The organism is Mycobacterium sp. 23 (genome assembly GCF_048287075.1).
GTDB lineage: Bacteria > Actinomycetota > Actinomycetes > Mycobacteriales > Mycobacteriaceae > Mycobacterium > Mycobacterium gordonae_B.
This window is the reverse complement of the sequence record NZ_JBLVUX010000005.1, coordinates 6,167,899-6,283,241: the sequence shown is the minus strand read 5'-3', so window position 1 is coordinate 6,283,241 and position 115,343 is coordinate 6,167,899. Positions and strand designations below refer to the sequence as shown.

Here is a 115,343-nt window from a genome sequence, read left to right as displayed (position 1 = left end):
CTGATGGTCGAGGTCGCCGGTCCCGACGCGCTGCCGGTGGGCGGGGACGGCATCGCCTCCCCGGAGTGGGCGCAGGCCAGCGCCCCGACCTACCTCAACTACCGCAAGACCTCGATCTACGGCGGTAGCAACGAGGTGCAGCGCAACATCATCTCCTCGACCATTCTCGGATTGTGAGGCTGTCATGGACTTTCAGTTGAGCGAAGAGCAGGCACTGCTGCGCGACACCACCCGGGAACTACTGTCGCGAAGCTACGACGCCGAGAGCCGCAACAAGGCGATCGACACCGAGCTGGGCTGGAGTCGCGAGGTGTGGAACCAGCTCGCGGAGATCGGGATTCTGGGCCTCGGGTTCGAGCCCGACGAGGCCGGGCAGCTTGAGATCATGGCGGTGCTCATCGAGGTCGGACGCCGGCTGGCGCCCGAACCCATCGTGCACGCCGCGCTGGCGCCCGGCTCGCTGATTGCCGAACTCGGCAACGACGCGCAGAAAGAACTGCTCGAAGAGGTCGCCGCGGGCCAGCGGCTGCTGGCCTTCGCCCACCTGGAGCCGGGTCAGCGCGGCGGGTCGGGGCAACCGGCCACCCGCGCTGTGCAGCAGGGGGATTCGTGGACGATCAGCGGACGCAAGAACCCGGTACTGGCCGGCGACTGCGCCGAGACGCTGGTGGTCAGTGCGGCGCTGCCGGACGGCGGCACCGGGTTGTTCCTGGTTGACGCCTCGCAGGACAACACCGCTGTCACCCGCTCGCCGTTCCGCACCTTCGACGGCCAGCGCGGCGCTCAGATCGATCTGGACGAGGCCGCCGCCGAACCTCTGGGTGAGGGCGCCGACGCCGGTCGAGCTATCGCCAACGCCATCATCCGGATCCAGTCGGCGCTGTGCGCCGAGGCGATGGGCGCGATGGAGGAAGCGCTTCGGCTGACCACCGATTACCTCAAGACCCGCAAGCAGTTCGGGGTCACCCTCAACAAGTTTCAGACGCTGACGCAGCGGGCTGCCGATATGTACGTGTCACTGGAGCTGGCGCGCAGCATGAATCTGTACGCCGCCATGTCGATCGCCGACGGCAACTACGACCCGGTGATCGCCGCGCGCGCCAAGCTGCAGATCGGCCGTTCGGGCCGGCACATCGGCCAGGAGGCGATCCAACTGCACGGCGGCATCGGCATGACCGCGGAGTACCCGGTGGGCCATTACACGGCCCGGCTCACCGCGATCGATCAGACGCTGGGTTCCACGGCGGATCAGCTGCGGGTCCTCATCGACCACCTCGGCGAATACGATCTCGCAAAGATCTGACGCGATGGCCGACCTGTCGGACCGAGTCGTGGAGTTCCTGTCCGCGGGCACCCGCACCGGCATGCTCGGGTTCGCCGCATCGGACGGCCGGCCCCTGGTGGCGCCGGTCTGGTTCGTCGTCGACGGCGACGAGCTGGTCTTCACCACCCACGAACAGACACCGAAAGGCCGCGCGCTGCGCCGGGATTCGCGAACCGTCATCTGCGTCGACGACCCGCACCCGCCTTACTCGTTCGTGCAGGTGCAAGGGGTGGCGACGGTGAGTGACGACCCGCGGGAGTTGCTGGAAATCGCCACCCGCACCGGCGCCCGGTACATGGGCGCCGAGCGGGCCGAGGAGTACGGCCGCCGCAACGCGGTCCCTGGCGAACTGGTGGTGCGGGTGCGTCCGACGAAGGTCATCGCCGGCTTCGACATCAGCGACTAAGCGTCGGCGGACTCCTCGGCGCGCTCTGCCGCAGGCTCCTCGGCGGACTCTGCCACCGGCACGCCGGCGGACTCGCCGGCCGGAGCCGGGACCGATTCGGCCATCAACTCCGGCAGCTGGGAAGCCAGGTACTCGGCGAGCGACCTGATGGTCGGATAATCGAACACTGCGGTCGCGCTGATCGTCAGCTGACCGCCGAACTGCCCGAGTAACCGGTTGCGGAGTTCGACCGCCATCAGCGAGTCGGTGCCCAGATCCAGGAACCGGCTGGTGGCCGCGGGCGGCTGGGCCAGCCTCAGGAAGCTCTGCACCTCCTGCTGCAGATATTCGGTCAGGAAGTCGGCGCGTTGCCCCTCCGGGATCTCGTGCAACTGGCGCAGCAGCTCACTGTCGCCCTGCGTGGCCGCGACGGCACTGGGCAGCACGTAGTCCAGTATCGCCGGACGCGAACCGCCGAGCACCTTCGCCGTGCGCTGCCAGTTGGCCTTGATGACGGTTGCCTGTCCGGTCCCCTCGGCGAAAACTTCGCCGAGCGCGCTCAGGGCGGCCGTGGGTTCCAGCGGAATCAGGCCTTGCGCACCGAGATTGACGCGCGCGGCGTGTGAGGCGGCCATGCCGCCCTTCGCCCACGGACCCCAGTTGACGCTGGTCGCGGTCAGGCCCTGGGCATTGCGCTCGGCCACCAGCCCGTCCAGCAGCGCGTTTGCCGCGGCATAGTTGGCCTGACCCGGAGAACCGAGGACGCCGGAGATCGAGGAATACATGATGAAGAATTCCAGGTCGTCGTTCTTGGTCAACCGGTGCAGATGCCACGCCGCAAAAGCCTTGGGCGCCAACGTCGTCCGGAACCGCTCCAGGCTCTGCTGAGGTAGCAGCGCGTCGTCGAGCAGACCCGCCAGGTGCGCGACGCCGGCAAGCGGCGGCAGCTCGGCGCGGATGCGATTCAGCAGCTCCGCGACCTGAGACTCGTCGCCGACGTCGGCCCCGAAGATGTGGATCCGGCACCGGTACCGCTCGGTGATGGCGTCGATCGCCTGCTGCGCCTCCGTGTCGGGCAGATGCCGGCTGGTCAGCACGATGTCGCCGGCCCCCAGCTGAGCCAGGTACGCCGCCGTGTGCAGACCCAGGGCACCGAGGCCGCCGGTGATCAGATAGGTCCGATCACCGCGCGGTGCAAGCGGATTCGGCATCTGCAACACGATCTTGCCGATATGCCGGGCCTGCTGCATGCGGCGGAACGCCGTCTTCGCCTCGGTCAGCGGATAGATCTCGGCGTGCAGCGGTTCCCACTCCCCGTTGCCCAAGCCGTCCGACACCTCGCACAGCAGCCGGTGAATGTGCTCCGGGTCGGACATGATCGTCCCGTCCAGCGCCACGATCTCGTAGTCGATGTCGGGGCGCACCGCCGCCATCTGCTCGGGCGTCCAGATGTCTCGCTTGGCGATCTCGGCGAACCGGCCATTGCGGGCGGTCGCCCGCACGGTCGCCTCCAGGAAACCCTCGTTGGTCAGGCTGTTGAGCACGACGTCGACGCCGGCCCCGTCCGTGTCGGCCAGGATCTGGTCCGCGAAATCCGTGGTGCGCGAATCGTATACATACTCCACACCCAGCTCGCGCAGCACGGCACGCTTGTAGGCGCTGGCGGTGGCGAACACCGTCGCGCCGCACTGGCGTGCTAACTGGACCGCCGCCAGGCCGACGCCGCCGCTGGCGGCGTGGACCAGCACCCGGTCTCCGGGCCGCAGCTTGGCCCAGTCGAAGGCCAGGCGTGCGGTGAGCGCAGCCGCCGGTATGCTCGCCGCGGCAATCGCGCCCAGACCCTTGGGCACCGGCGCCAGCAACTGTGCCGGCACATTCACCCGGCTGGCGAACGCGCCCTGCATGAAACCGAAGACGCGTTGGCCGACCTCGAGTCCGGTTACGCCGTCGCCCAATTCGGTGACGATCCCGGAGAAGTCCCCGCCGATGGGTCCGGGGTCACCCGGATAGAGGCCCAACACGTTGAGCACGTCGCGGAAGTTCAGACCCGCCGCCTCGACCTGGATCTGCGCCTGACCGGCGGCCGGGGCCGTCACTTCGGTCTCCACCAGACGGAGGTTGTCGATGGCGCCGCGTTCGGTCGGCGCCAGCACATAGTCGCTCGCCCGCGGCACCGCGAGATGCCCGCCCCGCGCCCACGGCAGCAGCCGCGACACCAGGAACTTTCCTTGCCGCAGTGCGAGTTCGGGCTCTGTGACGGGCGCGGCCGGCGCGGCGAGCAGTCTGGCCAGCCACTGCACGGCGTCCTGCGACCCGTCGTGATCGACCAGCCGGCAGCGCAACTGTGGCTGCTCGGCGATGACGGTGCGCCCGAGACCCCACAAAGCGGCCTGTACCGGGTCGACCGGCTCGCCGGGTTCGGTGGCCACGGCCCGCTCGGTGACGACCCACAGTCCGCCGGGCAGCTTCAGATCCTGCTGCCCGAGCGCCGTGCGCACCAGCGTCAGCAGCTGGTCGAGCTCGCCCTCCAGCCGTCCGGCGAATTCGGTGCTCGACTCATCCATACCCGGTCGACGGCCGCTGCGCCAGACGATGCCGGAGATTGGGGCTCCGCCCTCCTTCGCCTGGGCGAACAGCTGCACCCAGCGGTCCGGGTCGACGATGTCGTTGGTGCGCAGGCTACCCGGGACGGCGTCCGCGAGCTCGTCGAAGCCGGCGATCAACCACGTGTTGTCCGCGGTTTCGGCGGTGTCATCCGCAGCCGGCGGAGGCACCTCGTTCCAGCCGAGGGTGTACAGCAGCCGGGTGGCGTCGCCACCGAGCCCGCGCAGCAACGCCTCCCGGGGCGCACGCTTGACGGTGAATTCGCGAATTCCGCCCAGCAGGCGTCCATCCCGGTCCACGAAGTCGAGATCGAAGACCTGCGTTTCGCTGTCCAGACCGCCCGCCTGCCAACGTGCGCGGCAGAAGAACCGCCTCGGCATCCGCTCAGCCAGCATCACCCGCCCGTACCGCAGCGGCAGGAACAGGTCCGCGACACCGTGCTCGGCCGCCAGCAGCGCCGGGAACGCGGGGAAGGCGACTCCGGTGCACAGGTCCAGCAGCACCGGGTGGATCGGCTCGCTGCCGAGTTGCTCGAGGAGCTCCTCGCCGATGGCGACATCACCGATCGCCTCACCGTCGCCGACCCACAGCGACTTCAGCGACGTGGACCAGGTTGGGCCCCATGCGAGTTCCATGTCGGCGAAGGTGTCGAACAGCTGCTGGGTCTGGGTGCGGCTCAACCGCTCGGTGGCAGCTTCGATGGAATCCGTAGCCTCGGCCGCCGGTTCCTCTTCGACACCGCTGCGGACGGTGCCGTCCGCGTTCAGCGACCACTCCGCTTCGCGAACGCCGTAGGGACGGCTGTGCACGCGGAACGTCCAGCCGCCGCCGTCTTCGAGCGGATGCAGGGTGAGCTGCACCTCACGGGAACTCTTGTCCGGCAAGATGATCGGCTCGTAGAAGAAGACGTCCCGCACGTGCGCCGGTGCGCCGACGGCGGCCAGGGCCATCGCCGCGTACGTGGCACCCGGCACCACCACGGTGCCGTAGATTACGTGATGAGACAGCCAGGGTTGCGTCTTGACCGAGAGCCGGCTGGTGTAGACGGCGTCACCGGAGGCGAGATCCTTGACGCTACCGAGTATTCCAGCGACCACCGCACCGTCGCCGGGAGCGACCCCGGAACTCTTGGGCCAGAAGTGCCGGCGCTGGAAGGGATACGTCGGCAGCTCCAGTCGGTGACCCGGCCGCCGGTAGCGCGCGGCGAAGTCCGGCCGATGCCCGGCGACATACGTCGCGGCCAGGGCTTCGGAGATCTGCCGGCGGGCGTCGGCGCCCTTGCGCAACGAGACGATCGCGCGCGGCGGAGCCGAATGTTCCGGCCAGACCTGCACCGCCGCCGCCGTGAGAATCGGCTGCGGGCCGATCTCCATCAGCACCGTGCACCCCAGCGCCGCGACGGTGCGCACGCTGTCGGCGAACTGCACCGGCTGGCGGGAGTGCCGGCGCCAATACTGGCCGTTCAGTTCGGTTTCCGCGGTGAGGACGGTACCGGTGCGGTTGCAGACCAGCGGCAGCGTGGGGACGTTGAACTCCAGCCGCGCCGCGTACGCCTCGAATTCGTCGAGTACCGGGTCCAGCAGCGCCGAGTGGAAGGCGTGGCTGGTGTCCAGCCAGGTGCAGCGGATGCCCTCTTCGTTGAACGTGTCGACGATCCGTTCGAGATCCGGACCGGGGCCCGACAGTACCGTGTTGGGGCCGTTGTATGCGGCGACCGACACCGCCGGGCACTGGTTGGCGACGTCCTCCACGTGGCGCGGGTCGGCGAAGATCGCCACCATGCGCCCGCCGTCGGGAAGGCTGCCGAACAACCGGCCGCGTTCGGCCATCAGCCGGGCCCCGTCCTCGAGGCTGAGCACTCCGGCCACACACGCCGCCGCGTACTGGCCCACGCTGTGGCCGAGCACCACGTCGGGCTCAATGCCCCACGACTGCCACAGGCGGGCCAGACCCATCTCGATCGCGAACAGGGCAGGCTGGGCAAAAGAGGTGTGCCGCAGCGTTTCCCCGGTTTCCCGGTCGGCCGCGAACAGCACCTCGAGCAACGGACGCGGCAGCATCCCGTCGATCGCGTCCGCGCACCGCTGCACGGTTTCGGCGAACACCGGCTCGGTTTCGAAGAGTTCGCGCGCCATGCCCGGATACTGGCTGCCCTGTCCGGTGAACAACCACGCTGTCGTCGGCGGGTCGCCACACGTGCCGCGTAATACGCCGGGGCGCAACCGGTTTGCGGCCAGGTCGGCCAGCATGTCACGGGCCCCCGCGACCGGGGTGGCGCCGGAATCCAGGACGAGGGCGCCCCGGTGTTCGAAATGCGAACGCCCGACGCCCGCGGTGTAGCAGACGTCACCGATGTCGGCGTCCGGATGATCCTCCAGCCAGGACGCGTACCGCTCCGCCAACGCCACCAGCGCCTGCTCGGACCGGGCCGACAGCGGCAGCACATGCACGGGCCCGTCCGGAACGTCGGCTGTCGCGATCGGCTCCGGTACCGGCGCCTCTTCGATCAGGACGTGCGCATTGGTGCCGGTGAACCCGAAAGAACTGACACCGGCACGGCGCGGCCGGCCGTTGGCGTGCCACGGGGTGGCTTCGTCCACGACGCGCACCGGTAGCGAATCCCACGGGATGTGCGGCGAGGGGTTCTCGAAATGCAGGTTCTGCGGCAGGATTTCGTGTTGCAGCGACAGCACGATCTTGATCAGGCCCGCGACGCCGGCGGCCGACTCCAGGTGGCCGATGTTGGTCTTCACCGAGCCCATCAGCAACGGGCGGTTCGGGTCGCGACCGGCGCCGTAGGCCGCCGCGGCGGCCTGCACTTCGATCGGGTCACCCAGCGAGGTGCCGGTACCGTGCGCCTCGAGGTAGTCGACATCGTTGCCGGCGACGTGCGCGCGGGCCAGTGCCGCGGCGATAAGTCGTTGCTGAGCACCGCCATTGGGCACCGTCAGACCACTGGACGCGCCGTCTTGGTTGACCGCGCTGCCCCGGATGACCGCCTGGACCCGGTCGCCGTCGCGCACCGCGTCGCTGAGCCTCTTGAGCACCAGAATGCCGCAGCCCTCGCTTCGTACGTAGCCGTCGGCGGCGGCGTCGAACGTCTTGCACCGGCCGTCCGGGGACAGCATTCTGGCGCGGGAGGCGGCGATCAGGGAGGCCGGACTCAGCAACACGTTCACCCCGCCGGCCAGCACCAGATCGCAGTCGCCGGAACGCAGGGCCCCGCAGGCCTCGTGCACGGCCACCAGCGACGAACTGCAGGCGGTGTCCACCGCCACGGCCGGCCCCTCCAGCCCGAGCGCGAAGGCGACCCGGCCCGCGATGGCGTTGAGCGCGTTCCCGGTGATGAAGTGGGCTTCGATGCTGTCGACCGACTCGGCCGTCAACAGGTGCGAATACTCGTTGGCCGCCACCCCGACGAAGATCCCACTTCGGCTGCCGCGCAACGATGCCGGCGAATATCCGGCCCGTTCCAGGCCTTCCCAGGCGATTTCGAGCATCAACCGCTGCTGCGGATCCATCCACACTGCTTCGCGCGGCGAGATGCCGAAGAACTCCGGATCGAATCCGTCGATCGCCTCGAGATATCCCCCACACCGGCTGTAGATCTTGCCGGGTGTCTCGGGATCCGGGTCGTAGTACTCGTCGACGTCGAAACGGTCATCCGGGATCTCGCGGATCGCATCGACCCCATTGGCCAGCAGGTCCCAGTACGCCTCGGGATCGGTGGCGCCGGGGAAGCGGCAGGCCACCGCGACGATCGCGATCGGCTCGTCGACGAGGCTGCTGGTCACCGCGACGGTCGCGGGGGTCTCCGTCTTCGCCGTCGCCGGAGCGTTCAGTTGCAGCACGTCGGTGAGCAGATAATCCGCCACGTCGACCAGCCGCGGGTAGTCCATCGCCAGGGTCGCGGGCAGCGCTTTGCCGACCCCGTGTTCGACCCGGCGCCGCAACTCGACGGCCATCAAGGAATCCATGCCGAGGTCGAAGAAGCCTGCCTCGTCGCGGATCTCGGCCGCATCGACCCGCGTGACCTCCGCGACGACCTCGCGCAGATAGTCCACGACCAGCTTCTTGCGCTGTTGCACCGGAGCGACCGTGAGCCGCTCGACCAGCTTCGTGGTCCCGGACGCCGTCGGCGCCGTCGCCGACTCGGGTATCTCACGTTCGAGTTCGCCCAGAAACGCGCGTCTTCCGGTCTGCTGGTAGATCGGCAGGAATCGCTCCCAGTCGATGCGGGCCACCACGCCCTGAGCCGAATGGGTGACGAGGAGCTCGGCCATCCCGGCCAGCGCGTCGCCCGGCGCCATGGTCACCACGCCGCGCTTCTTCAGCTGCGCGCGGGCCTCCTCGTCGGCCATGCCCGTCGACCCGGACATCCAAGGACCGAAGTTGACGCTGAGATAGTTCTGCTCGCGCATCCGGCTGGACAGCCCGTCGAGGAAGGCGTTGGCCGCGCTGTAGGCGGTCTGACCGAAGCTGCCCCACACCGAGGCGATCGAGGAGGTACTGAGGAAGAAGTCCAGCGGCACGTCCGCGGTGGCTTCACTCAGATTCCAAGCACCCCAGACTTTTCCGGCGAAGACGCGATCCACTTCAGCGTCGTCCAGGCTGCGCAGCGGGGTGCTGCCGATCTCCCCGGCGGCATGCACGACGCCGGCCAGCGGCGGCAACTCGGCCGCCACCGTGGCGATCAGCCGGTCGACGTCGTGCGGGTTGGCGACGTCGGCCGCGACGGTCCGGATCTCGGCGCCGGTCTGCTGCCGCAGGGCGTCGATGCGCTGCTGTGTGTCGTTGTTCGGCGCGCGCCGGCCGGTCAGCACCAGATGTCCGGCGCCGTGCGCGGCCAGATAGCCGGCGATCTCCAGCCCGACCGCACCCAGGCCACCGGTCACCAGATAGGTCGCATCGCCACGTAGCGCCAGAGGCGTCGCCACCGGCGCGCCGGCGCGGCGCACCAGGCGCGGCACGTAGACCGCCTGATCCCGAAGCGCCACTTGGTCTTCCGTCGCGCCCGAACTGCCGGCCGTGGCGGCGTCGATCAACCGCGACCACTCGTCGGCACTGCCCGAGGACAGATCCGCCAGCCCACCCCAGAGCTGGGGATGTTCCAGCGAGGCGGACCGGCCGAATCCCCACAGGCAGCTCTGCACCGGCGATACCGCGTCGGTACCGGTAACCCGTTGTGCGCCGGAGGTCACCAGCCAGATCGGGTTGCGGATCTCGGCGGCCGCGGCGGCGCGGAAGAGTCGCCGCGCGCCACCCAGAACCCGGTGCTGCATCCGCAACAACGACCGCATCGAGGGCGTGGTGTCGGATTCGACAGCCGAGAGCACCACGATGCGCAGCGACGGTTCGTCGGCGGCCGCTTCGCGCAGCACGGCTTCGAGTCGTTGCTCGTCGGCCTCGGAGGCCGGCAGTCCGTGGACGCGGTGCCGATGCCCGCGCGCCGTCAGCACCTCGACCAACGGCGCCACCGCATCGCCGTCGTCGGCGATCAGCAACCAGGACGCATCCGCACCGGAGGATGCGACAACCGCCTTCTCCCAACGGATCTCGTAACGGTCACCGGCGATGGACTGCGTCTCGCGCTGCTGGTTGTGTTGCGCCGCCAGCCTGGTCAGCACGTCGACCGTCTGCTGGTTGCCGCCCGTCCCGTCGAGCAACGCGGCAAGTTCGTCGATCCGGCCGTCCTCGAGCAACCGGACGGCTTCGGTGCGCAAAGCTGTTGACCGATCGGATTTTCCGCTCGGCTGAGCCCGCTTGTCCCGGAACCAGTAGTGGCGCCGCTGGAACGGATAAGTGGGCAGGTCGAGTTGGCGCGGCCGTCCCGGCTGTAGAGCGCCGAAGAGGGGCAGGTGGCCGGCGACATAGGCGTCGGCCACGGCTTCGGTGATCTGGCGCAGCTCGGCGCCGTTGCGGCGCATCGACGCGATCGCCCGCGGCGCTGTCGACGGGTCCGGCCAGGCTCGCAGGGCTGACGCGGTCAGCACCGGCTGCGGACCGACCTCCAGCAGCAGCTTGCAGCCGAGGTCGGCCAGGGTGGCGACGCTCTTGGCGAACTCGATCGGCTGGCGGGCATGGCGACGCCAGTACTGGCCGTCGAGTTTGACCTGCCGGCCCAGCGCCGCACCAGTCCGGTTGCACACCAGAATGCGTTGCGGCGGAAGGTATTCGAATCTGCCGGCGAAAGCCTCGAATTCGTCGAGCGCCGGGTCCAGCAGCGCGGAGTGGAATGCGTGGCTGGTGTCCAGCCATTCGCACCGGACGCCCTCGGCCTTGAGCCCGGCCACCGCGCGATCCAGATCCTCGCCAGGTCCGGACAACACGGTGTTTGCGCCGTTGTAGGCGGCCACCGACAGACGCGGGAACTCCTCGGTGAGGCCCTCGACCCGCTCGCTGTCGGTGAACACGGCCGCCATCCGGCCGCCGGCCGGCAGGTCGCCGAACAATCGGCCACGCTCGGCGAGCAACAACGCCCCGTCCTCGAGGCTGAATACGCCGGCCACGCACGCCGCGGAATACTGGCCGACACTGTGGCCCAGCACCACGTCGGGTTCGAAACCCCACGACTGCCAGAGCCGCGCCAGACCCATCTCCACCGCGAACAGCGCCGGCTGCGCGTACGCCGTCTGGCGCAACATGTCTTGGCCGTCCGGACTGTCGGTCTCGAAAATGACTTCGAGCAACGGCCTTTCGAGCACATCTGCGACCACCGCCGCGCACCGGTTCACCGTCTCCGCGAAAACCGGCTCATTGTCGAATAATTCGCGGGCCATGCCCGGGAACTGGCTGCCCTGCCCGGGGAACAACCACGCGGTCTTGGGCGGGTCGGCGCACTCGCCGCGCACCAGTCCGGGCGCCGGACGGTCGTCGGCGAGCGCGGCGAGCAACTCCCGCGCCGAGTCCGTCGAGTTCGCCACCAGGGCAGCGCGGTGCTCGAAGTGCGCGCGCCCGACGCCTGCCGAAAAGCTCACGTCGGCCAGGGCGGCCTCGGGATGCTCACTGAGCCAGCCGCGGTACTGCTCGGCGAGCTGAATCAACGCCGCCGGGGTGCGGGCCGACAGCGGCAGCACGCTGAACCGCGGGCCGGCCGAATCCTCTGCCGCATCTGCCTTTTCGGGCTGTGCCGGCGCTTCCTCGAGGATGACGTGCGCGTTCGTGCCGGAGAAGCCGAACGAACTGACTCCGGCCAGCCGCGGGCGGCCGTTGCGTTCCCAGGAGGTGGCCTCCTTGACAACCTGCACCGCCAGCCGGTCCCACGGGATGTGGGGCGACGGGTCCCGGAAGTTCAGGTGTGGCGGCAACAACTCGTTCTCGAGCGACAGCACGACCTTCATGACGCCGGCGATGCCGGCGGCGGCCTCGAGATGCCCGATATTCGTCTTCGCTGACCCGATCAGGAGCGGCGGGGTACCGTCGCGTCCCTCCCCGAACACGGCACCTGCGGCCTGGACTTCGATGGGGTCGCCCAGCGACGTTCCGGTCCCGTGCGCCTCGAGGTAGCCGACGTCGGCCGGCGCCACGCCGGCGCGCCGCAGCGCCTCGGCGATGACCCGTTGCTGAGCGATGCCGTTGGGCACCGTCAGGCCACCCGAGGCGCCGTCCTGGTTGATCGCGCTCCCGCGGATGACGGCGCGGATCCGGTCCCCGTCGCGGATCGCGTCGGCCAGCCGCTTCACGACGATGACGCCACACCCTTCACCGCGCACGTAACCGTCGGCGGCGGCGTCGAACGTCTTGCACCGGCCATCCGGGGCCAGCATGTGCGCCTGCGAGAAGGTGATCATCGTCGCCGGGCTGAGCAGCACGTTGGCGCCGCCGGCCAGTGCGAGGTCGCACTCACCCAACCGCAGCGCCTGGCAGGCCTGGTGAATCGCCACCAGCGATGAACTGCATGCGGTGTCGACCGTGACCGCCGGACCCTGCAAGCCCAGCCGGTAACTGATCCGGCCCGCGGCCGCGGCAGCGGCGGTCCCGATCGCCATGTAGGCCTCGATCTCGGGATAGTCCAGTTCGTCGGAGGCCATGCCGAGGTAATCGTGGGTGGAGAGGCCGACGAACACACCGGTGTTGGTGTTGGCCAGGGCGGTCGGTGCGATACCCGAATGCTCGACCGCCCGCCACGCCGTCTCCAGCAGCAACCGGTGCTGCGGGTCCATCAACCTGACCTCACGTGCCGACAACCCGAAGAACGGAGCGTCGAAACCGGTCACGTCGTCGATGAAACCCGCCCGGCGGGTCACCACCTTGCCGGGTGCGTCGGGATCGGGGTCGAAGAATTCGTCGGCGTCCCACCGCTCCCGGGGCACCTCTGAGACGGCGTCGCGCCCCTGCCGCAACAGCTCCCAGAACTCGTCCGCGTCGCCGGCACCCGGGAAGCGGGCCGCGTAGCCGACTATCGCAAAACCGGCTGGCGGCTCCGTCACCTCGGCGGTTGCCATGCACTGTCCTTCCTGACTGACTAGACCGGCGGAGACTGGTTCGCGCTGCGGCACGGCCCGGGCGTGCAGCAGACGGATCTCCCCCGCCGCGATTATTGCAAGCACCAATGCGCCGCGCGCCGACATCCGCAAATTACCAGGTAGTGCGGCCGTCGCCGGGCCAGGTGCCGGTCTTTACCATGGGCGCTGGCCGAATGCGAGCTGCCACGCGCATTAGCACGCGGCCGCTGCCGTGGCTGCCGATGCGGTTATCGTGATATCGGCGCCGACTCACGCGGGGGAAAGCCAGGAAAAGGCCGGCGACCGGGAAGGGAAGATTTTGCAGATCGGGAAAATCACAATCGGTTCACTCGAGGATTGGACGGTGCGCCCCGGCACCGTCATTTCCTGGCACCCCACGCAGGCGGCCAGAGAAAAGGCGCTGCAAGCGCCGGTCAGTTCGGTACCGGTCAGTTACATGCAAGGTCAACATCTGCAGAATTACCGGCAACGAACCAGTTCCGGTCTCGACTTTTCGCGACTGTTGATCGCCACCTGTGAGGCGCCCGGGCATTGCGATATAGCGATCATGAATCAGGCGCTCAACGCATATCTGCGCCGGCATGACACCTACCGCAGCTGGTTCGAGTACGACGACAACGGCGACGTCGTCCGGCACACGATGACCGATCCGGCCGATATCGAATTCGTCCCCGTCGATCACGGTGAGTTGACCGTCGACCAAATCCACGACCACGTCGTGGCGACGCCCGATCCGCTGCAGTGGGGCTGCTTCTCGTTCGGGATCATCCAGCACGAAGACCACTTCACCTTCTACGCGAGCATCGACCATGTCCACGGTGACGCGACGCTGATCGGCATCACGATGCTGGAATCCAACGCGGTGTATGCGGCGATGGCGGGCGGCGAGAGTGGCCTGGCGCTGCCCGACAGCGGCAGCTACGACGACTTCTGCGTCAGGGAGCGCGAACGGACTTCGGAGCTGACCCTGGATTCGCCGCAGGTCCGCAAATGGATCGAGTTCGCCGAGAATAACAATGGCAGCCTTCCCGAATTTCCGCTCCCGCTGGGTAACCCTTTGGAGCTGACCAACAGCGACATGGTCACCGAAAGCCTGATGGACGCCGACCAGACCGCCCGGTTCGAATCGGCGTGCACCGTGGCCGGCGCGCGCTTCGTCGGCGGCCTGTTTGCATGCATGGCCCTGGTTGACCACGAGTTCACCGGAGCGGCGACCTATTACGCGCTCACTCCGCGGGACTCGCGCAGGAGCGACGAGAATTTCATGACCCAGGGTTGGTTCACCGGCCTGGTGCCTATCACCATTCCCATTGCCGCGGCGTCCTTCAGCGAAGCCGCCTGGTCCGCTCAGGATTCATTCGATTCGAGCCTCGACATGGCGAAGGTACCGTTTTACCGGGTCCTGGAATTGGCGCCGTGGCTGGACTGGCCGCGACCCAACTTTCCGGTTTCGAATTTTCTGCACGGGGGCGCCGCCCCGCTGAATGCCGTGATTGCCGCAGCCGAAATGAGTGCCGCCAAGAGCATCGGAATTTATTCGGACCGCCGATATTCATATCAATTGACCATTTACATATTCCGGTACGAGCAGGGTACCGCCATGGCGGTCATGTTCCCGGACAATCCGATCGCGCAGAAATCGGTCGCGCGATATGTCGAGGCCATGAAATCCGTGTGCACCCGGGTCGCCGATAGCGGACATTGGGGCCGCGTCACGTAGGGTGGGAGTACTTCGGAGTTCTTTGATGCACGTTATTTTTGTGAAATACCCGAAGTCGCGGCGGGCGCGACACATAATTGAGCAATGGGACCGGCGGTGACCGGCGGGCGCGGGCCGCGAGAACTTGAGGTGGGGGCAATTTGCGACGGTTAGCCGATTTTGTGGTGCGCTGGCCCTGGGCCGTGATCGGGCTCTGGGTCGCGGTTGCGGTCGCGCTGCCGCTGACCCTGCCGTCCCTGAACGAGATGTCCCAGAAACACCCGCTCGCCATCCTGCCCAGTGACGCGCCGTCCGCCGTCACCGCGCGCAAGATGACCGAGGCGTTCCACGAGTCCGGCAACGAGGACCTGCTGCTGGTGGTTCTCACCAACGAGAAGGGCCTCGGACCGGCGGACGAAGCCGCTTACCGCAAGCTGGTGACCGCGCTGCGTGAGGACACCCGCAACGTGGTTATGCTGCAGGACTTCGTCAGCACGCCGCCCCTGCGGTCGGCGCTGACCAGCAAGGACCGCAAGTCCTGGGTGCTGCCCGTCGGCCTCGCCGGTGAGTTGGGCACGCCCCGCTCCTACGCCGCCTTCAAGCAGGTCACCGGCGTGGTCAAGCAGAGCCTGGCCGGTAGCCCATTGACGGCGAACCTGACCGGACCGGCCGCCACTGTCGCCGATCTGACGGTGGCCGGCGAAAAGGATCGACTCCCGATCGAGCTCGCGATCGCGGTGCTGGTGCTCCTTGTGTTGCTGATGGTCTACCGCAATCCGGTCACCATGCTGCTGCCGCTGCTGGCGATCGGCATCTCGATGGCGATCGCCCAGGCGGTGGTCGCCGGCTTCTCCCAGGCGAGCGGCCTGGGTGTTTCCAACCAGTCGATCGTCTTTCTGAGCGCGATGATCGCCGGCGCCGGAACCGATTACGCGGTCTTTCTCATCAGCCGGTACCACGACTATCTGCGGCAGGGCTCCGATTACGAGGAAGCCGTGCGACGGGCCCTCATCTCCATCGGCAAGGTGATCACCGCGTCCGCCGCCACGGTCGGCATCACCTTCCTCGGCATCAGTTTCGCCAGGATGGGGGTGTTTTCTTCGGTGGGGGTGTCCTCGGCGATCGGCGTCGGCGTGGCGTTCCTGGCGGCGGTCACCCTGCTGCCGGCCATCCTCGTGGTGGCCGGGCCGCGCGGCTGGGTCAAACCCAGGCGCGAACTGACCGCCACATTCTGGCGGCGTTCCGGGATTCGCATCGTGCGCAAGCCGAAGACCCACCTGGTCGCCAGCGTGCTGGTGTTGATCATCCTGGCGGGCTGCGCGGGCCTGGTGCGCTACAACTACGACGACCGCAAGGCCGTGCAGGCGTCCGCCCCGAGTTCGGTCGGCTACGCCGCGCTGGACCGGCATTTCCCGGTGAATCAGTCCATCCCCGAATACATCCTGGTCCAGTCGCCGCATGATCTGCGCACACCGCGGGCGCTGGCCGACTTGGAGCGGATGGCAGACCGGGTCAGTCAGCTGCCGAATATCGCGGCGGTCACCGGTATCACCCGGCCTACCGGGGCGGTGCCCGAGGAGTTCCGGGCCACCTACCAGGCGGGCGCCATCGGGGCGCGGTTGGGCGAAGGGTCGACAGTGATCAGCGACCACAACGACGACCTGAACAGGCTGGTCAAAGGGGCCGACACGCTGGCTGACAATCTGGGCGACGTGCGCGGCCAGGTCAGCCAGATGGTGTCTGGCATGCAGGGTCTGCTCGACTCGTTCTCGTCGATGCGAACCCAGTACGGCGGCGACAAGCTGGTCAAAGAGGTCGCGACCGCGGCCAAGCTGGTCAACAGCATCAATTCACTCGGCAACTCCATGGGGTTGAGCTTCACCGCCGTCAAGGACATGTTCGCCTGGGTGGCACCGGTGCTGATCGCGCTGCAGGGCAACCCGGTTTGCGACCTCGACACCTCGTGCAGCGCAACCCGGGCGCAATTCGAACGGGTGGTGGCCGCACGCAACGACGGGAGCCTCGACGAGATCAACGATCTGGCCCGCCAGCTGGAGACGTTCCAGGACCGGCAAACCCTGAACGCGACGGTGGACCGCTTGCGCAGCACGCTGAACGGGCTCACCAAGGCGATGCATGCCATGGGGCTGGACCAGCCCGGCGGCATGCAGTCGGGCCTCAACAACCTCCAGCGCGGAGCCGACCGGGCGGCGGGCGGAAGCCGGCAGGTTGCCGACGGGGTGGAGCAACTCGTCGGCCAGGTCAAAGAAATGGGCGCCGGCCTGGCCGAGGCCGCCGCGTTCCTGCTGTCGCTGAAAAATGATGCGGCCGAACCGTCGATGGCGGGCTTCAATATTCCGGCTCAGCTGCTGCGCATGGACGAATTCAAGAAGGCGGCCCGGATATTCATTTCGCCGGACGGGCACTCGGTTCGCTACCTGGTCCAAACGAAACTCAACCCATTCAGCTCCGAAGCGATGGATCAGGTCAACGCCATCACCGACGCCGCGCGCAGCGCCCAGCCGAACACGGCATTGTCGGACGCGTCAATTTCGATGGCGGGATACCCCGTCTCGCTGCGCGACACCCGCGACTATTACCAGCACGATATTCGATTCATCATCGCCGTCACGCTCATCGTCGTGTTATTGACCCTGATGGCGTTGCTGCGTGCGGTTGTCGCGCCGCTGTATTTGGTGGGTTCGGTGGTGGTGTCGTTCTTGTCGGCGGTCGGAATGGGCGTCCTCGTCTTTCAATTCCTGCTCGGCCAGCAATTGCACTGGTCGGTGCCGCCGTTGGCTTTCGTGGTCCTGGTCGCGGTAGGCGCCGACTACAACATGCTTTTCATCTCGCGAATGCGGGACGAGTCGCCGGGCAGCGTGCGTTACGGCGTCATCCGGGCCCTGAGCTCGACCGGCGGTGTGATCACGGCCGCGGGTCTGATCTTCGCCGCCTCCGTGGGTGGCCTGCTGTTTTCCAGCATCGGCACCGTGGTCCAGGGCGGTTTCGTGATCGGCGTCGGCATTTTGCTGGATACCTTCCTGGTGCGGACCATCACAGTGCCGGCCGTGGCCACGCTGATCGGACGGGCCAGCTGGTGGCCCTCGAAACTGAGTAGGGCGCCCAGATTGCGGCGGTCGCTGTCCGGACGCGCCGGGTGACTGGTGATTTAGCGGGACCGCGCGGGGTGTGCGAGACTCGCGGAACCAAGCCGATCAGGCCCCGATCAGGCCCCCAATCAGGCAGGGAGTGGGGATGAAGAAGCTACTCGCGGGAATTTCCGCGCTGGGAATCGTCGCGGCAACAGGATGTTTCGGCGGCCCGGCGGCCACCGCAGACGAAACGCCGGCCGACCCCCCTGCACCCGTCGACGGGACGGCCTACGCGCTGGGCGGCGCGCACGTGCTGGGCATCCCGTACGACGAGTACATCCGCCGCGAAGGTGCCGAATGGTTCCCGGGCCTGCGGCGACAGATTGTCGACTACCCCGCAGGCCAGGTGCAGGGCCACGTGCTGGGGCGCCTGTTTCCCGGCATCGGCCGGTTGGACGAAATGTTTCCCGGCCTGGGCGCGGACGGACCCAGCGTCGGCGAATCGGTCGTCATCGGGGCCGACAACCTGGATGCGGCGATCCGCCGGGGTGGTCCCGGAACGACGATCGGCCTCTCGGAGGGTGCGCTGGTGCTCGACGCTCTGCAGGCCCGGCTCGCCAATGACCCCACCGCTCCCCCGCCGGACCAGCTGAGCTTCGCCACTTTCGGCGACCCCGTCGCGCGCCATGCGTTCGGCCAGAGCTTCCTGACCGCCATGTTCCCGGTCGGCAGCGTCGTGCCCGCACTCGACTACCCGGTACCGCCGCCCGTCGAGAGCCAGTACGACACCAAGATGTTCATCTCCGCCTATGACTCGATCGCCGACTTCCCGGATCGGCCGGACAACTGGATGTCCCTGGCCAACACGTTGGCGGGCCTGATGACCGGGCATACCGCGGTGGCGTTCACCAACCCGAGCATGGTGCCGCCGCAGAACATCAGGTCGACCGTCAACTCACGCGGCGCGACGACGACCACATACCTGATTCCCGAGCGGCACCTTCCGCTGGTATTGCCGTTCCAGTACGCAGGGGTGCCGGAGCAGACGCTGAACGAGCTTGACGCGGTGCTGCTGCCGATGGTCAACGCGGGTTACTCGCGCAACGACGACCCGGCGACGGCTCCCATCCAGGTGGACCCCGTCATCGGCTACGACCCGGCGGCCGTCACCGCACCCGCGACCCAGGCCACCTTCGGCGGCGGGGCGGATCCGGTTTCACAGATCCTGTCCGGTGCCATGTCCGTGCTGAACCGGGCTCCTCACTGACGCCGGACGGCAGCGGCGATAATGGCTCCCGTCAACCGGCCGTCAACCGGCGCAAAGGAGCCCGATGAGCACAGCCAGCACTGACCGTCCCCTGCGGGTGATCCAGTGGACGACCGGAAATATCGGCCGCCGCTCCCTGCACGCCATCATCGGACGGCCCGACATGGAACTCGTCGGGGTCTACGCGCACGGGGCGGACAAGGTCGGTGTCGATGCCGCCGAGCTGGCGGGCCGGCCGGAGCCCACCGGCGTGCTGGCCACCAACGACATCGACGCGCTGATCGCACTGGGAGCCGACGCGTGTTGTTATAACCCGTTGTGGCCCAACATCGATGAGCTGGTGCGACTGCTGGAAGCGGGGGTCAACGTGTGCACCAGCGCGGCGTGGATCACCGGCGGTAAGCAGACGCCGCAAGACCGCGAGCGCATCATCGCGGCCTGCGAACACGGCGGTTCGACCATCTTCGGCAGCGGCGCGCACCCGGGGATGACGAACATGGTCGGCATGGTGCTGTCCGCCTCCTGCGAGCGGGTCGACGAGATCCGCATCACCGAGTCGGTCGACTGCTCGACCTACGAGTCGGCGGGAACCCAGACGGCGATGGGCTTCTCGCAGGACCCGGACACGCCGGGACTGGCCGAGAGCGTGCGACGGGAAAGTGAAGTGTTCGCCGAGTCGGCCGCGATGATGGCCGACGCCATCGGAGCCCGACTGGACCGGATGACCTTCGACGTCACGTTCACCGCTGCCACCGGCGACACCGATCTGGGCTTCATGAAGATCCCCGCCGGAACCGTCGGCGGCGTCTACGGATACCACCGCGGCTGGGAGGGCGACCGCAACGTCGTCAGCGTCGGATTCAACTGGACCATGGGCGATCACGTCGTCCCGCCCAAGCCGCTCGAGCACGGGCACGTCATCCAGGTGTTCGGGCTGCCCAATATGCGCACGGTACTGCACTGCCTGCCGCCCAAAGACTGGACGGAGCCCGGCTTCATGGGGCTGGGCATGATCTACACCGCGATGCCGGTGACCAACGCGGTGCCCGCGGTGGTGGCCGCCAGGCCCGGCATCATGACGCTCGCCGACCTGCCGCCGGTCACCGGTCGGGTGGCACGCTGACTGTGTCGTTGCGCACACGACCGGCACCCCGAGGAACGTTGGCGTCCACTAAGGGTTAGCATACTTAGCCGAGCAAACATTCTCCCGGATTTGTCGCGTCGGGAAGCAAGCTCCACTGTCGGGCGTTACAACCCTGCAGTTGTGGCGGGAGACTCGTAAAGGGCGGTGGCGATGAAGGCTGGTGCGATCGCGGGTCCCGCTACCCGCTTCTTCAGGAAAGCGTGGATACCCCTGGTGCTGGTGGTGGTGCTGGCCGTCTCCGGACTGGTCGTGTCGCGGTTGCACAAGATCTTCGGGTCCGAAGACCTCAACGCCAACGCGGGTGCCGGCATCGAGATCGTGCAGTTCAACCCGAAGGTCGTCAAGTACGACATCTTCGGTCCGGCCGGGTCCACCGCGAACATCAACTACTGGGATGCAGATGCCAACACTCACCAGGTCAACGCGGCACCGCTGCCATGGACTTTCACCATCTCGACGACGCTGCCCTCGGTGAGCGCCAACATCATGGCCCAGAGTGACGGCAGCCGAATCGGCTGCCGCATCACGGTCGACAACGTGGTGAAGGAAGAAAAGCAGTCCGACGGCGTCAATCCCCAGACCTTCTGCCTGGTGAAGTCGGCATGAGCGACCTCAACCACCGAACCGCCACCGACGACACGGCACCAATCACGGTTGCGCCCAACGAGACCCGGGAACGCGGTCACCGCCCGCTCATCCCCCACACCATCCGCATTTTCGCGGTGCCGATCATCATCGGCTGGGTGGTGCTGACGGTCCTGGTCAACGTCATCGTGCCGACGCTGGAGAAGGTCAGCGAGCAGCACTCCGCTCCGATGACACCGGTGGACGCGCCGTCCATGGTGGCGATGATGCGACTGGGGCACAACTTCAAGGAGTTCGACTCCAACAGCACCGTCATGATCGTGCTGGAGAGCAACAAACCGCTCGGCGACGACGCACACCGCTACTACGACAACGTGATCCGCCAACTGCGCCAGGACCACGAGCACATCCAGCACATTCAAGACTTCTGGGGTGACCGGCTGACCGCCGCGGGAGCGCAGAGCGCCGACGCCAAGGGCGCCTACGTGATGCTGAACCTGGCCGGCAACCAGGGCACCACGTTGGCCAACGATTCCGTCGAAGCCGTCCGAAAGGTGTTGGAGCACAATCCACCACCACCCGGAGTGAAGTCGTATGTGACCGGACCGGCGGCGCTGTCCGACGACATGCACATCATCGGCAACGCCAGCCTGGCTACCATCACTCTGTTTACCCTCGGCGCGATCGCGATCATGCTGCTGCTGGTCTACCGATCGATCGTCACCACCCTGGTCCAGTTGTTCATGACGTTCGTGGCGCTGGCCTCCTCACGCGGAATCGTGGCGGTCCTGGGGTATCACAACGTTTTCGGCCTGACGACCTTCGCCGCCAACATCCTGACCATGCTGGCGATCGCCGCCGGCACCGACTACGGCATCTTCCTGATCGGGCGCTATCAGGAAGCGCTGCGCGCGGGCGAGGATCGAGAAACCGCCTACTACACCACCTTTCGCGGGGTAGCTCCAGTCGTGCTGGGATCCGGTCTGACCATCGCCGGCGCGACGTACTGCCTCAGTTTCACCCGGCTGCCCTGGTTCAACACCATGGGCGCACCGGTGGCGATCGGCATGCTGGTCGTCGTGCTGGCCGGCGTCACCCTCGGCCCCGCGGTGGTTTTCGCCGGGAGCAAGTTCCATCTGTTCGAGTCCAAGAGCACCGCCCGGCAGGGGCGGATGTGGCGGCGCGTCGGCACCGCGGTAGTGCGTTGGCCCGCACCGATTCTGGCGGTCAGCACCGCCATCGTGCTGATCGGGATGGTGGCCCTGCCCAGCTTCGTGACGAGCTACAACGACCGCTACTATCTCCCGGCCTCCGCCCCGTCCAACCTCGGCCAGCAGGCCGCGGACCGGCACTTCTCGCAGGCCCGGATGGATCCGGACATGCTGATGGTCGAGGCCGACCACGACATGCGCAACCCGGCCGACATGCTGGTGCTGGACCGGGTGGCCAAGAACGTGATGCGCACCGTCGGGATCGCCATGGTGCAGGACATCACCAGGCCCCTGGGCATCCCAATCCAGCACAGCTCCATACCTTTTCAGAACAGCATGCAGAGCCAGACGACGATGCAGAATATGGCCTTCTTGCAGGACCGCATGAAGGACATCACCAAAATGGCCGACGAGATGCAGTTCATGATCGAGACCATGGAACGCATGTACAAGGTGACGACGGAGCTGTCCAACGCCGCCGACGACAGCGCCAAAACCACCGCGGAAACCGCCGAGATCACCAACAGGCTGCGCGACCACATCGCCGACTTCGACGATTTCTGGCGTCCGATCCGCAGCTACTTCTACTGGGAGAAGCACTGCTTCGACATTCCCATCTGCTGGTCGTTGCGTTCCCTGTTCGAGTCGCTGGACGGATTCGACCAATTGGCCGGGCAATTCGACCTCCTGACCAAAGACATCCAGCGCACGGCGGACGCCACGCACTCGATGCTGGTGCTGATCCCGCCGATGATCACCACGATGAAGACGACCAAAGCCCTGACGCTGACCATGCAGGCCACGTTCTCGGCGATGCTGGATCAGATGAAGGCGCTCAGTGACACCGCCGTCGTCATGGGCCAGAGTTTCGACGCTTCCAAGAACGACGACTTCTTCTACCTGCCACCCGAAGCCTTCGACAACCCCGACTTCCAGACCGGCCTGCGGATGTTCCTGTCTCCGGACGGCAAGTCGGCGCGATTCTTCATCACCCACCAGGGTGATCCCATGACGCCGGAAGGGATTTCGCGGGTCGATTCCGAGCGCACCGCGGCTCAGGAGGGACTGAAGCAATCCTCGCTGTCGGACGCGAAGGTCTATCTGGGTGGCACTGCCGCGACATTCAAAGACATGCACGACGGCGCCAAGTACGACCTGATGATCGCGGTGGTGTCGGCGCTGACGCTGATCTTCATGATCATGCTGTTGCTCACCCGCAGCGTGGTGGCCGCACTGGTGATCGTAGGCACCGCGGCGAGCTCCATCGCCGCGTCCTTCGGGCTGTCCGTGCTCATCTGGCAGGACTTGTTCGGCATCAAGATCCACTGGATCGTGATGGCGCTGTCGGTGATCATCCTGCTGGCGGTCGGCTCGGACTACAACCTGCTGCTGGTCTCCCGATTCAAAGAAGAAATTCATGCCGGCCTCAAGACCGGGATCATCCGGTCCATGGCGGGCACCGGCGGGGTGGTGACCGCTGCGGGTCTGGTGTTCGCCTTCACCATGGCGTCGATGCTCGGTAGCGACCTACGAGTGCTCGGCCAGTTCGGATCGACCGTGTGTATCGGCCTGTTGCTCGATACATTGATCGTGCGCACATTGCTGATGCCGTCGATCGCGACTTTGCTGGGACGATGGTTCTGGTGGCCACAAGTGGTGCACCCGCGCGGTTCCGACAATGTATTCATTCCGGCGAAAGCAACTGCTCGCTGAATCCGCCAGACTGGTTTCTAATTAGCGGCCAGTGCGGGTGCATGCCGCTTGCTCATGAACACCCGACTACTCCCGGGTGTACGGCATGCATCGAACCGGACTGACTGGTTCACGCAACCGACTAGGCAATGTGCACAGCCGTTTTGGGCAAATTGCACAACGTTTATCGGTGGTTTCGACTTCGCGCCGGCGGCTTTTTCTCAATCGCCAATACCGATGCCCCCCTCCGATATAGGCTCGCCCCCAAACTTGGTGACTTGCTGATTTAGTTGCGATTCAGATTTGGGGTGGACAGGTGAGCTTTTTCGCTCTTCCGCCGGAGGTGAACTCGGCGCTGCTGCTCGGCGGCGCGGGTCCAGAACCTTTGCTGGCCGCGGCGTCAGCCTGGGAGGGTTTGTCCGCTGAGTTGGGGACCGCCGCGGCGTCGTTTGCCTCGGTCACCTCTGGGCTGGTGTCCGGTTCGTGGCAGGGCGCCTCAGCCGCGGCGATGGCGGCCGCGGCGGCACCGTATGCGGGTTGGCTGAGCGCCGCGGCGGCTTCCGCCGAGTCGTCGGCCATGCAGGCCAGGGGGGTCGCGGCCGCCTTCGAGTCGGTCGTGGCCGCCGCCGTGCACCCGGGGGTCATCGCCGCCAACCGGTCGCAGTTCGTCTCATTGGCCCTGTCCAATATCTTCGGCCAGAACGCCCCGGCCATCGCGGCCACCGAGTTCGCCTATGAATCGATGTGGGCCCAGGACGCGGCGGCCATGGCCGGTTACCACCTGAATGCTTCGGCGCTGGTGGCGGGGTTGCAGTCCTTCACCCGACCGGCCCAGTTGCTCGGCGGGGTCGGAGGTCTGGCGACCGTCGCCGACTCGCTGGTCGACGCCGCGCAGGGGATGGCCGGCGGCCTCGGCAGCACAGTCAGCACCGGTACCCCGGTCACGAGTACGGGGCCCGCCCAGGGCGGCGTTCCGGGGATTCTTGGTCAGCCGGGCACGGGATTCGTCAGCGCGGGTATCGCACGGACTCTCGCCTCCGGCGCCGCGGGAGCGGCTGCGGTTGACCTCGGTCTGCTCAGCTTGCTGAATCCGGGCAATCTCCGCACCGGATTCCTGGGCGCCACCGGCCCCAGCTTCGACATCTTCCCGATCACCCTTCCCCTCGAACTGAACGTCGCGGGAGCCGTCGGCCCGATCACCATCGAACCGATTCAGATCCTTCCGACCATCCCGCTGAACTTCCACCAGACCTTCCTGCTGGGGCCGCTGACCGTTCCACCGATCCACGTCCCGGCAATCCCGTTGGTGGACTTCAGCATTCCCATCGACATCGGCCCCCTGACGGTGTCGCCTATCACCCTGGTGCCGGCCATCGAGTTCCCCAGCCAGATCATCACAATTCCCGGATTCAACCTGGTGCCGGGCGGCATTCAAACGTCCGGGCTGTGGGCGGGGCCCCTCTTCCTGAGTCAGGGCGTATTCATCAACCCCGGCGTCAATCCCATTGCCGCGCAACTGAACTACACGACCCCTGCGCTCACCCTGTTTCCGGGCGGTTTGAGCGTCCCCGATGCACCGCTGCACTTCGATGTCGGCATCAAGGCCGGCACCGGGGCCTTCACCATCCCCGGCTTCTCCCTGCCCGAGCATGCCATTCCGCTGACGATCAGCACGGCCGGCCAGATCGACGGCTTCAGCACGCCGAGAATCACCATCGACGCAATCCCGGCGTCATTGGACACCGTCGTCCGCGCCGATCGCGTGGTGCCCCTGTTCCCACTTCCGTCGATTCCCCTCACGATCACGGCCAACGGCACCGTGGGACCCGTCCACGTCGCACCCATCGCCATACCGCAGGCGCACGCCGCGATCACCAACGCGACCGTCAGCATCGGCAGCTTCACCGTTCCCGAGATCGCCATTCCGCAGATACCGCTGCACGCGACGGGCACCGTGGCCCTGGCCCAGAACTCCATTTCCTCGGTCAACCTTCTCGACCCGCTGAATCTCACCGGGCAGCTCCAGCTCGGCCCGATCGGCGGCCCGAACGCACGCATCGACATCGCCAGCATGAGTCTGGGCAGCGGCCTGCCTTCACTCGTTCTGAGAAACATCAATGTCGCGGTCGACGCCCTTTTCTACGGCCCGCAGACGCTAGATCTGGCGACCACCCCACTGGGACTGCCCGACATCAGCATTCCCGCACAGAACATCGTCACTCTGGGCCTGGGCGGCGGCATCAATCCCATGACGTTGTTTCCGGGTGGCCTCACATTCCCGGAGAACTCGGTCAGCCTCACCAATTTCTCCGTCGGCTCTGATCCGTTCACCGTTTTTCCGGACGGCTTCCGCATCGATCAATTCCCGTTCAAAATCAACGCCACGGTGCTGTCGCCGACCCCGGTGCCCACCACCGGGAGCATCGGTCCCATCCATATCCCGGCGGCGCCGCTCATTCAGGCGGTCCGCGCGGGCGGATCCGGCAACATCAACCTGAACCTCGGCTTGCCCACTATTCCCACCCCTGCCATCGGCCTGGGCTTGAACGGCATCACGAACTATGGGTTCGTCACGCACGAGCCCATAGTCATTCCGCCTTTCGGCACCTCCGGATCCCTTGCCACCGAACCGATCGGCATCAACGTCAACATCGGTTCCATACCGTTCACTCTCCGGGGCATACCGGTGATAGGCGGACAACTCGAAGGAAACGTCTTCGCGTTCGTCGTCAATCAGGGTATCGATGCAATGACGGTGCCGCTCGATTTCATGACGTCCCCCATCGCCATTCCGCCGCTTTCGCTGGGCGGGTCGATTCCAATCGATATTCCATTGGACATCGTCTCCGCCGCCACCATCCCGGGCATCGGCTATACACAGTCGATTCCGCTCAACTTTGCGACGGAAATACCGCAGTTCACCATTCCGGAAACACTGATTCCCGCAATCCCGATCGGATCGAACCTCGCCCTGCCGGGGAGCATCGGGCCGCAACTGGGCGACGTGGTGACTTCCGGTGCGACCTGGCTCCAGCAGCAATTGATGAACGCGGGACTGGGCAACGCCGGTTTGTACAACGTCGGCAGCGGCAACCTCGGCAGCCTCAACCTCGGCAACGGCAACATCGGCAACTACAACCTGGGTGGCGGCAATATCGGCGACGCCAACATCGGTTGGGGCAACGGTGCTTTAGGCGCCCTAGTGGGCAAGAACGTGGGCCTCGGCAACGCCGGGTCGGGCAACTTCGGGTTCGGCAACGCCGGGTCGGGCAACATCGGTTTCGGCAATACCGGTTCCGGCAACGTCGGCATCGGGCTGGTCGGCGACAACCAGAACGGTTTCGGCGGTTGGAACTCCGGGACCGGCAACATCGGCCTGTTCAACTCCGGTACCAACAACGTCGGATTCTTCAACTCGGGCAGCAACACCGTAGGTATCGGCAACTCCGGTTTAGGCAGCACCGGCCTCTTCAACTCCGGAAACTTCAGCAGCGGACTGGGCAATGCGGGCGAGCGCAACTTTGGCTTCTTCAACGCGGGTAACGCCAACCTCGGCGCGTTCAACCCCGGCAATGTCAACTCCGGCCTGTTCAACAGCGGAGACGGCAACGTCGGGTTGGCCAATTCGGGTGACTTCAACGACGGGATCTTGATCTCCGGCGACCACAGCATCGGCGCACTCTTCACGGGCGACTACCAGAATGTGGCCGACCCCAACCTGGGGATCACCCTTCTCGACATCAACCAGAACCTCGGTCCCGTCCACATCGACCCTATTCACGTTCCAGGGCTGCCGATCAACATCAACGAGACCATTTACATCAATTCCTTCACCGTGCCGCAGATCGACGTGCCCGCAATACCGCTGGAAATCCACCAAGGCGTGGCGCTGCCCGCCATCACCCTCTTCGAGGGCCTCAACATGCCGGCGCAGCAGATCGTGATTCCGCTCAACATCCCCGCCAGCACCGGGTCGACGCTGCAGCTTCCGGCGATCGGCTTCAACGCTCAATACAAGCCCGACAACCTTCCCCCGTGGTCGTTCGGGCAATTCGCGATCAGCCAGCAATTGAACACCCTGGGACCCACCGCCGGCATCCTCGTCCAGACCGGCGCCACCGATGCCCGGACCGGGGCCGTCACGCTGAACCTTCCAGCGATCAATATTCCGCGAATCGCGACCTCCCCGATTCCGCTGACCATCGACACCCACGGGGGCATTCCCGCCTTCACCCTGTTCCCCGGCGGACTGTCCATCCCGCAGAACCCGATTCCGGTCACTTACACGCTGACCGGCGGCCTGCAGCCGTTCACGATCTTCCCGGATGGCTACACGATCGACCCCATCCCGCTGCACCTGCACCTCGACGCCACCCTGCTCAATCCGATCGACGGTATTCCTCCGTCACTCAACCTGGTTGATTTCCAGTTCTCCGGCGGCATGGGCCCGGTAAAGATCCCGGACCTCCCCATTCCCACCATTCCCCTGGGCCTCAATTTCGGCCTGAGTCATGGGGCATTCACCATTCCGCCGATCGAGCTTCCGAACATCCCGATCGACATCACCGGCGACATCGGCCTGGGCCCGATCGGCATCCCATCCCAAACGATTCCCGCGATCTTCAACGACCCGTTGGCAACCGTCCATTTCGACGCGTTCAAGACGGCGGTGACGAAGATGTCGCCATTCGTCATATGGACCAGCGGCAATGCGCCCTGGGACCCGATCCCCGCCCCTACCGGCGCATACATATCGATCGGTTCGCCACCGCTGACCGACCTGCTCTTCGTCAACCCCCTGGTCCTCGGCAGCGCGACCCAGGATCCGTATTCGATAGTCTTCAGCGGCGGAACGTACGCCTTCAACACGCCGGCCGTCATGATCGACAAGATCCCGCTGGGGTTCCGGTTGCCGGGCGGTGTCGACGGCGCCACGATCTTCCCGAACGGGCTGACCTTCCCGGCGAACAACCTGGTGGACCTCGATCTCGCCGCCGGGCCCAAAGGCTTCACCATTCCCGCCCGAACCATCCCCGCCATCCAGGCCAGCTTGGACGCCATCGTCAAACTGGCCACCCCGGACAACCTGCTGCCGCCATACAAACTGCTCTACGTCACCGCCAACGGAGGCATCGGCCCCGCCGTACTCCCCTCGTTCCACATTCCGTCGATCCCGCTGGGCTTCGACCTCGGCGGCGGCATCGGTCCGATCACCATTCCGTCCTTCTCCACACCGCCCATCCACCTGGGACTCGACCCGAGCGCAACCGCGGGCCCAGTCTCGATGCAGCCCATCAGCATCCCCCGGCTGACCGCGGACGCGTTCCTGCATTTCGATGAGATCAGGACCGGCCTCGCGACCACTACCGGCGCTATCTATTTCAGTGGAGGCGTCGTCCCGCAGATCAATCTCGGTGGATCCAGCACCAGCACGACTCCTGCATGGGAAATCCCCTGGTTCACGGTCTCGACCCCACCAGGGGGAATCCCCGGATTCTCGATCCCGGTGGACCCGATCGACATCGGCCTGCCCCTGTCGGTCACGATCCCGTCGCTGACCTTCCCGGGTCTGACCATCCCGCGAATTCCGTTGGGGCAGGGGCTGTCCGGCGCGTTGCCGGCGTTCGATCTGCCGTCGATCACGATCGACCGGATTCCGATCAGCTTCGCCGGCCCGCTCACGCTGTTCTAGACGAGGCGTCGATGATCCCCCGTCCGGTCAGCCGCACAGCACACTTCCCCGCTTCCACCGAAGACTGATTCAGAGGTGCCGATGTCTTACGTCATTGCAACACCGGCGGCCCTGGCCGCGGCGTCAACGAACCTGTTCGACATCGGCGAGTCGATCCGCGCCGCCAGCGCCGCCGCGGCGTCGCCGACGACGGGCATCGCGGCGGCGGCCGCGGACGAGGTCTCCGCGGCCATCGCGCGATTGTTCGGCACCTTCGGCCAGGAATACCAGGCGGCCAGCGCGCAGGCCGCTGCGGCGAACGACCAGTTTGTCCAGGCATTCCAGCGGGGCGCGGCGGCATATGAGCGCATCGAGTTCGGCAACGCCGGGCTGCTGCAACCGTTGTTGGACAGCCCGCTGGCGACGGGCCTGATGGGGCTCGTCAATGCCCCCAGCGAACTGATCACCGACCGACCGATGGTGGGCAATGGTGCCGACGGCGCGCCGGGAACTGGTCAGAACGGCGGGGACGGTGGCTGGTTGTCCGGCAACGGCGGCAACGGCGGATCGGGCGCGCCCGGCCAACAGGGCGGTGCAGGTGGAAATGCCGGCGCTAACGGCAACGGCGGCACCGGTGGTGCGGGTGGCGATGCCGTAGCCCCCGGTGGGCGTGGTGGCGACGGCGGGCGCGGCGGCAACGGCGGAACGACGACCGGCTTTGCGGGCACCGGCGGGGTGGGCGGGGCCGGTGCGCCCGGCGCAGCCGGGCAAGCCGGCGGTGCGGGCGGAAATGGTGGGGCCGGCGGGGCCAGTCAGATGCTGGGCCTGGCCAGCGGGGGCGCGGGCGGTGCGGGCGGAGCCGGCGGGGCGGGCGGTGCCGGCCTGGCCGGAGCTGCGGGCGGAGCAGGCGGAGCCGGCGGCGCCGGTGGCGCCGGCGGCGCCGGAAGCATCGCAGGGAACCTGGGCGTCGCAGGGGTCGGCGGTGACGGCGGTGTCGGCGGCGCGGGCGGAGCGGGCATCAGCACCCCCGGTGCCGGCGGCGATGGCGGGGCCGGTGGAAACGGCGGCGATGCCGGCGCCGGCGGCGCCGGCGTCGGAGGCGGTGGCTTCGGTCGCGGCGGCAACGGCGGGGGCGGCGGCGCCGGAGCCGACGGCGCCGGCGGCGCTGTGGGCGCGACCGGGTTCACAGGCGGCCGCGGCGGCGCCGGCGGTGCGGGTGGCAGCTCCGGAGCGGGCGGCACCGCGGGCAGCGGTGGGGTCGGCGGCGCCGGCGGTCACGGCGGAAACGGTGGCATCGCCCCCACCGGCCCCGGTCTGCAAGGCGGCGGCGGTGGTCAGGGCGGCGACGGCGGCGCAGGCGGAGCCGGTGGCGCGGGTACCACCGGCATCGGCGGCAACGCCGGGAACGGCGGTGCCGGCGGTGACGGCGGCAAGGCCGGCGCCAGTAACGGAGCCGGCAGCGCAGGCGGCGCGGGCGGAAACGGTGGCGGGGCGGGAGCCGCAGGCACCGGTGCCGCAACGGGCCATGGCGGCACCGGCGGGCAGGGTGGCAATGGCGGGGACGGGAGCAGCGGCGGCAACGGTGGGTCCGGCAAGGCCGGGTTCGCCGGTGGCAACGGGGGTACCGGCGGCAACGCCGGCGATGGCGGCGCGACCGGCGTCGGCGGCAACGCCGGAGACGGCGGCGCCGGAGGTGCCGGCGGAAACGGCGGCTCGGACAACAGCGGCGGTGGGGGTTTCACCGCCCCGTCCGGGGGCACCGGCGGCAACGGCGGCGACGCAGGCAAGGCCGGGGCGGGTCTGATCGCGGGTCGCGGCGGCGTCGGCGGCAACGGCGGAGTCGGTGGCGATGGCGCCGAGGGCCGCGCGGGCGCCACCGCCGGTAGTTCCGGCGACAATGGCGGCGCCGGCGGCGCCGGCGGCAACGGTGGCAGCGGCGGTCTTACCGGCACCGGCGGCAACGCCGGGAACGGCGGCGCCGGCGGAAACGGCGGTTCCGGTGGAGGCAAAGCCGACTCCGGCATACCCGGCGGCAAGGGCGGCGCCGGAGGCAACGGTGGCAACGCCGGTGTCGCAGGTACCGGAGCCATCCTGGGCAGCGGTGCCACCGGCGGAAACGGTGGCACCGGCGGAACCGGCGGCACCGGCAGCAACGGCGCGGCCGGCGTCGGCGGAACCAGAGGCGGGAACGGCGGAGTTGGCGGTGACGGCGGGTCCGGCGGCGTCAGCGGCACTGGTGGCAATGCCGGAAATGGCGGCACGGGCGGCAATGGGGGTAGCGCCGGCAGTGACTCGGGCACCGGCGGCGCGACGGCGCCATCCGGCGGCAATGGCGGCAACGGCGGCGATGCGGGCCAGACCGGCAACGGTGCCACCGCCGGCCGCGGCGGCGTCGGCGGCGATGGTGGCGCCGGGGGCAGGGGTGCCGACGGCAATGCCAGTACCGTCGTCGGCGCTTCCGGCGACGCCGGCGGCGACGGCGGGACGGGCGGTAACGGCGGCAGCGGCGGCGCTGCCGGCACCGGCGGCAAGGCCGGCAACGGCGGTGCCGGTGGCAATGGAGGGAACGGTCTCACCGCTGCCGGGGCCCCGGCCAGCGACGGGGGCGTGGGTGGCAACGGCGGCAATGCCGGTGCGGCCGGCGGCGGCGCCATCGCGGGCGGCGGCGCCGCCGGTGGCAGCGGGGGCAACGGTGGCAGCGGCGGCAACGGCATTACAGGCGCGGCCGGCAGTGCCGGGACCGACGGTGCCCGTGGCGGGGCCGGAGGTAACGGCGGCAACGCCGCCGGCACCGGCAGCGTGGGCGGCAAAGCCGGGAACGGTGGGGCCGGCGGGACCGGTGGTGATGGCGGGGCCGACACCGGCGCGGGCGGAGCCACTGCCCCGGCCGGCGGCAAAGGCGGCGGCGGCGGCGACGCCGGCAAAGGCGGCACTGGCGCCAGTGCAGGCAGCGGCGGCGTCGGCGGCGCCGGCGGAGCCGGCGGCAAAGGCGCGAACGGCAACGCTGGTGGCGTAGGCACGACCGGTGACCACGGCGGCGCCGGGGGCGCCGGCGGAAATGGCGGCAACGCGACGGGTACCGGCAGTATCGGCGGAAAGGCCGGCAACGGCGGCGCGGGCGGCAACGGCGGCACCGGTTACTCGGCCGCGGGCAGCAACGGCGGCACCGGGGGCAGCGGCGGCAACGGCGGCAACACCGGCACCGGCGGCGTCGGAGCCGTCGCCGGCGGCGGCGGCGTCGGCGGCAACGGCGGTGCCGGCGGCAACGGCGGCAACGGCAGCGAGGGCGCGGCCGGCGCAGCCGGAACCGTTGGTGGCAACGGCGGCACCGGCGGCAACGGCGGCAACGCCACCGGTGCCGGCGGGACCGGCGGCAAGGCCGGCGATGGAGGCAACGGCGGCCACGGCGGAAAGGGCGGTGCCGACATCGGCGGTGGCGGGGCCACCGCGCCGGCGGGTGGTGCCGGCGGCAACGGCGGCAACGCCGGCACGGCAGGTACCGGGACCACCAAGGGCAGCGGCGGCATCGGCGGAAACGGCGGCGACGGCGGCAGCGGTGCCACCGGCAGAGGCGGAACCGACACCGCCGGCAAGATAGGCGATGCCGGCGGTCTGGGTGGGGCCGGCGGCATCGGCGGAAACGCCACCGGCGCCGGTGGGAAGGCAGGCAACGGCGGCGCGGGTGGCAGCGGCGGCGACGGCGGAGTCGGGGGCACCGACACCGGGACCGGCGGCGCGGCAGCCCCGGCCGGCGGCGCGGGCGGCCGAGGCGGCGCGGGTGGCCGTCCAGGCTCCGCGAGTGGTGGTGCCGCGGGCGGCACCGGCGGTACCGGTGGCACCGGTGGCACCGGCGGCCACGGCGGCGTCGGCGCCGCGGGCGACCACGGCGGCGCGGGCGGAACCGGTGGCATCGGCGGTGCCGGGGGTAACGCCTCGGGTACCGGCGGCAAGGCCGGCAACGCGGGCAACGGCGGCAGTGGTGGCCGCGGCGGCGGCGGCGGCGCCGACATCGGCGCCGGCACAGCCCCATCCGGCGGAGCCGGCGGTAAAGGCGGCAATGCCGGCGCCGCGGGTACCGGCGGCACCGCGGCGGGCAAGGGTGGTGTAGGTGGGGCCGGCGGCGACGGCGGCGATGGCAGCGCAGGCAGTGGCAACAATGGCAGCGGCGGCGGCAGCGGCGGTAGCGGCGGGGCCGGAGGCAACGCCACCGGCACGGGCAGCGTGGGCGGCGCCGGCGGCAAGGGCGGCGGGGGCGGCAACGGCGGCACAGGCAGCGACGCGGCCCTCAACTCGGGCCTGGCCGGTGGTAACGGCGGCGTCGGCGGACTCGGCGGCAACGGCGGCAACGGCGGCGTCGGCGGCACCACCGGCGGCAAGGGCGGACTCGGCGGCAGCGGCGGCACCGGTGGCGTCAGCGGAATCAGCGAAGGCAGCGGCGCCTTCGGCGGCGCCGGCGGCAAGGCCGGCAACGGCGGCAACGGGGGCAACGGCGGCACAACCGGTGGCAGCGCAGGCAGCGGTGGCAACGGTGGCGCCGGCGGCAACGGCGGCGCCGACGCCGGGAAGGGCGGCGTGACGGCACCTTCGGGTGGGGCCGGTGGCAATGGCGGTGACGCGGGCAAAGCCGGTAGCGGTGCGACCGCCGGCAGCGGCGCGGTGGGCGGCACCGGCGGCACTGGCGGTAAGGGCAGCAACGGCAACAGCGGCGCGGCCGGCACCGTAGGAGACGCCGGCGGAAACGGTGGCGCAGGTGGCAACGGAGGCAACGCCGCCGGTGTCGGGAGCATCGGAGGCAAAGCCGGCAGCGGCGGCGCTGGCGGCAACGGCGGCGCCGGCGGAAGCGGTGTCGCGGGCGCCGGCGCAGGTCAGGACGGCGGTGCCGGTGGCACCGGCGGCAACGCCGGCAGCGTCGGCACCGGCAACACCCTGGGCGGCGCTGGGCGCGGCGGCAACGGCGGCAGCGGCGGCAACGGCGGCAACGGCCTCACCGGGGTGACTGGCAAAGCGGGCGACATCGGCGGTAACGGCGGCAAGGGCGGCGACGGCGGAAACGCCGCCGGCACCGGCGGCGTCAGCGGCAGCGGCGGCGCAGGCGGCAACGCCGGCAATGGCGGAAACGCCGGAACCGACAACGGCCCGGGTGGCGTGAGCGCCCCGGCCGGCGGTGCCGGCGGAGTCGGTGGCAACGGCGGCAGTGCCGGCGCTACCAGTAACGGCGCCACGGCCGGCAATGGCGGCGGCGGCGGCAAGGGCGGCAACGGCGGCAACGGCGCTCAGGGCATCAACGCCGGCGCGTCTTTCGCTGCTGACGCGGGCGGCAGCGGCGGTGCCGGCGGCAAGGGCGGCAACGGCGGCAACTCCGGCCCGGGTGGAACCAACGGTGCCAGCGGCAGCGGCGGCCACGGGGGCAACGGCGGCACCGGCGGCAACGGTGGGCCTCTCGGCGACGACGTCGGCAGGGGCGGCGACGGCGGCAACGGCGGCGCCGCAGGCATCGCCGGCAAGGGTGGCGCTCTGAGCGCCGTCGGCGGTACCGGCGGCAACGGCGGCTCCGGAGGAAAGGGCGGCAACGGCAGTCCCGCTGCGCCGGGCGGCGCCGGCGGCAGCGGCGGTAGCGGTGGCGAAGGCGGGATCGGCGACCTCACCGCGGCGGGCGGCAGCGGTGGCGGCGGCGGCCAGGGCGGTAACGGCGGCAACAACACGACGTCGGTTCCCGCCAAGGGCGGTCTCGGCGGGCGCGGCGGCGACGGCGGGGCCGGTGGCGCGAGTACAGGAGCCGTCACGACGAATATCGGCGGTGCCGGCGGCAGCGGCGGAACCGGCGGCAGTGGCGGCACCGGCAGTTCGAGCAAAGGCACGGCTGCTCCCAACGCGGGCGGCGCCGGCGGAGGCGGCGGCAACGGCGGCAGGGGTGGTGACGCCGGAACCTTCAACGGCTCGACATTTGTCGGTGGCACCGCCGGCAACGGCGGGTCAGCCGGAAACGGCGGCACCGGCGGCACCGGCGGCACCGGCCTGACCGGCTCGGGCTTCACCGGCGCGAAGGGCGGTGACGGCGGCACCGCCGGCAAGGGCGGCGACGGCGGCACCAGCGGGGTCGGCGGCACTGACGGCGCCGGCGCCAACGGCGGTACCGGCGGCTCCGGCGGCACTGGCGGTACCGGCAGTACCGGCGGCAAAGGCACCGCTGGTGGCGACGGCGTCACGGGCGGTCCCGCTGTCGGCAGCACCGGCGGCACCGGCGGCAAAGGCGGGACCGGCGGCCCAGGCGGTGTCTGACCCGGCCAACTACACCAGGTCAACGGCGGAGCGCATACTCCGGAGTTACAGTTCGAGCACTGCTGCCGGAGACGACGCGTAACGATTGGGGGCTGCCATGTCTTTCGTGTTGGTGTCTCCGGAACAGTTGATATCCGCAACGGCGAAGCTGCAGACCGTGGGGTCTGCCCTGCAGTCAGTGAATCTTTCGGCGGCGATTCCCACCGCGAGTTTGGCGGCGGCCAGCGCCGACGAAATCTCCGAAGCGGTCGCGGCCTTCTTTGCCGAGCACGGCCAGCAGTATCAGCAAGCGGCCGAACAGTTTTCGGCGTCCTATGCGCAATTCCAGGTCAGGCTGCTGGAGACGGCACGCGAGTACGCCGCCGCCGAGGCGGCACTCGCGAACTATCTGGCCTCCAACGTCTCCCACCTCATCAACGACCCGGTCCTGCAGGCAACCGGGCGCCCCCTGTTCGGTGACGGTGCCAACGGGTACACCACCGCTCAGGGCGTGGGAACACCCGGCGGGGCCGGCGGTTGGTTGTTCGGCAACGGCGGCACCGGCGGCGTCAGCATCCGGTACGGGGCGGCCGGGGGCGCCGGCGGCGCCGGCGGCTTATTGGTGGGCAATGGCGGCACCGGGGGCCGCAATCTCTACGGCGGGATGCCCGGCGGCGCCGGCGGCTCGGCGGGCCTGATCGGCATCGGCGGCACGGGCGGGGCCAGTGGTCCCGGTGGCGTGGGTGGCGCGGGCGGTCGCGGCGGACTGCTGGGGCAGCCCGGCACCGCCGGAATCAGCACGGCCCTGGGTCCTAATCAAACGCTGATCTATCCCGGTCAGTACGGCAGCCCGATGCTGAACATCACGGTGGGTGGGGGACCGACGTCGCCCGTGATCGTCGACTCCGGCGCCTCTGGTCTGGTGGTGCCGCCGCATTACGTCGACCTGGCCACTCTCGGCGCCCCGACCGGATCGGGCAGCGTCAGTTACGGCGGCTCGCTGTTGGTCAACTATCAGACGTATCAGACCACTCTGAACTTCGGAAACGGCATCGTTACGGAACCAACCACCATCGGCGTAGCGACGTCGGCCACATTGAGCGGAAGGGTGGTGGATCTGTCGACCCTGCCCGCCTATCTCGGCGTGGGCCAGAACAACGATTATCCGTTCCCCGCTTCGGTGATCGATGCTCTACCCGGCAACTTGGACGATGGAGTGCTGGTCAACCTGCCGCGCGGCACGATGCAGTTCGGCCCCAATCCGCTGCCGCCTTACGTCGGAATGGGCGGATCCCCGAGAACCGTTGTGCAAGTTCAGATCAACAACGAACTACCGCAGACCGTCGGCGCATTCATCGATACCGGGGGTGCGCTCGGAGCCGTCCCGCAGTCGCTGGTGCCGGGCCTCAACATCGGTAACCACCTGCCGGCGGGAACGGTGATCAGCGTCTCCACCATCAATGGCGTGCCGCTCTACACGCAGACGGTCACAGCTGACAACACCCCATTTGTTGTCACGTCGGCGACGGGCCCCATGTATGGTCCCGGCTATTACGTGTTCAACACGGGCTCGTACCCGTTCTCACTGTTGCCGGTCTATTTCGAGAACACCGCCGACGGAATAGGCAGGACGGTCATCGTCCAGCAGATCTGAGCCCGCTGGGTCACTCGGCCAGTTGCAGGCAGACGGCCAGTGCCCTGTCCCCGACGTGCAGCGCGAGCACCGGGCCCAGCGGCGTCACTATCGCGGGTTCGCACTGGGGTAGCCGATCGGCCAACGCCGTGGCAACCTCCCGCGCGCCGTCAGGATTGGCGACGTGGTGCACCGCCAGTGCTGCCTGACGGTCGCCCACGATGTCGCACACCTGGTCGACCATTGCCGCGATGGCGCCCTTGGATGTGCGGATACGTTGCGCCAGAACTAGTTTCCCGTCATCGATGTGCAGCAGCGGCTTCAGCGCCAGCGCGGTGCCCAACCATGCCTTGGCGCCGCCGATCCGGCCGCTGCGGCGCAGGTTGTCCAGCCGGTGCACCACCATGTAGGCGTGGGTGCGGCGCACCGCGGCCGCCGCGGCCCCGGCGACGGCGTCCAGATCGGCTCCCTGCGCGGCGGCCTGAGCGGCGGCCAACGCGATGAAGCCGGCACCCATTGCCGTCGACCGGGAGTCGACCACCCGCACCGAGCACCCGAACTCCTCGGCGGCCAGTTCGGCGGCGCGGTGGGTCCCGGACAGGCCGGACGAAATGTGCACGGCGACAACCCCGTCGCCGCCGCTCTCGGTCCAGGCCTGGCGATAGGCGGCGCACAGCTCGGCCGGGGTGGCGGCGGCGGTGGTGGCCTGACGCTTGTGGATGTCGTCGGGAACGTCGTCCACACCGTCGCGCAGGTCCGCGCCGTCGAGCAAGATGTGCAGGGGCACTTCACGAATCCCCCATCGGTCCCGCACCGCGGCCGGTAGGCGCGACGAACTGTCCGTGACGACCTGGACGGTCACCGTCAGCGCGATTTCTCGGGCGAAACTGTGCCGGTCTGGAAGACCTCGGCGAGCGCCTTGAGCATCAACTCGGCGACGCGCTGATGCGCCTCGAAGTTCCAGTGGATCCCGTCCGGATTGCCCCGCCCACTCATGATCTCTTCGGCGACAGCCTCTTTGAGATCGACCAGCGGAATCTGCTGCGCGTCGGCCCACTGCGTGATCGCGGCGACGGTGCCTTCGCGCCCGTGGTGCGCCCTGCCGTAGGTCTCGGCAGTGTGCACCGACGGCAATGACGCCACAATCGGGATTCCAGGGCGATTGAAATCGATTGCGCCGCGCGTTTTTTCGAGGTAGTAGGCGGTGAGTTGCGGCGGCAGCGCCGACCTGGCCACCGGTGAGAGCCGGGGCTGCAGCCAGCCATAGCCCTGGCGCACCCAGCGCCGCAACCACGGGGGGCGGACGTAGCGGATGAGCTCACGCACGGCGGTGGGCCACACCGACGGCAGTGAATCCATGCCACTGGTGGCGAAGATCACCGCGCCGGCTTTGGGCAGGGCCGCCCAGGCGCGCGGGTCCTGCGTGGCCGCCCACCACACGTCCCGACAGGTCCAGCCGATGCGGCCGATCAACTCCACATCCCAACCGAGCTGCGCGGCAACGATATTGGGCCAGATTCGCGGGTCGTCGGCAGGCAGACCGCCGGTCGGGCCGTAGTAGGACAGTGAGTCGGCAAAGATCAGCAGGGTGGGTCGGGGCCCGGAATCAGAGAACGTCATTGGACACCTGCGCCGAAGCGTTCCACACGTCCAGTCGCCACCGGATGTCTTCAAATGGGGAGGGGCAGCCGGCGTCGTCATTTGAATGACCGCTCAGCTGCACCCAACTGCAGTTGCCCATACCACCCAGGATCGGCCAGTTGGCGACCGGGATCTGCAACAGCGCAGCCGACAGCGCGGCGATCAGACCGCCGTGGGCCACCAGCACGATCGGCCGCTCGGGCGCGCCCGCGCCGCCCCACTCGGGTGTGGCGGCAACCAGTTCCGCCACCAGCGGCACGCTCCGGGCGGCCACGTCGACGCGACTTTCCCCGCCGTGCGGGGCCCATCCGGCGTTCTCGCGCCAGGCCAACCGGGCACCGGGGACCTCGGCGTCGATCTGGGTGTGGGTCATGCCCTGCCAGTCGCCCAGATGGGTCTCGCGCAGCCGCGGGTCCACCTGGACAGCCAGGCCGGTCTGTTCACCCAGCTTGGTCGCCGTGTCGAAGGCACGACGTAGGTCCGAGGACACGATCAGCAACGGCTGCACCTTGCCCAGCACCTCGGCGGCAGCGACCGCCTGGGCGCGGCCCAGTTCACTCAGGTCCGTGTCGAGCTGGCCCTGCATCCGGCTGCCGAGGTTGTAGTCGGTCTGTCCGTGCCGCAGCATCACCAGGCGGCGCGCCCTCATTCCGACGCCCCGTCGCGGTGGTCTCCGAGGTCGACGGGCACCAGCGGGCAGTCGCCCCACAACCGGTCGAGGGCGTAGAAATTGCGGTCGTCCTGGTGCTGGATGTGCACGACGATGTCGCGGTAATCCAGCAGGGTCCAGCGGCCCTCGCGGGCACCTTCACGTCGGGCAGGCTTGTAGCCGGCCCGGCGCATCTTCTCCTCGACCTCGTCGACGATGGCGTTGACCTGCCGTTCGTTGGACGCCGAGGCGATGACGAAGCAGTCGGTGATGACGAGTTGGCCGGACACGTCGATGACGAGCACGTCGTCGGCCAGTTTCGTTGCCGCGGCGGCGGCGGCCACCGTGGCCATGTCGATCGCTTCTTGATTTGCGCTCATGTGCTGTTCCCGGCGGCCACGCTGGGGGCGGCCGGGTTCTCGCTCCTCTCGGGGGTGCGGTAAAGGCGTCGTTTGGAGACGTATTGCACGACGCCGTCGGGCATCAGGTACCACAGCGGTCTGCGTTCCAGGGCGCGTTGCCGGCAGTCGGTCGAGGAGATCGCCAGCGCGGGGACCTCTACGAGCGTCAACGCCTCGCGGGGCAGCTCACCCAGAACGTCGGTGATGTGGTCGTGGCGCAGCTCGTAGCCGGGCCTGCTGACACCAATGAAACGCGCCAGGTCGAACATCTTGTCCCAGCCTTGCCAGGTGAGGATGGACGCCAGCGCGTCGGCGCCGGTGATGAAGTAGAGCTCGGAGTCCGCGTTGAGGTCCCGCAGATCCCGCAGCGTGTCCTTGGTATAGGTGGGGCCGCCGCGGTCGATGTCGACGCGGCTGACCGAGAAACGCGGGTTGGACGCGGTGGCGATCACGGTCATCAGGTACCGGTCCTCGGCGGCGGACACCTGGCGGTCCTTCTGCCAGGGTTGTCCACTGGGGACGAAAACGACTTCGTCGAGTGAGAACTTGTTTGCGACCTCACTGGCAGCAACCAGGTGGCCGTAATGGATGGGATCGAATGTCCCACCCATCACCCCCAGCCTGCGCAGCTGCTTTTGCATGGTTTGCCAGCTTACTGGAGCCTGCGATCAGGCATTACCTGGCGCGGACCGCGCAGAGCCCGGCGGCGGCGCCCGGCAAATTCTTCAAAAGATCCGATGCCCTGGCCTCAATGCCTTACACCAGCGCGGACGATGGTGTAGAAGGAGTGCTGTGGAAAATTCGCTGCCGGCGGCCGTAGATCAGCAACAAGAGTGGAAAGACGCCATGACCCGGCGGTTCTACAGCCGGTCGGTGGTCAGCGGCGAGATTTCGCTGCCGGCGGTGCCGAGCCTGCTCGACGAGTACGTGGAGATGTGCAGCCGCATCTTCGCCGGGGTGGGCAGGCAGTTCAACGACGAGGAACTCGCCCACCTGCGGACCGTGCTGCAGAATCAGCTGGCCGAGGCTTACTCGATCTCGCAGCGCTCCAACATCGTGGTCAGCTATAACGCACCGGTCGGTCCGACCCTGCACTACCAGGTCAACGCCCGGTGGTTCACGGTCGCCGAAGCCTACGAGAACTGGATCAGTACCCGCGAACCACCGCTGTTCGGCACCGAACCCGACGCCCGGGTGTGGGCGCTGGCCAACGAAGCAGCCGATGCCCGTGCACATCCGGTGCTCGACATCGGCGCCGGGACGGGGCGCAACGCGCTTCCCCTGGGCCGGCGCGGACACCCCGTCGACGTGGTGGAGTTGACGCCGAAATTCGCCGAGATCATCCGGTCGCAGGCCCGGGCCGAAGGTCTCGACGTGCGGGTGATCGTTCGCAACGTCTTCGAGACGACCGACGATCTGCGCCAGGACTACCAGTTGATCCTGTTGTCGGAGGTGGTGCCCGACTTCCGGTCGACGCAGCAGCTGCGCAGGCTTTTCGAACTCGCCGCGGCGTGCCTGGCACCCGGCGGCCAGTTGGTGTTCAACACCTTCCTCCCGCGTTACGGCTACGAAATCGACGACGCAGCACGCGAATTCGGCCAGCAAGCGTACACGGGCATGTTTTCCCGGCAGGAGCTGTCGACCGCCTCGGAGGGGCTGCCCCTCGAGCTGGTCGCCGACGACTCGGTGTACGAATACGAGCAGGCGAACCTGCCGACCGGCGCCTGGCCGCCCACCAGTTGGTACGCCGACTGGGTCAGTGGCCTCGACGTGTTCCCCGTCGAACGGGACAAGAGCCCGATCGAGATGCGCTGGCTGGTATTCCGCAAGACCCACTGAGAGCTCGCCCCGCTCGCCCCGCTCGCCCCGCTCGCCGAGCAGACGCAAAAGCCCCTGAATTCGGCACGAATCAGGGGCTTTTGCGTCTGCTCGGCCGGTAAACGCTACACCGGCAACAGGGCGTCGATCACCGAGGCCAGCTGTTTGGCCGACCGGCACTCGTGCATCGTGATGACTTCCTCGTACCGCGGCACCGCCGAATCACCGCTCCCCCACAGGTGTCTGGGCTCCGGGTTGAGCCAGTGCGCATGGCGGGCGGCGTTCACCATGTCGGCGAGCACGTCGACCGCCGGGTTGCGGTAGTTGGTGCGCCCATCCCCGAGCACCAGCAGGGAACTGCGCGGTGACAACACGTTCGGGTTCGCCTGCACGAACGAGACGAACGCGTTTCCGTAGTCGGAATGCCCGTCGCGCGCGTACACGCCGGCCTCCCGGGTGATCCGCTGAATCGCCACCGCGAGGTCGGCCTCCGGCCCGAACATGTGCGTCACCTCGTCGGTGGTGTCGATGAACGCGAAAACGCGAACACGGGAAAACTGTTGGCGCAGAGCGTGAACCAGCAACAGAGTGAAGTGACTGAAGCCGGCGACGGACCCCGACACGTCGCAGAGCACCACCAGTTCCGGGCGTGCCGGACGCGGCTTCTTCAACACGACGTCGATCGGTACGCCACCGGTGGACATCGACTTGCGCAGGGTCTTGCGCAGGTCGATGGTCCCGGCCCGCGACCGGCGGCGGCGGGCCGCGAGCCGGGTGGCCAGCGTGCGGGCCAACGGCGCCACCACCCGGCGCATCTGCCGCAGCTGCTCACCGGAGGCGCGCAGAAACTCGACATTTTCGGAAAGCTGTGGGATTCCGTACATCTGCACGTGTTCGCGGCCGAGCTGCTCGGCGGTGCGGCGCTTGGTCTCCGCGTCGACCATCTTCCGTAGCTGCGAAATCTTTTGCGCCGCAATCGCTTTGGCGATCTGTTCCTGACTGGGCGTGGGCTCGTCGCCATACGGGGCGAGCAGCCCCGCCAGCAGCTTGCCTTCGAGTTCGTCCAGCGCCATCGCCTTGAGCGCCTGGTATGACGAGAACGACGGGCCACGAGAGGAGTTGTATTTGCCGTAGGCCTCTACGATCCGGGCGATCATCCGAACCAGCCGCTCGTCCATGTCGGCCAGGTCCGGGTTGTCGGCCAGCAGGTCCAGCAGCATCTGCCGCATCGCCTCGACGTCGTCGGGCGGCAAACCTTCGGGATCCCCGGCGGCGTCTCCGTCGGCGACGACGGCCCGGGCCCCCAACGCCGCGGGGAACCACAGGTCGAACATGGCGTCGTAGGTGTCGCGGTGATCCGGCCGGCGCAGCACCGCACAGGCCAGGCCCTCGCGCAGCACCATGCGGTCCTCCAAGCCCAGCGTCGCCATCACCCGGCCGGCATCCACCGTCTCCGACGGACCCACCGAAATCCCGCTTGCCCGAAGCGCTTCCACGAACCCGACCAAATGCCCGGGCAACCCGTGCGGCGCGAGCGGCCGGGACGGGCGGATGCGCCGGGAGGCCATCAGTTGAGCCTTAACTCGCCGGTCGCGCGTTGCTGATCGGACTGGTGTTTGAGCACCACGCCCAGCGTGGCCGCGACCACGGCGTCGTCGATGGTGTCCATGCCCAGCGCCAGCAACGTCCGTCCCCAGTCGATGGTCTCGGCAATCGACGGCACCTTCTTGAGCTGCATGCCGCGCAGCACACCGATGATGCGCACCAACTCCTCGGCCAGGTGTTCGGGCAGTTCGGGCACCCGCGAGAGCAGGATGCGCCGTTCCAGTTCGGGGGTCGGGAAGTCGATGTGCAGGAACAGGCAGCGACGTTTGAGGGCTTCGGACAGTTCGCGGGTGGCGTTGGAGGTCAGCACCACAAGCGGTGTCCGGGTGGCGGTGATGGTGCCCAGTTCCGGTACGGTCACCGCGAAGTCGGAGAGCACCTCCAGCAGCAAGCCCTCGATCTCGATGTCGGCCTTGTCGGTCTCGTCGATCAGCAGCACGGTCGGGTCGGTACGCCGGATGGCGGTCAGCAACGGACGCTGCAGCAGGAATTCCTCGCTGAACACGTCATCCTTGGTCGACTGCCAGTCACCAGAGCCGGCCTGGATACGCAGGATCTGCTTGGCGTGATTCCACTCGTACAGGGCCCGGGCCTCGTCGACGCCCTCGTAGCACTGCAACCGGACCAGGCCGGACCCGGTCGCCTGAGCGACGGCGCGGGCGAGTTCGGTCTTGCCGACACCAGCTGGGCCCTCCACCAGCAGCGGCTTGCCCAGCCGGTCGGCGAGGAAGACAGCGGTCGCGGTGGCGGTGTCGGGCAGGTAACCCGTTTCAGCGAGCCGGCGCGAAACGTCGGCGATGTCGGCGAACAGCGGCACGGGCCGTGCGGGCACGCTCATAGGGCTCCTTTTGATTGAGGAAATCAGGCCGGACGGGTGTGTCCGTCACCCCACACGATCCACTTGGTTGAGGTCAGTTCCGGCAGCCCCATCGGACCGCGGGCGTGGAGTTTCTGGGTGGAGATGCCGATCTCGGCGCCGAAGCCGAACTGCTCGCCGTCGGTGAACGCGGTGGACGCGTTGACCATCACCGCTGCCGCGTCCACCTGCGTGGTAAAGCGTTGCGCCGCAGCCAGATTGGTGGTCACGATCGCCTCGGTGTGGCCAGTGCCGTACTCGTTGACATGGGCGATCGCGGCATCCACCCCGTCGACCACCGCGACCGCGATGTCCATCGCGAGGTACTCGCGGCGCAGGTCTTCGTCACCGGGGTCCAGGTGCACGGTCACACCCGCAGCCTCCAGGGCGTTCAGCAACCGCGGCATCGCCTCCCCCGCGATCGCGGCGTCGACCAACAGCGTCTCGGCGGCGTTGCAGACGCTGGGGCGGCGGGTCTTGGAGTTCAGCACAATGCGCTCGGCGACGTCGAGGTCGGCGGCTTCGTGAACGTAGACGTGGCAGTTGCCGACACCGGTCTCGATGGTGGGTATTTGCGCATCGCGCACCACGGCTTCGATCAGGCCGGCTCCCCCGCGCGGGATCGCCACATCGACCAGGCCGCGAGCCTGGATCAGGTGGGTGACGGTGGCGCGGTCGGCCGACGAGAGCAGCTGGACGGCGTCGGCGGGCAGATCCTCGCCGACCAGGGCGCCACGCAGCACCGCGACCAACGCCTCGTTGGATCTCGCCGCGGACGAACTGCCGCGCAGCAGCGCCGCGTTGCCCGACTTGAGTGTCAGTCCGAACGCGTCGACGGTGACATTGGGACGGCCTTCGTAGATCATTCCGACCACGCCGAGCGGAACCCGCTGCTGTCGCAACTGCAGCCCGTTGGGCAGGGTGGAACCGCGCAACACCTCACCCACCGGGTCGGCCAATCCCGCGACCTGGCGCAGACCAGCGGCGATGCCGTCGACGCGCTGTGGGTTGAGCGCCAGCCGGTCCAGCATCGCGGCCGGGGTACCCGCGGCCCGCGCCGTGTCCAGGTCCTCGGCGTTGGCGGCCAGGATCTGGTCGGCATGTGCCAGCAGTGCGTCGGCGGCGGCGTGCAGCGCACGGTCTTTGTCCACCGTCGGAGTCGACGCCAGGATGCGGGCGGCTACCCGGGCGCGGCGGGCGGCATCGTGCACCTCTTGGCGCAGATCAGGCAGCGCCGGTGCTTGCAGACTCATTACCCCAGGATATCGGGCTTTCGCAGACCGGGCGCGACCGCGGTCGCTGCTTTGGCACGTTCCCGGCGGGTCACTCTCGCCTTGTTCTGCCGCTCGTCGATCAGCCGGCCCAGATCCTGCAGCAGCATCGGCTTGTCCATCACGATCTTCTCCAGATGCTCGCGCTCGATTTCCAGCGCGGTCACTTCCTCGAGCGCATAGGCGCCGGCCAGGTTCGGCTGCCTGGTCAGCGCGGTGATCCCGATGAACGAGCCCTCGGTGAGGGTGGCGAACGGCAGCACGGCGCCGTCCGCGTCGGTCACCGTCAACTGCACGCTGCCGGCCACGATGAACGCCATCGCGGTCGGCACCGTGCCCGGGTATTGCACGATCTCGTCGGTGCCGTACCGCAGGATTCGGGCGTACGGGGCCAGAAATTGCTGGTCGGCGAGCGTCAGCCGCAGTTCGGACGCGACGACGGTGCGCAGCGCTTTCATCACGCGCTCCGGTGTCGAGAAGTCGTCGTCCTCGCCGTCCAGATGCAGTTCCCAGCGACGCGCGGCGTACCAGATCCAGCGCAAGAACGTGGACTGGGTCGCGCCCTCGTCCGCCGGAGAGTGGACCCGGACCGTGGTGCGGTACTCCCCGGCGCCCAGCGCGACCGAGGTCGGTGTGGTCTCGGGCATGATCAGCGGTAGTGCGCCGGCCACCAGGGTCAACATCTCACAGACCTTGTCCGGCGGGTCCGACGTCGCGAATGTGGTGTTGATCGAGCACTTGTGCGGGCCGGCCGGGCGGCTGAGATTGGTGAACGCGGTGGTCGCCAGCATCGAGTTCGGCATGATCCGCAGGCCGCCGCCGGTCTGGATGTGCACGGCCCGCCAGTTCACCTCGATGACGCGTCCCCGGGCGGTCTGCGTGTCCAACCAGTCATTGATGCGGAACGGCTGCTCGAAGAGCATGAACAGTCCGGACACGATCTGGCCGACGGAATTCTGCAACATCAGGCCGATCACCACCGACGTGATGCCCAAGGCGGTGAACACCCCGCCGACCCGCACGCCCCAGATCACGGACAGGATCACCGCGAGTCCGAGCCCGATCAGGGCGAACCGGCCGACATCCAGGAAGATGGTGGGAAGTCGCTTGCGCCAACTGTCTTCGGGCGCGCCTTCGAACACCGTCGCGTTCAGCCCCGACAGCAGCAGCACCAGCACCAGGAAGCCGAACAACGTGGTGAGAATGCGGACCGGGATCTCGCCCGCCGGGATCTGCGAGGCCTTCACCAGGATCAGTAACAGTGCCCCGAGCGGTAACAGCCAGTTGCGGATCACCCCGACCTGGCGGGCCAGCCGATTACCCCGGCGGGTGAGGATGTGGTGCAACTCGGTCAGCAGGATCAAGCAGACCGGAAATCCGATCGCCACACCGATCGCCCAGTAGAACCAATCCGAGTTGAAGAAGTTCACTACCGCTCCGCCAACCGGTAAATGGCCTGCTCGGCCCCGCCCACGGATATCGTGCCGGCGGGCGTGAACTGGCGCGTGTCGCGCATCGCCTCGTACACCTGGGATGCCACGTAGATGCCGGGTTGCGGTGAGCCACTCTGCATCTGGTACGCGAGGCTGACGGCGGCACCCCACATGTCGAAGACGAGTCCGGACTTGCCCACCAGTCCACTGATCACATTTCCGGTGTTGATGCCTACCCGCAGCCGCAGCACATGCCGGCTCTGGTTGTTGAAGCGCTCGATGATGCGGCGCATCTCCAGAGCGAACTCCACGCTGCGGTGAATGCTGTCCAGGCGTGGTGTGACGACCCCGCAGCTGGCCAGGTAACCGTTGTGGAACGTGCGAATCCGTTCCACGCCAAGGGCTTCGGCTGCCGAATCGAACTGGCGGAACAGGTCGTCGACGATGCCGACCAGTTCGTCGCCCGCGACTTCGCTCGAGATCTCGTCGAGTCCGACGATGTCGGCGTAGATGATCGCGACGTCTTGGTGCTGCTGCGAGATGGTGGCCTCGCCCTCGCGGTACCGCTGCGCCACGGGCTCCGGCATCAACGCCAGCAGGAGTCGGTCGTTTTCTCGTCGCTGCTCGTTGAGCAGCTCTTCCTTGATCGCCAGGTTTCGGCTCATCTCGTTGAAAGCACCTGTAAGATCGCCGATTTCATCGCGCGACGTGATCGGGATGTTGACCTCGTAATCCCCGGAACTGATCTTCTGCGCGCCTTTCTCGAGGCGGCGCAGCGGTCGCACCGCCGCCTGGGCGATGACCATGGCGGCCACGGAGATAGCGAAGACCATCGCTGCGACGGCGACCGCAAGCGCCTTTGTGAACCGCCCGATTCGCGCGAAGGCATCTGAGTCGTCCCGGGTCGCCAGAATCGACCACTGCAGATCGGAATTCCGGATGTTCAGCGGCGCGTAGGCCTCCAGTTCTTTGTTGCCGGTGTAGTCGGTGCCGATCGTCACCCCGGTCTCACCACGCTGCGCCGCCTTCAGACCGGCGCTGTGCACCGGCTGCACCAACGTCGTACCGCCCAGTCGAATGGCGCGGTCCGCCACATCGGGGGCGGTGCCGGCCGCGACAACCTCACGCCGGTATTCCTTCGGATCCTCCAGAAAAAGCCTTGAATCGGAACGCATCAGACCATCGGGACCGGCGAGGTAGGTCTCGGTCGCCGCCCCCATGCCGGCGGCCTTCCACTGCTTGTTGGCGGTCATGATGTAGTTGATCTTGGCGATCGGGACCGGCAGTGCCATCACGCCATCGAATCTGCCGTCCAGGCCGATCGGCGACACCACCCATGCGGTCGGCACATCGAGCTGGGGCTGATAAGGCTCGAAGTCGGTGATCCAGACGAACTCAACATCGTTGGAGCGCAACGCTTTCAGGTACGCTTCGCGCAGATTCGATTCGCGGTAAGGCCCGGTCAGGATGTTGGTGCCAAGGTCAGGCCCCTTGTCCACGGTGTAGACGACATTGCCGTCCATGTCGAACAGCAGGGCGTCCCGGTAGTTGAACCGGCTGACGATGCTGCGCATGTAGAAATCGAAGCGAACATTGGCGGCCGTCCAGGCGCTGCCGTCACCGGGATCCACCGGCGGGTCGGTATTGGGCTTCGTCGCGGCGGTGTAATTGGCCTGAAGGTACTTCTCGGCGTTGGTTTTCGGCAGCAGAGCGTTGAGATCGAGCTCTTCGCCCGTCACCCGTTGGATGGGTTTGATCATCTGATCTTGGTAATAGTTGGCCAGCGCCTGCTGCTGTGGGCCGCTGATGGTGGCGTTGTTCAGCTGATTGAATCCGGCGGTCAGCGCGAGCACGGCCTGGTCGATGCTGAAGCCGCCGCTGTAGACGATCAGTGAGTTCGTCACCTCGCGGAACAACGCCTCGATCTGCCGCTTCTGGGACTCGCGCAACTCGATCAGCCGCTCGGACTCGACTTCGCGCAAGGCATTGCGCCCGGAGATGGCACCGATATACCCGATGACAGCGATTGACAGGATGCTCGACAACAGCAGCGCGACCAGGATCTTGGACTGGATGCTGATTTTGAAGCGGATCCGGGGCAACACGCGGCGGACGCGCTTCTTCCCCGGAGCGCTCTGCGCCTCCGCGTCCGATTCTGTTGGCTCACCCGACGTCAATCGGCTTCCCTTCTGCCAACGGTCTGTCTCGGGTCCCCGATCACGCTGCAGACTAGCTCTACCGACGGTGGATATCGGCGTTTTGGCGGAAAGTGACGCCGGCACGTGTCCGAGAATTCACCGTTCGGTGACGCCCGACTTTCAGTGGTTGGAGTGCTCCCAGTCCACCACGAACCGGTGCGCAGGATCCGAAGAGTCGACCGCACAAGGGAGTTCGAGCCCGACCGCTAGGTAGGGCACATGATCTTCGGGAATCGATTGAACGCTACGGCCGATGACTGGCGCCAAGTTCGGGAACCGAAGCTCCATCTCCACGACGTACTGCGGGGCATCGAGCAACTCAGGCATCGCCGTGGCCTCTCTGCCCAAGCTGCGCAACGTGTTTCCGGTCGGGGCCAGAGACCTGAGCACGCCTTGGACGCGCTGACCCGACGCGAGTAGTTGCGCTGCGGACGCCCATTGCCCCGACGCGCCGCCGTGGCGCTGCTTGTGCTCGTTGTATGCCGCGGCCAGGTCCGCTGCACTCGGTTGCCCGACCGTCGTCCTGCGTACCGCTTTGCGGGGCTCGATCCGCACCTTGCTCGGGTCAGCGGAGTCGACCTGGACGGGAACCACGGAACCGGGCTGCACGGAAGCCATCTGGATCGGATGGATCGCCTGTCGGACAGCCGCCTCGTACGATTCGCGGCCCGGGATCTCGACGCTGAGGCTGATCTTGCAGACATATCGGTCGTTGATCAGGGTGCCAGTCGACCGCACCGAGAGAATCCGCGCGACTCCTGTGAGCGCCTGGCCGGTGAACCGGGGCTTCCTGATCCGATACAGGCTGACGCCGATGAAGACCAGCACCAGCGCCGGGATACCCCAGCTCAGCAGTGGGGTCACGATTTCCATGACGGGACGGTAGCCGGGGTGGGGCGGCTACCGTGCCCAAGTTTCGAGCAGAATCTAGGCTCAGTGGCATGTCCGAGCGGGTCTGTGTGGTGGGCAGCATCAACTGGGATCTGACGCTCGACGTCGCCGATCTGCCGCGTCCGGGCGAGACGGTGCTGGCGTCTGCGCTGGCCTACGCGCCGGGCGGCAAAGGGGGCAATCAGGCGGTGGCGGCGGCGCGCGCCGGTGCGCGCGTGCGATTCGTCGGTGCCGTCGGTGACGATCCGGCCGGTGATCGGTTGATGGAACACCTGCGCTCGGCGGGCGTCGGGGTGGACACCGTCGTCCGTTGGCACGGGCCCAGCGGGACGGCGATCATCGTGGTCGACGCCGGTGGCGAGAACACCATCGTGGTGGCTCCGGGTGCGAACTCAGCGCTCTCGGTGTCGCCGACTTCGATCGCCGACTGCGATGTGTTGTTGACACAGTTGGAGATTCCGGTGTCGACGGCATTGACGGCTGCGCGCCATGCGCGGTCGGCCGGTGCCGTCGTGATGGTGAATGCGTCGCCTGCCGGGCAGGACGAAGAAGCGGTGGCCGAACTGGCCGGCGTTGCCGACGTGGTGATCGCGAACGAGCACGAGGCTCGTCTTTGGCCCTGGCGCAGTCAGCATTTCGTGGTCACGCTGGGTGCACGCGGTGCCCGCTACCTGGGTGTCGACGGCGAGTTCGAGATACCTGCCCCGGCCGTCGCTGCGGTCGACACCACCGGCGCAGGCGACGTATTCGCGGGTGTGCTGGCAGCGAGTTGGCCGGGTGGTGCGGGATCTGCCGATAGACGGCGCAAGGCGTTGCGGCGGGCGTGTGCGGCCGGTGCGCTGGCGACGCTGATGCGCGGCGCGGGTGATTGCGCACCGGCCGCCGCTGCGATCGACGCCGCTGTTGCTCGTCTGTCACATCAGTAACTCGAGGCGGGCGACACCAGGCCGTGGAAAGTGATATCGCCTTTGATATCAACACCTTTCGGCTCTCGCGGCGATCCGGACTTGTCAGTGGCCCTCCATAGAATTGGGGCATGGCACCGAGTACGCGCGAGGAGATCATCGAGGTCTTCAACGCACTCGACACCGCCGTTGATCGCCTGTGTGACTTGACGTTCGACGCGTTCACCACCCCGGAGTTCCTGCGCGGGATGGAGCGCCTGGAAAAGGTGCACCGGCGGATGCGCACACCCCAGCACGCGTTGATCAACCACCTCAAAACCCAGGCCACCGAGGACGAACTCGGCGGCAAACTCCCCGCAGCCTTGGCCGACCGACTGCGGATCACCAAAGCCGACGCCAACCGCCGCATCGCCGAAGCCGAAGACCTCGGCGAACGACGGGCGTTGACAGGCGAACCATTAGGGCCACTGTTGGGCGCGACCGCGGCCGCCCAACGCGATGGTCTGATCGGTGACGCGCACATCAAAGTAATTCGCGACTTCATCGCCCACCTGCCCAGCACGGTGGATGTCGACACCTGGGAGGCCGCCGAAAAAGACCTGGCCGGCAAGGCCCGTGACTTTCGCCCCGACCAGGTCGCCAAATACGCCCACGAACTGATGGCCCTGCTGCACCCCGACGGCGACTACACCGAAGAAGAACGCGCCCGCAAACGCGGCCTGACCCTCGGCCCCCAGGAATACGACGGCATGTCGCGCATCAGCGGATTGATCACCCCCGAACTACGGGCACTGCTCGAAGCCGCCTGGGCCAAACTCGCCGCCCCCGGCGCCGGCGTCCCGGACGGGCACACCGACACCCGCAGCCAACCCCAACGCAACCACGACGCCATGGTCACCGCGATCCGGGAACTGTTCGCCACCGGCGAGCTGGGCACCCACAACGGCCTACCCGTCAGCATCATCGTCACCACCACCCTCAAAGACCTCGAAGCCGGGGCGGGACGCGCCCGCACCGGCGGCGGCACCCGCATCCCGCTGCCCACCCTGATCAACTGGGCCGCCACCGCCCACCACTACCTTGCGGTCTTCGACGGCGCCAAACCCCTGGCCCTGTTCCACGCCAAGCGCTTCGCCAACCTGGCCCAGCGACTGATGCTGCTGGCCAAAGACGGCGGCTGCACCCGCCCCGGCTGCGACGTCCCCGGCTACCACACCCAGGTGCACCATGCCAGCGGCTGGACCAACACCCACGTCACCGACATCCACGACCTCACCCTCGCCTGCGGTCCGGATAACCGCCTGGCCGAAAAAGGCTGGACCACCCGCAAAAACGCCAAAAGCGACACCGAATGGCTACCGCCGGCTCATCTCGATCACGGCCAACCGCGAACAAATACCTTCCACCACCCGGAAAAACTCTTCAGACCCGACCCAAGCGAGGATGATGACGAACCCGCTTGACGCCGCACGGCACTCAGCCTTCGGGCACCTCACGCTCGATCTCATCGAGCCATATCCGCGCGGACATGTCCGAGGGCGCCCGCCAGTCTCCGCGCGGCGAAAGCGAGCCACCGTGAGAAACCTTGGGCCCGTTGGGCAATGCCGAGCGCTTGAACTGGCTGAACGAGTAGAACCGCTGTACGAAAACCTGCAGCCAGTGCCGGATCTCCGACAGCGAATACTTCGGACGGTTGCTTTCGGGGAAGCCGGGCGGCCACTCACCGCGGTCAGGGTCACTCCATGCATGCCACGCGAGGAACGCGATCTTGGACGGCTGGAAGCCGTGCCGCAACACCTGGTACAGCGAAAAGTCCTGCAGTGCATAGGGACCGACCTTGGCCTCACTGCTCTGCAGTTCCTCTTCCTCTCCGGCCGGGACCAGCTCAGGGGTGATCTCGGTGTCCACCACCGACTGCAGCACATCGGTGACGTCCTTTTCGAACTGGCCCGAGGAGATGACCCACCGAATCAGGTGCTGAATGAGCGTCTTGGGCACGCCGCCGTTGACGTTGTAATGCGACATCTGGTCGCCGACACCGTATGTCGACCAGCCCAGCGCGAGCTCGGAGAGGTCTCCGGTGCCCAGCACGATGCCGCCCCGCTGGTTGGCCAACCGGAACAGGTAATCCGTGCGCAGGCCGGCCTGCACATTTTCGAAGGTCACGTCGTAGACCTTCTCGCCACGCGCGAAGGGATGGCCGATCTCCTCGAACATGCGCTTGGCGGTCTCGGTGATATCGATTTCCTCGAAGGTGATGCCCAGTGCCTCACCCAACTTGACGGCGTTGCTCTTGGTGTGGTCCCCGGTGGCGAAACCCGGCAGGGTGAAACCCAGGATGTCGCTGCGCGGCCGGCCCTCCCGGTCCATCGCCTTGGCCGCGACGATCAGCGCGTGCGTCGAATCCAGCCCCCCGGAGACACCGATGACCACCTTCGGATAATCCAGCGCCCGCAGCCGCTGCTCCAGCCCGGCGACCTGAATGTTGTAGGCCTCGTAGCAATCCTGTTCCAGCCGTTCGCGATTGGACGGCACGAATGGGAAGCGTTCGACGTCGCGCAGCAGACCGATGTCACCGTCGGGCGGGTCGACACGGAATTCGATGCGGCGGAACGTGTCCGTGACCGCTCGATGGTGGCGCCGATTGTCGTCGAACGTGCCCATCCGGAGCCGCTCGGAACGCAGCCGCCCGGTATCGACGTCGGCGACCGAACGGCGCTCGCCCATCGGGAAACGTTCCGACGACGCCAGCTCGGTGCCGTTCTCATAGATCATGGTCTGACCGTCCCACGCCAGGTCGGTCGTCGACTCACCCGCGCCCGCCGCCGCATACACGTAAGCGGCCAGGCATCGAGCCGACGCCGAGCGGGCAAGCAGGCAGCGGTCTTCTGCCCTGCCGATGGTGATCGGGCTGCCGGAAAGGTTTGCCAGCACGGTGGCCCCCGCCAGGGCCGCCTCGGCGCTGGGCGGCACCGGCACGAACATGTCCTCGCAGATCTCGACGTGTAGCACGAAGTCGGGCAGGTCCACCGCGGTGAACAACAGGTCCGGACCGAACGGAACGTCCTCACCAGCGATCCGGATACTGCCCCGCTCACCGTCTCCCGGTGCGATTTGGCGGTACTCGTAGAACTCCCGATAGGTCGGCAGATAGGACTTGGGCACCACCCCGAGCACCACGCCGCGGTGGATGACGACCGCGGTGTTGTAGATGCGGTGCAGGTGCCGCAGCGGCGCGCCGACAACCAGCACCGGAAGCAGGTCGGCAGACGCCGTCACGACCTCATGCAGCGCCTCTTCCACGGCGTCGAGCAAGGCATCCTGCAGCAGGATGTCCTCGATGGAATATCCGCACAGTGTGAGTTCCGGGAAAACAGCCAGCGCCACGCCGTCGTCGTGGCACTCGCGCGCCAACCCGAGAACCGACGCGGCATTGGCCGCCGGGTCGGCGATCGAGGTGTGGTGCGTGCACGCAGCAACGCGCACGAACCCGTGTCGGTATGCGGAGTAGAAGCTCATCGCCCTCCATTCTCGCGTTACTGTCGCATTTCCGACGCCAGGGTCGGGTGACGGGGTGCCAACTAGTGCTTAGGCTCGATGGAGTGGAATCTCCGGAACTCATCGCACTGCTGTCCGGCCGCCGGATCGCAGTGCTGACGGGCGCGGGCCTCTCCACGGACTCGGGCATACCCGATTACCGCGGACCTGACTCCCCGCCGAGCAACCCGATGACGATCCGGCAGTTCACGTCGGATCCGGTATTCCGGCAGCGGTACTGGGCGCGCAACCACCTGGGCTGGCGGCACATGGACAACACGCAACCCAATGCCGGACACCGGGCGCTGGCCGCCCTGGAACGCGCCGGAGTGGTCAACGGGGTCATCACCCAGAATGTCGACCTGCTGCACACCAAGGCCGGCAGTAACAACGTCATCAATCTGCACGGCACCTACGCCCGGGTGGCCTGCCTGAGTTGTGGCCACCGCATGAGTCGCGCCACGCTGGCAGAACAGCTCGAAGCGCTCAACCCCGGCTTCATCGAGCGTTCCGAAGCTGTCGGCGGACTGGCGGTGGCCCCGGACGCGGATGCCGTCGTCGCCGATACCGCCTCTTTCCGCTACGTCGACTGCCCGCGCTGTGGCGGCATGCTCAAGCCCGACATCGTCTACTTCGGCGAGAGCGTTCCCAAAGACATTGTCGAGCAGGCTTATTCACTGGTCGATCAGGCACAGGCGCTGCTGGTGGCCGGGTCGTCGCTGACGGTGTTCTCCGGTTACCGGTTCGTGCGCCACGCCGCGGCCAACAACATCCCGGTGGCCATCGTCAATCGCGGCCGCACCCGGGGTGACGACCTGGCCGGCGTGACGGTCGACGGTGGTTGTTCCGAGATACTGACGCTGCTGGCCGGCGAGCTGGTGGTCAGCGCGCCCTTCTGACCTCGGCGACGAACTGGCGTCCCCGGTTGTCGACCACCTGCCACGAGTACGGGCCGATCATCCGGGGATGACCGAGCATGTAGACGGCCTGCCGGGCGTCCTGCTCCCGCTCGATACCGTCGACGCGCATGCCGTGAGATGTTGTCAAAGCCCACATGGTTCTCTCCGATTCCGGCTTCCTTCGCTGTTGCGAAAAGCTTTTCGGAGGCGCCTGTGCGGATCCTCGTGAGATCCTCAACGTTTTCTAGAAGCGGCTTTCCGGAGCGACCGCCGGGCACAGTGCGCCACGAGCGTGCGCGACTGTAGTCCTGTCGGCCCGGGCTGTCAGAAAGTGCAGGGCATGCTGCGGATCGCGTGGATGAAATTGCCCGGCACGTAAACCGGTTCGCCCGCCGCGATGTCGGGGAGTTGGCTGAGCAGTTCATCGAAGATGGCGCGCAACTGCGCCCGGGCGACGTGCGCGCCGAGGCAGAAGTGTACGCCTCCGCCGCCGAACCCCAGGTGCGGATTGGGGCTGCGGCTCAAGTCGAAACGGCCGGGCTCGTCGAACGCCTCTTCGTCCCGGTTGCCGGACGCGTAGAACATCACTACCTTGTCCCCCGCCTGGATCCGCTGGCCGCCCAGCTCGAAATCCGTTGCGGCGGTGCGGCGAAAGGTCATCACCGGAGTGGCCCAGCGAACGAATTCCTCGACGGCGGTGCCGATCCGGTCCTCGAAAGCCGCTTGCAGCCAAGCTCTTTCGCCCGGAAAGTCGGTCAGCGCCCGCAGGGCGTGGCTGGCGGTCTGCCGCGTGGTGTCATTGCCCGCCACGGCCAGCAGCACAAAGAACGCGGCTACGTCGGCATCGGAGAGCCGATCGCCGTCGACCTCGGCGTTCACCAGGGCGCTGAACAGATCTTCGCCCGGGTTCTCGCGGCGCTCGGCGGCCAGCTGGCCGGCGACCTGGTGCAGGTACATCTGGTTCTCGAACACCACCTGCAGCGGTTCGCGGCCGGCGAGATACTCCGGGTCCGCCCAGGAAACCAGCGCATCAGCCGCGTGCGCCACCTGCTGGCGCTCGGACTCCGGAATACCGACCATGTCCGACAGCGTCCGGATCGGCAGTTCCTTGGCGCAATATTCGACGAAATCGGCACCACTGCCGGCTTCCCGCAGCTCCTCGACGATGGTCTTGGCGTTGGCCTGGATGGATTGCTCGATACGGCGTACCTGCCTGGGCGTGAACGCCGCGCTGACCAGCTTGCGCAGCTTGGTGTGCCGCGGCGGGTCCATCGCCAGGAAGGACTGCGACGCTTCGAGCAGTTCCTCGGGGATGCTGGCGAACATCACCCCCTTGCCGGACCGGAAGACGTCGTTGTTGCGACTGACCGCGACGATGTCGGCACGCCGGGTGACCGCCCAGTAACCGGGGTCGTCGGGGTCGTCCATCAACGTGTCTTTGACCGGGGAATGCCAGCTCACCGGACGCTCCGCGCGCAGCACCGCGAACGAGCGTTCCCGTTCCCGCGCGGTGGTCGCCCAGAACTGTGGCGAGGACAGGTCGATCGCGTCGTAGGTACGGTCGTTCGCGCACGTCGCTGTCATGGACGTGACCCTATGGCTAGACACATTGTCTAGTCAATATGTCCTCGTCACCGTTATGCTCTACGAATGCCGTCGGTCACCCGCAAGCCAGCTGCGCGCCAGGACCGCCGGCAGCGGCGCGAACACATGGAGAGCCGGCTGCTGGACGCCACTGAACGGCTGATGCGCGACGGCGCCAGCTTCACCGAACTCAGCGTCGATCGCCTGGCCGGTGAGGCCGGCATCTCGCGGGCCAGCTTCTACATCTACTTCGAGGACAAGGGCCACCTACTGCGCCGCCTGGCGGCCGCGGTGTTCGACGACCTGGCCGCCGCCGGTGATCGGTGGTGGTCGGTGGCCGACCGGCGCGACCCCGGGGACCTCAGGGCGGCGATCACCGGCATCGTCGCCAGCTATCGCCGCCACCAGCCGGTGCTCACCGCGCTCAGCGAAATGGCCGGTTACGACCCGTCGACCGCCCAGACCTACCGCGACCTGCTGACCGCGATATCGCAGCGCGTGCACCGCGTCATCGACGGCGGCCAGGCCGACGGCTCGATCCGCCCCGGCATCACGGCAGCCGCCACCGCCAGCGCGCTGACGCTGATGGTGGAACGGGCCTGCCAATTGACTCTGCCGGCGCAACCGCCGGACGACGATGCCCCACTCATCGACACGTTGGTCGAAATAATCTGGGCCGCACTGTATCTCAAGACCGCCCAGTGAGTTACACGGCCACCAGATCGTCGGCGTGCACCGCGGGCCGGCGCATCTCGCCGGGCAGGTCCGAGGTGGAGCGGCCCATGACCGTCGCAAGCTCGGCCGCGTCATACGCGACGACACCGCGCGCCACCACGGTGGCGTCCGGTCCGCACAGTTCGACGACGTCGCCGCCGAAGAATTTCCCCGACACCGCGACGATGCCCGCGGGCAGCAGGGAGCGCCGCTGCCCGATGACCGCCCGCACGGCGCCCGCATCCAGTGTCAGCGAGCCGGTGGATTCGGCGGCGTAGCGCACCCAGAACCGGCGCGCGGACATCCGTTCGGCGCGCGGCGCGAACACCGTGCCCACCGAGGCGTCGGTGAGCACGGTCGCGGCGTCGGACGCCGGCGCCAGCAACACCGGTACCCCGGCGTCGGCGGCCAGTAGCGCCGACGACATTTTCGAGGCCATGCCGCCGGTGCCGAGATGGCTACTCTGGCCCGCGACCACGCCGTCCAGGTCCGCCGGTCCGGACACCTCCGGAATGAATCTGGCGCCCTTGAACTTTCGTGGATCGGCGTCATAAAGGCCATCGATGTCCGACAGCAGCACCAACGCGTCGGCACCTATCAGGTGCGCCACCAACGCCGACAGCCGGTCGTTGTCGCCGAAGCGGATCTCGTTGGTGGCCACCGTGTCGTTCTCGTTCACGATCGCCACCGCGCGCAACGCGCGCAGCCGGTCCAGAGTGCGCTGAGCGTTGTTGTGCTGCACCCGCATCGCGATGTCGTGCGCGGTCAACAGCACCTGGCCCACGGTGCGGCCGTACCGGGCGAAAGCGGTGCTCCAGGAGTTCACCAGGGCAACCTGCCCGACACTGGCCGCGGCCTGCTTGGTCGCCAGATCCTTCGGCTTACGCGCCAATCCGAGCGGCTCCAGTCCGGCGGCAATGGCACCCGAGGACACGATGACGACGTCGGAACCCGCCTGCATCCGCGCCTCGATCGCATCGGCGAGCTCGGCCAGCCGGCCGGCATCGAACTTGCCCGACTCCGTGGTGAGGGCGGTGGTACCCACCTTGACAACGATGCTGCGCGCGGTCCGGATGCTCTCCCGATGCGTCATCAGCTGTCGCGCTCGCGGCGTTGCCGCCGGGCGGCCTTGCGTTCGGCGGCACCCACCCGGTCGGAGCGTTCCAGACGCACGTCGGTACCCCGGCCGGTCAACGGAACCTGGCCTCCCGCAGGGGTTTGCGGCTCCCAATCGAAGGTCATTTCACCGATGGTCACCGCGCAGCCGGGACGGGCGCCCTGCCGCAGCAGCTCGTCCTCCACGCCCAGCCGGGCCAACCGGTCGGCGAGATAACCGACGGCCTCGTCATTGTCGAAGTTCGTCTGTCCCACCCAGCGTTCCGGCCGGGTACCGGTCACCACGAATCCGCCCTCGCCGTCGGGTTCGACCGAGAAACCACTCTCGTCCACCGGGACCGGACGGATCACCTGACGACGCGGCACCACAGCGGGCCGAGCGGCGTTGTATTCCGAGACCATCTGCCACAGCCCGAAGATCAACGGCTGCAACCCTTCCCGGGTCGCTGTCGACACCAGGAACACCGGCCAGCCACGCTCGGCGATCTCGTCGCGGACGAACTCGGCGAGCTCGCGGGCCTCGGGCACGTCAATCTTGTTCAGTACCACCGCCCGGGGCCGCTCGGCCAGGTCACCCAACACGGCGTCGCCCTGCAAGGTGGGAGTGTAGGCCGCGAGTTCGGCTTCCAGCGCGTCGATGTCGGAGATCGGGTCGCGCCCCGGTTCGGCCGTGGCGCAGTCCACGACGTGGACCAGCACCGCGCAGCGCTCGATGTGGCGCAGGAAGTCCAGGCCCAGACCGCGGCCCTCGGAGGCGCCGGGGATCAGTCCGGGGACGTCGGCGACGGTGAAGGAGTGCTCACCGGCCGACACCACGCCGAGGTTGGGCACCAGCGTGGTGAACGGGTAGTCGGCGATCTTGGGCTTGGCCGCCGAGATCACCGACACCAGCGACGACTTTCCGGCCGACGGAAACCCGACCAGGCCCACGTCGGCGACCGTCTTGAGTTCGAGGGTGAGGTCGCGTTCCTGTCCCGGCTCCCCGAGCAGCGCGAACCCGGGGGCCTTGCGGGCGCGGGAAGCCAGGGCGGCGTTCCCCAGACCCCCGCGGCCGCCGGCGGCAGCCTCGAACCGGGTGCCGGCGCCGATCAGGTCGGCCAGCATGCGTCCGTTCTCATCGAGCACCACGGTGCCGTCGGGGACCTTGACTTCCAGGTCTGCGCCGGCGGCGCCGTCCCGGTTGTTACCCATCCCCTGCTTGCCGGACGGCGCGGTGACATGCGGGCGGAAATGGAAGTCGAGCAGGGTGTGCACCTGTGGGTCGACGACGAAGACGACGCTGCCGCCGCGGCCACCGTTACCGCCGTCCGGACCGCCGAGCGGCTTGAACTTCTCGCGGTGGACCGATGCGCAGCCGTTGCCGCCGGAACCCGCTCGTGTGTGAATGACCACCCGATCGACGAATCGAGGCATCGGGCTTCCCCTCAATCGGCCACGGACATGCCGCCAGGCACATCCGCCGGCACTCAGTCGGCGGTTTGGCCGGCTGGAACGATGTTGACGGTCTTGCGGCCGCCCTTGACGCCGAATTGGACCGCACCGGCCGCCTTGGCGAACAGCGTGTCGTCGCCACCGCGACCGACGTCGACGCCGGGGTGGAACTTGGTGCCGCGCTGACGGACCAGGATCTCGCCGGCCTTGACCACCTGACCGCCGAACCGCTTCACGCCGAGCCGCTGAGCTGCCGAATCGCGACCGTTACGTGAGCTGGACGCGCCCTTTTTGTGTGCCATGTCTGCTCGCCCCTACTACTTGATGCCGGTGACCTTGAGGACCGTCAGCTGCTGACGGTGTCCCTGCCGCTTGTGGTAGCCGGTCTTGTTCTTGAACTTGTGGATACGGATCTTCGGGCCCTTGGTGTGCTCGAGCACCTCGCCGGTGACGGCGACTTTGGCCAGCGCCTGAGCATCGGTGGTGACGTTGGCGCCGTCGACGACCAGAGCGACCGGCAGCGAGACGTTCGCGCCCGGCTCCGACTCCAGCTTCTCGACCTTGACCACGTCGCCGACGGCAACCTTGTACTGCTTGCCGCCGGTCTTGACGATTGCGTAGGTCGCCATCGTTGCTCCTGCCTCTTCTCGCGCGCGGGTTAGCCAGGCGCGGGTGGTGGTCTGGGGTGCGGGCTCGGTGCCGGCCCGCTGTCGTCGGTCACATTTATTGCCTAGAGCCCTGACGACAACTGTCCAAGGGTACGTGACCAGCACCTACAGGGTCAAACCGGCCCCTGGTCCGTCAGTCGGCGTGGATAGGGGGACCGGCCGGCCGGCCGGCCGCGCGGCGGCGGCGCGACGGAACGGCTGATACCTCCGAGATCACCACCGGGGGGACCTCGATGGCGGCCTCGGCGTCGCTGGCGTCGCTGGCGTCGCTGGCATCGCTGTCGTCGCTGTCGTCACCGTCGTCCAGGTCGTCACCGTCGAGTTCGTCGACGTCCTCGTCTTCGTCCTCGTCTTCGTCTTCGTCGTCGAGTTCGTCGACGTCTTCGTCCTCGTCGTCGAGGTCTTCGTCATCGTCGAGTTCGTCGGCGTCGTCGTCTTCGTCCTCGTCAACATCGACGTCTTCATCGACGTCTTCGTCCTCGGTGTCCTCGAACTCGTCGACGTCGGGCGCCACCAGCGCTTCAGTCTGCTCGTCGGCGACGGCGGTCAATTCCTCATCGGACTCGAGATCGGACTCGCCGTTCTCGTCCTCATCGCGTGACGACGCGGCCATCGCCTTGAACATCGGGTGCTCGCCCGGCGCGTGCGTCGGCACCTTGGCCACGACGCCGTTCTCGGCCGGCTGTTCGGTTCTGGGCTTCTTCGACCGCCTGCTGCGCCGTCCGCCGGACTCGGTTTTGCGGCCCGTCGCCGGCGCCGAGTCGACCGGGTCCGCGTGCATCAGGATGCCGCGTCCGGCGCAATGCGGGCACGACGTCGAGAACGCCTCGATCAGGCCTGTTCCCAGCCGCTTGCGGGTCAGCTGCACGAGTCCCAGCGAGGTCACCTCGGAGACCTGGTGGCGGGTGCGGTCGCGGGCCAGCGCCTCGGTCAGCCGCCGCAGTACCAGGTCGCGGTTGGACTCGAGCACCATGTCGATGAAGTCGATGACCACGATGCCGCCGATGTCGCGCAGCCGCAATTGCCGCACGATCTCCTCGGCCGCCTCGAGGTTGTTCTTGGTGACCGTCTGTTCCAGGTTGCCGCCCGACCCGGTGAACTTGCCGGTGTTGACGTCGACCACCGTCATGGCTTCGGTCCGGTCGATCACCAGCGTTCCGCCCGACGGCAGCCACACCTTGCGGTCCATCGCCTTCGCCAGTTGCTCGTCGATGCGGTGCACCGCGAACACATCCGGGCCCGGCTGACCCTCGCCACCGGCCGGCTCGTACTTGGTCAGCTTCGAAACCAGATCGGGGGCAACAGAATTGACGTACTCGTTGATGGTCTTCCAGGCCTCGTCGCCGGAGACGATCAGTCCCGAGAAGTCCTCGTTGAACAGGTCCCGGATGACCTTGACCAGGACGTCGGGCTCCTCATAGAGCGCGACCGCGGCACCCGCGGCCTTCTGCTTGACCTCGGCGGCCTTGGCGTCGATCTGGTTCCAGCGCTCCTGCAACCGGGTGACATCGCCGCGGATGTCTTCCTCTTTGACACCTTCGGATGCGGTGCGGATGATCACGCCCGCGTCGGACGGCACCACCTCACGCAGGATCTCCTTGAGGCGCTGGCGCTCGGTGTCGGGCAGCTTGCGGCTGATGCCGGTCGACGACGCGCCGGGCACGTACACCAGGTACCGGCCGGCCAGTGACACCTGCGTGGTCAGCCGGGCGCCCTTGTGCCCGATCGGGTCCTTGCTGACCTGCACGACGACGTAGTCGCCGGGTTTGAGGGCCTGCTCGATCTTGCGGTCGGCTCCACCGAGGCCGGCGGCTTCCCAGTTGACCTCACCGGCGTAGAGGACGCCGTTGCGGCCGCGGCCGATGTCGACGAACGCGGCCTCCATCGACGGCAGCACGTTCTGCACGATGCCGAGGTAGATGTTGCCGACCAAAGACGCAGAGGCCGCAGAAGTCACAAAATGTTCGACCACGATGCCGTCTTCGAGCACCGCGATCTGGGTGTAGCGGGCCCCGGGGTGCGGCGGTTCCGTGCGAACTCGGTCGCGAACCACCATCACCCGCTCCACGGCCTCGCGCCGCGCCAGGAATTCGGCTTCGGTCAGTACCGGCGGACGGCGCCGGCCCGCGTCGCGACCGTCCCGGCGGCGCTGACGTTTTGCCTCCAGCCGCGTCGAACCGTCGATCCCCTTGATCTCACCGGGACCGGAGTCGTCGGATCCTGACTTGCCGCCGTTGCGCGGCGCACGCTCGTGCACGACGGTGTTGGGCGGGTCGTCGGGCGACGGGCTGTCGTCGTTGTCGTCACCCGAGCCGGTCTTGCGGCGCCTGCGCCGGCGGCGACGACGGGTTGCGCCATCGCCCGAGCCGTTGTCCTCGTCGCCGTTCTCGCTGTCGTCGGAGTCGTCGGAATCCTGCGCGTCGTCGGAATCGTCGCCCGTTTCCCCCGCGGTATCGCCGGGCTGGTTGTCGCCCTCGGCGCCGTTCTGCTCACCACGTCCGCGACCCCGGCCCCGCCGTCCGCGGCGCCGGCGCTTGTTGGCGGGACGGTCCGACTGGTCATCGTCGTCGTCGGCCCCGGCGCCCTGGCCGTCGGAGTCGTCGCCGTAATCGGAGTCGTCGGCCGCACTGTCGTCGCCGGTCTCGTCTTCGGTCTCGACGCGCGCCGGCAGCGGCTGGGGAGCGACGAACAACGGCATGTAGTGCGGACGATCTACGACTATCTCGTGCGTCTCCCGGACCTCCACCGTTTCCAGCATCAACCGGGATTCGGGTTCGGCCGGCGACTCCTCGTCACCGTCGGGCGGCGCCTCGGCGCCGGTTTCCGGCGCGTCGGGCTGGGCCGCCAGCAGGTCCCGCACCCGGACCGCGTCCACGTGGTCGACGCTGGAGTGCGCGCTGCGGATGCGCCCGTCGAGGGCGGCCAGCGCGTCCAGCACCCGCCTACTGGTGGTTCCCAGGGTCCGCGCGAGCGAATGCACCCTCAAGCGGTCAGGAAGGTCCTCACGCTCGCTCGGCTCGCTTGTTGAGTCTGAAGTTGGGGCATCTTCTACCACGAATTCTCCTCAAGCCCCCGGGCGCGTCGTCCTAGTCGACGCGGCCACTCGAGGGCTTCGCTATGGGTCCGGGTCACTTCTCCCGGACTTGTGATGGTCTCGCCCCGAGCAGCCCATGGTGGGCTCACTCGGTGCCGTACTGAATGACGGCTCGACATGCTGCGCCGCACCGCGGACTGGCGATGGTCGCGCTTGCCAAAGTCTTCATTCGGGTGTCCGGCGCCGGTTCGACGACGTTCACCCGCAGTCAGTATCCCACATCACTTCCAGGGATCACGCTCCCCTTCGAGCGGCCCGGTCAGATGCCGGGGAACCAGAGCTCGATCTCGCGTTTGGCCGATTCGGCGGAGTCGGACCCGTGCACCAGGTTGAACTGGGTTTCCAGGCCGAAGTCGCCCCGGATGGTTCCGGGGGTGGCCTTTTCCACCGGGTCGGTGCCACCGGCGAGCTGGCGGAACGCGGCAATCGCCCGGGTTCCGACCACCACGGCCGCCACGACCGGTCCGGAGGTGATGAACTCCAGCAGCGAACCGAAGAAGGGCTTGCCGTCGTGCTCGGCGTAATGGCGGCGGGCCAGGTCCTCACCGACAGTCCTGAGCTCCAGCGCCGCGATGGTGAGGCCTTTGCGCTCGATGCGGCTGAGTATCTCGCCTATCAACTGGCGCTCCACGCCGTCGGGCTTGATCAATACGAGGGTCCGTTCGGTCACGGCGACAAGAGTAGAGGTCCTGACGCGCGTGCCCAAACCTGGATACCTCCAGCCGGACCGGTTCAGGACGGCGGCGGCGTCCAGCGCTCCTGGCGCCGCCGGACCTCGGCCCGCAGATAGGCGATCAGCCCCCACACCGCGGTGAACAGCACGCCCATGGCACCGACCGCCGGGTAGACCAGGAAGCCGGCGACCAGGATCAGCTGTGCGCCGAGGTTGGCCCAGATCGCCCACGGCCGGCGCTGCAAACCGGTCAGCAGCACCAGCAGCACGGCGAATCCGATCAGATAGCCCAGCGATGCGCCGGTCAGGCCGCCTCCTACGACGCCCACCACGGGTATCGCCAGCAGCACCACGATCACCTCGAGGATCAGCGTCCCCGCCATCACCCCGGCGAAGCTTTTCCACGGATCGGGCGGCGGCGGCACCTCATCGGTCATTGCGGATCACGACCGAACAGCGTCCGGGCGGCACCGGCGGTGACGACCGAGCCGGTAATGACAATGCCTGTGCCGGAGTACATCTCATCCTCCTGATCGGCCGCGTCGACCAGCGCGGTCGCGACGTCGATGGCGTCGCGCAGGTTGTCGGCAGGGATCACCCGGTCGGGCCCGAACCGTTGCTGTGCCGCCAAGGCCAGCGTCTCGACATCGAGGGCCCGGGGCGACCCGTTGTGGGTGACGACGACGGATTCGAACACCGGCTCCAGCGCGGCGAGGATGCCGTCGACATCCTTGTCGGCCAGCACCGCGACCACCCCCACCAGGGTGCGGAAGTCGAACTCGTCGGCCAGTGTCTGCGCGAGGGCGGCCGCGCCGGCGGGGTTATGTGCGGCGTCGATGAACACCGTCGGGGCGCTGCGCATGCGCTCGAGCCGTCCGGGGCTGGTGACCGCGGCGAAACCGGCCCGGACCGCGTCCACATCCAGCTGACGCTGCGCGCCGGCGCCGAAGAAAGCCTCCACCGCGGCCAGCGCCAGGGCCGCGTTGTGGGCTTGATGTTCCCCGTGCAGGGGCAGGTAGATGTCCGGGTAGACCCCGCCGAGTCCCTGCAACTGCAGCAGCTGCCCGCCGATGGCGACCTGCCGGCCCAGCACGGCGAACTCCGAGTCCTGCCGGGCGACCGCGGCGTCGGCGCGCACGGTCTGGTCCAGTAGCACGTCCATCACCTCGGGAACCTGGCGTCCAATCACCGCGACGGTGTCCGGCGACCCCTCGGGCGCCCGGGTGATGATGCCCGCCTTCTCCTTGGCGATCCCGGCGATGTCCGCGCCCAGATAGTCGACGTGATCGACGCTGATCGGGGTGATGACCGCCACCGGCGCGTTCAGCACGTTGGTGGCGTCCCAACTGCCACCCATGCCGACCTCGACGACCGCGACGTCGACGGGCGCATCCGCGAACGCCGCGAACGCCATCGCGGTGAGCACCTCGAACTTGCTCATCGCCGGTCCCCCCTCAGCCTGGGACTGCTGGTCGACCATATGCACGAACGGCTCGATCTCCCGGTAGACGTCCACGTACTGCGCCGGCGTGATCGGCTCGCCGTCAATCGAGATGCGTTCGACGGCCGACTGCAGGTGTGGGCTGGTGGTGCGGCCGGTGCGCTGCTGCAGCGCGGTGATCAGCGCGTCGATCATCCGCGCCACCGACGTCTTGCCGTTGGTGCCGGCGATGTGGATCGACGGGTAGCTCAACTGCGGCGATCCGAGCAGGTCCATCAGCGCGCTGATCCGGGTCAGGCTCGGCTCGATGCGGGTCTCGGGCCAGCGCTGGTCGAGCAGATGTTCGACCTGCAACAGGGCCGCGATCTCGTCCGGGGTGGGAGCCAGGCGGGTGCCCGCTTCCCAGTCCTGCGAATCGGAATTCATTGCAGAGCTGCCAATTTGGCGGTGATCCGGTCGGTCTCTTCCTGGGCCACCTGCTGCCGGGCGCGGATCTTGTCGACGACGGCTTCGGGCGCCTTGGCCAGGAAGTCGGCGTTGCCGAGTTTGGCAGCGGTGGAAGCGAGTTCCTTCTGCGCCGCGGCCAGATCCTTTTCCAGGCGCCGGCGTTCGGCAGCCACGTCGATGGTGCCGGAAGTGTCGAGGTCGACGACGACCGTCGCGGTGCTCAGCCGGACTTCGAGTGATGCCGACGCGCGGAAATCGTCACCCGGGGCGGTCAGCCACGCCAGCGACGTCACGGCCGGAACCTGGTTGCTCAGATCGGCCTCATCGATACCGGACAACCGGGCCGGCACCTTCTGCCGGTCGGCCAGGCCCTGATCGCTGCGGAACCTGCGCACCTCGGTCACCAGCTTCTGCATATCGTTGATCCGTTGTGTTGCAATCGGATCCAGGGTGATGCCGGAAGGTTCGGGCCACTCGGCAATCACCAATGACTCCCGGCCGGTCAGGGCCTGCCAGAGCGCTTCGCTGATGAACGGGATCACCGGATGCAGCAGGCGCAGCAGCGTGTCCAGGCCGGCGGCCAGCACCGCGGTGGTGCCCGAAAGGCCCTGTGCCAGCTGCGTCTTGGCCAATTCGAGATACCAGTCGCAGAATTCGTCCCAGGCGAAGTGGTAGAGCGCCTCGCAGGCCCGGCTGAACTCGTAGCTGTCGAAGGCCGCATCGACTTCCGCACGAACCTCTTCCAGCCGGCCCAGCACCCAACGGTCGGCGTCGGTCAGTTCGTCGGGCAGCGGCGCCGGCACGGCGCCGTTCATCAGCGCGTACCTGGTGGCGTTGAACAGTTTGGTGCCGAAGTTGCGCGACGCCCGCACCGCGTCCTCGCCGATGGCCAGGTCGCCGCCCGGGCTGGCGCCCCGGGCCAGGGTGAACCGCAGCGCGTCGGCACCGTACTTGTCCATCCACTCCAGCGGGTCGATGACGTTGCCCTTGGACTTGCTCATCTTGCGGCCGAACTCGTCGCGGATCAGCCCGTGCAGGAACACGTCGGTGAACGGCACCTGTCGGCCGCGGCGACCGTCGAGGGTGATGGCGTCGTCGCCGCCGACATAGGTGCCGAACATCATCATGCGGGCCACCCAGAAGAACAGGATGTCGTAGCCGGTGACCAGAACGCTTGTCGGATAGAACTTTTCCAGGGCCGCGGTCTTCGATGGCCAGCCCAGGGTGGAGAAGGGCCACAGCGCCGAGGAGAACCAGGTGTCCAGCACGTCGCCGTCCTGCTCCCAACCCTCAGGCGGGGTGTCATCGGGACCGACGCACACCATTTCGCCGTTGGGCCCGTACCAGATCGGGATGCGGTGGCCCCACCACAGCTGCCGCGAAATGCACCAGTCGTGCATGTCGTCCACCCATGCGAACCACCGCGGCTCCAGGCTGGCGGGGTGAATCACGGTGTCGCCGTTGCGAACCGCGTCACCGGCGGCCTTGGCCATAGACTCCACCCGGACCCACCACTGCAGCGACAGCCGGGGTTCGATCGGCTCACCGCTGCGCTCGGAGTGCCCGACGCTGTGCAGGTACGGTCGCTTCTCCTCGACCACGCGGCCCTGGGCGGCAAGCGCCTCGCGGACCTTGAGGCGGGCCTCGAACCGGTCCATGCCGTCGAATTGCGTTCCGGTGCCCGCGATCCGGCCCTTGGTGTCCATGATCGACGGCATCGGCAGCTGGTGGCGCATCCCGATCTCGAAGTCGTTGGGATCGTGTGCGGGCGTGACTTTCACGGCGCCGGTACCGAATTCGGGATCGACGTGCTCGTCTGCGACGACGATCATCTCGCGCTCGACGAACGGGTGCGGCAGGCTGGTCCCGACCAGGTGGCGGTAGCGCTCGTCGTCGGGGTGCACCGCGATGGCGGTGTCGCCCAGCATGGTCTCCACCCGGGTGGTCGCGACCACGATGTGGGGTTGCGAGTCGTCGAGCGAGCCGTACCGGAACGACACCAGCTCGCCCTCGACATCCTGGTAGTTGACCTCGAGGTCGGAGATCGCCGTCTCCAGCACCGGCGACCAGTTGACCAGCCGTTCGGCTTGATAGATCAGGCCTTCGTCGTAGAGGCGCTTGAAGATCGTCCGGACGGCACGCGACAGGCCCTCGTCCATGGTGAAGCGGTCACGGCTCCAGTCCACGCCGTCCCCGAGCCGGCGCATCTGGCCGCCGATCGCACCGCCGGACTCCCGCTTCCAGTCCCAGACCTTCTCGACGAACAGCTCCCGGCCGAAGTCCTCCTTGGTCTTGCCGTCGACCGCCAGCTGCTTTTCCACCACACTCTGGGTGGCGATGCCGGCGTGGTCCATGCCCGGCTGCCACAGCACCTCGTAGCCCTGCATGCGCTTGCGACGGGTCAGCGCATCCATCATGGTGTGCTCGAGCGCGTGGCCCATGTGCAGGCTGCCGGTGACGTTCGGCGGCGGGAGCACGATGGAGTACGCGGGCTTGGTGCTCTCGGGGTCCGCGGTGAAGTAGCCGGCATCTACCCATTTCTGGTAGATCGCGCCCTCCATCGCGGCCGGATCCCAGGACTTGGGCAGCTGGTCATCGACAGGGCGGGGGCTGGCGGTCACCGGTCAATTCTAGGAACCGCCGGCCGCGCCCGTGTAAGGGCCTGAACCCGCAGGCAAAACCCGACTACGGGATGGTGAGCACCTGCCCGGGGTGTATCAGGTCGGGGTTGGGGATCCCGCTGGCGTCGGCGATGACCTGATACTTGCTGCCGTCACCGTAGAAGCGCTCCGCGATCGCCCACAGGGTGTCGCCGGACTCGACGGTGTAAGTACGGGCGGCGGGTTCGGGTTCGGCCGGCGCCGCTTCGGCCGCGGGTTCGGCGGGCGCTTCGGCGACAGCGTTCTCCGCCGGCTCATCGGATCCCCACCAGCCGGATTGGCCCGAACCCGAGCCGGACTTCTGCGCCTCGGCCACCGGCTCGGGCGGCGGCGGCGCGTCGGTCTCGGTCTTGGTGGACCAGGCCGGGCCGTCGGCCGCGTACAGCACCAGGTTCCGGTCGTCCTGCAGGACGAGCTGGACCTGCTTCTTGCCCTTGGTGTCGCTGTGCCACACCGGCTTGTCGGCGGTGTACAGCACGAAGTTGCCGTCGGTCTGCACCTCGGCGCGCACCACGTCCTGGCCGTTGGTCGAGGTGGACCAGATCGGGTTGCCCCAGACGGCCAGCACCAGGTTGCCGTCGTCCTGCAGGGTCAGGGTGTAGGCGCCGTTGCTGGACGTCAACGACTCTCCCTTGACCAGCTTCTGACCTTCGGTGAGCCTGTCTGCCATGATTTTTCCTCTCCATACCTATGCGTTTACGGGACCTGAAAACCTCGCGACGCGACCGCGCCGGACGCAATCCTGTTGTGGCGCAGCCTATTTCTTACCGCCGAGCAGGCCCCCGAGGATATCGCCCAACCCACCGCCCTTGTTGCCCAGCACACTGCCGAGAATCCCGCCCAGAGACTTGTCGTTGCCACCGCCCAGGATGCTGCCCAGGATGTCGCCCAGCCCGCCGCCGGAGCTGCGTTGCTGCGAGGCGGGCGCCTCGGCCGGGGCGCCGGAGTTGAGTTGTTTTCCGATGTACGCCAACACAATCGGCAAGATGACGGGCAGCAGTTGCTTGAGCAGGTCGCTGTTGCCGGCGCCGCCGCCGGCCAGTGCTGCAGCGACTTCGTCGGTGTCCTTGCCGCCGAAGAGCGTCGCGACCGCCTGGTGCCCGTCCTGTTCGTCGACCTGGTCGACGCCGCCGCCGGCGTCGAGCAGCCCACGCGCCGCGTGGCCACTGGCGGCATCCTCGATCCTGCTGGCGTGCTCGGGGTCCTGCGAAGTGTGCTGCAGACCGCTCAGCAGCACCGGCACCAGGGTGTGCACCGCCTTGTCCACTTCACCCTGGTCCGCCCCCAGCTTCGACGCGATGTCCGAGGACGGAATCTGCGCGTAGAGATCTTCGAGACCGGCCATCGTGATCCACCTTCGTCGCTGGGATGGGGCGAGCAGCTACGAGACTAGACCCACCGGATCCGAATCAACACCCTTTGATCAGGCGGATTTCAACTAGTCCGTCAATTTAACCGTTCGGTCCGCAGCTCGATACCTGCGTGTGGGAACCGGGCCAACAACGCGTCGCCCATGGCTGCCGCCGGAGTCAACACGCCATGCAGGTCGGAGAGCTTGTCGCGATCTTTGGCCAGGGCAAGACCGCACTCCCCCAGTATCACCGAAGTGGCCTTGTAACCGGGGTCGCCCCGCTGTTCCATGCGCGCCACGTAACGGGCACCGGACGTCGTGGTGGTGTACGTCTCCAGCTTGTAGTAGCCGCGCTCGCGGGCCTTGGCGCTCGGGCCGCTGCCCGATTTCGGCAGCACCCTTTCCAGCCACCCGCTCGGCACACGATTGAGGAAACGACTGCCCGCAGCGAAGAACGCACTGGAGAACCCGGTCATGACGGCGGACGCGACAGGCGCCAACGGCGACGACCCCACACTCATGGTTTCGGTGTAGCGGAACGTACGACCGTAGGCCCAATTCAGCAGCGAATTGCTGCGTCGAACGATTCGGGTGTTGGAGGGTGCCATTGGAAATGCGGCCGTCCACAACCCGGCCAGTTCCGGCGCGATCCGGCTACCCCGAAGCAGGGTGAGATCGGGTTGTGCCCCCAAGTCGGGCTCAGCGGCACGGTCGGTGCTCAACGTGTACGGATCTTCGAGCTGGCGGCGGATCTCCGGGTCATCCGAGGCGGTACGCATGATTTCCACGCCCGAGGCGATGGTCCCGCCGGATGCGCCACCGCGCATGGACCGCAACACATAGTTGGTCTCGCCCAGCTCACCCGTGCCGTCGTGCTGCGCTGCGCGGTACAGGGCATAGACGGTCAGGTCCGAGGGGACGGAGTCGAAACCGCAGGCGTGCACGATGCGCGCGCCGGTGTCCGCGGCCTGCTTGTGGTAGAGGTCGATGCTCTCGCGCACGAAGTTCGCCTCGCCGGTCAGGTCGGCGTAGTCGGTGCCGGCCGCGGCGCACGCCGCGACCAGGGGCAGCCCGTAGCGGGTGTACGGCCCCACCGTGGTGATGACGACCCGGGTGCGCGCGGCCATCTCCTTGAGCGACGACTCGGAGGTGGCGTCGGCGGCGACCAGCGCCCAGTCCTGCGCGCCGGGGCCCAGCGTCTTGCGGACGGCCTCCAGCCGCTCTTTGGACCTGCCGGCCAGCGCTATTCGCGCGTCTCCCCCGCCCTGGCCAGGTATTCGGCGGTCAGCTTCCCCACGAAGCCCGTTGCCCCATAGACGATGATGTCGAATTCGCGTGGCGTCTCGGTCACCCGCTTGACGCTACCCGGGGCCACAATCCGGTACGCCCCGGCCCGGCCCACCCCACAGACGCCGAATGCCGGGCCCGAAGGCCCGGCACTCGGATCGCGCTCAGTTCAATTTCGGCTTGGTCAGCCGCGGCGGCCGCACACCGGCCACGCGCCGATGCCCTGGGAGTGCAGCACGTTCTCGGCCACGCGGATCTGCTCCTCACGGCTGGCGCCGGCGGCGGAGCCCGAACCACCGTTGGCATGCCAGGTGCTCGCGGTGAACTGCAGGCCACCGGAGTAGCCGTTGCCGGTGCTGATCGCCCAGTTGCCACCGGACTCGCACTGTGCGATCGCGTCCCAGTTCACGCTGTACGCCTTGACGGGTGCGGGCGCGGGGGGCTCATCGACGGGCGGGGCGTCCGGGGCCGGCAGGTTCGGGTCGAAGCCCACCGCCTCGGGGGCCGGCGGGGCGTCCGGCGCCGGCGGGGCGTCGGGCGCCGGCAGGTTCGGGTCGAAGGCCACGTCCTCGGGGGCCGGCGGCGCGTCAGGGGCCGGCAGGCCCGGGTCGAAGCCGGGGGCGACATTGGGGTCCACGCCCTGGACATCCGCGTGAGCGATGCCGGTGGTCGGCACGGTCACGAGGGTCCCGGTAATCGCGGCGACAATGAGCGTCTTGCGGACGTTCTTCAACACTGTTCCTTTCGCTGCGCGCGCGCTGAAGACAGCCCACAGAAGTGGGTCGGGTGTTGCTTGGGGCGTCGGTGTTGCTCAATACGTAAAGACGCTGAAAACGCTTCAGGGCGTGCCGTCTCGTTTCGGCACGACAGCGGAGGACATGGGTCTGCCCGGCGCGACTGCTCGCCAACGCCTGCGGGGCGGCGCCCTTACCGAGTGCCGTCTCCCACTCCGCTCACACGCGGGTCCGTGGATTCAATTTTCCAATTACTTATTGGTGCCCATTTTCGGGCTAGAAGGACCGTACGATAACGATTTGGATTCGTCACCTCGACCGAGTGGGTATTCAGCACCGATAACGAGCCGATCACGGATCGGTAGCGGAATGGTTCACGCAGGTCAGCAGGCCGTTTCGAACGCCGGCCGGCGGTCGCGACTGCAGCGCATTCGTGAGCCGAATCACGCGCATATTGTGAGCTGGGCCACCGGATTTCGCTAATCGACGTGCGCTCAACAACACGCGAAGATAACGACGGCGAGGTGACGTGGCACACAATTCGCCAGTCAAACAGCGGCTGTCACAACCCTTTTCACGGACGCCGGCGTCCACGGAAAATTGATTTTGTGTGAATTCTCTTTGCGATGACCATGTCTCGGCGTCAGCCGATAACGGCGCCGCAAAAGATGTTGTGGCGCAACGCCATCAACGTTGAACGAAAGACCCTCAGCGTCCCGGGCGGACCGGGGTGCGCAAGTCGTCCACCGTGTTCACGTTGGTCAGCGCATCGGAGTCCGTCAGTACGATCTGCTGCGCATCCGACGCGTCGATCAAATCGCTCATCTTGCGCGCGCCGGCGGCCACCAATGCGTCGATGCGGTCAGCAAGGTCCGTGCGGTAGATCGCGGCCAGGTAGTGACTGCGACCATCCCACGGCATCACCACCTCGGCGTCGGTCTCCACGGCGAGGCGGAACAGCTCTTCGATCAAATCGACTGTCAGAGAGGGCATGTCGACCGCAGCGACAAATGCGTAACGCGCCCCGGCCGCCGCGGCGGCCCGCAGTCCGCGTCCGGTCGCAGGCAGCGGACCCAGCCCGCGCACCTCGTCGCGCAGAATGGGCACCGACAGTGCGGGCAGCGGTTGGCCCGGCGCAGCCATCACGTATACCGGCGAACAACGTTGCGACACAACGTCAACCACACGCTCCACCATCGTGCCCGTCCCGCCGGGGAGCGGCAGGGTGGCCTTGTCACGGCCCATCCGGCGGGATTCGCCGCCGGCGACGACGACGCCGGCCAGTGAAACGTCTTCAGGCACTAGCCACCTCAGTCCACGGTCCAGGTATCACGTCCGCGCAGCAGCGACTGCAGCGCGGCTTCATCCGATGGGATCGAATTCTGGGCGGACTCTACCTGCGAGCGCGCAGCGTCGTCGTAGGTGGGTCGGCTGATGTCGCGGAAGATGCCCATCACCATGTGGTCGAGGTTCTGATCCGACAGGCGCGACAACGCGAACGCGTACGCGGAATCGTCAGCGTGGGCGTCGTGCACGACGATTTCGCCCTCGGCCACGTCGGCGGTCTTGGCTACGTCCAGACCGAAGCCCGATTTCACGACGCAGTATTCGCCGTTGGCGCCGAACACGATCGGCTCGCCATGGCGGACCTTGATCACCCGCTCCTCGGAGCCTTCCTTGCGCAGTGCGTCGAACGAGCCGTCGTTGAAGATCGGGCAGTCCTGCATGATCTCGACCAGCGCGGCACCGCGATGCTGGGCCGCGGCCCGCAGCACGTCGGTCAGCCCGGCACGATCCGAATCCAGTGCGCGGCCTACGAATGTCGCCTCGGCACCCAGCGCCAGCGACACCGGGTTGAACGGGTGGTCGAGCGAACCCATCGGCGTCGACTTGGTGATCTTGCCGACCTCTGACGTCGGTGAATACTGACCCTTGGTCAGCCCGTAGATCCGGTTGTTGAACAACAGGATGGTGATGTTGACGTTGCGGCGCAGGGCGTGGATGAGGTGGTTGCCACCGATGGACAACGCGTCGCCGTCGCCGGTGACCACCCAGACCGACAGGTCCTCGCGCGCCAGGGCCAGGCCGGTGGCGATGGCCGGCGCGCGGCCATGGATCGAGTGGAACCCGTAGGTCTCCAGGTAGTAGGGGAACCGGCTTGAGCAACCGATGCCGCTGATGAACACGATGTTCTCGCGGCGCAGCCCGAGTTCGGGCAGGAAGTTGCGAATGGTGTTGAGGATGACGTAGTCACCGCAACCCGGGCACCAGCGCACTTCCTGCTCGCTGGTGAAGTCTTTGCCCTTCTGCGGCGGCTCTTCAGCAGACCGGGTGGGCACCCCGTCGTTCTTGTGCACCTTCGGGGTTACCCCCAGGTCGGTGCCGATCAGGCTGGTCATGAGCGCCGCGTCCTCCTCGTCGCTTCGCATCGACCCGTCATGCGCTGACCCCCTCTTCGACGTGGGCCGCCGACAATCTGGCGATGATGGTCTTGTCCTGCTCGAGCTCGTTCAGCCTGCCGGCCAGGGCCGCCCGGATGAATCGCCCGATCTCGTCGGCCAGGAATGAGACACCCTTGACCTTGGTGACCGACTTGACGTCGACCAAGTACTTGGCGCGCAACAACATTGCGAGCTGGCCCATGTTCATCTCCGGGCACACCACTTTCGGGTAGCGGTGCAAGACATCACCCAGGTTCGCCGGGAACGGGTTCAGGTACCGCAGGTGGGCATGCGCGACCTTGGTGCCCCGGCGGCGCGCGCGCCGACAGGCTTCGCCGATCGGTCCGTAGGAACTTCCCCAGCCGAGCAGCAGCAGCTCGGCGTCACCGGTGGGGTCGTCGACCTCGAGGTCCGGGACGCGGATGCCGTCGATCTTGGCCTTGCGGATCCGGACCATCAGGTCGTGGTTGGTGGGGTCGTAGGAGATGTCGCCGGATCCGTTGGCCGCTTCCAGCCCGCCGATGCGGTGCTCGAGGCCCGGGGTGCCGGGCACCGCGAACTGGCGGGCAAGGGTGTCGCGGTGCCGGGCGTACGGCTCGAAGGGCTCACCCGGTTTGGCGAAGATGTGCTTGATCGGCTCGAACGAGCTCACGTCCGGAATGGCCCAGGGCTCAGAGCCATTCGCGATCGCGCCGTCGGACAGCAGAATCACCGGGGTGTGGTACGACACCGCGATCCGGACCGCCTCCACCGCGGTCTCGAAGCAGTCCGAGGGTGACCGCGGAGCCAGCACCGCCACCGGCGACTCGCCGTTGCGGCCGAACAGTGCCTGCAGCAGGTCGGCCTGCTCGGTCTTGGTGGGCAATCCGGTGGACGGTCCGCCGCGCTGGACGTCGATGACGATCAGCGGCAGCTCGGTCATCACGGCCAGACCCATTGCCTCGGATTTCAGCGACATACCCGGGCCCGAGGTGCTGGTGACACCCAGCGCACCGCCGTAGGAGGCACCGATCGCGGCGCAGATGCCGCCGATCTCGTCCTCGGCCTGGAAGGTGATGACGTTGAAGTTCTTGTGCTTGGACAGCTCGTGCAGGATGTCCGACGCCGGGGTGATCGGGTAGCTGCCGAGCATCACCTGCTTGTCGGCCAGCCGGCCGGCCGCGACGATGCCGTAGGCCAGTGCGGTGTTGCCGGAGATCTGCCGGTATTCGCCGGGCGGCAACGAGGCCTTGGACACCTCGTAGGTCGTCCCGAACGCCTCGGTGGTTTCGCCGTAGTTCCAGCCCGCCTTCAACGCCAGCACATTCGCCTCGGCGATGTCCGGCTTGCGGGCGAACTTCTCCCTGATGAAGGTTTCGCTGGTCTGGACCGGTCGCCCGTACATCCAGGACAGCAGGCCCAGGGCGAACATGTTCTTGGCGCGCTGGCCGTCCTTCTTCGTGGCGCCGATCGCCTCGACGGCACCGAGGGTCAGCGTGGTCATGGGCACGGCGTGCACCACGTATTCCTCGAGCTCGTCGGACTCCAAGGGGTTTGTCACATAACCCACTTTGGTGAGATTGCGCTTGGTGAACTCGTCGGAATTGGCGATCACCATTCCCCCGCGCGGAAGGTCACCGATGTTCGCCTTCAGCGCCGCGGGATTCATGGCCACCAGGACGTCGGGCCGGTCCCCGGCGGTCAGGATGTCATAGTCGGCGATCTGGATCTGGAAAGAGGAGACCCCGGGCAATGTTCCTGCCGGAGCGCGGATCTCGGCCGGGTAGTTGGGCTGCGTGGCCAGGTCGTTGCCGAAAAGTGCGGCCTCCGAAGTGAACCGGTCACCGGTCAGCTGCATGCCGTCGCCGGAGTCTCCCGCAAATCGGATGACGACATTTTCCAGTCGCTGCCGACTGGACCCATTCTGAGACTCTTCCCCGGCGCCGTTGCCGTTCGGATTCACGTCTCCGCCTTCCAACTTGGTATCCGGACAGGCACTCCGCTGCAGCTCCAGATTACGCGCGCCGAAGTGCCGTCTCCGCTGTCACGTTTTATGTCACTGGCAGTACCAATTATGACACTTCTCTAAGGATGTACAGTCATGCTCTTATGCTTGTTACCGGCGAGTATGCAGGTAAAAGCCGATGTCAGGGTGACGCCGGGGACGGGCAGAAACAAAACTGTGGTGTTGGTCACTTTATCGGCGTGGCGGCATCCGGCCGGGTTTCCGATCGCGTTTCGGGGCCTGTTTTCGAGCCTGTTTTCGGTCCCGTCTCCGGCATGGCAATCAGATAGAGGGCGAATCCCGCGCCGGCGATGGCCCCCAGCGACAGGAACGCGGCGTGATATCCGGCGGCGACGACGATCGCACCGGCCACATAGTTCGACACCGCGGCTCCGATGCCCATCGCTGCCGTGACGCCGCCCAGGCTGACGTTGAACCGCCCAGACCCGTGCGTCACGTCCTGGACGACGAGGGGGAACAGCGCTCCGAACACCCCGGCGCCGACCCCGTCCAGCAGCTGCACGCCCACCAGCCAGTACGAGTTGTCCGACAACGTGTACAGAAAGCCGCGCGCGGTGAGCACGGCGAAGCCGATCAGGAAGATCGGCTTGCGCCCCCAGGCGTCGGCCTTGGCGCCGGCCAGGTAGGCGACGGGCACCATCACCAGTTGAGCGGCGACGATGCACACCGCCATCAGCGCGGTCCCGACGTCTTTGTTGTGCAGGGCCAGGAGTTGCCCGACCAGTGGCAGCATCGCCGCGTTGGCGAAGTGAAACGCCACGACGGCCACCGCGAACGTCACCAGCCGCCGGTTGCGCAGCAGCGCGGTCACCGGTTGCACGTGCTGCGGCCGGCCACCGGGCGGGTGATCCATGCCGCGGGCCACCTCGTGGTCGATGGCGTCGCCGGGGATCCACAGCGTCGCGGCCACGCTCCCGACTGCCATCGCGGCCAGCACCCAAAACACCACCGCCGGTCCGAAGAAGTAGGCCAGTCCCCCGGTGACCGCCGCGGCCGCGGCATTGCCGGCGTGATTGAAGGACTCGTTACGCCCGATGCGGCGGGCGAAGAAACGCGGGCCGACCACACCCAGCGTGATGGCGGCCAGCGCCGGCGCGAAGATCGAGCCTGCCATTCCGGTGACCACTTGCAGGAACGCGATCGGGTACAGGCGGGGAAACAGCGGCATGGCCAGGGAGCCGGCGGTGACGATCAGCGCGCCGATGATGATCAGACCCCGCTTGGCCGTGGTCCTGTCGACCAGGGCACCGACCGGGGCCTGCGCGACGATGGCGCCGATGCCCCCGATCGCCATGACGAGGCCGATCGATTCCTGATCCCAGTGGTGGGTGATCAGCAGGTAGATCGAGAGATAGGGACCCAGGCCGTCACGAACGTCAGCGAGCAGCAGATTCAGCAGGTCCAGCGAGCGCGCCAGGCGCCGCGAAACAGCGTCACCGGGCACTCGGTGTAATTACCCGAATTCGCCTGGGGTCATGCCGACTTCGCAGACGGACCTTTCGCGGGTCAGGCGCTCTTGTCGCGCCGCTCCGACCGGGACGGCTTGCGGGGCACGATGGTCGGGAGCACGTTGTCCTGCACGGTCTCCTTGGTTACGACGACCTTGGCGACGTCGTCGCGGCTCGGGATGTCGTACATCACCGGCAGCAGGACTTCCTCCATGATGGCGCGCAGACCACGGGCACCGGTGCCGCGGTGGATCGCCTGGTCGGCGATCGCGTCCAGCGCGTCATCAGCGAACTCCAGCTCTACACCGTCCATCTCGAACAGCCTGGTGTATTGCTTCACCAGGGCGTTCTTCGGCTCCGAGAGGATCTTGACCAGCGACTCCTTGTCGAGGTTGGTCACCGACGCGACTACCGGGAGGCGACCGATGAACTCGGGAATCAGGCCGAACTTGATCAGGTCCTCGGGCATCACTTCGGCGAAGTGGTCGGTGGTGTCGATCTCGGCCTTGGAGCGCACCTCGGCGCCGAAGCCCAGACCGCGCTTGCCGACCCGCTCGTAGATGATCTTCTCCAGACCGGCGAACGCGCCCGCCACGATGAACAACACGTTGGTGGTGTCGATCTGGATGAATTCCTGGTGCGGGTGCTTGCGGCCGCCCTGCGGGGGAACGGATGCCTGGGTGCCTTCCAGGATCTTCAGCAGCGCCTGCTGAACCCCCTCGCCGGAGACGTCACGGGTGATCGACGGGTTCTCGCTCTTGCGGGCGATCTTGTCGACCTCGTCGATGTAGATGATGCCGGTCTCGGCACGCTTGACGTCGTAGTCCGCAGCCTGGATGAGCTTGAGCAGGATGTTCTCGACGTCCTCACCGACATAGCCGGCCTCGGTCAGTGCGGTGGCGTCGGCGATGGCGAACGGGACGTTGAGCATCTTGGCCAGCGTCTGGGCCAGGTAGGTCTTGCCGCAGCCGGTGGGGCCGAGCATCAGGATGTTGGATTTGGTCAACTCGACCGGCTCGTACCGGGAGTCGCGGCCCTTCTCGCCGGCCTGGATGCGCTTGTAGTGGTTGTAGACCGCGACGGCCAGCGTGCGCTTGGCGGTGTCCTGCCCGATGACGTAGCCCTCGAGGAAGTCCCGGATCTCGATCGGCTTGGGCAGCTCGTCCAGCTTCACATCGTCGGCGTCGGCGAGTTCCTCTTCGATGATCTCGTTGCACAGGTCGATGCACTCATCGCAGATGTACACCCCGGGACCCGCAATGAGTTTCTTGACTTGCTTTTGACTCTTTCCGCAGAACGAGCACTTCAGCAGGTCACCGCCGTCTCCGATGCGCGCCATGATGCCTCAGGGCCTACTTCCTGTATCGCCGTTCGTCTTGCCTGCCGCGTGTATCCCACGACGCTACCCGTTTGTTCCGGCCTGTCGCGACCGATAACGCCGAATAGCTTCCTTGGTATTTGCTGGTACTCACTCGGATGCGTACTTCTCGTGTGAATGCAACATATCCTCCGGCGGGGTCCGCCACTCGCCGAGACGCGCAATACGTGTCTCTGGCGTGTCGCGGTCGTGACCCCCCCGACGCGGTACCACGAAGCAACCCTACCGTGACCCAGTCCCGCGAGCAGACGCAAAATCGCCCCGGAAACTGCGTTCCGGGGCGATTTTGCGTCTGCTCGGCGGGTGAGGCCGGTCAGGCGTTCTGCGCGGAGAGCTTGCGGTACTCGAGGACGGTGTCGATGATCCCGTACTCCTTGGCGTCTTCGGCGGTGAGGATCTTGTCGCGGTCGGTGTCCTTGCGGACCGTCGCGGCGTCCTTGCCGGTGTGGCGGGCCAGGGTGGTCTCCATCAGCGTGCGCATGCGCTCGATCTCGGCGGCCTGGATCTCCAGGTCGGAGAACTGGCCCTGGATCACGCCCGACAGCGACGGCTGGTGGATCAGCACCCGCGCGTTCGGCAGTGCCATGCGCTTACCCGGGGTTCCGGCGGCCAGCAGCACCGCGGCCGCCGAGGCGGCCTGACCCAGGCACACCGTCTGAATGTCGGCACGCACGTACTGCATGGTGTCGTAGATGGCCATCAGCGAGGTGAAGCCACCGCCCGGCGAGTTGATGTACATGGTGATGTCGCGGTCGGGATCCAGCGACTCCAGCACGAGCAGCTGGGCCATGATGTCGTTCGCCGATGCGTCGTCGACCTGTACACCGAGGAAGATGATGCGCTCCTCGAACAGCTTGTTGTACGGGTTGGACTCCTTGACTCCGAAGCTGGAGTGTTCGATGAACGACGGCAGGATGTAGCGCGCCTGCGGCTGGATCTGCGGGTTCAGAGGGTTCACTGGGCTTCTCCGTTACTGATGTGGGCGGCGCGAGTGATGATGTGGTCGACGAAGCCGTACTCCAGGGCCTCGGGGGCGGTGAACCAGCGGTCGCGGTCGGAGTCGGCCTCGATGCGCTCGATCGACTGGCCGGTGAACTCGGCGTTGAGCCGGAACATCTCCTTCTTGATGACGGCGAACTGCTCGGCCTGGATGGCGATGTCCGCCGCGCTCCCCGTCACACCACCCAGGGGCTGGTGCATCAGGATGCGGGCGTGCGGCAATGCGTAGCGCTTGCCCTTGGTGCCCGCTGCCAACAGGAATTCCCCCATCGAGGCGGCCATGCCCATCGCGTAGGTGGCGATGTCACACGGGGCGAGAACCATCGTGTCGTAGATCGCCATGCCGGCGCTGATCGATCCGCCCGGAGAGTTGATGTAGAGGTTGATGTCCTTATCGCCGTCCTCGGCGGCGAGCAGCAGAATCTGCGCGCACAACCGGTTGGCGACCTCGTCGTTCACCTCCGACCCCAGGAAGATGATGCGCTCGGAGAGCAAGCGCTCGTAGACGGAGTCCGTGAGGTTCAGACCCACCGAGTTCCCTCGCATGTCAGTCACGCTGAGTTACCTGCTTTCTCGTATTGCTTGTTGCACCGACACTAACCAACCGGACACGTCCTTTGACCCCCTGAAACGGGCGCGTTCGCTCACAGCGTCATGCGGTGGGTTCGTCGGCCGTGTCGGCCTTCTCAGATTCGGTGTCCGAAACGCTGGACGATCCGGCGTCCGCTTCGACCTCGGCTTCGGCCTCGTCGGCTTCGTCATGGTCGTGATCGTGGTCGTGATCGTGGTCGTGGTCGTGGTCGTGGTCGTGGTCCGCGTGCCGCTTGCCGAAGAACTCGCTGGTGTCGATCGCGTTGCCCTCGGTGTCGGTGACCGTGGCCTTGTCGATCACCGCCGCCACGGCCAGACCGCGCCGCACATCGGCGAACATCGCGGCAAGCTGGTTGTTCTCCTGCAAGTAGGCGAACAGCTGCTGCGGCTCGATGCCGTACTGCCGCGACGTCAGCACCAGTCGCTCGGTGAGGTCTTCCTGGCCGACCTGGACGTCCAGCTCGTCGGCGATGGCGTCGAGCAGCAGCTGGCGCTTGACGTTGTTCTCGGCGGCCGTGCGGGCTTCGGCGTCGAACTCGGCGCGCGAGGACCCCTGCTGTTCGAGCACCTCATTGAACTTGGCCTGGTCCTGGTTCAGACCGCTCATCGCGGCCTGCAGGGTCTCGTCGATCTGTGAGCGCACGATCGCGTCGGGCACCGGGACGTCGACCTGCTCGAGCAGGGCGTCCAGGGCGGCGTTGCGGATCTGGTCGGCCTGCTGAGCGCGCTTGGCTTTGCGCACCTGTTCGCCGAGGCTCTCCCGCAACTCGTCGATTGTGTCGAACTCGCTGGCGAGCTGCGCGAACTCGTCGTCCGGCTCGGGCAGTTCCCGTTCCTTGATCGACTTGACCGTGACGGTGACCTCGGCCTCCTGGCCGGCGTGTTCGCCGGTGGCCAGCTTGGCGGTGAAGACCCTGGACTCGTCCACGGCCAGCCCGACAAGCGCGTCGTCGAGACCCGCGATCAGACGGCCGGAGCCGACCTCGTGGGACAGCCCCTCGGCAGCGGCGTTGGGTACGTCCTCGCCGTCGACGGTCGCGGACAGGTCGATCGAGACGAAGTCACCGGTCTCCACCGGCCGGTCCACCCCGGTCAGGGTGCCGAACCGGGCGCGCAACGACTGGAGTTCGGCGTCGACTTCGTCGTCGCTCACCTCGACGGGCTCCACCGAGACGCTCAGCGCGTCCAGGTCGGGAATCTCCAGCTTGGGGCGGACGTCGACCTCGGCGAAGAACTGCAGCTCCTCGCCGTATTCCTTGTGGGTCACCTGAATGTTGGGCCGGCCGATCGGTTGCACGTCGGACTCGGTGAGGGCCTGCCCGTAGCGGCTGGGCACGGCGTCCTCGATGACCTGGTCCAGCAGGGCCTCACGGCCGAACCGCGCCTCGAGCAGCCGGGCCGGCGCCTTGCCGGGCCGGAAGCCGGGCAGCCGAACCTGCTTGGCCAGCTCCTTGTAGGCCCGCTGGAAATCCGGTTCAAGCTCGGGGAACGGCACCTCCACGTTGATGCGAACCCTGGTCGGGCTCAACTGCGTCACGGTGCTCTTCACGGCGTGCTCCTCGGTGTGTCGTTATTGCGTGCGGCGGTGCGCCAGGTGGTCTGGTCGGGGTGACAGGATTTGAACCTGCGGCCTTCCGCTCCCAAAGCGGATGCGCTACCAAGCTGCGCTACACCCCGCGCTGACCACGCGATCCTACGGCCCGGCAACGCCGGGCCCGCAGAGACCTCCGGGGACCTGACAGCTCACGGAGCGGTCACATGACTGCGTCGATTAGATTTGATCTCCGCCACCACGTACAGTCTCGGTCGACTAATACTTGCGGGCGTAGCTCAATGGTAGAGCCCTAGTCTTCCAAACTAGCTACGCGGGTTCGATTCCCGTCGCCCGCTCTGAGCTAATGATTTTGTTCGACAGAAAGGCGCCATGAGCGACCTTAAAAGCGCGATCATTCATGGCTCATGCGCGTCGGACTTCGTCGGGGTACGCGACGCGTTCGAGCGCAACTTCACGCTGCGCCAGGAGGCAGGCGCGGCGGTCGCCGTCTGGGTCGACGGAAATCTCGTCGTCAATCTCTGGGGTGGACACGCCGACGCCGCCGGCAGACGCCCCTGGCGGGAAGACACGCTGACCACCGTGCTCTCCGGCACCAAGGGTCTGACGTCCACGTGCGTGCACCAGCTCGCCGACCGCGGTGAGCTCGACCTCGACGCTCCGATCTCGCGGTACTGGCCCGAGTTCGGGCAGGCCGGCAAGGAAGACATCACGCTCGCCATGGTGATGAGCCACCGGTCCGGAGTGATCGGCCCGCGCACCCGGGTGACCACCGAGCAACTCTGCGACTGGGACTATGTCTGCGGGCAACTGGCCATCGCCGAACCCTGGTGGAAGCCGGGCACCGCGCAGGGCTACCACATGACCACCTTCGGGTTCATCCTCGGCGAGGTGTTCCGGCGCGTCACCGGCCGGACCATCGGACAGTATCTGCGGACCGAGATCGCGGGCCCGATCGGCGCCGAGATCCACATCGGTCTGACACAGGCCGAGCAACTGCGCTGCGCCGAGCGGGTGAACAAACCGACCGGCCGCCAGCTGTTGGCCGAACTGCGCGCCCCCAGCGATCCGACCAGCCTGGACGACCACCCCAAGGCCGGGATGTCTATTTCGATGGGGTTCCTGGCCGACGACGACCTGGACACCGAGAACCTGCACCTGTGGCGCCAGCTGGAATTCCCCGGCACCAACGCCCAGGTGTCCGCGCTCGGAATGGCGACGTTCTACAACGCGCTGGCTCAGGAGAAATTGCTCAGCCGCGAGCACATGGATCGAGTGCGCGTGTGCCAGGGCGGTTTCGAGCCCGATCTGGTGCTCGGGCCGCGCGTGGCCGACCACGGCTGGGGGCTGGGCTACATGCTCAATCAGCGCTGCATCAACGGACCCAACCCGCATATGTTCGGCCACGGCGGACTGGGCGGCTCCTTTGCCTTCGTCGACCTGGAGCACCGGATCGGCTACGGCTACGTGTCCAACCGCTTCGACGCCAGCAAGGCCAACGCCGACCCGCGCAGTGTCGCCCTGAGCAATGAGGTGTACCGCGCGCTCGGGGTCAAGGTCGACTGACCGACACCGAAAGCACACCCTGCCGAAGCGGCAGGGTGTGCTTGTTTTCGGCTTATCGCGGCCCGCCGGGGCCGCCCGGCTGAAGATCTGCGCCGCGCCGCCCAGCGGGAACCTCCCGACGCCACCGCGGCGTGTCGCGTCGTGCGATTCACGGTCGGCGTGGTGTCACGTCTGGCAGGTCGGGCACCAGAACACGTTGCGGCCCTCGAGCACGGCCGTACGTACCGTGTCACCGCAGACCCGGCACGGATCGCCGGCCCGCCGGTACACGTAGGTGCGTGGTCGCCCGGGCGCGTACGACGGTGCGCCGTGGTCGTGTTCGGGACGGACGACGACGATCTTGCCGCGCCGCAGCCCGACCTTCATCAGCGCCACCAGGTCGGTCCAGGCGGCGTCGAACTCCGCTTCGGAGATCTTCTGCCCGGGCCGGTACGGGTCGATGCGATGACGGAACAGCAACTCGCTGCGATACACGTTGCCCACTCCGGCCATCACCGTCTGATCCATCAGAAGTGCACCAATCGGCCTGCGCGACTTGCTGATTCGAGCCCACGGCCACGCCGGGTCGGCGTCGGCGCGCAACGGGTCCGGCCCCAGCCGGGCGATCACGTCGTCAACCTGTGCGGCGTCGAGCACCTCGCACACCGTCGCGCCACGGAGGTCGGTGCCGTACCCGGCGCCGACCATGCGCATCCGAACCTGCCCGACCGGCTCCGGGTCCGGCTCGCCGCCGAGTCGTTCCCATTCGGTGAACTTGCCGTAGAGCCCGAGGTGCACGTGCACCACCGGCCCATGGGCGTAGTGGTGGAAGAGGTGCTTACCCCAGGCGGTGGCGCGGCGCAGCACCGCGCCGTCCACGGCGGCGGCATCGGTGAATCGGCCCTGCGGGCTGGACACCGCCACCGGGCCACCGGCGTAACGCTTCTGGTGTAGCCGGGCCAGCCGGTGCAGCGTGTGGCCTTCGGGCACGGGCTCTCAGTTCTGGGCGCCGGGCACCGGAGGGGCCTGGTGGGTGCGTTCGTACTCGGCAAGTATGTCGATACGACGTTGGTGCCGTTCGGCTTTCGACCACGGCGTGGCCAGGAAGGCGTCGACGATGGCCAGTGCCTCGTCGAGGGTGTGCATGCGGCCGCCGATACCGATCAGCTGGGCGTTGTTGTGTTCGCGGGCCAGGGACGCGGTCTGCACGCTCCAGGCCAGAGCGCACCGCGCGCCGGGGACCTTGTTGGCCGCGATCTGTTCGCCGTTGCCCGAGCCGCCGAGCACGATGCCGAGGCTGTCCGGGTCGGCGACGGTGCGCTCGGCCGCGGCGATGCAGAACGCCGGGTAGTCGTCCTCGGCGTCATAAGCGAAGGCGCCGCAGTCGATCGGCTCATGCCCGGTGTTCTTCAGATGCTCGATGATCTGTTGCTTGAGCTCGAAGCCGGCGTGATCGGCACCCAGGTAGACGCGCATGGGAGGACATTGTGCACGAACGCGGCTAGTCGAACTGCGGAGGCTCCGTGCGGGTCCGCTTGAGCTCGAAGAAATGCGGGTAGGACGCGAACGTCACCGAGGCGTCCCACAACTTGCCGGCTTCCTCACCGCGCGGAATCTTCGAGATCACCGGCCCGAAGAACGCCACGCCGTTGACGTGGATGGTCGGCGTGCCGACGTCGTCGCCGACCGCGTCCATGCCGGCGTGATGGCTCTTGCGCAGCGCCTCGTCGTATTCCGTGCTGGTGGCGGCCTCGGCGAGCTCGGCAGGCAGGCCAGCGTCAGCCAGCGCCAACTTCACGACCTCGTCGAGATCCTTGTTGCCCTCGTTGTGAATCCGGGTGCCCATCGCGGTGTACAGCGGGTCGAGGACCTTGGCGCCGTGGGCCTGCTCGGCGGCGATCGCCACCCGCACCGGCCCCCACGCCCTGGCCATCATCTCCTTGTACTGCTCGGGCAGTCCTTCGCGGTTCTCGTTGAGCACCGCCAGGCTCATCACGTGGAAGTTCACCTCGATGTCGCGGACCTTCTCGACTTCGAGAATCCAGCGCGAGGTGATCCAGCACCACGGACACAGCGGGTCGAACCAGAAGTCGGCTCTGTTCTTGGCGGTGGCGTTCTCCGGCATTTCTGCGGTCCTCTCCTAGGCGGTGGGACGGGACGGTCCGCTCACACACAACCGTAGCCCCGCCGTGACTGTTCCCGCCGCGCCGAGCGTCGGGAAGAACCGGCCGATATGTTGGAGCACGTGGCCCTACCCAACCTCACCCGGGACCAGGCGGCCGAACGCGCCGCTCTGGTCACCGTGCACAGTTACCAGATCACCCTCGACGTCACCGACGGGTCGGGCGCGCCGAGCGAGCGCACCTTCCGCTCCACCACCACCGTGGTGTTCGACGCGCTCGCCGGTGCCGACACGGTCATCGACATCGCCGCGGACACCGTTCACAGCGCCAGCCTCAACGGTCAGGATCTCGACGTCTCCGGCTATGACGAGTCCACCGGTATCGCCTTGCAGGGGCTGGCCGACCGCAATGTCGTCGTCGTCGACGCGGACTGCCGTTACTCCAACACCGGCGAAGGGTTGCACCGCTTCGTCGACCCCGTCGACGACGAGACGTACCTGTACTCCCAGTTTGAAACCGCCGACGCCAAGCGGATGTTCGCGTGCTTCGACCAACCCGACCTCAAGGCCACCTTCGACCTCACCGTGACCGCGCCCGCGCACTGGAAGGTGGTGTCCAACGGGGCCCCGGTCAGCGTCGAGAACGGGATCCACACCTTCGCCACCACGCCGCGGATGAGCACCTATCTGGTGGCGCTGATCGCCGGCCCGTACGCCGTCTGGAACGACACCTACACCGACGAGCACGGCGAGATCCCGCTGGGCATCTACTGCCGCGCCTCGCTGGCACCGCACATGGACGCCGAGCGGCTATTCACCGAAACCAAGCAGGGATTCGGCTTCTACCACAACAACTTCGGCTTGCCCTACGCGTTCGGCAAGTACGACCAGCTGTTCGTCCCCGAGTTCAACGCGGGCGCAATGGAGAACGCCGGCGCGGTGACCTTCCTCGAGGACTACGTCTTCCGCAGCAAGGTCACCCGCGCCTCGTATGAGCGGCGCGCCGAGACGGTGCTGCACGAGATGGCACATATGTGGTTCGGCGACCTGGTCACCATGACGTGGTGGGATGACTTGTGGCTCAACGAATCTTTCGCCACGTTCGCCTCTGTGCTGTGCCAGGCCGAGTCGACCGAATACACCGATGCGTGGACGACGTTCGCGACCGTGGAGAAGTCGTGGGCGTACCGGCAGGACCAGATGCCATCGACCCACCCGATCGCCGCGGACATCCCCGACCTGCACGCGGTCGAGGTGAACTTCGACGGAATCACCTATGCCAAGGGCGCTTCGGTGCTCAAGCAACTGGTCGCCTATGTCGGTCTGGATCACTTCCTGGCCGGACTGCGGGATTACTTCCGCGCCCACGCATTCGGAAACGCCACGTTCAGCGATCTCGTCGCTGCTCTGGAGAAGTCATCCGGACGCGACCTGTCCGACTGGGGCCAGCAGTGGTTGAGGACCACCGGCTTGAACACGTTGCGGCCCGATTTCGACGTCGACGACGGTGGCAAGTTCACCAGGTTCGCGGTAGCGCAGAGCGGTGCGGCGCCGGGTAAGGGCGAGACCAGGGTGCACCGGGTCGCCGTCGGAATCTACGACGACGACGAGACCGGAAAATTGGTGCGGGTGCACCGCGAGGAGATCGACGTCGAGGGTGCGGCGACGGATGTTCCCGCGCTGGTTGGTGTTTCGCGCGGCAAGCTGATTCTGGTCAACGACGACGACCTGACCTACTGCTCGCTGCGGCTGGACCCGGATTCGTTGCGGACCGCGCTGGACCGCATTGCCGACATCGCCGAGCCGCTGCCCCGCTCGCTGGCGTGGTCGGCGGCCTGGGAGATGACGCGGGAGGCCGAGCTGCGTGCCCGCGATTTCGTGTCGCTGGTATCCGGCGGCATCCAGGCCGAAACCGCGGTCACGGTGCTGCAACGGCTGCTGCTGCAGGCGCAGACGGCGGTGGGGTCCTACGCCGAACCGGGTTGGGCGCGCGAGCACGGCTGGCCGCAGTTCGCCGACCGGCTGCTGGAATTGGCACGCGGCGCCGAGCCCGGGTCCGACCATCAGCTGGCTTTCGTCAACGCGTTGTGCACGTCGGTGTTGTCGGAGCGCCACGTCGAGGTATTGGCGGCCCTGCTCGACGGCGACCCCGCGGAGCAGGGCCTGCCGGGCCTGGACGTCGACACCGACCTGCGCTGGCGGCTGGTGGTCGCATTGGCGACCGCCGGCGCCATCGACGCCGACGGTTCGGAGACGCCCCGCATCGACGCCGAGGCACAGCAGGACCGGACGGCCGCCGGCAGACGGCAGGCCGCTCAGGCGTCGGCGGCGCGCCCGCAACCGGAGGTCAAGGAGAAGGCTTTCACCACGGTGGTCGAGGACGACACCCTGGCGAATGCCATGGGACGCGCCATCATCGCGGGTATCGGCGCGCCGGGACAGGGTGAGTTGCTCAAGCCGTTCACCGCGCGCTACTTCGAGGCGATCCCGGGTGTCTGGGAGCGACGGTCCAGCGAAGTCGCGCAGTCGGTGGTGATCGGCCTGTACCCCTACTGGGACATCAGCGAAGAGGCGATCGAGGCCGCCGACTCGTTCCTGGCCGACCCCGACGTGCCGCCGTCATTGCGCCGACTGGTATCGGAAGGGCAGGCCGCGGTGAAGCGGTCGCTGCGCGCCCGCAAGTTCGACGCCGGCGAGGCCGGCTAGGTCACAGGTAACCACCGTCGCGCAGGCCGGCTGCCAACTCGAGCCGGTTGGTCTTGCGGAAGATCAACTCGCGCAACAGCTCCCAGCTGTAAGCCCGGAGCATGCCGGTATAGCCCAACGCGGCCCACTGCGCGCTGTGCATCTCCTCGTGGTGCAGCAGCCGGTCCAGATCGAGCCTTCCGCGCGACTCGATGATCTCGCGAAGCCGCCGGGCCGGATCGTCGACGCGGGGGGTGTTGACCATGAATATGTCGCCCCACGTGGTGCCACCCCGCTGGCTGAACATCCGCTGAATCACGTTGCCGCCCAATCCGATCAGGATGCCGTGCGGCGTCGCGGCCAACCGGCCGCCGTTGCGGTGGACGAACCGGACGTCGCGGTCATAGCTCCAATGGTTGGCACGCTGGCGGTCCATGATCCGCATCACCTCGGCGGCGGAGTACGGCGTTTCGGCGAAGTCGCCGCCCGCGTAGTCGGTGCCCGCATTGACGACGTAGGCCAACAGCACCGCCATCCGCGCGTCAGCCCCGCCGGCCGATGGCGGGAGCAGGAAGTACGACTTGCCGTGCCGGTCGGTGATTTCCTCGTATTCCTGCAGCAGATGCAGGGACCCCGCCAGGCCCGTCCTGGCGACGTCGACCACGACGGCCGGCGCGACGGACCGGCGGGCGGCGTTGTCGAGCCACCTGTTCAGATGTCCCGCCGGAGGCGGGCCGGTCAGCAGGTCGGCCCGCCGCAGCGCGCGCTCGTACGGATTCACTCAGCGCGCAACCCGCAGGCCGCGCCGAGCGTGATCTCAGGTAGACAATCCGGCTGCAATCGCGCCGTGGCTTCACGCTCGGCGTGGACGGCGTCGGCGCACCGACCGCCTGCCACTAGGCCGGCGAGATCCCCGCGCTGAGCACCCGGATCGCACTGACCAGGCCGTCGATCAGGTTGCCCTGCTCGAACGCCGAGGAAGCGGCGGCGACACCCAGCGGTGCCGCCGATTCGGCGCCACGACCCCGCACCTCGGAGCCGTACACCACCTCGATGGCGCTCTGATCGGGTGACACGGCAAGCAACACGGCGTTGTTGGGCGTCGGTACCTTTGCCAGGATTTCGCGGGCCCGCGCCGCGGTGTCGCCACCGAGGTCGCCCAGGTAGACGGCGAACCGCGCCTTGGACGCCCGGGAGGCGTACTTCAGCGCGTCGTCAACGGCCACCAGGTCCTTGATCGGGAACGGGTAATGCGACGAGAGTTCACCTGGCTCAGTGACCCCGGACACCCGTCCGCTGGTGGTGAGAACCCAGCCCCGGGGCAGGTCCGCCGGGTCGACTGTCGCGACTTCACCATGTGCCACTTGCGCCACCTCCAACCGTGAACTCCGATCCGTGCCCGCCGTGGTGTCCGCCGACCGCTTCATCGGTGGCGGCCCACAGGATGGGGTCGTGGGTCCACTTCTGGGACAGGTCGTAGGTCGCGGGGTGCGGGCTCTTGCGGGTCAGGAAGATCAGCCCGAGGACGACGGCCAGCCCCACCGGGATGCCGATAAAGATGAGGTGAATCTCCATTGCGCTCACGACGCAAACCGTATCCCACGAGGGGTTCGACCGGCGAGGTTAGACCCCACTAATTCAGGCCGCGCCTTCGCCGAGGTACCGCGCCCACGACGGGTCGAGCTCCTTGACCGTGGACAGCAGCCGCCAGTGCTGTCCGGTCGGGGGCAGCGGGGCGCGGCGCAGCGACCAGCCCAGCTCGGTCAGCAGCTTGTCGCCCTTGCGGTGGTTGCACGTCGAGCAGCACGCGACGCAGTTCTCCCAGGAGTGGTCGCCGCCGCGGCTGCGTGGGACCACGTGGTCGACGGTGTCGGCCTTGGCTCCGCAGTAGGCGCAGCAGAAGCGGTCCCGGTGCATGAGCGCGGCCCGCGTCATCGGGACCCGCGCCCGGTAGGGCACCCGGACATAGGTGCGCAGCTGGATCACCGAGGGCACCGCGATCGAGCGGGTCGCGGAGTGGATGACGGCCGCGCTCGGATCGTCGTGCACCACGTCGGCCTTGCCGCAGATCACCATCACGATGGCGCGCCGCATCGGCAGCGCGGTGAGCGGTTCGTAGGTGGAGTTCAGCAGCAGCACCCGCCGGCGACTCCAGATTGATGCGGTCTCCGAGCGGGTAGGAGGGTGGGTGTCAATGCTGTGCAGGCACGAAGCGGTCGCAGGGCCGGGTCCGTTTGCCGCGGCACCGGAACTGCGGTGGCTGCGGCGTTTGTTGCGCTGCGCCATAAATCCTCCGCCGACAGTCCACCACGATTTGCTGCCGATCGCACGCCAATTGCGTCAGCCGCGCCGTGTCAATCCGGTGAACACCAGGAGTGATCGCGGCCCGGACAACCGTGGACCACAATGGAGCGCGATGGACCAGACACCTGAATCTTTCTACGACGCCGTCGGCGGCGCCAAGACCTTCGAGGCGATCGTGGCGCGGTTCTACGAGCAGGTCGCCGAGGACGAGATACTGCGGCCGCTGTATCCCGAGGAGGACCTCAGCGGCGCCGAGGAGCGGCTGCGCATGTTCCTCGAGCAGTACTGGGGCGGCCCGCGAACCTACTCGGATCAGCGCGGCCATCCCAGGCTGCGGATGCGGCACGTGCCGTTCCGGATCTCCCCCATCGAGCGCGACGCCTGGCTGCGGTGCATGCACACCGCGGTCGCGTCGGTCGACGCACAGACCCTCGACGAAGACCATCGTCGGCAGTTGCTTCAGTACCTGGAAATGGCCGCCCACTCCCTGGTCAACTCGGCGTTCTGATGGCCGACCAGAAAGACCTTTGGTGGCAGTCCGCGATCTTCTACCAGGTGTATCCGCGTTCGTTCGCCGACAGCGACGGCGACGGCGTCGGAGACCTCGACGGCCTGGCCGACCGGCTGGACCATCTGATGGAACTCGGCGTCGACGGGATCTGGCTCAACCCGGTCACCGTCTCGCCGATGGCTGACCACGGTTATGACGTCGCCGACCCGCGAGACATCGACCCGCTGTTCGGCGGGACCGCCGCTTTCGAGCGGCTGATCACCGCGGCGCACGCGCGCAGCATCAAGGTCACCATGGATGTGGTGCCCAACCACTCCAGCTCTCAGCACCCGTGGTTTCAGGACGCGCTGGCCGCCGGGCCGGGCAGCGCGGAACGCGATCGCTACTACTTCCGCGACGGGCGCGGGCCCGGCGGCACGCTGCCGCCCAACAACTGGGAGTCGGTGTTCGGCGGTCCGGCGTGGACCCGGGTGAGGGAGCCGGACGGCTCGCCCGGCCAGTGGTACCTGCACCTGTTCGACACCGAGCAGCCCGACCTCAACTGGGACAACCCGGAGATCTTCGACGACTTCGAGAAGACACTGCGGTTCTGGCTGGAACGTGGCGTGGACGGGTTCCGCATCGACGTCGCGCACGGCATGGCCAAGCCGCCGGGCCTGCCCGACGCGCCCGAAGCGCACGTCGAGATCTTGCGCCACACCGACGACGACCCGCGGTTCAACCGGCCGCACGTGCACGCGATCCACCGCGACATCCGGGCGGTCATGGACGACTACCCCGCCGCCGTCACCGTCGGTGAGGTGTGGGTGCACGACAACGCTCAGTGGGCCGAGTACGTGCGCCCCGACGAACTGCACCTGGGCTTTAACTTCCGGCTCACCCGCACCGAGTTCGACGCCGCCGAGATCCGCGCGGCCGTGCAGAATTCGCTGGAGGCGGCGGCACTGGAGAAAGCCACCCCGACCTGGACGCTGGCCAACCACGATGTGGGGCGTGAGGTCACCCGGTACGGCGGCGGCGAGGTCGGGTTGAGCCGGGCGAAGGCCATGCTGATGCTGATGCTTGCCCTGCCCGGCGCGGTGTTCCTCTACAACGGCGAGGAGTTGGGCCTGCCCGACGTGGACCTGCCCGACGAGGTGTTGCAGGACCCGACGTGGGAACGCTCGGGCCACACCGAGCGCGGGCGCGACCGGTGCCGGGTCCCGCTGCCGTGGTCGGGTGACACTCCCCCGTTCGGCTTCTCCAGCAACGCCGACACCTGGTTGCCGATGCCGGCGGATTGGGCGCCGCTGACGGTGGAGAAGCAGCGCGCAGATCCCGGTTCGACGTTGTCGTTCTTTCGGTCGGCACTCGAATTGCGCAGGGCTCGTGCAGAATTCGGCGGTACCGGGATCGAATGGGTGCCCCTGGCCGACCACGCAGTCGCCTTTCGCCGCCCGGGTGGACTGGTGTGCGTCTTGAATGCCGGCAAGGAGCCGATCACCCTGCCGCCGGCGGGTGAGCTCATTCTGTCGAGTGGGCCGATAGAGGCTGGGCGGTTGTCAGCGAACTCGGCAGTCTGGCTGGTCTGAGCCGGCCGTACGGCGATACGCCGAGGCTCGCGCCGCAGAGTCACGGCAGAGGGTGCGGTGTTCCAAATAGAATGGTGTCCAATGCATACGCAATAACTATGGCTTGGAAGCCTCCTGCGAGTGTGACGAGTCCTACGTTGGCAGCGATCGGGTATCCGATCGCTTCGATCAGCCCCTCTATTACTTCACCATCGACAACCCGCATCATTCCATTCAGGAACAGGTTCAAATCATAACTGGGCAGAGTGAAAGCGATTTCACTGGCGATATCTGCCGTCGGGAGCAAAGTCGCGTACGCGGTCGAATACGCTTTGACAAATCCAGCGCTTATCGAAGTGTTCGCCGCCTGGAGCGCCAGGATCGCGTCTTTAGCCGCCGATACCGGTGACACGGAGGTCAGCGCTCCCGGATTACTCAACCATGGCATGTTCGATTGAAGGTTGTTCGTGATGTCCGACGGCGCAATATGCGGCAGCGGTGGCGGCCCCTGGGACTGAAGCTCGTTGACAGCATTGATAATGCCCTGCTGGGTGCCGACGGTCAGGTGGTCCAACACGGTGAGCGGGCTCACCGGCGGGAACAGCCCGAACGGCGTCGGTACGTTAGCCGGGCCGGTGTCATATCCATACGATGGGTCGCCATAGCCGAGGTTTACCAGAACCCGAAGGTTGGGCTCTAGCAGTTCGGCAAGCGGGTTACCCACGTAGGGAATGAACCGCAGGGGTTCCAGCAGGGGCAGGCGTTCCGTCGGGATCATGTAGTAGGTGCTTTGGGTGGGACCTTCGGTCGGCAGTTGAATTGCCGTGTCGATCTGAGCCTGGGTCAGGTGCTGATAGTCGCCGTGCACGAATACGATTCCCATGACAGCGTTGAGATCGGCAAGAAAATTGATCGGATACCGTGGGAAGTCGGCGAAACCGTCATATTCGAGCGTGTAGTTCACGGTCGGGAAAGCGTTGTCCGGCGTGGCGCCGTAAAACGTGAAACCCAGGCTGGGCAAAGTAAGCCCGGCGAAGCGCGCCGAGACACCGCCGTTGGGATTCATCGGATTGCCCAACAATACGAAATTGACTTGCGCATTGCTGACGCCTTCGGCCAGCAGGCGTGGCATGACGACCGAGGAGAGTACGGCGCTTTGCGAGTACCCCAACACCGCGATCGAGCTGCCAGGGGGGAGGGCCGCAAGCTGCTGCACAATTGCATTTGTCAGTATCGTCGACCCTCGGGCGATCGATATGTCCAAGGTCAGATCCTTGATACCGGTGAACGGATACAGGCCGTTCGGCGTCGATACACCCTGCGGCGCAGTCGCCGACGGGAAATGCGGCACAACGTATTTGGTGTAGACATCCTGTATGTACTCGGCCGACGGTGTCGGGACACCGCTTTCGCTCAGAATCAACGCAGCGTCCACGGGCACCGGCGGCGGCACGGCCAGTAGTGCTTGCGTGGCCGCCGTGGCGTGCCCAGGAAGACCTGCAAGCAGTATCTGCGCTGGTTCGGTCAGCGTTGCCAACGACGCCGACGCCACCGCCTCGGCCTGGGCGTAAGAGTCGGAGGCCGCTTTCAGCGCCTCCGCGAAAGCGTCATGGAATGCCGCCGCTTGCTGACTCAGTGCCCGATATCCGCCGGCGTATGTGCTGAAAAACTCGGCTATTGCCGCTGAGACCTCATCTGCGGCCGCCGCCGCCACACCGGCCGCCGGGCCCAGCGCAGCCCGTTCGGCTTGCTTGAGCGACGCGCTGATCTCGGCCATGTCTCCGGCCGCCGCGGTCATCATGTGAGGCACCGCCAGCATGCTCGTCATCGCGGTTCCTTTCCCGATCGATCGTTCGTAGCCTCAGCAGCCGTGCTGCACTGGACGGGTAGCCCATGTCCCGCCGCTGCACATCCTTGGAGAATGCACGACCGAACCCAAACATTCGAGCAGAATTCCCCGGAGCAATACGGAATTGTCTCTGCCGACACAGATGTATCAAGCATGTTCCGAAATGCGCTCAAATGCAGGGCGATAGGGCGGAAGAAGCATGCTGGTCTCGGACCTGAAAGCGGCCACCCGCTGCGACGAAGGCTCCTGCCGAGCAGGTCCCGCTGACGTGCTTATTTCGCTGCCGAACTGCTCTGACGGTTTGGTCCCTCGTCACCGCCTCGGATATACGTATTGAATGACACCGCCCTACGAATGGACAGTGATCGGAGCGGGACCCGCAGGCATCGCCGCCGTCGGGCGACTGCTCGACCACGGAGTCCAAGAGGACAAGATCGCGTGGATCGATCCGGCCTTCGCCACGGGAGACCTGGGCCGCAAGTGGCGGGCGGTGTCGAGCAACACCATCGTCGGGACCTTCCTGGAATATCTGAACGGCTCCAAAGCATTTCGATTTTCCGAGGCGCCGCCGTTGCCGCTGAAGGAAGTGGATCCCGACGAGACGTGCGCCCTGGGCCTGGTCGCCGACCCGCTGCAATGGGTCACCGGACACCTGCGAGACCGCGTCCACATCTTCCAGACCACGGCGACCACGCTGACATTGGCGAACCGGCGATGGCGGATCGAGACCGAACTCGGCGAGGTCGAGTCTCAGAACGTCGTCCTTGCGGTCGGCGCGATTCCGAAGAGCCTGTCGTATCCGCACCTCGAGGAGATACCGGTCGATGTGGCCCTGGACCCGGAGAAGCTCGCCGAACAGAAGTTGGACGGGGCGACCGTCGCGGTCTTCGGTTCGTCGCACTCGACGATGATCGCCCTGCCGCACCTGTTGCGGTTACCGGTCGCGAAGGTGATCAATTTCTACCGCAGCCCCTTGAAATACGCTGTCTACCTGAATGATTGGATTCTCTTCGACGACACCGGCCTCAAGGGCCGGGCAGCCGATTGGGCCCGGGAGAACATCGACGGTGTGTATCCCGACCGGCTGGAGCGGTACTGGGTCGCGGGACCGGAATTCGAAGAGAAGCTACAGGAGTGCGACCGGGCTATCTACACCGTGGGCTTCGCGCCGCGGACGCTGCCCGCGACGCCGCAGTGGGGGCCGCTGCACTACAACCCGCAGAACGGAATCATCGCCCCCGGGCTGTTCGGGCTGGGCATCGCTTTCCCGGAGTACGCCGAAGACCCGTACGGCTACGGGCAGCACCGCGTGGGACTGAAGAAGTTCATGGATTACCTGAACTCCGTGCTGCCGTTGTGGATGGTCTACGGCACGTAAAACTCGGTCTGATTTCAAGCGTTCAGTGCACCATCAGCGCCGCGTGGGCGCGCCGCCGGTACACCGACCCGAACCGGGCATCGATGCGCAGCCAGGCCGGCGAGATCCGCACCCGGACGATCTCGTCGTCGCCACTGATCGTTTGCGGCAGGAAACCCATTGCGGTCAAAGCGAAGACGCAACGCATCGGCACGCCCACCACCACGTCGCCGGAACTGACCTCGAGCACCTCCTGGTCCAGCAGTGAGACCGGCGGTCCATGGCCACCGCCGTGCTCCTTGGCCAGCTCCGCCCCCTGTTGCGCCAGATCCAGCATCAGCTTCGCGGGCACGTCCTCGAGGTGGGTGAAGCCGGCTTCCGGCGGCAGCCCGCCCCGCCACGCCGAATCCATCGCGAAGCCCGGGTCGACGTACCCCGTATCGGAGGCCGACTCGAGACCGCGCGCCAGGGCGTCGGCGGCCACCGACATGTCGGCGGGTTTGACCGTGCCGACCACCACGCGGCTTGCCACCACATCGAAACCCGTTGCCACCCAGGCGGTCAGCAAGCCCGACGACCGGGCACGGATCCGGATGACCGCGGCCTCGTCGAGCCGCTTCGCGTGATCGACGAACACGGCCAGGTCCGCGCGGTGCGCCGGGTCGGCCAGCCACAGTCCGCGCTCGGCTACCGAATCCACCGTTGCAGGTACTCCCGATGATGAGGCGACAAGCGCACCAGGCGCTGCTCCTCGATGTGTACGGCCGCCAGCTGCGACTCGGCGATGACGGCCGGCTTGGACTCCGGGTCGGCGTTGACCGAGCGCACCTCGTAGCCCAGCGTGAAATCGACCGCCCGCAGCCGTTTCGTCCAGATCGTCACCTGCAACGGCGAATCCACAAGGCGCAGTTGATCTTTGTAGGTCACCCGGACGTCGGCGATCAGCAGGCCGATCGTCGCGATGTCGGCGCCGAAGGGCTCTGAGAGGAACGGCACACGCGACTCTTCGAGAATCGTGACCATGGTGGCATGGTTGACGTGCTGGTACATGTCGATGTCCGACCAGCGCACCGGCACGGCCGCGACGTATCCCACGCTCATCCCGACGACGCCCGTCCGCTGGTGCGTGTCATGCGCCGGATCTGCCGGGCCGCCACCGACAGCGTCGCGAGATCTGTTGCGCCGCTTTCCCGGATCTCGTTGAGCGTGCGGCGGGCCCGGTCCACCCGGGATGCGCTGATGTGTTCCCACTCGGCAATCTTCTGCTCACCACTTTCGTCGGGCTCCCCCGCTGCCAGCACGTCGAAACACAGCGACCGCACCGACGCATAGATGTCGTCGCGAATCGCCAACCGCGCCAACGAATGCCAGCGGTCGGTGCGCGGCAGCTCCGACACCGCCGTCAGCAGCGAGTCGGTGCCCAGCCGGTCCATCAGCGCGAAGTAAGTGTCGGCCACCTCAGCCGTCTCTATCTCGGTGATGTCGGCGATATCGATGATGTCGAGCAGGCTGTAGCGGTACAGCCCGGCCGCGACGCGGTAGGCCAGGTCCGGCGGCGCGCCCTGGGCGGTGAACTCCGCGGCCTCCTTCTCCACGATCGCCTTGTCGTCCCCGCGCAGCCACTCCGACATCCGCGGCGTCAGAGCCTTGACCTTGGCCGCGAATCGGTTGATCTCGGCGCCGACGGCCAGCGGCTGCGGCCGGTAGTTGAGCAGCCACCGCCCGGCGCGGTCGATCAGCCGGCGGGTATCCAGGGTCAGCCGGTCCGAAAGGGCGACAGGCAGATTGGCGGCGCGGATGCGGTGCCATATGTGGTCGATACCGAAGATCGCGTCGGTGGCGGCGAACGTGCGCACGGCGTGGATCTGTGGGACACCGACGTCTTCGGCGAGCCGGAAGGCGTAGCTGATGCCGGCCGTGTCGACCATGTCGTTGATCAGCATGGTCGTCACGATCTCGCGGCGCAGCTGGTGCGTCCGGATCTCCGGGGTGAACCGTTCCCGCAGCGGCTTCGGGAAGTAGGCCGGCAGCCGGGATGCGAACACGTCCTGGTCGGGCAGCTCGGTGTTCAGCAGGTCCTCTTTGAGCGCCAGCTTGACGTGCGCCATCAGCGTCGCCAGTTCGGGCGAGGTGAGCCCGAGACCCGCCTCGGTGCGCCGGGCGATCTCCTTCTCCGATGGCAGCGCCTCCAGTTCACGGTTGACGCCGCGCTCGGCCACCAGGTATTTGATCTGGTCGGCGTGCACCGGAAGCAGGCTGGCCGCGTTGGCGCGGCTGGTTCCCATCAGGTCGTTCTGGTCCTCGTTGTCCTTGAGTACCAGCCAGCCGACCTCGTCGGTCATGGACTCGAGCAGCGCCGTACGTTCGCCGGCATCGACCTTGCCGGCGGTGACCAGGGAGTCGATCAGGATCTTGATGTTGACCTCGTGGTCAGAGCAGTCCACACCGGCGGAGTTGTCCATCGCGTCGGTGTTGATGCGGCCGCCCGACAGGTCGAATTCCACCCGGCCCCGCGCCGTGACCCCCAGGTTGCCGCCCTCCCCGATCACCTTGGCGCGCACCTGGTGCCCGTTGACCCGCACCGGGTCGTTGGCGCGGTCCCCGACGTCGGCGTCGGACTCGGTTTCGGCTTTGATGTACGTGCCGATGCCGCCGTTGAACAGCAGGTCCACCGGCGCTTGCAGGATCGCCCGCATCAGGTTCGGCGGCGCCATCTCGGTCACGTCACCGTCGATCCCGAGGGCGTCGCGGACCTGGATGCTGATCGGGATCGCCTTCTGGTCGCGGCTGTAAACGCCGCCACCCTCGCTGATCAGTGACTTGTCGTAGTCGTCCCAGCTGGAGCGGGGCAGCTCGAACATCCGGTGCCGCTCCACCCAGGACGTCCTCGAATCGGGGTTGGGGTCCAGGAAGATGTGCCGGTGGTCGAAGGCGGCGATGAGCCTGATGTGCTTGCTGAGCAACATGCCGTTGCCGAAAACGTCACCACTCATGTCGCCGACGCCGACAACGGTGAAGTCCTCGGTCTGGGTGTCGACGCCGATCTCCCGGAAGTGCCGCTTGACCGCCTCCCACGCACCCTTGGCGGTGATGCCCATCGCCTTGTGGTCGTAGCCGACCGAACCGCCCGAGGCGAAGGCGTCACCGAGCCAGAAACCGTAGGACTTGGCGACGTCGTTGGCGATGTCGGAGAACGTCGCGGTGCCCTTGTCTGCCGCCACCACCAGGTAGGCGTCGTCACCGTCGCGGCGTACCACCTGCGGTGGCGGGTGGACGGCTTTGGTGGCGTGGTCGACATTGTCGGTCACATCCAGCAGTCCCGAGATGAACAACTGGTAGCAGGCGACGCCCTCGGCGCGGGTGGCGTCGCGGTCTGCGGCGGCGTCCCCGGTCGGCAGCGGCGGCCGCTTCACGACGAAGCCACCCTTGGCTCCGACGGGGACGATGACGGCGTTCTTCACCGCCTGCGCTTTGACCAGGCCCAGAATCTCGGTGCGGAAATCGTCGCGGCGGTCCGACCAGCGCAGTCCGCCGCGGGCCACCGGGCCGAACCGCAGGTGCACGCCCTCGACCCGGGGTGAGTAGATGAAGATCTCGAACTTGGGCCGCGGCAGCGGCAGTTCGTCGATCAGCTGGGCATTGAGCTTGACCGACAGCACGTCGCGGCTGCGGGCCGAACCTTCGCGTGTCACAAAGTAATTGGTGCGCAGGGTGGCCTGGACCAGCGAGGCGAAGGCGCGCAGGATGCGGTCGGTGTCCAGGCTCACCAGCGCGTCGATGTCGGCGGCCACGGCGGCGGCTGCCGTCTGCGCGTCGCGGCCGCTGCCTGCGGACTTCGGGTGGAACAGCGCTTCGAACAGGGCGACCAGCGAGCGTGCCGTCGAGGGGTGCTCGTTGAGTACCGACTCGATGTAGGACTGGCTGTAGGGGAAGTTGGCCTGCCGCAAGTACTTTGCGTAGGCGCGCAGCAGCACCACCTGCTGCCACGTCAGCCCGGCGCGCATCACCAGCTCGTTGAAGCGGTCGACCTCGACGCGGCCCTGCCAGATCGCGGTGACGGCATCGGCGAAGCGTTGCGCACCCGCCTCGCGCTCCTCGTCCGTCGCCGCCAGCGGGATGGTGGGGTGCGGCTGGATCTTGAACTGGTAGATCCACACCGGCAGTCCGTCAGGCCGGGTGACCGTGAACGGCCGCTCTTCGAGCACGACGACGCCCATGCTCTGCAGCATCGGCAGCAACTGGCTCAGCGAGGCGGTGCGCCCGCCCAGAAACCAGGTGAGCTGGGCGAGCCCGTGCTCGTCGCCCTGGGAGAACACCAGCTTGACCGAGTCGTCGCTGAGTTCCTTGATGACGGCGATGTCGTTGATGGCCTCGGCCGGCGTGACGGCCTGCTTGTAGGCCTCGGAGAAGGCGGTCGCATAGTGCTCGGCGTCGGCGTAGCTGACGGCGGCGGTGGGGGCCGCGGCGGTCAGCCGGTCGGCCCACGTCCGGGCGGCCTCGCTGAGCAGTGCCTGGATGCGGTTGCGGTTGGCTTCGGAGACGTCGACCGAGCCCGGTTGCGAGTCCTCCGGCAGCCGCACCATGAAATGCATCAGCGCCCAGGGCGATTCGCTGACCCGCGCGGTGAACTCCAGCCGGGTGCCGCCGAACTCGCGGACCAGGATGTCCTCGATCTGCAGGCGCACCGGGGTGGTGTAACGGTCGCGGGGCAGATACACCAGGCACGAGACGAAGAACTGCAGCCGGTCGGCGCGCAGGAACAATAACGCCCGCCGTTGCGAGCCCATGTCCACGACGGCCTTCGCCATGGCCAGCAGCTGCTCGGCGCTCAGGGTGAACAACTCCGGCCGCGGGACCGTCTGAATGACGTCGAGCAGGAGCTGGCCGGGATGGCTGGGGTCGCTGCCGGCCAGGGTGAGCGCGTCGCGAACCCGGTGCGAGATCGTCGGGATCTCCAGCACGTCGGCGTTCATGGCCGCGACGGTGAACAGTCCGACGAAGCGGTGCTCGTAGACCTCACCGCCGCCGGCGTACTCGCGGACGGCGATGGCATAGGGGTAGGCGCCGTAGCGCAGGTAGCTGCCGACGGCGGCCTGCGCCAGCACCAGCAGCTTGGATTCGTCGGTGAGCCGGGGGCGGGTGCCTGAGCGGGCCCGCAGCACCCCGAGGCCGCTGGAGCCGTCACCGGCGACCAGACCGTCCTGCACCCGGGTGCGCTGGTATCCCAGCAGCAGGAAATTGCCCCGATTGAGCCACCGCAGCAGCGCCGCCACCTCCTGGCGGTCGGGTGCTTCGTAGCGGCCGTCGGGATCGTCGTCGACGGCCGCGGCCACCTCGCCCAGCGTGTCGATCATGGCCGCCGCGTCGGTCGCGACGCGTTGCACGTCGGCAAGCACCTTGGGTAGCAATCGCTCGACCTCGGCGAGGACTTTGCGGTCGACCGATGCGGACAGCTGGACATGGATCCAGGCTTCGCCGACGTAGGGCGACGCGTCGTCGGCTTTGGGTTCGACGCGCTGCAACTCCCCGGACGGGTCGCGGCGCACCTCGAACACCGGCGTCATGATCGCCGTGTAGGCCAGGCCGAGGCGGTGCAGCAGCACGGTGACCGAGTCCATCAGCATGCTGCCCTGGTCGGTGACCACCTGCAGGGCGGGTCCGAAGCCGGCCGCATCCTCGGCCGGGTAGACGGCGACCGCGCTTTCACCGGACGGGCGGTGCTGAGCGAGCCGACAGTGCGCATCCACCACGCTGGGGGTGACGACCGAGCCGGATTCGCTCGAGCCGTGGGACCCGTCGCCGCGCGGTCCCCGATAGCTGTCTCGGTAGGCCTTCGACACCCAGTCAGGGATCTCAGCGCCGCGCGTGAACGTGGTCCACGCCGCGACGTCTTCTTTGGCCCCGGGATCGATCGTCATTCCGATTGCTCCCCACTCGCGACGGATACCGCTCGGTTGATGCCCCACTCCTCAGCGGCTTCTACCGGCCGCATCGTCGCGGGTGCTGCCCGACCGCCCCACTCAGCACGGCCGTGGCGAGACTGACACTAGTCCCGTGTGAGCCTGCGGTGGGTCACCCTGTGCGGACGCGCGGCATCGGCACCGAGCCGTTCCACTTTGTTTTCCTCGTATGCGCCGAAATTGCCCTCGAACCAGAACCACTTGGCCTCGTTGTCGGTGTCGCCTTCCCACGCCAGGATGTGCGTGCAGGTCCGGTCCAGGAACCACCGGTCGTGGGAGATCACCACCGCACACCCGGGGAAGTTGACCAGCGCGTTTTCCAGCGAACTCAGCGTTTCGACGTCCAGGTCGTTGGTCGGCTCGTCCAGCAGGATCAGGTTGCCGCCCTGCTTGAGTGTCAGTGCCAGGTTCAGCCGGTTGCGCTCACCACCGGACAGCACCCCCGCCGGTTTCTGCTGATCGGGCCCCTTGAACCCGAATGCCGACACGTATGCCCGCGACGGCACTTCGGTCTGTCCGACCTGGATGTAGTCCAGTCCGTCCGAGACGACCTGCCACACCGTCTTCTTCGGGTCGATGCCCGAGCGGGTCTGATCGACGTAGCTCAACTTGACGGTCTCGCCCACCTTGACGGTGCCGCTGTCGGGCTGTTCAAGGCCCACGATGGTCTTGAACAGCGTGGTCTTACCGACGCCGTTGGGGCCGATGACGCCGACGATGCCGTTGCGGGGCAGGGTGAAGGACAGGTCCTTGATGAGAGTGCGGCCTTCGAAGCCCTTGTCCAGGTGCTCGACTTCGACCACCACCGAGCCCAGCCGCGGCCCGACCGGGATCTGAATCTCCTCGAAATCGAGCTTGCGCGTCTTCTCGGCCTCGGCCGCCATCTCCTCGTAGCGCTGCAGGCGTGCCTTGCTCTTGGCCTGGCGGGCCTTGGCGCCGGAGCGCACCCACGCCAGTTCCTCAGTCAGCCGCTTCTGCAGCTTGGCGTCCTTGCGGCCCTGCACCGACAGACGTTCGGCCTTCTTCTCCAGGTAAGTCGAGTAGTTGCCCTCGTACGGGTAGGCGCGGCCGCGGTCGAGCTCGAGGATCCATTCGGCCACGTTGTCCAGGAAGTAGCGGTCGTGGGTGACGGCCAGGATCGCCCCGGCGTAGCTGGCCAGGTGCTGCTCGAGCCACTGCACACTCTCGGCGTCCAGGTGGTTGGTCGGCTCGTCGAGCAGCAGCAGGTCGGGCTTCGACAGCAGCAGCTTGCACAACGCCACCCGGCGGCGCTCGCCGCCGGAGAGGTTGGTGACGGGTTCGTCCGGCGGCGGGCAGCGCAGAGCGTCCATGGCCTGCTCCAGCTGCGAGTCCAGGTCCCACGCGTCGGCGTGGTCCAGATCCTCCTGCAGCCGGCCCATCTCCTCCATCAGCTCGTCGGAGTAGTCGGTGGCCATCAGCTCGGCGACCTCGTTGAAGCGGTCGAGCTTCACCTTGATCTCGCCCAGGCCCTCCTCCACGTTGCCGCGGACCGTCTTCTCCTCGTTCAGCGGCGGCTCCTGCAGCAGGATGCCTACCGTCGCGCCGGTAGCCAGAAAAGCGTCGCCGTTGTTCGGCTTGTCCAGTCCGGCCATGATCCGCAAGACGCTCGACTTGCCCGCCCCGTTGGGGCCGACGACGCCGATCTTGGCGCCCGGGTAGAAGCTCAACGTCACATCGTCGAGAATCACCTTGTCGCCGTGCGCCTTGCGGACCTTCTTCATCGTGTAGATGAACTCAGCCATGCCGCGGTGTTGCCTTTCTGGTCTTTGGATATCCGCGGACCATCCTATGCACCGCGGGAAAGCGCTAGGCCGACAGTGGCAGCGCCGCGGCGCCGTCGGTGCCCTCGACCGTGCTGCCCGGGACGGCGACTTCGGTCGGTTCGGCAACTCCGCCGGCACTCTCGACGGCCGGATTCTCGACCGGCTGCGGCCCGGTGTAGCTCGGCTTCTCGATGCGCACGATCGCGCGGGCCAGGTCCGGGCCGACCGCGGTCGCGCGCATCTCCATCGACGAGCGCCGGTTGCCGTCGCGGTCCTCGTACTCGCTGGTGTAGACGTGACCCACCGCGATCACGGGCGCGCCCTTGCTCAGCGCGGCACCGACCCCGGTGACCAGCCGGCCCCAGCAGTTGACGGTGATGAACAGTGAGTTGCCCGGTTCCCAGCCGCCGTCGGCGGTCCGTCGGCGTGAGTTGCTGGCCACCCGGAACTTGATCAGTTCTTCGCTGCCGACGCGACGGCGCTGGGGGTCGTTGACGATGTGGCCGACGATGGTCATCCATGTTTCGAACATTGGCTCAACTTTCTCTCGGGTCGTGCTGGTGTTGAGACCCATTGAGCCCGCCGGCACCGACGGATCGTGCCGGCGCGGGCACGGTGATCGGTGCGCCTGTTGACAAACCCGCCACTGTGGACGGGGCTAGTCCGGTTCTCCGGAGCGCAGCTGACGCATCTTGAATTCACGCTCGACGAATTGGTTGCGGGCGATGTGCTCGACGTAGGCGAAGTCACGCAGGATGTTGCGCAGTTCGTGGCGGAAGGTCACCCGGCGCTCGGTCAGGTCCGCCGCCGGCGCGATCAGGTCCTGGTCGACGACGACCTGCCGGGCCGTGGCGAACAACAGGGTGGACACCGACTCACTGCTGCGGACCCTGCCCTGGGCGACGTACTGCCGGCCGACCCCGAGTGCCAGGTCGGTCAACTCCTGCTGGCTGATGTCCGGTGGGGCATCGCGCAGCACGTCGGCGACGATCTCGTAGGCCTCGAAGAACACCCGCAGCATCGCATCCGACATCAGCGGCCGCTTGGCGTACAGCATCTGCTCGACAGCTTCTCCCCCGGCGGCAAGCTGGACTTCCCAATCCTGGTGCCAGGCCATCTCTTCGGCGATATTGGCCCGGAACGCCGCCGAGTCGGCGAAGTAGAAATCGAATTTCAGCAGATCACGCAGCCGCATCGCCTGAGCCCAGAACGCTTCCACCCGGTCACCGGTCGCGTTACGGGCATGCGCCAGCGCAAGTTCCACGATCGAGGTCTCCAGGAACGCGTGGATCACCGAGTTTCGGTAGAACGCCGCGGCGTGCTCGTCGGCGGGAGCGATGTACCACACCGGTTGCCGGCCGCTGTCGACCCGAGTCACCGGGTGCCCGTTGGAGAGCGCGTCGACCGCGGCCCGCACACCCTCGCGCGAGCGCAACCGCAACGCACTGGTGGAGACCGGCGTGTGCTTGCGGTCGAGGTAGTCCAGCGAGTCCTGCAACGTGTGGTGCAACTGATCGAGTGTCAGGGCCATCCCGCGCGTGGTGAGCAGCAGCGCGGACACCAGACCCGTCGCGGTCACCGGCGTCGACTGCAGGATCCGCCAGGCCACCTCGAACGACATCTTCTGCAGCGCAAGGCGTTTAGCGGCCGGGTCGGCTGCCAGCGGTCCGTCCGGCGGTCCGAGGTATTGGCGCATCGACACCGCTTCGGGGAAGCGGACATAGATCTTGCCGTAGTTGCGCTCGCCCTGGGCCTTGATGAAGTTGTAGAGCCAGCTGAAGCCCTCCGGCGTCTTCTCGGCGCCCTGCGCATAGGCCGCGTATTCGGCGATCTCGTGCAACTGGTCGAAACAGATCGAAACACCTTGCAGCAGAATGTCTTCGCTACGACCGTCCAGGTAAGCGTCGGCGACGTAGCTCATCAGACCGAGTTTGGGCGGCAACATCTTTCCGGTGCGCGACCGGGTGCCCTCGATCGACCAGCTCAGATTGAACCGCTTCTCCACGATGTAGCCGACGTACTCCTTGAGCACATATTTGTAGAGCGGGTTGTCGCCGATGTTGCGGCGGATAAAGATCGTCCCCGAGCGGCGCATGAGCGGCCCCATCACGCCGAACGACAGGTTGATCCCGCCGAACATGTGCACCGGAGGTAACCGGTTGTCCTGCATCGCAACCGGCACCACAGCCCCGTCGATGTAGGACCGGTGCGAGAACAACAACACGGCCGGGTGAGACTCCAGCGCGGCACGCATGGCCGCGACCTGATACTCGTCGTAGTCGAAGTCCGGGTCGAACCCGCGGCTGAGCATCTTGCCCAGCACCGAGATCACGTCGACCGATGCCTGGCTCCACCCGGTCGCCAGTTCGTCGAGCATGTGCCCGGCTTCCTCCACTGTGGCACCAGGGATTTTCTCCAGGCCGGCCCGAAATCGTGCTGACGCCAACATCTCCGGTTTGACCAGGCGTGGGGACTTGTACTGCGGCCCCAGGATCCGGTACTCGGCCCGGGCCAGCGCCAGCAGCGCCCGCCGGGTGACGAACTCAGCGAATTCCTGGGTGTTCTCACCGACGGTGGTGTCGCGCCATTGCCGGCGCAGTTCGGACACACTGGCCGACTCGCCGGCAACCACCCGGGCCCGCCACGGCTCGGTGCGCAGAATCCGCCGTTGCTGACGCTGGTTGGGATGGTAGGGATCCCGGCCTGGGAGCAGGGCCGCCACCTTGGCCACTTTCCCCCGGTCGGCGGGGGGCAGCCAGAAGACACGGACCGGAACGATCGACCGGTCGTCGCAGGATTCGAGTTTTTCGACCAGCGCGGTCAACGCTCCCGGCGGCGCGGTGCGCGCCGGTAACTTCAGCACGTCGAAGGTGTTCTGCGGCAGGCGGGCCCGCTGCTGGCCCAGCCAATCCATGATCAGTTCCATCTCGACCGGTGTGTCCATGGACGCGAGCACCAGCGAATCTTCGGCGGTCAGGAGTGCGCTGGTGTCGGCGGCCGGTCTGGTCACGGCGGGCCTCAGGGCTGCGAGGTCGACGAGTCGGACTGCTCCGAGTTCTCTTGTCGCCTCTCACTCACGGACTTCGGGTCCACGCTGGATTCGTGCGGAGTGATGTCCGGCGTCGGCTCGGGAGGTTGCTTGACGGCAGCTTTCTTGGCCGGAGCCTTCCTCGCGGCGGCCTTCTTCGCGGGGGTCTTCTTGGCCGGAATCTCTTTCGCCGCAGCCTTTTTCGCGGCGGCCTTCTTGGCCGGCGCCTTCTTGGCGGCTGCCTTCTTCGCAGCCTTCTTGGCGGCAGCCTTCTTCGCGGGCGCTTGCCCGGCGGCGGCCGGCGCGCGCTTCTTCGCGGACAGGTCCACCTCGGGCAGCCCGTCGTACGGCCAGTCCGCCAAGGTGTCGAGGTAGAGCTGACGGACCTCGGCGATCCGGTCGGACAACGTGTCCAGGGTCCAGTTCTCGACCGAAATCGGCGGGAACACCGCAACATCGACGGTTCCGGGGTTCAGCGTGGTTGAGTTGCGCGACGCGATGATCTCGGCATTGCGGATCACGATGGGAATGATGGGAATTCCCACCGACATCGCGATCCGGAACGGCCCTTTCTTGAACGGGCCGACCTCGGTGGTGTCCAGCCGGGTGCCCTCCGGGGCGATGACGATGGACAGGCCGTTGCGGGCGCGGTCTTCGACGGTGCGCAGCATCTCCACCGCGGAGTCCGGGTCGTCGCGGTCGATGAACACCCCGTCGAGCAACTTGCCCATCGTGCCCATGATCGGGTCGCGCTGCAGTTCCTTCTTGCCCACGCCGACCCAGTTGTCCTTCACCAGCGCACCGGAGATGATCGGATCAACCTGATTGCGGTGATTGAAGATAAAGACCGCGGGCCGCTGCGCGGTCAGGTTCTCCTGACCGATGACGTTGAGATGCACACCGCAGGTGGCCAACAGCAACGAGGAGAAGTTCGAGGTGAAGAAATTCACTCCGCGCCGCCGGTTGCGGGTCAGCAGGCCCAGACCCACCGCGCCGGCCGCAACCGGAACCATCGAGCCGAAGCCGGCCAGGGTGCGGATCTGACGACGCAACCCGACACCGCCGCGGCTGTCGAACTTCAGGATGGGCCAGCCGCGGCGCCTGGCCACGGCGGCCATCTTGCCCTCGGGGTTGGTCGGGCGCGGATTGCCGACCAGGTACATCAGGGCGACGTCCTCGTCACCATCGGCGTAGAAGTAGCTGTCTTTCAAGTCGATGTCGTGCTCGGCCGCAAAGCGTTGCACCGCAGCGGCTTTGCCCGGCCCCCACAGGATCGGCTTGATCACGCCGCCGGTGAGCAAACCGTCCTCGTTCGTCTCGAACTTGTTGGTGAGCGTGTTCGAGATGCCCAGGAATCGCGCCACCGGGTTCACCTGGATGGTCAGCGCCGACGAGCTGAGCACCACGGTGTGGCCGCGTGCCACGTGCGCGCGCACCAATTCCCGCATCTCCGGATAGATCCGGGACTCGATGCGCTGGTTGAACAGCCGCTCGCCGATCTCGTCGAGGTCGTCCAGCAACCGCCCGGCCAGCGCCATGGACGCCTTGCTGATCAGCTCCTCGAACTCGATGCGGCCCAGGGTGTGGTTGAGCGCGCCCTGGATCATGCTCAGCAGCTCGCCCACCCCCATGTCGCGGCGGCGCAGCCGCTCCTGGGTGAGGATGACCGCTGTGAAGCCGGCGACCAGTGTTCCGTCCAGGTCGAAGAACGCACCGACCTTCGGACCCGGTGGGCTGGCCATGATCTCGGCCACCGAACCGGGCAACCGCAGGTCCTTGACCGCGGAGTCCTTTTCGTCTGCGGCGCTCACGAGCCCGACGCCGATCGTGCGGAGGCGACGGGCTTGGGTTCGAACGATGCCGCCAGCGCGTGCGGCGGCGGATCGCCGGCCAGCGCGAGGATCTCGTCGAAGGCCTCCAGCAGGCACTGGGCCCACAAGTCGTCCTTCTGCACCGCCGCCCTGTCGTAGCGGACGGTGATGGTGCACCAGCCACCCCGGGAGATCAGCACGACCATCATCGCCACGCCCGGCAGCGGGCCGATACCGTACTGCCGCATGATTTTTGCGCCGGCGATGTAGGTGTCGCCCGGATAGACCGGGACGTTGCTGGCCTGCACGTCGTTGCCGATCACCGAACTGCTGATGCCCTCCAGCACCGCGGTCGGCAGCACGCTGAGCACCGGTGCCATGGACCCGATGATGTTCATCGCGGGCTCTTCGCGGCGTTGCGTCATCTGCGCCCGGATCTTCTTGATCCGGGCCACCGGATCGACCGTGCCGACCGGGGCGGCGAGGTTGACTCCGGTGAACTGATTGCCGCCCGCCGCATCGCCTTCGGCGCGCAGGTTCACCGGAACCGCCATCGGCAGGGTGCTGATCGGCACACCGAGGGCGACGTGGTACCGCCGCAGCGCGCCGCACAGACCGGCCAGATATGCGTCGTTGATGGACCCGCCACCGGCCTTGGCCGCCTTGTGGAGGTCGGCAAGCCGGATGTCGATCGCCTCGGTGCGACTGGCCAGGCTGCGCCGGCGCAGCAGCGGCGAGGGTTCGGCCGCCCGGTTCAACACCCGTGCCCCCGATGTGGCGTACCCGAAGATCCCGGACACCGTGGACAACGGATCCAGCACCGCCTTCCCGGCGGCCGATACGGCTCCGGTCAACGCCCCCAGCGCGCCGCCGACGATCGCCATGGGCAGGTGGTTAATGCCCTGGCGCATCAGGTCATTGGGGGTCAGATCCTGCGGGATCGGTTGCGGGGGCAGTGGCCTGGGCTCGGGATCGCGCTCCAGGTCATAGATTTCGGCGAACATCTCGACGCTGCCGACCCCGTCGGTGACCGCATGACTCAGGTGCAGCAGCGTAGCCGCTCTGCCGTCGGCCAGTCCTTCGACCAGGGTGGCCGTCCACAGCGGCCGGGAGATGTCCAGCGGGGACTGCAGCATGACTTCGGCGAGGTCGAACACCTCGCGAAGGGTGCCGGGTTCGGCCACCCGCACGCGCCGGACGTGGAAGTCGAGATTGAAGTCCGGATCGACGACCCAGCGCGGCGCCGCTGTCGGCAGCGTCGGCACGACGACTTTCTGCCGCAACCTCAGAACCTTGCGGGACGCATTCTCGAACCGGGAACGAAAGCGGTTCCAGTCCGGCGTGGTGTCGAGCAGCTCCAGCGCCATGATCCCCGAGCGCGTCCGCGGGTTCGCTTCGCCTCGGTGCAGCAGATAATCAACCGGACCAAGCTCGTCGGACAACCCCACGGCCTCAGCCACGGTCACGACCCCCCGAAAGCCGGGTCACCCGACACGTCAACCCCTTCACCGCTGATCAAACCTCCTGCTATCAGGCCCCGCCACCGGAATGCCCACCCAACGCTAGTCCGGTTGCGGCGGTGGTGAAAGTGAGGGTGCTCTCAGCGTAGGGAGGTGGCCTCGGCTCAGCTGGCGGGTGAGGCGGACAGAGCGAACGAGCCCATGAGGGCGCTCTCCCGCCGGCCGTAGACGACACCCAGGAAGTCCGAGACGGCGTCGGCGGCCAGCCGGGAGCGCACCGTCGGGGTGATGTCGAAGGCGTGGTGCGCGTTCGCCAGTTCGGCGTAGGCAACCGTTGGGGCCCCGGCTCCCTGCAACGCCGCGCAGAAGGCCCGGGCCTGACCGATGGGTGCCAGCTGGTCGCGGTCGCCGTGCAGCAGGAAGAACGGCGGCGCGTCGCGGTGCACATAGGAGATCGGCGACGCCGCGGTGAAGCGTTCCGGCTGGTCGGCGAATCTGGCTTTCATGACGAAATGCTCGAGGAACGGCATCATCATCTCGTGCATGTTGTCGAAATCGGTGAAGTCGTAAACCCCGTAATACGGGGCCGCGGCCTGCACCGTGGTGTCGGCGCGTTCGAACCCGGGCTGGAACGTCGGGTCGTTGGGGGTGAGGGCGGCCAGCGAAGCCAGGTGCCCACCCGCTGAACCGCCGGTGATCGCGATGAAGTCGGAGTCGCCGCCGTAGTCGCCAATGTTTTCCCGGACCCAGGCGATCGCGCGCTTGACGTCGATGATGTGCGCGGGGAACTTCGCGCGCGGGCTCTTGCTGTAGTTGATCGAGACGCAGATCCAGCCCAGTTCGACCATCCGGCTCATCAGCGTGTAGGCCTGCGGACGCTTGCCGTTGACGCTCCATGCCCCGCCCGGAACCTGGATCAACACCGGGGCCCGGTGACCGGGGGCCAGGTCCGGACGGCGCCAGATGTCGAGCAGGTGCTCGGTGCCACCCGGGCCGTAGGAGATGTCCGACGTCTTCGCCGCGTAGCGGCGGTGCGGGCCGGGCTTGGGCTTGGGCAGGATGCCGCGGCGCACGCTCAGCGCCGGGTTGGTGGTCGGGTGGAAGACCTGGTCACGGAAGTCGGACCCGAACGACGCCTCGAGGGCTGCGGTGAGCGCACGGTCCGCGCGCTGCGCGGCCCATGTGGTGCCGACCCGGTTGATCGCCGGCGGCGCCACCCGGGACAGCGCATGGCCGGTGAGCACGTGCGGCGGGAACTCGGTAGCCAGCCAGCCGGCAATCCAGCCCACGGCGAACGGTGAGCCACGCAGCAGCACCGCGCTGGCCCGGGAGATGCCCCGGGCGTCAGCCGCGAGCTGCGCGCCCTGGCGCAACGCCTCGGCACCCGCTTGCGAGCACCGCGCGGTCACCTTTGCAATACACATTGCTAAGCACACCCCTCGACGTCAGGCACACGCCACGTTGCGGTTAACGGCCGATGACCGGCCGGTGTTGTACGTGTGTCGAGGCTCACACCATAGCCCATTTCCGGCGCGGTCAAACTCTTTTCCGGCGCGTTGTGTCGCCTGCGCCCCTTGATTTTTCGGCTTTGGATAGACTGACCTGCGCATTGCCTCCGTAGCTCAGGTGGATAGAGCAAGGGCCTTCTAATCCCTAGGTCGCACGTTCGAGTCGTGCCGGGGGCGCCGACTGGGGCGTCTGTTGCCTCAAGTGACAGATGTGACGAGAGTGGCTCATGCGCATCAGGCGCGACGGCCGCCGCGTGCAGCCCAATGGTCGTGATCATGTCCCTCCTCAACCGCGGCCCCGTGGATACCCACGGGAATTTGTGTCAAACGGCGATGAAGGGATACCGCAGCAGCGATGAAATGCGCTGGTCGAGACCGCCGCGGCTAGCTGGCGAGCAGGCCGCGCATGGCCGCGCCGGTCACCGGCGGCGAATACAGGAACCCCTGACCGCGGTAGCACTGATGATCGATCAGCACCCGGGCCGCGTCCTCAGTCTCGATGCCTTCGGCCACCACATTGAGGTTGAACCCCTGGGCCAACACCATGATCCCGCGCACGATGACGAGGTCGCTGGAGTCGGTGCCGAGTCGCCGCACGAAACACCTGTCGATCTTCAGCGTGTCGATCGGCAGCGTCTGCAAGAGCGACATGGCGCTGTATCCGGTTCCGAAGTCGTCGATGGCGATCCGCACTCCGATGTCCTTGAGGCCGGCCAGGGTGGCGCGGGCGGTCTGCAGGTCCTGGACGATGACGTTCTCGGTGATCTCCAGACACACCGAGGAGGCGCCGATACCGTGCCGGTCGATCGTGTCGGCGACGAACTCGACGAATCCGCCGGTGACCAGCTGACCGGGCGAGACGTTGATCCGCAGCACCAGATCACGGCCGAGCCCGGCAGACCGCCAGTCCGCGAATTCCCGGCAGGCCGAACGCAACACCCACCTGTCCAGTTCGCCTGCGAGATTGACCGATTCGGCGACCGGGATGAACAAGTCGGGGGGCAACAGCCCGCGGGTCGGGTGCTGCCACCGGACCAGGGCCTCCACGCCGATGATCGAACGGGTCCGCAGGTCGACCTCGGGCAGGTACACCAACCGCAGAGCGTCGGATTCGATGCCGCTGCGCAGGTGCAGCTCGATGTCGTTGCGCAGTTCGCTTCGCCGGGACATGTCTTCGGTGAAGGTCGCGATGCCGTCGCCGCCGGCATGCTTGGCCGCCAGGACGGCCTGGTCCGCCCGGCGGATGAGGTTCGACGGTGTGTCTATCCCGGGCGTCGCGCAGGCGGTGCCGATGCTGACGGTGCGGGTGAGCACCTCGCCCCCGATGGACACGTGTTCCTTGAACTGGTCGCTGAGCTGTTCGGCGAACCGCACCGCGGCGTCGGCGCTCATCGGCGAGGGCGGGACGATGACGAACTCGTCGCCGCCGAGTCGCGCGATCACGCTGTCACCGAGGCACGCGGTGCGCAGTCGCTGTGCGAACACCTGGATGAACTGGTCGCCCGCGGCGTGACCAAGGTAGTCGTTGATGGTCTTGAGGCGATCGAGATCCAGGAACAGCGCCGCCACCGGGCCGGTCTGCCCGGCGGCCAGCCGCTGGTCGAGATGGGCCAGCAGTGCCCGACGGTTGTGCAGGCCGGTCAGGTCGTCATGGTCGGCGAGGTGGCGGAGCTGCGTTTCGGCGGCCACCCGAGCCTGGACCTGAGCGAACAGACTGGCGATCGCGGTCAGGGCGTTGAGCTCGGCCTCGTGCCACTCCCGGTCGCCGTATTTGACGAACCCCAGCACCCCGGTGGTGACGTCGGCAGAGATGAGCGGGACGGCGGCCAACGACGTGGCCACGATCTGGCGGCCTTCCTGGATGCGCCGTTGATAGTCGTCGGATTCCGTGTCCGGCCGTAAGACGAGTGGTTCCTTGGCGTGTTGGGCTGACGCGAAAACCGGGTCGGCGTCGGCGAAGTAGATCACCGCAAGTGGATCGGGATCCGGTATGTCGTGGCGGGGCGGCCATTCGGCCACCAGCTTCGTCGCATCGATGTCGTGGTCGTTGTACCGGAGGAAGCTGACGTCTACGCCCAGCTGGTCCACCAGGTAGGCCAGTACCCGCCGGCTGACGTCGACTGAGCTGCCGGCGTCGGCGGCGATGAGTTGATTGGCGACGGCGGTGACGATCTGGTCAAGCCGATGCGGGGTGGCGTAGTCGTGCATTGTCGAAGTTCGCGACTCTCAGTTGGTTCCGGGCCGGCGCCGGCGGCTGCGCACCGACGGCGGCGGGGCGTGAAACAGCCTGAATACCAGGACCTCGTGCTCGTCTCCCCCGGGTTCGGCCAGGCCACGCAGCTCCTGCTGCAGTCGGTGCAACTCCGCGGCGAAGTGTGGTGAAGCCTTCTGCAGATCCTCTCTCGTGCAGCCGTAGAGAAAGACGGGCGACACCGGTTGCACAGCCAGGCCGCATTGCTGCGCGGCGATCCACACCGCCTGCATGGCCGAACCGCCACGGGCGAAATCGGTGAGTTCGGTGCCCTGGACGTAGACGACGCCGAGTGCCGAACTCGCCGAGACGCGTTCGGACATGTTGGTCCCGAGAGCCTTACCCGCATCCCATTTCGCCAGGCTTGCAATGACATCGGCGCGGCTCACCAACTCGAGAACGCGCAACTCGCTGGGCTCCAGTCCCAGGCTGTGCACGTCGATGCCGGTCTCCGCCGAGGGATCCCCGGGCCAGCGAAGCTCGGAGATCATCTCCTCGTGCAGCCTGGGGGTGAGATAGCGAATGCGGTCGGCGGCGGCCAAAATGGCTGCGGCCCGCTCGATCTCGTCGCGCGACAGCAACATCCGCAACCGCCCGCCTTCGTTAGCCGCGACCTCTTCGAGCATTGCCGCGATCGTGGCATCCAGCGGAGTGGGCGTGCCACAGTAACGGTTGGTAGCTCGAAGCAGCATGGGCTGATAGAGGGCGGCCAGACCCGGGTCCTCGCCCCGGCCGAACTTCAGTGTCGCCTGTAACGGTGAGCCGGGCTGCCTGGTATCGAATTCGACGGGCCCCAGAACCTGGTGAGCCGCCGCCGCGACCCGGGCGTTGAACATCGCGGCACCGAGTGCGACCGCGCTGCCGCGGAAG

76 protein-coding genes, 3 tRNA genes and 1 pseudogene (2 of these 80 only partly in view) are annotated in these 115,343 nt (G+C 67.3%); 24 read left to right on the top strand and 56 right to left on the bottom strand.

Features of this window, described 5'->3' with window-relative positions; translation table 11 throughout:
* The 3 genes in view from ACNQS7_RS29910 to ACNQS7_RS29900 are tightly spaced (at most 7 nt apart) and all read left to right on the top strand, a layout consistent with a single transcriptional unit that may run on beyond the window.
* Positions 1-177, top strand: partial view of an acyl-CoA dehydrogenase family protein gene (locus ACNQS7_RS29910; protein ID WP_418015391.1) — the 3' portion only. The gene continues 981 nt to the left of window position 1, outside the view; the window shows 177 of its 1,158 coding nt (coding positions 982-1,158); its start codon lies off the left edge, out of view; it ends in the stop codon at positions 175-177.
* Between the two features lie 7 nt (positions 178-184).
* Entirely contained in the window at positions 185-1,303 is a 1,119-nt protein-coding gene (locus ACNQS7_RS29905; RefSeq protein WP_418015389.1) for an acyl-CoA dehydrogenase family protein, read from the top strand.
* Between the two features lie 4 nt (positions 1,304-1,307).
* Complete coding sequence (locus ACNQS7_RS29900) at positions 1,308-1,730, top strand: PPOX class F420-dependent oxidoreductase (RefSeq protein ID WP_418015388.1); 423 nt, start codon at positions 1,308-1,310, stop codon at positions 1,728-1,730.
* Here ACNQS7_RS29900 and ACNQS7_RS29895 read toward each other — a convergent pair.
* Positions 1,727-12,757 carry a type I polyketide synthase gene (locus ACNQS7_RS29895; protein WP_418015387.1) on the bottom strand — a complete coding sequence of 3,677 codons (11,031 nt, stop codon included), beginning with the start codon at positions 12,755-12,757 and terminating at the stop codon, positions 1,727-1,729. The two genes, ACNQS7_RS29900 and ACNQS7_RS29895, sit on opposite strands and share 4 nt — an antisense overlap.
* 319 nt (positions 12,758-13,076) lie before the next feature.
* Here ACNQS7_RS29895 and ACNQS7_RS29890 point away from each other — a divergent pair, with 319 nt between their 5' ends.
* The 9 genes from ACNQS7_RS29890 (at position 13,077) to ACNQS7_RS29850 (ending at position 37,051) form a co-directional block, all read left to right on the top strand.
* Positions 13,077-14,498, top strand: a complete 1,422-nt coding sequence (locus tag ACNQS7_RS29890) for a condensation domain-containing protein (RefSeq protein ID WP_418015386.1) — start codon at positions 13,077-13,079, stop codon at positions 14,496-14,498.
* Between the two features lie 140 nt (positions 14,499-14,638).
* Positions 14,639-17,638, top strand: coding sequence for an RND family transporter (locus ACNQS7_RS29885; protein ID WP_418015385.1), 3,000 nt, complete (start codon positions 14,639-14,641; stop codon positions 17,636-17,638).
* A gap of 94 nt (positions 17,639-17,732) precedes the next feature.
* On the top strand, positions 17,733-18,836 hold the full coding sequence (pe, locus tag ACNQS7_RS29880; RefSeq protein WP_418015384.1) for an acyltransferase PE: 1,104 nt from the start codon (positions 17,733-17,735) through the stop codon (positions 18,834-18,836).
* 64 nt (positions 18,837-18,900) lie between these two features.
* A complete protein-coding gene (locus ACNQS7_RS29875; protein ID WP_418015383.1) occupies positions 18,901-19,959 on the top strand; it encodes a dihydrodipicolinate reductase in 1,059 nt (352 codons plus the stop codon).
* A gap of 171 nt (positions 19,960-20,130) precedes the next feature.
* The gene (locus tag ACNQS7_RS29870; RefSeq protein ID WP_418015382.1) at positions 20,131-20,586 is read left to right on the top strand and encodes an MmpS family transport accessory protein; all 456 of its coding nucleotides are present in this window, start codon (positions 20,131-20,133) and stop codon (positions 20,584-20,586) included.
* The gene (locus tag ACNQS7_RS29865; protein WP_418015381.1) at positions 20,583-23,489 is read left to right on the top strand and encodes an RND family transporter; all 2,907 of its coding nucleotides are present in this window, start codon (positions 20,583-20,585) and stop codon (positions 23,487-23,489) included. The genes ACNQS7_RS29870 and ACNQS7_RS29865 overlap by 4 nt, the downstream gene beginning before the upstream one ends.
* A 295-nt stretch (positions 23,490-23,784) precedes the next feature.
* The gene (locus ACNQS7_RS29860) at positions 23,785-29,160 is read left to right on the top strand and encodes a PPE domain-containing protein (RefSeq protein WP_418015380.1); all 5,376 of its coding nucleotides are present in this window, start codon (positions 23,785-23,787) and stop codon (positions 29,158-29,160) included.
* An 81-nt stretch (positions 29,161-29,241) separates the two neighbouring features.
* On the top strand, positions 29,242-35,418 hold the full coding sequence (locus ACNQS7_RS29855) for a PE domain-containing protein (protein WP_418015379.1): 6,177 nt from the start codon (positions 29,242-29,244) through the stop codon (positions 35,416-35,418).
* Positions 35,419-35,515: 97 nt separating this feature from the next.
* Complete coding sequence (locus tag ACNQS7_RS29850; protein ID WP_418015378.1) at positions 35,516-37,051, top strand: PecA family PE domain-processing aspartic protease; 1,536 nt, start codon at positions 35,516-35,518, stop codon at positions 37,049-37,051.
* A 10-nt stretch (positions 37,052-37,061) separates the two neighbouring features.
* Here ACNQS7_RS29850 and ACNQS7_RS29845 read toward each other — a convergent pair whose 3' ends face one another.
* From ACNQS7_RS29845 to nadD, 5 genes are read right to left on the bottom strand one after another with little or no spacing between them, the layout of a single operon-like run.
* Positions 37,062-37,892 carry a DegV family protein gene (locus ACNQS7_RS29845; RefSeq protein WP_418015377.1) on the bottom strand — a complete coding sequence of 277 codons (831 nt, stop codon included), beginning with the start codon at positions 37,890-37,892 and terminating at the stop codon, positions 37,062-37,064.
* Positions 37,893-37,894: 2 nt separating this feature from the next.
* Entirely contained in the window at positions 37,895-38,650 is a 756-nt protein-coding gene (octT, locus tag ACNQS7_RS29840; RefSeq protein ID WP_418015376.1) for a diglucosylglycerate octanoyltransferase, read from the bottom strand.
* Positions 38,637-39,320 carry a glucosyl-3-phosphoglycerate phosphatase gene (gene gpgP, locus ACNQS7_RS29835; RefSeq protein ID WP_418015375.1) on the bottom strand — a complete coding sequence of 228 codons (684 nt, stop codon included), beginning with the start codon at positions 39,318-39,320 and terminating at the stop codon, positions 38,637-38,639. Before gpgP ends, octT begins: the two co-directional genes overlap by 14 nt.
* Positions 39,317-39,700 carry a ribosome silencing factor gene (gene rsfS / locus ACNQS7_RS29830; RefSeq protein WP_418015374.1) on the bottom strand — a complete coding sequence of 128 codons (384 nt, stop codon included), beginning with the start codon at positions 39,698-39,700 and terminating at the stop codon, positions 39,317-39,319. Before rsfS ends, gpgP begins: the two co-directional genes overlap by 4 nt.
* Positions 39,697-40,362: a nicotinate-nucleotide adenylyltransferase gene (gene nadD, locus ACNQS7_RS29825; RefSeq protein ID WP_418015373.1), complete on the bottom strand. Its 666-nt coding sequence runs from the start codon at positions 40,360-40,362 to the stop codon at positions 39,697-39,699. Before nadD ends, rsfS begins: the two co-directional genes overlap by 4 nt.
* A 205-nt stretch (positions 40,363-40,567) precedes the next feature.
* Here nadD and ACNQS7_RS29820 point away from each other — a divergent pair, with 205 nt between their 5' ends.
* On the top strand, positions 40,568-41,560 hold the full coding sequence (locus ACNQS7_RS29820) for a class I SAM-dependent methyltransferase (protein ID WP_418016203.1): 993 nt from the start codon (positions 40,568-40,570) through the stop codon (positions 41,558-41,560).
* A 104-nt stretch (positions 41,561-41,664) separates the two neighbouring features.
* Here the strand turns inward: ACNQS7_RS29820 and ACNQS7_RS29815 are convergent, their stop codons facing one another.
* From ACNQS7_RS29815 to ACNQS7_RS29790, 6 genes are all read right to left on the bottom strand, one after another.
* Positions 41,665-43,107, bottom strand: coding sequence for a vWA domain-containing protein (locus ACNQS7_RS29815; RefSeq protein WP_418015372.1), 1,443 nt, complete (start codon positions 43,105-43,107; stop codon positions 41,665-41,667).
* Entirely contained in the window at positions 43,107-43,982 is an 876-nt protein-coding gene (locus ACNQS7_RS29810) for an AAA family ATPase (protein WP_065163752.1), read from the bottom strand. Before ACNQS7_RS29810 ends, ACNQS7_RS29815 begins: the two co-directional genes overlap by 1 nt.
* A 23-nt stretch (positions 43,983-44,005) precedes the next feature.
* A complete protein-coding gene (locus tag ACNQS7_RS29805; protein ID WP_418015371.1) occupies positions 44,006-45,253 on the bottom strand; it encodes a glutamate-5-semialdehyde dehydrogenase in 1,248 nt (415 codons plus the stop codon).
* The gene (locus tag ACNQS7_RS29800; protein ID WP_418015370.1) at positions 45,253-46,701 is read right to left on the bottom strand and encodes a mechanosensitive ion channel domain-containing protein; all 1,449 of its coding nucleotides are present in this window, start codon (positions 46,699-46,701) and stop codon (positions 45,253-45,255) included. The genes ACNQS7_RS29805 and ACNQS7_RS29800 overlap by 1 nt, the downstream gene beginning before the upstream one ends.
* A complete protein-coding gene (locus tag ACNQS7_RS29795) occupies positions 46,701-48,881 on the bottom strand; it encodes an adenylate/guanylate cyclase domain-containing protein (protein ID WP_418015369.1) in 2,181 nt (726 codons plus the stop codon). Before ACNQS7_RS29795 ends, ACNQS7_RS29800 begins: the two co-directional genes overlap by 1 nt.
* 141 nt (positions 48,882-49,022) lie before the next feature.
* Positions 49,023-49,775 carry a hypothetical protein gene (locus ACNQS7_RS29790; protein ID WP_418015368.1) on the bottom strand — a complete coding sequence of 251 codons (753 nt, stop codon included), beginning with the start codon at positions 49,773-49,775 and terminating at the stop codon, positions 49,023-49,025.
* A 68-nt stretch (positions 49,776-49,843) separates the two neighbouring features.
* Between ACNQS7_RS29790 and ACNQS7_RS29785 the strand changes: the two genes are divergently transcribed.
* Together ACNQS7_RS29785 and ACNQS7_RS29780 are read left to right on the top strand one after the other, a co-directional pair.
* Positions 49,844-50,719, top strand: a complete 876-nt coding sequence (locus ACNQS7_RS29785) for a ribokinase (RefSeq protein ID WP_418015367.1) — start codon at positions 49,844-49,846, stop codon at positions 50,717-50,719.
* 110 nt (positions 50,720-50,829) lie between these two features.
* Complete coding sequence (locus ACNQS7_RS29780; RefSeq protein WP_418015366.1) at positions 50,830-52,161, top strand: HNH endonuclease signature motif containing protein; 1,332 nt, start codon at positions 50,830-50,832, stop codon at positions 52,159-52,161.
* A gap of 13 nt (positions 52,162-52,174) precedes the next feature.
* Here ACNQS7_RS29780 and ACNQS7_RS29775 read toward each other — a convergent pair whose 3' ends face one another.
* Positions 52,175-54,217 carry an NAD(+) synthase gene (locus tag ACNQS7_RS29775; RefSeq protein WP_418015365.1) on the bottom strand — a complete coding sequence of 681 codons (2,043 nt, stop codon included), beginning with the start codon at positions 54,215-54,217 and terminating at the stop codon, positions 52,175-52,177.
* An 83-nt stretch (positions 54,218-54,300) separates the two neighbouring features.
* Here ACNQS7_RS29775 and ACNQS7_RS29770 point away from each other — a divergent pair, with 83 nt between their 5' ends.
* Positions 54,301-55,134: an NAD-dependent protein deacetylase gene (locus ACNQS7_RS29770; RefSeq protein WP_418015364.1), complete on the top strand. Its 834-nt coding sequence runs from the start codon at positions 54,301-54,303 to the stop codon at positions 55,132-55,134.
* Here ACNQS7_RS29770 and ACNQS7_RS29765 read toward each other — a convergent pair.
* Together ACNQS7_RS29765 and ACNQS7_RS29760 are read right to left on the bottom strand one after the other, a co-directional pair.
* Positions 55,118-55,282, bottom strand: a complete 165-nt coding sequence (locus tag ACNQS7_RS29765) for a hypothetical protein (protein ID WP_418015363.1) — start codon at positions 55,280-55,282, stop codon at positions 55,118-55,120. The two genes, ACNQS7_RS29770 and ACNQS7_RS29765, sit on opposite strands and share 17 nt — an antisense overlap.
* Before the next feature lie 176 nt (positions 55,283-55,458).
* Complete coding sequence (locus tag ACNQS7_RS29760) at positions 55,459-56,718, bottom strand: cytochrome P450 (protein ID WP_418015362.1); 1,260 nt, start codon at positions 56,716-56,718, stop codon at positions 55,459-55,461.
* 66 nt (positions 56,719-56,784) lie between these two features.
* On the opposite strand from ACNQS7_RS29760, the gene ACNQS7_RS29755 reads away from it, so the two are divergent.
* Positions 56,785-57,423: a TetR/AcrR family transcriptional regulator gene (locus tag ACNQS7_RS29755; RefSeq protein ID WP_418015361.1), complete on the top strand. Its 639-nt coding sequence runs from the start codon at positions 56,785-56,787 to the stop codon at positions 57,421-57,423.
* Position 57,424: 1 nt separating this feature from the next.
* On the opposite strand, the gene proB is transcribed toward ACNQS7_RS29755, so the two are convergent.
* The 22 genes and pseudogenes from proB to ACNQS7_RS29645 form a co-directional block, all read right to left on the bottom strand.
* Positions 57,425-58,525 carry a glutamate 5-kinase gene (proB, locus tag ACNQS7_RS29750; RefSeq protein WP_418015360.1) on the bottom strand — a complete coding sequence of 367 codons (1,101 nt, stop codon included), beginning with the start codon at positions 58,523-58,525 and terminating at the stop codon, positions 57,425-57,427.
* Entirely contained in the window at positions 58,525-59,961 is a 1,437-nt protein-coding gene (gene obgE / locus ACNQS7_RS29745) for a GTPase ObgE (protein WP_418015359.1), read from the bottom strand. Before obgE ends, proB begins: the two co-directional genes overlap by 1 nt.
* Before the next feature lie 53 nt (positions 59,962-60,014).
* Positions 60,015-60,281, bottom strand: a complete 267-nt coding sequence (gene rpmA / locus ACNQS7_RS29740) for a 50S ribosomal protein L27 (protein ID WP_055577887.1) — start codon at positions 60,279-60,281, stop codon at positions 60,015-60,017.
* A 15-nt stretch (positions 60,282-60,296) separates the two neighbouring features.
* Positions 60,297-60,608, bottom strand: a complete 312-nt coding sequence (gene rplU / locus ACNQS7_RS29735; RefSeq protein ID WP_055577886.1) for a 50S ribosomal protein L21 — start codon at positions 60,606-60,608, stop codon at positions 60,297-60,299.
* Between the two features lie 172 nt (positions 60,609-60,780).
* On the bottom strand, positions 60,781-63,702 hold the full coding sequence (locus tag ACNQS7_RS29730) for an Rne/Rng family ribonuclease (RefSeq protein WP_418015358.1): 2,922 nt from the start codon (positions 63,700-63,702) through the stop codon (positions 60,781-60,783).
* Between the two features lie 298 nt (positions 63,703-64,000).
* A complete protein-coding gene (gene ndk / locus ACNQS7_RS29725) occupies positions 64,001-64,411 on the bottom strand; it encodes a nucleoside-diphosphate kinase (RefSeq protein ID WP_418015357.1) in 411 nt (136 codons plus the stop codon).
* 62 nt (positions 64,412-64,473) lie between these two features.
* Positions 64,474-64,851, bottom strand: coding sequence for a DUF4233 domain-containing protein (locus ACNQS7_RS29720; protein WP_418015356.1), 378 nt, complete (start codon positions 64,849-64,851; stop codon positions 64,474-64,476).
* Entirely contained in the window at positions 64,848-66,281 is a 1,434-nt protein-coding gene (folC, locus tag ACNQS7_RS29715; protein ID WP_418015355.1) for a bifunctional tetrahydrofolate synthase/dihydrofolate synthase, read from the bottom strand. Before folC ends, ACNQS7_RS29720 begins: the two co-directional genes overlap by 4 nt.
* Positions 66,278-68,923: a valine--tRNA ligase gene (locus ACNQS7_RS29710; RefSeq protein WP_418015354.1), complete on the bottom strand. Its 2,646-nt coding sequence runs from the start codon at positions 68,921-68,923 to the stop codon at positions 66,278-66,280. Before ACNQS7_RS29710 ends, folC begins: the two co-directional genes overlap by 4 nt.
* Before the next feature lie 64 nt (positions 68,924-68,987).
* Positions 68,988-69,632, bottom strand: a complete 645-nt coding sequence (locus tag ACNQS7_RS29705) for a LysM peptidoglycan-binding domain-containing protein (RefSeq protein WP_418015353.1) — start codon at positions 69,630-69,632, stop codon at positions 68,988-68,990.
* Positions 69,633-69,719: 87 nt separating this feature from the next.
* Positions 69,720-70,307, bottom strand: a complete 588-nt coding sequence (locus ACNQS7_RS29700) for a DUF937 domain-containing protein (protein ID WP_418015352.1) — start codon at positions 70,305-70,307, stop codon at positions 69,720-69,722.
* Positions 70,308-70,408: 101 nt separating this feature from the next.
* Positions 70,409-71,664: pseudogene (locus tag ACNQS7_RS29695) on the bottom strand (saccharopine dehydrogenase family protein).
* 120 nt (positions 71,665-71,784) lie between these two features.
* The gene (locus ACNQS7_RS29690; RefSeq protein WP_418015351.1) at positions 71,785-72,333 is read right to left on the bottom strand and encodes a transglycosylase family protein; all 549 of its coding nucleotides are present in this window, start codon (positions 72,331-72,333) and stop codon (positions 71,785-71,787) included.
* A 709-nt stretch (positions 72,334-73,042) separates the two neighbouring features.
* Positions 73,043-73,648 carry a molybdenum cofactor guanylyltransferase gene (gene mobA, locus ACNQS7_RS29685; protein WP_418016202.1) on the bottom strand — a complete coding sequence of 202 codons (606 nt, stop codon included), beginning with the start codon at positions 73,646-73,648 and terminating at the stop codon, positions 73,043-73,045.
* On the bottom strand, positions 73,645-74,763 hold the full coding sequence (locus ACNQS7_RS29680; protein ID WP_231752451.1) for a 2-oxoacid:ferredoxin oxidoreductase subunit beta: 1,119 nt from the start codon (positions 74,761-74,763) through the stop codon (positions 73,645-73,647). Before ACNQS7_RS29680 ends, mobA begins: the two co-directional genes overlap by 4 nt.
* 7 nt (positions 74,764-74,770) lie before the next feature.
* Positions 74,771-76,717 (bottom strand): 2-oxoacid:acceptor oxidoreductase subunit alpha, encoded by a 1,947-nt coding sequence (locus ACNQS7_RS29675; RefSeq protein WP_418015350.1) that lies wholly within the window; start codon positions 76,715-76,717, stop codon positions 74,771-74,773.
* Positions 76,718-76,946: 229 nt separating this feature from the next.
* The gene (locus tag ACNQS7_RS29670; RefSeq protein WP_418015349.1) at positions 76,947-78,224 is read right to left on the bottom strand and encodes an MFS transporter; all 1,278 of its coding nucleotides are present in this window, start codon (positions 78,222-78,224) and stop codon (positions 76,947-76,949) included.
* Between the two features lie 62 nt (positions 78,225-78,286).
* Complete coding sequence (gene clpX, locus ACNQS7_RS29665) at positions 78,287-79,567, bottom strand: ATP-dependent Clp protease ATP-binding subunit ClpX (protein ID WP_055577876.1); 1,281 nt, start codon at positions 79,565-79,567, stop codon at positions 78,287-78,289.
* A gap of 352 nt (positions 79,568-79,919) precedes the next feature.
* Complete coding sequence (gene clpP2, locus ACNQS7_RS29660) at positions 79,920-80,564, bottom strand: ATP-dependent CLP protease proteolytic subunit ClpP2 (protein ID WP_156452480.1); 645 nt, start codon at positions 80,562-80,564, stop codon at positions 79,920-79,922.
* Positions 80,561-81,151, bottom strand: coding sequence for an ATP-dependent Clp protease proteolytic subunit (locus ACNQS7_RS29655; protein ID WP_055577875.1), 591 nt, complete (start codon positions 81,149-81,151; stop codon positions 80,561-80,563). Before ACNQS7_RS29655 ends, clpP2 begins: the two co-directional genes overlap by 4 nt.
* A 106-nt stretch (positions 81,152-81,257) precedes the next feature.
* Positions 81,258-82,745, bottom strand: coding sequence for a trigger factor (gene tig / locus ACNQS7_RS29650; RefSeq protein ID WP_418015348.1), 1,488 nt, complete (start codon positions 82,743-82,745; stop codon positions 81,258-81,260).
* 51 nt (positions 82,746-82,796) lie between these two features.
* Positions 82,797-82,873 (bottom strand) — tRNA-Pro (locus tag ACNQS7_RS29645).
* Between the two features lie 142 nt (positions 82,874-83,015).
* On the opposite strand from ACNQS7_RS29645, the gene ACNQS7_RS29640 reads away from it, so the two are divergent.
* Positions 83,016-83,086, top strand: a tRNA-Gly gene (locus ACNQS7_RS29640).
* Positions 83,087-83,120: 34 nt separating this feature from the next.
* Positions 83,121-84,314, top strand: coding sequence for a serine hydrolase domain-containing protein (locus ACNQS7_RS29635; protein WP_055577874.1), 1,194 nt, complete (start codon positions 83,121-83,123; stop codon positions 84,312-84,314).
* Between the two features lie 165 nt (positions 84,315-84,479).
* Here ACNQS7_RS29635 and ACNQS7_RS29630 read toward each other — a convergent pair whose 3' ends face one another.
* Genes ACNQS7_RS29630 through ACNQS7_RS29620 form a run of 3 tightly spaced genes read right to left on the bottom strand, consistent with a single transcriptional unit; the run spans position 84,480 to position 86,418 of the window.
* Complete coding sequence (locus ACNQS7_RS29630; RefSeq protein ID WP_055577873.1) at positions 84,480-85,283, bottom strand: Fpg/Nei family DNA glycosylase; 804 nt, start codon at positions 85,281-85,283, stop codon at positions 84,480-84,482.
* 6 nt (positions 85,284-85,289) lie between these two features.
* On the bottom strand, positions 85,290-85,769 hold the full coding sequence (locus ACNQS7_RS29625) for a ribose-5-phosphate isomerase (RefSeq protein WP_055577938.1): 480 nt from the start codon (positions 85,767-85,769) through the stop codon (positions 85,290-85,292).
* Between the two features lie 25 nt (positions 85,770-85,794).
* Positions 85,795-86,418 carry an Rv2466c family mycothiol-dependent reductase gene (locus tag ACNQS7_RS29620; RefSeq protein WP_310768478.1) on the bottom strand — a complete coding sequence of 208 codons (624 nt, stop codon included), beginning with the start codon at positions 86,416-86,418 and terminating at the stop codon, positions 85,795-85,797.
* 120 nt (positions 86,419-86,538) lie between these two features.
* On the opposite strand from ACNQS7_RS29620, the gene pepN reads away from it, so the two are divergent.
* Positions 86,539-89,121 (top strand): aminopeptidase N, encoded by a 2,583-nt coding sequence (pepN, locus tag ACNQS7_RS29615; protein WP_418016201.1) that lies wholly within the window; start codon positions 86,539-86,541, stop codon positions 89,119-89,121.
* A gap of 1 nt (position 89,122) precedes the next feature.
* Here pepN and ACNQS7_RS29610 read toward each other — a convergent pair whose 3' ends face one another.
* From ACNQS7_RS29610 to ACNQS7_RS29595, 4 genes are all read right to left on the bottom strand, one after another.
* Positions 89,123-89,881: a hypothetical protein gene (locus ACNQS7_RS29610; protein ID WP_418015347.1), complete on the bottom strand. Its 759-nt coding sequence runs from the start codon at positions 89,879-89,881 to the stop codon at positions 89,123-89,125.
* Positions 89,882-89,996: 115 nt separating this feature from the next.
* Positions 89,997-90,464: a DUF5130 domain-containing protein gene (locus ACNQS7_RS29605; RefSeq protein WP_418015346.1), complete on the bottom strand. Its 468-nt coding sequence runs from the start codon at positions 90,462-90,464 to the stop codon at positions 89,997-89,999.
* Positions 90,451-90,675, bottom strand: a complete 225-nt coding sequence (locus ACNQS7_RS29600) for a hypothetical protein (RefSeq protein WP_055577870.1) — start codon at positions 90,673-90,675, stop codon at positions 90,451-90,453. The genes ACNQS7_RS29605 and ACNQS7_RS29600 overlap by 14 nt, the downstream gene beginning before the upstream one ends.
* Before the next feature lie 63 nt (positions 90,676-90,738).
* Positions 90,739-91,386 (bottom strand): HNH endonuclease, encoded by a 648-nt coding sequence (locus ACNQS7_RS29595; protein ID WP_055577869.1) that lies wholly within the window; start codon positions 91,384-91,386, stop codon positions 90,739-90,741.
* Between the two features lie 130 nt (positions 91,387-91,516).
* Between ACNQS7_RS29595 and ACNQS7_RS29590 the strand changes: the two genes are divergently transcribed.
* Positions 91,517-91,912 (top strand): globin, encoded by a 396-nt coding sequence (locus tag ACNQS7_RS29590; protein ID WP_418015345.1) that lies wholly within the window; start codon positions 91,517-91,519, stop codon positions 91,910-91,912.
* The gene (locus ACNQS7_RS29585) at positions 91,912-93,486 is read left to right on the top strand and encodes a glycoside hydrolase family 13 protein (protein ID WP_418015344.1); all 1,575 of its coding nucleotides are present in this window, start codon (positions 91,912-91,914) and stop codon (positions 93,484-93,486) included. Before ACNQS7_RS29590 ends, ACNQS7_RS29585 begins: the two co-directional genes overlap by 1 nt.
* 40 nt (positions 93,487-93,526) lie before the next feature.
* Here the strand turns inward: ACNQS7_RS29585 and ACNQS7_RS29580 are convergent, their stop codons facing one another.
* Positions 93,527-95,293 (bottom strand): PE family protein, encoded by a 1,767-nt coding sequence (locus tag ACNQS7_RS29580; RefSeq protein ID WP_418015343.1) that lies wholly within the window; start codon positions 95,291-95,293, stop codon positions 93,527-93,529.
* A 382-nt stretch (positions 95,294-95,675) separates the two neighbouring features.
* Here ACNQS7_RS29580 and ACNQS7_RS29575 point away from each other — a divergent pair, with 382 nt between their 5' ends.
* Positions 95,676-96,692 carry a pyridine nucleotide-disulfide oxidoreductase gene (locus tag ACNQS7_RS29575; RefSeq protein WP_418016200.1) on the top strand — a complete coding sequence of 339 codons (1,017 nt, stop codon included), beginning with the start codon at positions 95,676-95,678 and terminating at the stop codon, positions 96,690-96,692.
* Positions 96,693-96,714: 22 nt separating this feature from the next.
* Here ACNQS7_RS29575 and ACNQS7_RS29570 read toward each other — a convergent pair whose 3' ends face one another.
* The 9 genes from ACNQS7_RS29570 to ACNQS7_RS29530 form a co-directional block, all read right to left on the bottom strand.
* The gene (locus tag ACNQS7_RS29570) at positions 96,715-97,371 is read right to left on the bottom strand and encodes a hypothetical protein (RefSeq protein ID WP_418015342.1); all 657 of its coding nucleotides are present in this window, start codon (positions 97,369-97,371) and stop codon (positions 96,715-96,717) included.
* Positions 97,359-97,772 carry an acyl-CoA thioesterase gene (locus ACNQS7_RS29565; protein ID WP_055577863.1) on the bottom strand — a complete coding sequence of 138 codons (414 nt, stop codon included), beginning with the start codon at positions 97,770-97,772 and terminating at the stop codon, positions 97,359-97,361. The genes ACNQS7_RS29570 and ACNQS7_RS29565 overlap by 13 nt, the downstream gene beginning before the upstream one ends.
* A complete protein-coding gene (locus ACNQS7_RS29560; protein WP_418015341.1) occupies positions 97,769-102,589 on the bottom strand; it encodes an NAD-glutamate dehydrogenase in 4,821 nt (1,606 codons plus the stop codon). Before ACNQS7_RS29560 ends, ACNQS7_RS29565 begins: the two co-directional genes overlap by 4 nt.
* A gap of 128 nt (positions 102,590-102,717) precedes the next feature.
* Complete coding sequence (gene ettA / locus ACNQS7_RS29555) at positions 102,718-104,394, bottom strand: energy-dependent translational throttle protein EttA (RefSeq protein WP_310768510.1); 1,677 nt, start codon at positions 104,392-104,394, stop codon at positions 102,718-102,720.
* Positions 104,395-104,458: 64 nt separating this feature from the next.
* Positions 104,459-104,947, bottom strand: coding sequence for a single-stranded DNA-binding protein (locus ACNQS7_RS29550; RefSeq protein WP_418015340.1), 489 nt, complete (start codon positions 104,945-104,947; stop codon positions 104,459-104,461).
* Between the two features lie 126 nt (positions 104,948-105,073).
* Positions 105,074-107,425 (bottom strand): glycerol-3-phosphate 1-O-acyltransferase, encoded by a 2,352-nt coding sequence (locus ACNQS7_RS29545; RefSeq protein ID WP_418015339.1) that lies wholly within the window; start codon positions 107,423-107,425, stop codon positions 105,074-105,076.
* Positions 107,426-107,433: 8 nt separating this feature from the next.
* The gene (locus tag ACNQS7_RS29540; protein ID WP_418015338.1) at positions 107,434-109,254 is read right to left on the bottom strand and encodes an HAD-IB family hydrolase; all 1,821 of its coding nucleotides are present in this window, start codon (positions 109,252-109,254) and stop codon (positions 107,434-107,436) included.
* Positions 109,251-110,720: a WS/DGAT/MGAT family O-acyltransferase gene (locus ACNQS7_RS29535; RefSeq protein WP_418015337.1), complete on the bottom strand. Its 1,470-nt coding sequence runs from the start codon at positions 110,718-110,720 to the stop codon at positions 109,251-109,253. The genes ACNQS7_RS29540 and ACNQS7_RS29535 overlap by 4 nt, the downstream gene beginning before the upstream one ends.
* A gap of 158 nt (positions 110,721-110,878) precedes the next feature.
* Positions 110,879-112,138: an alpha/beta hydrolase fold domain-containing protein gene (locus tag ACNQS7_RS29530; protein WP_418015336.1), complete on the bottom strand. Its 1,260-nt coding sequence runs from the start codon at positions 112,136-112,138 to the stop codon at positions 110,879-110,881.
* 187 nt (positions 112,139-112,325) lie between these two features.
* Between ACNQS7_RS29530 and ACNQS7_RS29525 the strand changes: the two genes are divergently transcribed.
* Positions 112,326-112,399 (top strand) — tRNA-Arg (locus ACNQS7_RS29525).
* Positions 112,400-112,606: 207 nt separating this feature from the next.
* Here ACNQS7_RS29525 and ACNQS7_RS29520 read toward each other — a convergent pair.
* Positions 112,607-114,430 (bottom strand): putative bifunctional diguanylate cyclase/phosphodiesterase, encoded by a 1,824-nt coding sequence (locus tag ACNQS7_RS29520; protein ID WP_418015335.1) that lies wholly within the window; start codon positions 114,428-114,430, stop codon positions 112,607-112,609.
* 18 nt (positions 114,431-114,448) lie between these two features.
* Positions 114,449-115,343, bottom strand: partial view of an Rv1355c family protein gene (locus ACNQS7_RS29515; RefSeq protein WP_418015334.1) — the 3' portion only. It continues 1,238 nt past the right edge of the window; the window shows 895 of its 2,133 coding nt (coding positions 1,239-2,133); its start codon lies off the right edge, out of view; it ends in the stop codon at positions 114,449-114,451.

Bases quoted from the DNA above. Each gene is read 5' to 3' on its own strand.
- ACNQS7_RS29905 (WP_418015389.1), top strand. From the start codon at position 185: ATGGACTTTCAGTTGAGCGAAGAGCAGGCACTGCTGCGCGACACCACC.
- ACNQS7_RS29900 (WP_418015388.1), top strand. From the start codon at position 1,308: ATGGCCGACCTGTCGGACCGAGTCGTGGAGTTCCTGTCCGCGGGCACC.
- ACNQS7_RS29895 (WP_418015387.1), bottom strand. From the start codon at position 12,757: ATGGCAACCGCCGAGGTGACGGAGCCGCCAGCCGGTTTTGCGATAGTC.
- pe (WP_418015384.1), top strand. From the start codon at position 17,733: ATGAAGAAGCTACTCGCGGGAATTTCCGCGCTGGGAATCGTCGCGGCA.
- ACNQS7_RS29875 (WP_418015383.1), top strand. From the start codon at position 18,901: ATGAGCACAGCCAGCACTGACCGTCCCCTGCGGGTGATCCAGTGGACG.
- ACNQS7_RS29870 (WP_418015382.1), top strand. From the start codon at position 20,131: ATGAAGGCTGGTGCGATCGCGGGTCCCGCTACCCGCTTCTTCAGGAAA.
- ACNQS7_RS29865 (WP_418015381.1), top strand. From the start codon at position 20,583: ATGAGCGACCTCAACCACCGAACCGCCACCGACGACACGGCACCAATC.
- ACNQS7_RS29855 (WP_418015379.1), top strand. From the start codon at position 29,242: ATGTCTTACGTCATTGCAACACCGGCGGCCCTGGCCGCGGCGTCAACG.
- ACNQS7_RS29850 (WP_418015378.1), top strand. From the start codon at position 35,516: ATGTCTTTCGTGTTGGTGTCTCCGGAACAGTTGATATCCGCAACGGCG.
- octT (WP_418015376.1), bottom strand. From the start codon at position 38,650: ATGACGTTCTCTGATTCCGGGCCCCGACCCACCCTGCTGATCTTTGCC.
- gpgP (WP_418015375.1), bottom strand. From the start codon at position 39,320: ATGAGGGCGCGCCGCCTGGTGATGCTGCGGCACGGACAGACCGACTAC.
- rsfS (WP_418015374.1), bottom strand. From the start codon at position 39,700: ATGAGCGCAAATCAAGAAGCGATCGACATGGCCACGGTGGCCGCCGCC.
- nadD (WP_418015373.1), bottom strand. From the start codon at position 40,362: ATGCAAAAGCAGCTGCGCAGGCTGGGGGTGATGGGTGGGACATTCGAT.
- ACNQS7_RS29820 (WP_418016203.1), top strand. From the start codon at position 40,568: ATGACCCGGCGGTTCTACAGCCGGTCGGTGGTCAGCGGCGAGATTTCG.
- ACNQS7_RS29815 (WP_418015372.1), bottom strand. From the start codon at position 43,107: ATGGCCTCCCGGCGCATCCGCCCGTCCCGGCCGCTCGCGCCGCACGGG.
- ACNQS7_RS29810 (WP_065163752.1), bottom strand. From the start codon at position 43,982: ATGAGCGTGCCCGCACGGCCCGTGCCGCTGTTCGCCGACATCGCCGAC.
- ACNQS7_RS29805 (WP_418015371.1), bottom strand. From the start codon at position 45,253: ATGAGTCTGCAAGCACCGGCGCTGCCTGATCTGCGCCAAGAGGTGCAC.
- ACNQS7_RS29790 (WP_418015368.1), bottom strand. From the start codon at position 49,775: ATGGAAATCGTGACCCCACTGCTGAGCTGGGGTATCCCGGCGCTGGTG.
- ACNQS7_RS29785 (WP_418015367.1), top strand. From the start codon at position 49,844: ATGTCCGAGCGGGTCTGTGTGGTGGGCAGCATCAACTGGGATCTGACG.
- ACNQS7_RS29780 (WP_418015366.1), top strand. From the start codon at position 50,830: ATGGCACCGAGTACGCGCGAGGAGATCATCGAGGTCTTCAACGCACTC.
- ACNQS7_RS29775 (WP_418015365.1), bottom strand. From the start codon at position 54,217: ATGAGCTTCTACTCCGCATACCGACACGGGTTCGTGCGCGTTGCTGCG.
- ACNQS7_RS29760 (WP_418015362.1), bottom strand. From the start codon at position 56,718: ATGACAGCGACGTGCGCGAACGACCGTACCTACGACGCGATCGACCTG.
- ACNQS7_RS29755 (WP_418015361.1), top strand. From the start codon at position 56,785: ATGCCGTCGGTCACCCGCAAGCCAGCTGCGCGCCAGGACCGCCGGCAG.
- proB (WP_418015360.1), bottom strand. From the start codon at position 58,525: ATGACGCATCGGGAGAGCATCCGGACCGCGCGCAGCATCGTTGTCAAG.
- obgE (WP_418015359.1), bottom strand. From the start codon at position 59,961: ATGCCTCGATTCGTCGATCGGGTGGTCATTCACACACGAGCGGGTTCC.
- rpmA (WP_055577887.1), bottom strand. From the start codon at position 60,281: ATGGCACACAAAAAGGGCGCGTCCAGCTCACGTAACGGTCGCGATTCG.
- rplU (WP_055577886.1), bottom strand. From the start codon at position 60,608: ATGGCGACCTACGCAATCGTCAAGACCGGCGGCAAGCAGTACAAGGTT.
- ACNQS7_RS29720 (WP_418015356.1), bottom strand. From the start codon at position 64,851: ATGACCGATGAGGTGCCGCCGCCGCCCGATCCGTGGAAAAGCTTCGCC.
- folC (WP_418015355.1), bottom strand. From the start codon at position 66,281: ATGAATTCCGATTCGCAGGACTGGGAAGCGGGCACCCGCCTGGCTCCC.
- ACNQS7_RS29705 (WP_418015353.1), bottom strand. From the start codon at position 69,632: ATGGCAGACAGGCTCACCGAAGGTCAGAAGCTGGTCAAGGGAGAGTCG.
- ACNQS7_RS29700 (WP_418015352.1), bottom strand. From the start codon at position 70,307: ATGGCCGGTCTCGAAGATCTCTACGCGCAGATTCCGTCCTCGGACATC.
- ACNQS7_RS29680 (WP_231752451.1), bottom strand. From the start codon at position 74,763: ATGCGAAGCGACGAGGAGGACGCGGCGCTCATGACCAGCCTGATCGGC.
- clpX (WP_055577876.1), bottom strand. From the start codon at position 79,567: ATGGCGCGCATCGGAGACGGCGGTGACCTGCTGAAGTGCTCGTTCTGC.
- ACNQS7_RS29655 (WP_055577875.1), bottom strand. From the start codon at position 81,151: ATGCGAGGGAACTCGGTGGGTCTGAACCTCACGGACTCCGTCTACGAG.
- ACNQS7_RS29635 (WP_055577874.1), top strand. From the start codon at position 83,121: ATGAGCGACCTTAAAAGCGCGATCATTCATGGCTCATGCGCGTCGGAC.
- ACNQS7_RS29625 (WP_055577938.1), bottom strand. From the start codon at position 85,769: ATGCGCGTCTACCTGGGTGCCGATCACGCCGGCTTCGAGCTCAAGCAA.
- ACNQS7_RS29620 (WP_310768478.1), bottom strand. From the start codon at position 86,418: ATGCCGGAGAACGCCACCGCCAAGAACAGAGCCGACTTCTGGTTCGAC.
- ACNQS7_RS29600 (WP_055577870.1), bottom strand. From the start codon at position 90,675: ATGGAGATTCACCTCATCTTTATCGGCATCCCGGTGGGGCTGGCCGTC.
- ACNQS7_RS29595 (WP_055577869.1), bottom strand. From the start codon at position 91,386: ATGGCGCAGCGCAACAAACGCCGCAGCCACCGCAGTTCCGGTGCCGCG.
- ACNQS7_RS29590 (WP_418015345.1), top strand. From the start codon at position 91,517: ATGGACCAGACACCTGAATCTTTCTACGACGCCGTCGGCGGCGCCAAG.
- ACNQS7_RS29585 (WP_418015344.1), top strand. From the start codon at position 91,912: ATGGCCGACCAGAAAGACCTTTGGTGGCAGTCCGCGATCTTCTACCAG.
- ACNQS7_RS29580 (WP_418015343.1), bottom strand. From the start codon at position 95,293: ATGACGAGCATGCTGGCGGTGCCTCACATGATGACCGCGGCGGCCGGA.
- ACNQS7_RS29565 (WP_055577863.1), bottom strand. From the start codon at position 97,772: ATGAGCGTGGGATACGTCGCGGCCGTGCCGGTGCGCTGGTCGGACATC.
- ACNQS7_RS29560 (WP_418015341.1), bottom strand. From the start codon at position 102,589: ATGACGATCGATCCCGGGGCCAAAGAAGACGTCGCGGCGTGGACCACG.
- ettA (WP_310768510.1), bottom strand. From the start codon at position 104,394: ATGGCTGAGTTCATCTACACGATGAAGAAGGTCCGCAAGGCGCACGGC.
- ACNQS7_RS29550 (WP_418015340.1), bottom strand. From the start codon at position 104,947: ATGTTCGAAACATGGATGACCATCGTCGGCCACATCGTCAACGACCCC.
- ACNQS7_RS29530 (WP_418015336.1), bottom strand. From the start codon at position 112,138: ATGTGTATTGCAAAGGTGACCGCGCGGTGCTCGCAAGCGGGTGCCGAG.
- ACNQS7_RS29520 (WP_418015335.1), bottom strand. From the start codon at position 114,430: ATGCACGACTACGCCACCCCGCATCGGCTTGACCAGATCGTCACCGCC.